Origin of the sequence: Actinomadura rugatobispora, assembly GCF_042656285.1 — a bacterium.
In the GTDB taxonomy this organism is placed as follows: domain Bacteria; phylum Actinomycetota; class Actinomycetes; order Streptosporangiales; family Streptosporangiaceae; genus Spirillospora; species Spirillospora rugatobispora.
Map to the genome: position 1 here is coordinate 1 of NZ_JBHSON010000005.1, position 115,343 is coordinate 115,343.

General features: G+C 70.9%; 97 protein-coding genes, 2 tRNA genes and 1 pseudogene (1 of these 100 running past the window's edge). 54 read left to right on the plus strand and 46 right to left on the minus strand.

Annotation, left to right across the window (positions count from 1 at the left end):
• Positions 1-894 precede the first annotated feature (894 nt).
• The 7 genes from ACFPZN_RS04630 (at position 895) to ACFPZN_RS04660 (ending at position 6,627) form a co-directional block, all read left to right on the plus strand.
• Complete coding sequence (locus ACFPZN_RS04630; protein WP_378280454.1) at positions 895-1,197, plus strand: hypothetical protein; 303 nt, start codon at positions 895-897, stop codon at positions 1,195-1,197.
• A gap of 131 nt (positions 1,198-1,328) precedes the next feature.
• The gene (locus ACFPZN_RS04635; protein WP_378280455.1) at positions 1,329-1,748 is read left to right on the plus strand and encodes a hypothetical protein; all 420 of its coding nucleotides are present in this window, start codon (positions 1,329-1,331) and stop codon (positions 1,746-1,748) included.
• Between the two features lie 2 nt (positions 1,749-1,750).
• A complete protein-coding gene (locus ACFPZN_RS04640; RefSeq protein ID WP_378280457.1) occupies positions 1,751-1,975 on the plus strand; it encodes a helix-turn-helix transcriptional regulator in 225 nt (74 codons plus the stop codon).
• Between the two features lie 101 nt (positions 1,976-2,076).
• A complete protein-coding gene (locus ACFPZN_RS04645; RefSeq protein WP_378280459.1) occupies positions 2,077-3,063 on the plus strand; it encodes an NAD(P)-dependent alcohol dehydrogenase in 987 nt (328 codons plus the stop codon).
• 584 nt (positions 3,064-3,647) lie between these two features.
• Complete coding sequence (locus tag ACFPZN_RS04650) at positions 3,648-4,196, plus strand: TetR/AcrR family transcriptional regulator (RefSeq protein ID WP_378280461.1); 549 nt, start codon at positions 3,648-3,650, stop codon at positions 4,194-4,196.
• Positions 4,197-4,316: 120 nt separating this feature from the next.
• Positions 4,317-5,885 carry a hypothetical protein gene (locus ACFPZN_RS04655; RefSeq protein WP_378280463.1) on the plus strand — a complete coding sequence of 523 codons (1,569 nt, stop codon included), beginning with the start codon at positions 4,317-4,319 and terminating at the stop codon, positions 5,883-5,885.
• A gap of 451 nt (positions 5,886-6,336) precedes the next feature.
• Entirely contained in the window at positions 6,337-6,627 is a 291-nt protein-coding gene (locus ACFPZN_RS04660) for a hypothetical protein (RefSeq protein ID WP_378280465.1), read from the plus strand.
• Positions 6,628-6,925: 298 nt separating this feature from the next.
• On the opposite strand, the gene ACFPZN_RS04665 is transcribed toward ACFPZN_RS04660, so the two are convergent.
• The 4 genes from ACFPZN_RS04665 to ACFPZN_RS04680 form a co-directional block, all read right to left on the minus strand.
• Positions 6,926-7,348 (minus strand): roadblock/LC7 domain-containing protein, encoded by a 423-nt coding sequence (locus tag ACFPZN_RS04665; protein WP_378280467.1) that lies wholly within the window; start codon positions 7,346-7,348, stop codon positions 6,926-6,928.
• A 321-nt stretch (positions 7,349-7,669) separates the two neighbouring features.
• A tRNA-Ala gene (locus tag ACFPZN_RS04670) sits at positions 7,670-7,742 on the minus strand.
• A 19-nt stretch (positions 7,743-7,761) separates the two neighbouring features.
• On the minus strand, positions 7,762-8,517 hold the full coding sequence (locus ACFPZN_RS04675; protein WP_378280468.1) for an HAD family hydrolase: 756 nt from the start codon (positions 8,515-8,517) through the stop codon (positions 7,762-7,764).
• A 55-nt stretch (positions 8,518-8,572) separates the two neighbouring features.
• Complete coding sequence (locus ACFPZN_RS04680) at positions 8,573-8,692, minus strand: DLW-39 family protein (protein ID WP_211245696.1); 120 nt, start codon at positions 8,690-8,692, stop codon at positions 8,573-8,575.
• A 238-nt stretch (positions 8,693-8,930) separates the two neighbouring features.
• On the opposite strand from ACFPZN_RS04680, the gene ACFPZN_RS04685 reads away from it, so the two are divergent.
• The 4 genes from ACFPZN_RS04685 to ACFPZN_RS04700 all read left to right on the plus strand — a co-directional run bounded on the left by ACFPZN_RS04685 (position 8,931) and on the right by ACFPZN_RS04700 (position 13,863).
• A complete protein-coding gene (locus ACFPZN_RS04685; RefSeq protein ID WP_378280470.1) occupies positions 8,931-9,143 on the plus strand; it encodes a hypothetical protein in 213 nt (70 codons plus the stop codon).
• A gap of 877 nt (positions 9,144-10,020) precedes the next feature.
• Positions 10,021-10,830: an SDR family NAD(P)-dependent oxidoreductase gene (locus ACFPZN_RS04690; RefSeq protein ID WP_378280472.1), complete on the plus strand. Its 810-nt coding sequence runs from the start codon at positions 10,021-10,023 to the stop codon at positions 10,828-10,830.
• Positions 10,831-10,948: 118 nt separating this feature from the next.
• The gene (locus tag ACFPZN_RS04695) at positions 10,949-11,818 is read left to right on the plus strand and encodes an aldo/keto reductase (protein ID WP_378280474.1); all 870 of its coding nucleotides are present in this window, start codon (positions 10,949-10,951) and stop codon (positions 11,816-11,818) included.
• A 182-nt stretch (positions 11,819-12,000) separates the two neighbouring features.
• The gene (locus tag ACFPZN_RS04700) at positions 12,001-13,863 is read left to right on the plus strand and encodes a M64 family metallopeptidase (RefSeq protein WP_378280476.1); all 1,863 of its coding nucleotides are present in this window, start codon (positions 12,001-12,003) and stop codon (positions 13,861-13,863) included.
• A 2-nt stretch (positions 13,864-13,865) separates the two neighbouring features.
• Here the strand turns inward: ACFPZN_RS04700 and ACFPZN_RS04705 are convergent, their stop codons facing one another.
• The 4 genes from ACFPZN_RS04705 to ACFPZN_RS04720 form a co-directional block, all read right to left on the minus strand.
• Positions 13,866-14,843, minus strand: coding sequence for a DMT family transporter (locus ACFPZN_RS04705; RefSeq protein WP_378280478.1), 978 nt, complete (start codon positions 14,841-14,843; stop codon positions 13,866-13,868).
• Between the two features lie 64 nt (positions 14,844-14,907).
• Complete coding sequence (locus ACFPZN_RS04710) at positions 14,908-15,762, minus strand: helix-turn-helix transcriptional regulator (RefSeq protein WP_378280480.1); 855 nt, start codon at positions 15,760-15,762, stop codon at positions 14,908-14,910.
• Positions 15,763-15,823: 61 nt separating this feature from the next.
• Positions 15,824-16,057, minus strand: a complete 234-nt coding sequence (locus tag ACFPZN_RS04715; protein ID WP_378280482.1) for a hypothetical protein — start codon at positions 16,055-16,057, stop codon at positions 15,824-15,826.
• An 84-nt stretch (positions 16,058-16,141) separates the two neighbouring features.
• Positions 16,142-16,651, minus strand: coding sequence for a MerR family transcriptional regulator (locus ACFPZN_RS04720; RefSeq protein WP_378280484.1), 510 nt, complete (start codon positions 16,649-16,651; stop codon positions 16,142-16,144).
• On the opposite strand from ACFPZN_RS04720, the gene ACFPZN_RS04725 reads away from it, so the two are divergent.
• Positions 16,650-17,417 (plus strand): methyltransferase domain-containing protein, encoded by a 768-nt coding sequence (locus ACFPZN_RS04725; protein WP_378280486.1) that lies wholly within the window; start codon positions 16,650-16,652, stop codon positions 17,415-17,417. The genes ACFPZN_RS04720 and ACFPZN_RS04725 overlap by 2 nt on opposite strands.
• Positions 17,418-18,166: 749 nt before the next feature.
• Here ACFPZN_RS04725 and ACFPZN_RS04730 read toward each other — a convergent pair.
• The gene (locus ACFPZN_RS04730; RefSeq protein WP_378280488.1) at positions 18,167-18,901 is read right to left on the minus strand and encodes a TetR/AcrR family transcriptional regulator; all 735 of its coding nucleotides are present in this window, start codon (positions 18,899-18,901) and stop codon (positions 18,167-18,169) included.
• A gap of 24 nt (positions 18,902-18,925) precedes the next feature.
• Positions 18,926-19,537, minus strand: coding sequence for a short chain dehydrogenase (locus ACFPZN_RS04735; protein ID WP_378280490.1), 612 nt, complete (start codon positions 19,535-19,537; stop codon positions 18,926-18,928).
• A gap of 293 nt (positions 19,538-19,830) precedes the next feature.
• Here ACFPZN_RS04735 and ACFPZN_RS04740 point away from each other — a divergent pair, with 293 nt between their 5' ends.
• Entirely contained in the window at positions 19,831-20,448 is a 618-nt protein-coding gene (locus tag ACFPZN_RS04740; RefSeq protein ID WP_378280492.1) for a TetR/AcrR family transcriptional regulator, read from the plus strand.
• Positions 20,449-20,491: 43 nt separating this feature from the next.
• Positions 20,492-24,070 (plus strand): DNA polymerase III subunit alpha, encoded by a 3,579-nt coding sequence (gene dnaE, locus ACFPZN_RS04745; RefSeq protein WP_378280494.1) that lies wholly within the window; start codon positions 20,492-20,494, stop codon positions 24,068-24,070.
• A gap of 48 nt (positions 24,071-24,118) precedes the next feature.
• On the opposite strand, the gene ACFPZN_RS04750 is transcribed toward dnaE, so the two are convergent.
• Entirely contained in the window at positions 24,119-24,916 is a 798-nt protein-coding gene (locus ACFPZN_RS04750; RefSeq protein WP_378280496.1) for a DUF4253 domain-containing protein, read from the minus strand.
• A 179-nt stretch (positions 24,917-25,095) separates the two neighbouring features.
• Between ACFPZN_RS04750 and ACFPZN_RS04755 the strand changes: the two genes are divergently transcribed.
• The 10 genes and pseudogenes from ACFPZN_RS04755 (at position 25,096) to ACFPZN_RS04800 (ending at position 31,390) form a co-directional block, all read left to right on the plus strand.
• The gene (locus ACFPZN_RS04755; RefSeq protein WP_378280498.1) at positions 25,096-26,367 is read left to right on the plus strand and encodes an amidase; all 1,272 of its coding nucleotides are present in this window, start codon (positions 25,096-25,098) and stop codon (positions 26,365-26,367) included.
• Between the two features lie 206 nt (positions 26,368-26,573).
• Positions 26,574-27,164 (plus strand): hypothetical protein, encoded by a 591-nt coding sequence (locus ACFPZN_RS04760; RefSeq protein ID WP_378280500.1) that lies wholly within the window; start codon positions 26,574-26,576, stop codon positions 27,162-27,164.
• Between the two features lie 40 nt (positions 27,165-27,204).
• Positions 27,205-27,732: a hypothetical protein gene (locus ACFPZN_RS04765; RefSeq protein ID WP_378280502.1), complete on the plus strand. Its 528-nt coding sequence runs from the start codon at positions 27,205-27,207 to the stop codon at positions 27,730-27,732.
• An 84-nt stretch (positions 27,733-27,816) separates the two neighbouring features.
• Positions 27,817-27,957 carry a hypothetical protein gene (locus ACFPZN_RS04770; RefSeq protein WP_378280503.1) on the plus strand — a complete coding sequence of 47 codons (141 nt, stop codon included), beginning with the start codon at positions 27,817-27,819 and terminating at the stop codon, positions 27,955-27,957.
• A gap of 343 nt (positions 27,958-28,300) precedes the next feature.
• Entirely contained in the window at positions 28,301-28,882 is a 582-nt protein-coding gene (locus ACFPZN_RS04775; protein WP_378280505.1) for a TetR/AcrR family transcriptional regulator, read from the plus strand.
• 33 nt (positions 28,883-28,915) lie between these two features.
• A complete protein-coding gene (locus ACFPZN_RS04780; protein ID WP_378280506.1) occupies positions 28,916-29,533 on the plus strand; it encodes a cysteine hydrolase family protein in 618 nt (205 codons plus the stop codon).
• A pseudogene (locus tag ACFPZN_RS04785) lies at positions 29,530-29,967 on the plus strand (DJ-1/PfpI family protein); the annotation flags it as partial. The gene ACFPZN_RS04780 and the pseudogene ACFPZN_RS04785, both read left to right, overlap by 4 nt.
• Positions 29,968-30,202: 235 nt before the next feature.
• Positions 30,203-30,442, plus strand: a complete 240-nt coding sequence (locus ACFPZN_RS04790) for a helix-turn-helix domain-containing protein (protein ID WP_378280685.1) — start codon at positions 30,203-30,205, stop codon at positions 30,440-30,442.
• A gap of 26 nt (positions 30,443-30,468) precedes the next feature.
• Complete coding sequence (locus ACFPZN_RS04795; protein WP_378280508.1) at positions 30,469-31,071, plus strand: DUF7691 family protein; 603 nt, start codon at positions 30,469-30,471, stop codon at positions 31,069-31,071.
• A 31-nt stretch (positions 31,072-31,102) separates the two neighbouring features.
• Positions 31,103-31,390 (plus strand): hypothetical protein, encoded by a 288-nt coding sequence (locus tag ACFPZN_RS04800; RefSeq protein WP_378280510.1) that lies wholly within the window; start codon positions 31,103-31,105, stop codon positions 31,388-31,390.
• A 14-nt stretch (positions 31,391-31,404) separates the two neighbouring features.
• Here the strand turns inward: ACFPZN_RS04800 and ACFPZN_RS04805 are convergent, their stop codons facing one another.
• A complete protein-coding gene (locus ACFPZN_RS04805; protein ID WP_378280512.1) occupies positions 31,405-31,623 on the minus strand; it encodes an EF-hand domain-containing protein in 219 nt (72 codons plus the stop codon).
• A 354-nt stretch (positions 31,624-31,977) separates the two neighbouring features.
• On the opposite strand from ACFPZN_RS04805, the gene ACFPZN_RS04810 reads away from it, so the two are divergent.
• On the plus strand, positions 31,978-32,382 hold the full coding sequence (locus ACFPZN_RS04810) for a hypothetical protein (RefSeq protein ID WP_378280514.1): 405 nt from the start codon (positions 31,978-31,980) through the stop codon (positions 32,380-32,382).
• 98 nt (positions 32,383-32,480) lie between these two features.
• Here ACFPZN_RS04810 and ACFPZN_RS04815 read toward each other — a convergent pair.
• From ACFPZN_RS04815 to ACFPZN_RS04860, 10 genes are all read right to left on the minus strand, one after another.
• Positions 32,481-32,557: transfer RNA gene (locus tag ACFPZN_RS04815), tRNA-Ile, on the minus strand.
• Positions 32,558-32,672: 115 nt separating this feature from the next.
• A complete protein-coding gene (locus ACFPZN_RS04820; RefSeq protein ID WP_378280516.1) occupies positions 32,673-33,641 on the minus strand; it encodes a DUF3566 domain-containing protein in 969 nt (322 codons plus the stop codon).
• A 129-nt stretch (positions 33,642-33,770) separates the two neighbouring features.
• Positions 33,771-36,281: a DNA gyrase subunit A gene (gene gyrA / locus ACFPZN_RS04825; protein ID WP_378280517.1), complete on the minus strand. Its 2,511-nt coding sequence runs from the start codon at positions 36,279-36,281 to the stop codon at positions 33,771-33,773.
• Positions 36,282-36,487: 206 nt separating this feature from the next.
• Positions 36,488-38,446, minus strand: coding sequence for a DNA topoisomerase (ATP-hydrolyzing) subunit B (gene gyrB, locus ACFPZN_RS04830; protein ID WP_378280519.1), 1,959 nt, complete (start codon positions 38,444-38,446; stop codon positions 36,488-36,490).
• A gap of 709 nt (positions 38,447-39,155) precedes the next feature.
• Positions 39,156-39,761, minus strand: a complete 606-nt coding sequence (locus ACFPZN_RS04835) for a DciA family protein (RefSeq protein ID WP_378280521.1) — start codon at positions 39,759-39,761, stop codon at positions 39,156-39,158.
• Complete coding sequence (gene recF / locus ACFPZN_RS04840) at positions 39,758-40,882, minus strand: DNA replication/repair protein RecF (protein ID WP_378280523.1); 1,125 nt, start codon at positions 40,880-40,882, stop codon at positions 39,758-39,760. Before recF ends, ACFPZN_RS04835 begins: the two co-directional genes overlap by 4 nt.
• A 56-nt stretch (positions 40,883-40,938) precedes the next feature.
• Positions 40,939-41,859 (minus strand): phosphogluconate dehydrogenase (NAD(+)-dependent, decarboxylating), encoded by a 921-nt coding sequence (gnd, locus tag ACFPZN_RS04845; RefSeq protein ID WP_378280526.1) that lies wholly within the window; start codon positions 41,857-41,859, stop codon positions 40,939-40,941.
• 325 nt (positions 41,860-42,184) lie between these two features.
• A complete protein-coding gene (dnaN, locus tag ACFPZN_RS04850; RefSeq protein WP_378280528.1) occupies positions 42,185-43,315 on the minus strand; it encodes a DNA polymerase III subunit beta in 1,131 nt (376 codons plus the stop codon).
• A 604-nt stretch (positions 43,316-43,919) separates the two neighbouring features.
• Positions 43,920-45,941 carry a chromosomal replication initiator protein DnaA gene (gene dnaA, locus ACFPZN_RS04855; protein ID WP_378280530.1) on the minus strand — a complete coding sequence of 674 codons (2,022 nt, stop codon included), beginning with the start codon at positions 45,939-45,941 and terminating at the stop codon, positions 43,920-43,922.
• A gap of 566 nt (positions 45,942-46,507) precedes the next feature.
• Positions 46,508-46,795: a hypothetical protein gene (locus ACFPZN_RS04860; protein ID WP_378280532.1), complete on the minus strand. Its 288-nt coding sequence runs from the start codon at positions 46,793-46,795 to the stop codon at positions 46,508-46,510.
• Between the two features lie 1,428 nt (positions 46,796-48,223).
• On the opposite strand from ACFPZN_RS04860, the gene rpmH reads away from it, so the two are divergent.
• The 5 genes from rpmH to ACFPZN_RS04885 are packed head-to-tail and all read left to right on the plus strand — an operon-like array spanning position 48,224 to position 50,608.
• Entirely contained in the window at positions 48,224-48,361 is a 138-nt protein-coding gene (rpmH, locus tag ACFPZN_RS04865) for a 50S ribosomal protein L34 (protein ID WP_378280534.1), read from the plus strand.
• 15 nt (positions 48,362-48,376) lie between these two features.
• Positions 48,377-48,745, plus strand: a complete 369-nt coding sequence (rnpA, locus tag ACFPZN_RS04870; protein ID WP_378280536.1) for a ribonuclease P protein component — start codon at positions 48,377-48,379, stop codon at positions 48,743-48,745.
• Positions 48,742-49,107 carry a membrane protein insertion efficiency factor YidD gene (yidD, locus tag ACFPZN_RS04875; RefSeq protein WP_378280538.1) on the plus strand — a complete coding sequence of 122 codons (366 nt, stop codon included), beginning with the start codon at positions 48,742-48,744 and terminating at the stop codon, positions 49,105-49,107. Before rnpA ends, yidD begins: the two co-directional genes overlap by 4 nt.
• Positions 49,100-50,086: a membrane protein insertase YidC gene (gene yidC / locus ACFPZN_RS04880; RefSeq protein WP_378280540.1), complete on the plus strand. Its 987-nt coding sequence runs from the start codon at positions 49,100-49,102 to the stop codon at positions 50,084-50,086. The genes yidD and yidC overlap by 8 nt, the downstream gene beginning before the upstream one ends.
• A 36-nt stretch (positions 50,087-50,122) precedes the next feature.
• On the plus strand, positions 50,123-50,608 hold the full coding sequence (locus tag ACFPZN_RS04885) for a Jag family protein (RefSeq protein ID WP_378280542.1): 486 nt from the start codon (positions 50,123-50,125) through the stop codon (positions 50,606-50,608).
• Positions 50,609-53,035: 2,427 nt separating this feature from the next.
• On the opposite strand, the gene ACFPZN_RS04890 is transcribed toward ACFPZN_RS04885, so the two are convergent.
• A complete protein-coding gene (locus tag ACFPZN_RS04890) occupies positions 53,036-53,518 on the minus strand; it encodes a DUF6458 family protein (protein WP_378280544.1) in 483 nt (160 codons plus the stop codon).
• A 176-nt stretch (positions 53,519-53,694) separates the two neighbouring features.
• Between ACFPZN_RS04890 and rsmG the strand changes: the two genes are divergently transcribed.
• From rsmG to ACFPZN_RS04920, 6 genes are all read left to right on the plus strand, one after another.
• A complete protein-coding gene (gene rsmG, locus ACFPZN_RS04895) occupies positions 53,695-54,348 on the plus strand; it encodes a 16S rRNA (guanine(527)-N(7))-methyltransferase RsmG (RefSeq protein ID WP_378280546.1) in 654 nt (217 codons plus the stop codon).
• A gap of 275 nt (positions 54,349-54,623) precedes the next feature.
• A complete protein-coding gene (locus ACFPZN_RS04900) occupies positions 54,624-55,493 on the plus strand; it encodes a ParA family protein (protein WP_378280686.1) in 870 nt (289 codons plus the stop codon).
• Positions 55,490-56,485, plus strand: coding sequence for a ParB/RepB/Spo0J family partition protein (locus ACFPZN_RS04905; protein ID WP_378280547.1), 996 nt, complete (start codon positions 55,490-55,492; stop codon positions 56,483-56,485). The genes ACFPZN_RS04900 and ACFPZN_RS04905 overlap by 4 nt, the downstream gene beginning before the upstream one ends.
• Positions 56,486-61,345: 4,860 nt before the next feature.
• Positions 61,346-62,902 (plus strand): IS21 family transposase, encoded by a 1,557-nt coding sequence (gene istA, locus ACFPZN_RS04910; protein WP_378280549.1) that lies wholly within the window; start codon positions 61,346-61,348, stop codon positions 62,900-62,902.
• A gap of 93 nt (positions 62,903-62,995) precedes the next feature.
• The gene (locus tag ACFPZN_RS04915; protein ID WP_464043916.1) at positions 62,996-63,787 is read left to right on the plus strand and encodes an ATP-binding protein; all 792 of its coding nucleotides are present in this window, start codon (positions 62,996-62,998) and stop codon (positions 63,785-63,787) included.
• 273 nt (positions 63,788-64,060) lie between these two features.
• A complete protein-coding gene (locus ACFPZN_RS04920) occupies positions 64,061-64,276 on the plus strand; it encodes a hypothetical protein (protein WP_378280552.1) in 216 nt (71 codons plus the stop codon).
• 1,691 nt (positions 64,277-65,967) lie between these two features.
• Here the strand turns inward: ACFPZN_RS04920 and ACFPZN_RS04925 are convergent.
• Both ACFPZN_RS04925 and ACFPZN_RS04930 read right to left on the minus strand, forming a co-directional pair.
• The gene (locus ACFPZN_RS04925; protein WP_378280554.1) at positions 65,968-66,909 is read right to left on the minus strand and encodes a D-alanine--D-alanine ligase family protein; all 942 of its coding nucleotides are present in this window, start codon (positions 66,907-66,909) and stop codon (positions 65,968-65,970) included.
• 134 nt (positions 66,910-67,043) lie between these two features.
• Complete coding sequence (locus ACFPZN_RS04930; protein WP_378280556.1) at positions 67,044-68,366, minus strand: aminotransferase-like domain-containing protein; 1,323 nt, start codon at positions 68,364-68,366, stop codon at positions 67,044-67,046.
• Between the two features lie 284 nt (positions 68,367-68,650).
• Here ACFPZN_RS04930 and ACFPZN_RS04935 point away from each other — a divergent pair, with 284 nt between their 5' ends.
• Entirely contained in the window at positions 68,651-69,268 is a 618-nt protein-coding gene (locus tag ACFPZN_RS04935; RefSeq protein ID WP_378280558.1) for a GNAT family N-acetyltransferase, read from the plus strand.
• Positions 69,269-69,361: 93 nt separating this feature from the next.
• Here ACFPZN_RS04935 and trxA read toward each other — a convergent pair whose 3' ends face one another.
• Both trxA and trxB read right to left on the minus strand, forming a co-directional pair.
• Positions 69,362-69,676 carry a thioredoxin gene (trxA, locus tag ACFPZN_RS04940; protein ID WP_378280560.1) on the minus strand — a complete coding sequence of 105 codons (315 nt, stop codon included), beginning with the start codon at positions 69,674-69,676 and terminating at the stop codon, positions 69,362-69,364.
• 53 nt (positions 69,677-69,729) lie between these two features.
• Positions 69,730-70,707, minus strand: coding sequence for a thioredoxin-disulfide reductase (gene trxB, locus ACFPZN_RS04945; protein ID WP_378280562.1), 978 nt, complete (start codon positions 70,705-70,707; stop codon positions 69,730-69,732).
• 240 nt (positions 70,708-70,947) lie between these two features.
• On the opposite strand from trxB, the gene ACFPZN_RS04950 reads away from it, so the two are divergent.
• Positions 70,948-71,517, plus strand: a complete 570-nt coding sequence (locus tag ACFPZN_RS04950; RefSeq protein WP_378280564.1) for a dienelactone hydrolase family protein — start codon at positions 70,948-70,950, stop codon at positions 71,515-71,517.
• Positions 71,518-71,920: 403 nt separating this feature from the next.
• On the opposite strand, the gene ACFPZN_RS04955 is transcribed toward ACFPZN_RS04950, so the two are convergent.
• The 6 genes from ACFPZN_RS04955 to ACFPZN_RS04980 form a co-directional block, all read right to left on the minus strand.
• Positions 71,921-72,733, minus strand: a complete 813-nt coding sequence (locus tag ACFPZN_RS04955) for an anti-sigma factor family protein (protein WP_378280566.1) — start codon at positions 72,731-72,733, stop codon at positions 71,921-71,923.
• The gene (gene sigM, locus ACFPZN_RS04960) at positions 72,733-73,353 is read right to left on the minus strand and encodes an RNA polymerase sigma factor SigM (protein WP_378280568.1); all 621 of its coding nucleotides are present in this window, start codon (positions 73,351-73,353) and stop codon (positions 72,733-72,735) included. The genes ACFPZN_RS04955 and sigM overlap by 1 nt, the downstream gene beginning before the upstream one ends.
• 408 nt (positions 73,354-73,761) lie before the next feature.
• A complete protein-coding gene (locus ACFPZN_RS04965) occupies positions 73,762-75,453 on the minus strand; it encodes a protein kinase family protein (RefSeq protein WP_378280570.1) in 1,692 nt (563 codons plus the stop codon).
• Positions 75,454-75,657: 204 nt separating this feature from the next.
• Complete coding sequence (gene murJ, locus ACFPZN_RS04970) at positions 75,658-77,382, minus strand: murein biosynthesis integral membrane protein MurJ (protein ID WP_378280572.1); 1,725 nt, start codon at positions 77,380-77,382, stop codon at positions 75,658-75,660.
• A gap of 214 nt (positions 77,383-77,596) precedes the next feature.
• Positions 77,597-80,248, minus strand: a complete 2,652-nt coding sequence (locus ACFPZN_RS04975) for a DUF6049 family protein (RefSeq protein ID WP_378280574.1) — start codon at positions 80,246-80,248, stop codon at positions 77,597-77,599.
• A 369-nt stretch (positions 80,249-80,617) separates the two neighbouring features.
• Positions 80,618-81,154 carry an aminoacyl-tRNA deacylase gene (locus ACFPZN_RS04980; protein ID WP_378280576.1) on the minus strand — a complete coding sequence of 179 codons (537 nt, stop codon included), beginning with the start codon at positions 81,152-81,154 and terminating at the stop codon, positions 80,618-80,620.
• Positions 81,155-81,579: 425 nt separating this feature from the next.
• Between ACFPZN_RS04980 and ACFPZN_RS04985 the strand changes: the two genes are divergently transcribed.
• Both ACFPZN_RS04985 and ACFPZN_RS04990 read left to right on the plus strand, forming a co-directional pair.
• Positions 81,580-83,043, plus strand: coding sequence for a CCA tRNA nucleotidyltransferase (locus tag ACFPZN_RS04985; RefSeq protein WP_378280687.1), 1,464 nt, complete (start codon positions 81,580-81,582; stop codon positions 83,041-83,043).
• Positions 83,040-84,353 (plus strand): adenosylmethionine--8-amino-7-oxononanoate transaminase, encoded by a 1,314-nt coding sequence (locus tag ACFPZN_RS04990; RefSeq protein ID WP_378280578.1) that lies wholly within the window; start codon positions 83,040-83,042, stop codon positions 84,351-84,353. The genes ACFPZN_RS04985 and ACFPZN_RS04990 overlap by 4 nt, the downstream gene beginning before the upstream one ends.
• Positions 84,354-84,545: 192 nt before the next feature.
• On the opposite strand, the gene ACFPZN_RS04995 is transcribed toward ACFPZN_RS04990, so the two are convergent.
• The 4 genes from ACFPZN_RS04995 to ACFPZN_RS05010 form a co-directional block, all read right to left on the minus strand.
• Positions 84,546-85,826 (minus strand): MFS transporter, encoded by a 1,281-nt coding sequence (locus tag ACFPZN_RS04995; RefSeq protein WP_378280580.1) that lies wholly within the window; start codon positions 85,824-85,826, stop codon positions 84,546-84,548.
• Positions 85,827-86,425: 599 nt separating this feature from the next.
• The gene (locus ACFPZN_RS05000; protein WP_378280583.1) at positions 86,426-88,207 is read right to left on the minus strand and encodes an ABC transporter substrate-binding protein; all 1,782 of its coding nucleotides are present in this window, start codon (positions 88,205-88,207) and stop codon (positions 86,426-86,428) included.
• Between the two features lie 170 nt (positions 88,208-88,377).
• Positions 88,378-89,457, minus strand: a complete 1,080-nt coding sequence (locus ACFPZN_RS05005) for an inositol-3-phosphate synthase (protein ID WP_378280585.1) — start codon at positions 89,455-89,457, stop codon at positions 88,378-88,380.
• A 53-nt stretch (positions 89,458-89,510) separates the two neighbouring features.
• Entirely contained in the window at positions 89,511-90,152 is a 642-nt protein-coding gene (locus ACFPZN_RS05010) for a PadR family transcriptional regulator (protein ID WP_378280587.1), read from the minus strand.
• 842 nt (positions 90,153-90,994) lie between these two features.
• Between ACFPZN_RS05010 and ACFPZN_RS05015 the strand changes: the two genes are divergently transcribed.
• The 4 genes from ACFPZN_RS05015 (at position 90,995) to ACFPZN_RS05030 (ending at position 98,071) form a co-directional block, all read left to right on the plus strand.
• The gene (locus ACFPZN_RS05015; protein WP_378280589.1) at positions 90,995-93,550 is read left to right on the plus strand and encodes a transglycosylase domain-containing protein; all 2,556 of its coding nucleotides are present in this window, start codon (positions 90,995-90,997) and stop codon (positions 93,548-93,550) included.
• A gap of 470 nt (positions 93,551-94,020) precedes the next feature.
• Positions 94,021-94,284, plus strand: a complete 264-nt coding sequence (locus ACFPZN_RS05020) for a hypothetical protein (RefSeq protein WP_378280591.1) — start codon at positions 94,021-94,023, stop codon at positions 94,282-94,284.
• A complete protein-coding gene (locus tag ACFPZN_RS05025) occupies positions 94,245-96,470 on the plus strand; it encodes a transglycosylase domain-containing protein (RefSeq protein ID WP_378280593.1) in 2,226 nt (741 codons plus the stop codon). The genes ACFPZN_RS05020 and ACFPZN_RS05025 overlap by 40 nt, the downstream gene beginning before the upstream one ends.
• Before the next feature lie 233 nt (positions 96,471-96,703).
• Entirely contained in the window at positions 96,704-98,071 is a 1,368-nt protein-coding gene (locus ACFPZN_RS05030) for a glycosyltransferase family 87 protein (protein ID WP_378280595.1), read from the plus strand.
• Between the two features lie 8 nt (positions 98,072-98,079).
• Here the strand turns inward: ACFPZN_RS05030 and ACFPZN_RS05035 are convergent, their stop codons facing one another.
• Positions 98,080-99,258: an epoxide hydrolase family protein gene (locus tag ACFPZN_RS05035; protein ID WP_378280597.1), complete on the minus strand. Its 1,179-nt coding sequence runs from the start codon at positions 99,256-99,258 to the stop codon at positions 98,080-98,082.
• A gap of 294 nt (positions 99,259-99,552) precedes the next feature.
• Between ACFPZN_RS05035 and ACFPZN_RS05040 the strand changes: the two genes are divergently transcribed.
• Complete coding sequence (locus ACFPZN_RS05040; RefSeq protein ID WP_378280599.1) at positions 99,553-100,548, plus strand: D-alanyl-D-alanine carboxypeptidase family protein; 996 nt, start codon at positions 99,553-99,555, stop codon at positions 100,546-100,548.
• Positions 100,549-100,632: 84 nt separating this feature from the next.
• Here ACFPZN_RS05040 and ACFPZN_RS05045 read toward each other — a convergent pair whose 3' ends face one another.
• A complete protein-coding gene (locus tag ACFPZN_RS05045) occupies positions 100,633-101,565 on the minus strand; it encodes a helix-turn-helix domain-containing protein (RefSeq protein WP_378280601.1) in 933 nt (310 codons plus the stop codon).
• Positions 101,566-101,761: 196 nt separating this feature from the next.
• Here ACFPZN_RS05045 and ACFPZN_RS05050 point away from each other — a divergent pair, with 196 nt between their 5' ends.
• A complete protein-coding gene (locus ACFPZN_RS05050; protein ID WP_378280602.1) occupies positions 101,762-102,292 on the plus strand; it encodes a barstar family protein in 531 nt (176 codons plus the stop codon).
• 76 nt (positions 102,293-102,368) lie between these two features.
• On the opposite strand, the gene ACFPZN_RS05055 is transcribed toward ACFPZN_RS05050, so the two are convergent.
• From ACFPZN_RS05055 to ACFPZN_RS05070, 4 genes are all read right to left on the minus strand, one after another.
• A complete protein-coding gene (locus ACFPZN_RS05055; protein WP_378280603.1) occupies positions 102,369-102,752 on the minus strand; it encodes a DUF4190 domain-containing protein in 384 nt (127 codons plus the stop codon).
• Between the two features lie 388 nt (positions 102,753-103,140).
• A complete protein-coding gene (locus ACFPZN_RS05060) occupies positions 103,141-103,911 on the minus strand; it encodes a deoxyribonuclease IV (protein WP_378280604.1) in 771 nt (256 codons plus the stop codon).
• A 241-nt stretch (positions 103,912-104,152) separates the two neighbouring features.
• Complete coding sequence (locus ACFPZN_RS05065; protein ID WP_378280605.1) at positions 104,153-104,308, minus strand: hypothetical protein; 156 nt, start codon at positions 104,306-104,308, stop codon at positions 104,153-104,155.
• Between the two features lie 96 nt (positions 104,309-104,404).
• Positions 104,405-104,710 carry a hypothetical protein gene (locus ACFPZN_RS05070; RefSeq protein ID WP_378280606.1) on the minus strand — a complete coding sequence of 102 codons (306 nt, stop codon included), beginning with the start codon at positions 104,708-104,710 and terminating at the stop codon, positions 104,405-104,407.
• A 230-nt stretch (positions 104,711-104,940) separates the two neighbouring features.
• On the opposite strand from ACFPZN_RS05070, the gene ACFPZN_RS05075 reads away from it, so the two are divergent.
• The 6 genes from ACFPZN_RS05075 (at position 104,941) to ACFPZN_RS05100 (ending at position 108,967) form a co-directional block, all read left to right on the plus strand.
• Positions 104,941-105,102 carry a hypothetical protein gene (locus ACFPZN_RS05075; RefSeq protein ID WP_378280607.1) on the plus strand — a complete coding sequence of 54 codons (162 nt, stop codon included), beginning with the start codon at positions 104,941-104,943 and terminating at the stop codon, positions 105,100-105,102.
• 294 nt (positions 105,103-105,396) lie between these two features.
• A complete protein-coding gene (gene rpsF / locus ACFPZN_RS05080) occupies positions 105,397-105,687 on the plus strand; it encodes a 30S ribosomal protein S6 (RefSeq protein ID WP_378280608.1) in 291 nt (96 codons plus the stop codon).
• A 37-nt stretch (positions 105,688-105,724) separates the two neighbouring features.
• Positions 105,725-106,294 (plus strand): single-stranded DNA-binding protein, encoded by a 570-nt coding sequence (locus tag ACFPZN_RS05085; RefSeq protein ID WP_378280609.1) that lies wholly within the window; start codon positions 105,725-105,727, stop codon positions 106,292-106,294.
• Between the two features lie 60 nt (positions 106,295-106,354).
• Positions 106,355-106,591 (plus strand): 30S ribosomal protein S18, encoded by a 237-nt coding sequence (gene rpsR, locus ACFPZN_RS05090; RefSeq protein WP_019631633.1) that lies wholly within the window; start codon positions 106,355-106,357, stop codon positions 106,589-106,591.
• A 19-nt stretch (positions 106,592-106,610) separates the two neighbouring features.
• Positions 106,611-107,057, plus strand: a complete 447-nt coding sequence (rplI, locus tag ACFPZN_RS05095) for a 50S ribosomal protein L9 (RefSeq protein WP_378280610.1) — start codon at positions 106,611-106,613, stop codon at positions 107,055-107,057.
• A gap of 1,070 nt (positions 107,058-108,127) precedes the next feature.
• Positions 108,128-108,967, plus strand: coding sequence for a peptidoglycan recognition protein family protein (locus tag ACFPZN_RS05100; RefSeq protein ID WP_378280611.1), 840 nt, complete (start codon positions 108,128-108,130; stop codon positions 108,965-108,967).
• 19 nt (positions 108,968-108,986) lie between these two features.
• Here ACFPZN_RS05100 and ACFPZN_RS05105 read toward each other — a convergent pair whose 3' ends face one another.
• Positions 108,987-109,175, minus strand: coding sequence for a hypothetical protein (locus ACFPZN_RS05105; RefSeq protein ID WP_366621930.1), 189 nt, complete (start codon positions 109,173-109,175; stop codon positions 108,987-108,989).
• Between the two features lie 59 nt (positions 109,176-109,234).
• Positions 109,235-110,563 carry an MATE family efflux transporter gene (locus tag ACFPZN_RS05110; RefSeq protein WP_378280612.1) on the minus strand — a complete coding sequence of 443 codons (1,329 nt, stop codon included), beginning with the start codon at positions 110,561-110,563 and terminating at the stop codon, positions 109,235-109,237.
• 356 nt (positions 110,564-110,919) lie between these two features.
• Between ACFPZN_RS05110 and dnaB the strand changes: the two genes are divergently transcribed.
• Positions 110,920-113,541 (plus strand): replicative DNA helicase, encoded by a 2,622-nt coding sequence (gene dnaB, locus ACFPZN_RS05115; RefSeq protein WP_378280613.1) that lies wholly within the window; start codon positions 110,920-110,922, stop codon positions 113,539-113,541.
• A 243-nt stretch (positions 113,542-113,784) separates the two neighbouring features.
• On the opposite strand, the gene ACFPZN_RS05120 is transcribed toward dnaB, so the two are convergent.
• Positions 113,785-114,237, minus strand: coding sequence for a MarR family winged helix-turn-helix transcriptional regulator (locus tag ACFPZN_RS05120; RefSeq protein ID WP_378280614.1), 453 nt, complete (start codon positions 114,235-114,237; stop codon positions 113,785-113,787).
• A 92-nt stretch (positions 114,238-114,329) separates the two neighbouring features.
• Between ACFPZN_RS05120 and ACFPZN_RS05125 the strand changes: the two genes are divergently transcribed.
• Positions 114,330-115,343: the 5' portion of an epoxide hydrolase family protein gene (locus tag ACFPZN_RS05125; RefSeq protein ID WP_378280615.1), read on the plus strand. 111 nt of this gene lie beyond the right edge of the window; 1,014 of the gene's 1,125 nt are visible here — the first part of the coding sequence; it begins with the start codon at positions 114,330-114,332; its stop codon lies off the right edge, out of view.

The following is a 115,343-nucleotide window of genomic DNA, read 5'->3' on the forward strand; positions in this document are numbered from 1 at the left end:
AAAGTGCCTTCTGGACTGGTACGGACAGGACCTTCGACAAGCCCTATCCTCCCAGCACAGAGGCACTTTTCTTATCTAAACGGTCACTCCCGGCCCATCGCCCGGTGAAAGCCCGAGGCTAGGAGGCCGCAGCGAGATCACCGGCCGGCGGTTCATCGGCCACACGGTCACCGCGCCGAGTTCGAGCGCGCGATACTCCGCTCGGAAATCAGTGTCGTGCTCGCTGCTGAACTCTATGCGGGCGTGCTGGAACCCCTCCTCTGGACATGCGTCAGCGCTCCGGAACCCCGTCTCGGACAATCGGATTCCCTCCCACGGCATTGAACGACCGGAAAACGCAACGGTGTACGTAGCTCGTCACGATGACGATGACAGCCGGGCGTTTATGACGCCCCTGGAGAATTCCAGGGCGGAGTCCGTCCCGGCCGGTCAGAACGGCGATGGTGGTCGTGCAGGTCGAGCCGCTCACGCCCCGGCTGCCGACCGCATCGTGCGAAGTGAGCTCCCGCCGGCCGGGGACATGCGGCCTGTCCCCGGCCGGGCGCAGGCTCTCCCGCGAACTGTCGGTCCCGCGGTCCCAGCGCACGTGATCGTCGTCGGCCCGTAGGGCGCGGACGCTGTCGGCACCGCGAACAAAGACCGGCCCCTGCCCCACCAACGGCGGCGGAACATGCCCCCGAGGTGGGTGAAGCACCTGTGTCCACGGCCCACCGCCGGCAACCATCACGGGCGTCAAAGGCGCGCAGCACCCTGTCGCCGGTGCCGAGGAACAACGGTCTCCGGCGGCGACGGGGAAGGCCCTGCTCGGAAAGGGCGCGTCCATCGGCCCCATCGGCCGCGGGCACGAACAGGCCCAGCCCGCAGTAGCGCATCGCGCCGGCCAGGACCGGGCCGGTGACCGGCTGGTTGAAGGTGAGCTGCGCGTGCACCATCGGCAGCGACTACCTGCTGCACACCCACCACGACCGCCTCCGCGCCAGCCGCCAACGGCAGCCTGGCCGCCCGCTCATGGTGCTCACCGCCCAGACGATCGAGGTCGGCGCCAACATCGAGGTCAACGCGCTGGTCACCGAGTCAGCCCCGTTGCCCGCGCTCATCCAGCGCCTCAGCACCCTCGACACCAGCCCAGCACCGGTGGTCGACGACCCCACCACCGGCGACGACCCGATGTACAGCACCGTCCGCGCGGCCACCTAGGCCGTGGGTCGGATCCGCGCCTCGGCTCGTTGGCGCGTGCGCCTCGGGCGTCCTGGTCAAAAATTGTTGACATCATGTCTGCGCCGTTTTACCTTGGGACATGTCAAAGTTCTTTTACATGGGAGTGGGGCATGTCCTCCGAAGAGAGACGTTCGTGGATCTACGTCGTGGTCGCCGTCGGTGTCGCCGCGGTCTACTTCGTCACCGTCCTGCCGAAGGTGCCGGGCGCGGACGTCGCGCGGATCGCCTATGTGCGGCCGATGCTCATCGCCATCGGTGCCGGGATCGGCCTGGGCATCGTCGCCGGCATCGCAGCCGCCATCGCCTCGCCGAAAGAGGCCGGCCGGGCCGACGAGCGCGACCGGCAGATCCACCGGCTGGGCGAGTACGTCGGGTTCTACGTCATGAGCATCGCCGCGATCGTCCCGCTCGCCCTGGCCATGGCGGAGGCCGCCCACTTCTGGATCGCCAACGCGCTGTACCTGGCGTTCGTCCTGGCCGCACTCGCCTCGTCGATCACGAAGATCGTCCTGTACCGCCGGGGCCTCTAGCCATGGTCAAACCCACGAAGGTCACGAACTCGATCAGGGCGCTGCGGTTCGCGAACGGCGAGATGACCCAGGCGGAGCTGGCCGACCGCGTCGGGGTGACCCGGCAGACCGTCATCGCCATCGAGCAGGGCCGCTACTCGCCATCGCTGGAGGTGGCCTTCAAGATCGCCCGGGTGTTCGACGTGCCGCTCGACGACGTCTTCGGTTACCCCGACACCGACACCTGACCCATCTCCGAGTGCTGGCCACCGCCTCGTGGCCCCCCACCTCATCCGAGAGGACCACCTCCCATGACCAATCCGGTCGCCACCGCACGAGCACCCCGACCATGACGAAGACGACGATGATCGCGATCGCCCGCGACACCTACTGCGCACCGGCGCAGCTCCAGTTGCGCGACATGGCCGTGCCGACCATCGGCGCCGACGATGTGCTCGTTCGCGTTGAGGCCGCCGGCGTCGACCAGGGTGTGTGGCACGTCATCACCGGCCTGCCCTACGTGGTGCGCGCCGCCGGTTTCGGGCTGCGCCGGCCCAAGAACCCCGTCCCGGGCATGGACGTCGCCGGCCGCGTCGCAGCCGTCGGCGCCAACGTCACCCGGTTCCGTCCCGGCGACGAGGTCTTCGGCACCTGTGACGGTGCGTACGCCGAGTACGCCCGCGCCCACCAGGACAAGCTCGCCCCCAAACCGGCCTCCCTCACCTTCGCCCAGGCCGCCACCGTGCCCATCTCCGCCTGCGCCGCCCTCCAGGGACTGCGCGACGCCGGCCGGCTCACCGCCGGGCAAAGGGTCCTCGTCACCGGCGCCGGCGGCGGCGTGGGCAGCTTCGCCGTCCAGCTCGCCAAGGCCTATGACGCCCAGGTCACCGGCGTGTGCCGCACCGCGAAGACGGACATGGTCCGCTCCCTCGGCGCCGACCGCGTCATCGACCACACCCGCGAGGACTTCACCACTGGCACCGACCGGTACGACCTCATACTCGACACGGCCGGCAACCGCCCCCTGACCCGGCTACGCCGCGCCCTCGCCCCCCGCGGCACACTCGTCATCGTCGGCGGGCCAGGAGGCGGACGGGTGCTCCAGGGCGCCGACCGCCAGATCCGGGCGAAGCTGCTGTCGCCCTTCGTCGGCCAGCGCCTGGCCGGCCTCATGTCCACCGAGCCCGCCGCCGACCTGCACACCCTGGCCGACCTCATCGACTCCGGCGCCCTCACCCCGGCCCTCGACCGCACCTACCCCCTCGCCCGAACCTCCGACGCCATCGACTACCTCAAGACCGGCCAACCCGCCGGCAAGATCGCGATCACCATCTGACCCCCGCCCACCGCGTGGTCGGCCCACCACAACACCACGAATATCCGCCCATGTTCGCGACCCAAAGCGTCGACTCGCACAGGTACGGCTCCGACGGCGGCGAGTGATCGATCGCTTGAGTCATCTCATGAGGCGCGATCGTGATGGCGAGGCAGGCTCTAGACGGGATTGGTCTTGGCTGATGGCGGCGGTCTGTTGGGGCTTATCGGCCATCGGGGGTTCAAATCTCCGATCCTCCGCTTCTGAACGGCGGGGATGCGTCGCACGACGCATCCCCGCCGTTCGCGTTCCAGGCCGAAACGGGCCCAGGACCGACGGCCACCCGGCCGAGGCTGGATCCGCACGCATGGAGACGGCGAGATAGTCGCGGGACCGCTCACGGCTGATCTCTGCACTGGGCGGCGTCGTCGTCGAAGGTGAATGGGAAGGTCTTCCACCGGCGTCCGGTCGATTCGGCGGTGCTCATCTACGCTGACGGCGCGTAGCGGCATTTTCGGATGATGGGAAGGTCTATGACGTCTGGGGTGGGCCGTGGCCCGTATGCGAAGTCGGCGGCCATTCGGCGGCGGGTGGTGGAGGCGTGTGTGGACGCCTTCGCCCAGACCGGCTTCTACGGCGCCACGATGAAGGACGTCGCCAGGCGCGCGGGCATCAGTTACACCGGGCTGATGCACCACTTCCCGAGCAAGGAGGATCTGCTGATCGCGGTGCTGGAGTTCCGCGGCGAGCAGAGCACCCGCCTGATGGAGGCGGCCGGCGCCCGCGATCCCGTCGGGCAGCCGCTGAAGGCGCTTGAGGGCCTGCTCGCGGTGAGCGCCGACAACTCGCTGAGCCCGGGTCTGCTGGAGCTGCACTGTGTCATTTCGGGTGAGGCCACCTCGCCGGAGCATCCCGCCCACGCCTACTACACCGAGCGCTACCGGAAGCTCCGCCAGTTCTTCACCGCCGCCTTCACCGCCTTGGGGGAGCGCGGCGAACTGCGTTCGCCCGTCCCGGCGGAGACTCTGGCCACCATGACGCTCGCCCTGCTCAACGGCCTGCAGGCCCAGTGGCTCTACGACCGCGACACCGTCGACATCCAGGGCGGTCTGCGCGCCTTCCTGGCCTCCGTCGTGCCGGCCCTGGCCGAGTGACCGCGCCGGAATACCGCTGTTTGTTGTTGAGAGGAGGATTCTTGACAGACGAAAATTGTACTGCAACCCTACTTTGAGCCGCCGTGACACGGGTCACAGAGGGCTGGAGGAGGGTGATGCATGTCGAACCTGACGTGGCCGCGCGTCCTGGGGATACCTCTGCTCGGCGTCCTGCTGGCGAGCAGCGCCCTGGCAAGTCTCGAGCCCCCTGCCAGGGCCGACGCGCATGATTCGGCCCCTGCGAGGGTGTCGGTTGACTTCGGGCTCGAGCAGGGCGGGCTGTCACGTCCAGAGAGGTACAACAACTTCGGCAACGTCACCGCCTGGCCCCAGCAACGTCCCGGGGACGTCGAGTTCTTCAACAAGCAGGGGCTGCACGGCGACATCTACCGGGTCTGGCTCAGCAGCCCCAACGCTCCCGCCGAGGACAACCTGTTCAACCAGTGCGACCTGGCGGCCGGAACCTGCGACTTCTCCAGGCTGGACGCCTACCTCACCCAGGCGAGCACCGTGTCCGACTCGGTGCTGGTGAACCTCAATCCGACCGACTTCGTCCAGGGCACGAGGCCGTTCAAGGATCTCCAGCCGCTGTTGGAGTTGATGGTCGGGAGCCTGAAGAAGAAGTACCCCCGGGTCAAGTACGTCGAGGTGTTCAACGAGCCCGACTGGCAGTTCCACGGCCAGGAGCGAAAGCAAGGACGACCGGCAGACCAGACCACACTGCAGCCGACCGGGCTCTACCGCTTCTACCGGCCGTTCTACGAGGCCGTCCACAAGGTCAACAAGGGACTCCGGCGCGCCGACCGGCTTCAGGTGGGCGGACCGGCGCTGATGTTCATGGATCCCAAGTGGCTGCAGCCGTTCCTGGACGGCTACGCCGCCGACCGCGACCCCCGCAAGCGCCTGGACTTCCTCTCTTACCACTCCTACCTGAAGTGGGACGACGACTACCAGGTGCCCACGCTCTACAGCAAGGATCTGCGGGTGGTGGGCTCGGACCGGGCAACCGTCCGGGCGTGGCTGAAGAAGCGCCGCCTGCCCACCGGCATTCCGAGCTTCGTCACCGAGACCGGGATCTATCCCGGTCCCTCGTTCGACGAGCCCGACCCCAAGAACGACTATCTCCGGCAGGCGGCCGGCCTGGCGACCTACGGCTACCTGTACGCCGGCCAGCCCGACACCTACATGTTCAACTGGTGCGTCCGGCACCGGGTGGAGGAACGCAAGGACCAGCTGGTCACCCGGAATCCCGGCGGGCCGGCCACCGACACCTTCACGCCCTACGGGAACATGATGCTGATGCAGTCCAAGATGAAGGACACCCGGGTGTCCGCCGTCTCGGACGGCCGGAAAGGCGACGCGGGCGAGAAGGGCGACAACGGCGTCTACGCCATCGCCTCCAAGGACGGGACCGGCGCGTCGCTGATGGTCTGGAACTGGCAGCACACCCACGCCGACAGCTACAGGACCACCATCGACATGTCCCGCCTGCCCTCCAAGCTGAGGCACGGGCCCGTCCGCCAGCGCATGTACCGGATCGACCAGACCACCAGCAACTACTTCACCGACCCCGCCAGGGCCGGCCTCCAACTCGTCGACGAGAAGATCGTCGCCCCCGGCACGACCCACACCCAGACCGTCGACCTGGGCCCCAACGCGATCTATCTGGTCCTCCTCGACCCCGCGTAATGCCGGCCCCCCAGGGAGTGAACGTCTGTGTGCGTGCGCTCCCTGGGGCGGTCAGTCGGTGGTGAACTTTGCGCTGGAGACGATTCGGTTCATCGTGTCCTCGTGGCAGTGGCCCGGGGCGCGGAAGAGGATGAGGAACGCGGTCGGCGAGTCGGCACGTGGGACGAGGTAGGTCCGGACGTGCAGACGCGCTCCCTGGCGGGGTCGCTCAGGACGCCGTCCAGCCTGAGTCCCGGGCGCCCGCCGACGGTCTGTGCGGCGATGGGCTTCATTCATTGCTGACCGTGCCCGGGAGCAGGTACCGCATGTTCTGCTGTATTCCGGCCGGTTCAGTGGCGCTCGCGTGTGACTCACCCCGGCGAAGAGTCCTTGGGCGTTGCCGGAGTCACCGCGTATGGGGTCGTTGACGGCCGTCCGGTCCGCGGTGATCGGCGTCCGGAACAGTTCCTCGATGCGTGCCGCTACGGCGTACTCGTCGGAGTCGTGCGCGGAACGGACGGCGGCCGTCGCGGTGACGGCAACACCGTCGGGCGTCGCGCTGAATCCGCTGCCGGTGGCCAGCGGCTCCCGCGTTACCTGTCTCAGCTGGGTGATCCAGCAGCGTGATGCCGACCTTGGCTGCGGCATCGTCCCGTACCACACCGAGGGTGACCCGGTCGGTGGAGCCGCTCAGGTGCGGGTGGGCGCCGGTCGTGGTTCCGTTGAAGAAACCGGGACATGCCATCGTGACCACAGCCGGTGAGAATGAGGGCTTTTGTCAGGCATTGTCCCCTTGTTGCGTTGGCAGGCCGTCCGGTCAGCGGCGGGAGCTTGGCGAGGGTGGACGGCGGGTTCCTGCTCCTCCGGCGTTACGGGCGGTCCATCTCTTCGTTCAATTCGGGAGGGCGAGTTCGGCGGCGATGGCCGTGCGCCGGTCTCCCGGCCCCGGACGTCGGAATTGACGACGAGCGGCACGAGATATTGACACGAGGTGACAATAGGGTCGGCGCACATTGGCGCATGAACGCGTGCCCTCATCATCCGCGCGCAATTGCGCGCGGTCAGGCGGGTGCCGTGCCGCGGGCCCGGGACGGGGAGGTGAGGTGCTCGCCCAGGCCGCCGACCATCACGGTCATCTCGTACGCGACCACGCCTACGTCGGCTTCCGCGTCGCTCAGGACCGCCAGGCAGGCGCCGGAGCCGGCGGTCGTCACCAGCAGGAATCCCGACTCCATCTCGACGATGGTCTGCCGGACCGGGCCGTCGCCGTACCGTTCGCCCGCGCTCTTGGCCAGGCTCTGGATTCCGGCGGCCACCGCCGCCAGGTGCTCGCCGTCGTCCTTGGGGAGGTCGTACGAGGAGCCCATCAGCAGCCCGTCCGCCGAAAGCACGATGGCGTGCAGGACGTGCGGCAGCCGGCGGACCAGATCGTCCAGCAGCCAGCTCAGGTCGGCCGCGGTACCGGGCTTCTCGGTCACGTTCATCCTCACCTTCTGCCGGGTGGTGGGGTGGGGGCTTGTTCCGCCCCACCCTTTCAGTTGCCGGACGGGAACGGGAGGGGTAGCAAAAAGGGGTATCAGATCACGTATTTACCGACAGCCCAGAAGTCGGCCATGCATGCAGGAGATTGCCGTACCGGTTTTAACCGGACACATACAGTGGCGAGTCGATCGTCGGAGGGCGTCCCAGGATAATGACCGCTCGAATTATTCGAGAAGTGTGCATTGCGCGGACGCCAAGTCGCCATGCGAGGCGCGGTGAGCGAGAACCGGGCGCTGAGCCGCGGCGGGCCGACGCGGGTGTTGTGGAGCCATGGGGAGTCGAACCCCAGACCTCCGCCTTGCAAGGGCGGCGCTCTACCAACTGAGCTATGACCCCGGGACGTGTCCCCTAGAGGCTATCGCACCGTGTGGTGCGTATCGGGCGGCGCGGACGGAGGCGAGAGCGCGGACGAGGACACGGGCAGGAAGAGGTCCGGGAACTCCTTCACGCTGCCCAGGACGTGCGTCGCCCCCGCGCCCAGGAGCTGGTCCTGGGAATGCGCACCGGTCAGCACCCCCGCCACGATCGACGCCCCGGCACGCCGTCCGGAGAGGACGTCGTTGTCGGTGTCGCCGCAGACCGCGATGTGCCGGACGTCGTCCACGCCCAGCCGCAGCGCGGCGGACAGGATGAGGTCCGGGTACGGGCGCCCCCGGCCCGAGCCGCCCCCGTCCTCGGGACAGAGGGCGAGATCGACCCGCCCCCACCAGCCAAGGGTGTCCAGCACCCGGCCAAGGGTGCGGCGACTGAACCCCGTCGTCAGGCAGACGCGCACCCCGGCGCCGCTGAGCCGCTCGATGGCGGCCTCGGCGCCGGGCACGGGAGCCAGTCCGCGGCGGTCGACGACCAGGTCGTAGGACCGTTCGAACGACAGGTTCGCGGCCTGCGCCCGGGGCTCGTCCCCCGCGAACAGGGCCCGGAAGATCTCGATCTTCTGGCGGCCGCGGAACTCGCGGACGCGCGCCATCGCACGCGTGTGCGCCGCGGTTCCAGCAACGACTCCGACGGTCGCGATCGCCTCGGCGAAGGCCGTCTCCACGGCATCGCCGTCGACGAGCGTGGTCCCGGCGAGATCGAGGCAGGCGATGGTGATCCGCTCCGCACCGGTCACGCCGGGCCCTCCCTCGAAGTCGGTCTCCCGTTCGCGGCGGGAGCGCTCCGGCGCGTCAGCTGTCGGTGGACGTGGCCTCGGTCCACAGGTCGAGCTCGGCACGGTCCTGCTGGAGCCGACGCCAGACAACGAAGCCACCGAGAGCGACAACAGCGAGAACAAGCAGCTTCTTCACGGTGGGGACCCCTTCACCTCGACTATGAAGCCAAGCCCGGGGACGTTCGGATCATTTGATGCTCCCCCAGGCTCTCCGCAGCCTAGCAACCGATGCCGGGCGGTCCGCACCCCGATCGTGTTATCGGACCGATCGTCCAAATTCGCCGGACGAGTGTGATGGGGAACACTGGATGGTGCGGATGCTGTGACCGTTCCGTCATCTCGCCGGGGACGCCGATCGGACGGATAATCCAAGTATGGGCGCACAGGATGACTTCGCCCTCTGGGAGCGGGAGCTGGAGCCTCCGCGCCCGCCCGGGAGCGACGGGAGCGGGCGCGGCATGGTGCTCGTCGCGGCCCTGACCGCTGCCGGCTGCACCGCCCTCATCACGCTCGGCCAGGTACCGCTCGGCGCCGCCGGGCTGGTGCTCTCGTCGCTGGTCCTGCTGCTCTGGCGCGCCGGCATGTGAGGTCCGTCCCGTTCCGACGGGGTGGACGCCGCGGTTTGGGGGATCGGTGGTGTTCGCCGGCCGTCAGGCGGGTTCGTTCCTGCCCTGCCACGAGGGCTTCCTTGCGTTGCGGGACGTTCCGGCGACCGGAAGTCAAGATCATTTCAAGCTTGCGGCGACGGCGCGCTGAACCGTGTCGCGAACCGACTCGAGCCGACACCGCCCCCCCCACCCGGCGAATGCCGTACGGGCCAGGTCTTCGGCACCTGAGTCTTCGGCGTTCTCACCTCGACGCCCGCCGTCCGAGGCCTGTCGCCCCTGCTCCTTCGTCCGGCGTCCGGCGTCCGGCGCCCTCCGTTCTTCCTCTGGCGCCAGGTCTTCGGTGCCCGCCGTCTGGCGCCCGGACCTTCGGCGCCCAAAGCCCCGGCGCCCGCCGCCCGGCGGACGGCGGACGGCGGACGGCGGACGGCGGACGGCGGACGGTGGACGGCGCCAAGACCTCGGTTCCCGAAGCTCGGGGCCCGTCGTCCATCGCCCGACGTCAGGTCTTCGATGCCCGCCTTCTGGCGCCCGGACCTTCGGCGCCCGCCGCCCGGCGGACGGCGCACGGCACCAAGACCTCGGTTCCCGAGCCCCGGGGCCCGTCGTCCGGCAACCGCCGTCCCTTGTCCAGCGCCGGGTCTTTGGGGGCTCGGGTCCTGCCGTCCGGCGCACGGGCCTCGGGGCCTGCCCTTCGGCGTCCGATGTCGTCGGTTCTGGTGCCTGGTGTTCGTACTTGGGGGATCGATGTCTGTTTGTCCTGGACGGGGGCCGTCCGGTTCCGGCCAGGGGTGCTTGGGTGGGCGGCCGCAGGCGATTCGTGTTCGGCCGTGGCGTCGGGCATGCGATCATCGCGGCCATGGAACTGCGCGGCAGCACGGCCCTGCTGACGGGGGCGACCGGCGGCATCGGGCAGGCGCTCGCCCTCGCGCTCGCGGCGCGCGGCGCCTCGGTGGTGCTCACCGGCAGGCGCGCCGACGTGCTGGAGCCGCTCGCCGAGAAGATCACCAAGCGGACCGGCGTGCGGGCCATCGCGCTCGCCGCCGATCTCGCCGATCGCGACGCGCCCGCGGATCTGCTGGAACGAGCCGGTGACATCGACGTCCTGGTGGCCAACGCGGCGCTGCCCGCCTCGGGGCTGCTCGCCGACTACAGCGTCACCGAGATCGACCGGGCGCTGGACGTCAACCTGCGGGCCCCCATCGTCATGGCCAAGCTCGCCGGTGAGCGGATGGCCGAGCGGCGCCGCGGCCATCTGGTCTTCATCTCCTCCCTCGCGGGGAAGACCGCGTCCGGACGGGCCGCGCTGTACAACGCCACGAAGTTCGGCATGCGCGGGTTCGCGTTGGGGCTGCGCGAGGATCTGCGCGAGCACGGTGTCGGGGTGTCGACGGTCTTCCCTGGCTTCATCCGGGACGCGGGGATGTTCGCGGACGCGGGCGTGACGCTGCCGCGCGGCGTGGGCACTCGTACGTCGCGGGACGTGGCGCGGGCGACCGTGCGGGCCGTCGAGAAGAACGTCGCCGAGATCGACGTGGCGCCGCTCGGGCTGCGCGTGGGGGCCTTGCTCGGCGGTGCCGCCCCGGCGCTGTCGGCGGCCGTGCAGCGCCGCGTCGGGGGCGACCGGGTCGCGCGCGGGCTGGCGGAAGGGCAGCGCGGCAAACGCTGATAACGGTGGCATTCTTCCCATCGCCGTCCGTTCTTCGCTCGGCCCGCCCGGGTCGCGGCCGGGCCGCGGGCCAGTGATCCAATGGATCGGCGAGAACGACTGCGATCCAGGAGCGACCATGAGCGATTCCCCTGTGCGTCCCGTCGCGAGCAGCGGCACGTTCGCCATCGGCGGCGATCTGCCGGTGCATCGGCTCGGGTACGGCGCGATGCAGATCACCGGTCCGGGCGTCTGGGGCGAGCCCCGTGACCGCGGCGAGGCGGTACGGGTGCTGCGGCGCGCCGTCGAGCTGGGCGTCACGCTGATCGACACCGCGGACTCCTACGGCCCGTTCGTGAGCGAGGACCTGATCGCCGAGGCGCTGCACCCGTACCCGGACGACCTGGTGATCGCCACCAAGGGCGGGTTCACCAGGACGGGCCCGGGCGAGTGGGTGCCGCTGGGACGGCCCGAGTACCTGCGGCAGTGCGTGGAGATGAGCCTGCGGCGGCTGCGGCTGGAGCGGATCGACCTCTACCAGCTGCACCGCATCGACCCCGAGGTGCCGTTGGACGAGCAGCTCGGCGTGCTGCGCGACATGCGGGACGAGGGGAAGATCCGCCACATCGGGCTCTCCGAGGTCACGGTGGACGAGCTGGAGCAGGCCCGCCGGCACGTCCCGATCGTGTCGGTGCAGAACCTCTACAACCTGACCAACCGCCAGTCGCAGGACGTCCTGGAACGGTGCGACGCGGAGGGGATCGCGTTCATCCCGTGGTTCCCGCTGGCGACGGGCAAGCTGGCCGAGCCGGGCGGGAAGCTCGCCGAGGCGGCGCGCCGCCATGACGCCACCCCGGCGCAGCTCGCGCTGGCCTGGCTGCTGCACCGTTCGCCGGTGATGCTGCCGATCCCTGGCACGTCCAAGGTCGGCCACCTCGAGGACAACGCGGCCGCGGCGAGCGTCTCCCTCTCCGGGGACGAGGTGGCTGAGCTGGAGAAGCTCGCCTGAAAGCCGGTGCTCCCGGACGGCTGACGCCGCCGGGCCGTGTTCTTCGTACGTTTTCGACGGCGACAGCACCGCGGTCTCCTGGCGATAATCCGGCTCAGTCCGCTTGATCAGCGGGCTGAGCCGGCGCGCCGTCCCCCCGGGCTGCCTCGCCCGCCGCGCGCCCCGACGCGAGGAGTGCGCGCATGCCGAGGGCGAAGAAGGCCAAGAGCGTCAGCACGATCGCCACCGCCGCCATGCTGCCGCTGGCGACGTTCACAGCGACGGGCGCCGCGGCCACCGTCCATACGGGCGGCCCCAGCACCACGGCCGCCGCGCAGGACGAGGGCGGTGCGGCCGAGGTCGTTCCGGTTCAGGTGACCGGGGATCCGGCCAGGCGGTTCAACCTGGTGGTCCTGGGCGACGGCTACACGTCCGCGGACATGCCGAGGTTCCGCGCCCACCTCGACAAGCACCTGAACGACCTGTGGACGATCGAGCCGTTCAAGTCGTACCGCGGCTATGTCAACGTCTACGCCGTCGAGATCACCTCCGGTGAGAGCGGGGTGAGCTGCGATCCCGGTCTGTCGTCGCCGCGCCGCACCACGCCGCTGGGCATGGCGTTCTGGGGCGGGTGCAAGGAGGCGGGGCCGCAGCGCCTGCTCACCATGAACTCGGCCGCCGCGAAGTCGTACGCCGACATGGTCCCCGGGACGACCTCCGCCAACCGGCAGATCCTCGCGCTGGCCAACAGCGACACCTACGGCGGCGCGGGCGGCACCTACGCCACCGCGTCCGGCGGGAACGCCCTGTCGGCGCTGATCACGCCGCACGAGCTGGGCCATTCGCTCGGGGGGCTGGACGACGAGTACGACTACTACCAGCGGGGCGTCCCGGGCGGCGCGTACGAGGGCGGCGAGCCCGACTCCGTCCATCACACCCTCCTCACCGAGCGGCAGATGAGGGAGCGGCGGACGAAGTGGTGGCGGTGGCTGGGCGAGCCGAGCGAGTCCGGGGGCCTGATCGGACGGTACGAGGGCGGCCTCTACAGCACCAGGGGCGTCTGGCGTCCGAGCCGGCACTCGATGATGAAGACGCTGGGCTACTACTTCGACCAGCCCGCGCGGGAGCGCATGACGCAGCGGATCTCCGCCAAGGTCGCCCTCGTCCAGGCGCACGCCCCGAACGACGCGCCCGTGGGCGCCGACCGGGTGCTGTGGCTGGAGACGGCGCATCCGACCGGTCACGAGCTGTCGATCTCCTGGGAGGTCGACGGCCGGGAGGTGCGGGCGGCGCGCGGCGCCCGCAATCTCGACCTGGCGCGGCTGCGACTCCGGCCCGGCGCGCACACGGTGAAGGCCACGGTCACCGACCCGACCGGGTTCGTCCGCGATCCGGCGATCCGCGCGTCGGCGGCGCTGACGCAGACCCGCGCGTGGAACGTGGACACGCGGGTGGAGACACCGCCGTCCGAGGTGCCGGTGGGCTTCGGCGCCTCGACGCCCACGGACCGCGCGGTGAGCACCGATGACGTGGTCCACGCCGAGACCACCCATCCCGTCCGGGAGGTCCCGCGGATCCGCTGGGAGATCGACGGGCGGGTGGTGCGCGGCGGCGAGCGCTCCGTGGACCTCGGCCGGCTCCGGCTCTCCCCCGGGACGCACCGCCTCACCGCCCGCGTGGGCGCCGGCGCGGTCCGCGAGTGGACGATCGACGCGCGGCGCCCGACGGTGGCCTACGAGCTGTCGCGGGCGTCCGAGATCCGGCGGCGGCCCGGGCACCCGCCCGAGTACGTCTTCGACGGGCCGTTCACCATGCGGCTGACCGCGTCCGACGACCGGCCGGGCACCGTGGTCGGCGAGTTCCGGGTGGACGGGGACGGCTGGTACAACTACTTCGGCTGGCCGACCGACTCCACGGCGCCGTTCCGCTTCACCGAGAAGGGGACGGTGATCGACCACCTGTCGTACGGCGGGATCGGCAAGGGCCGCCACACCATCGAGTACCGCGCCATCGACGCGTCCGGGAACGTCGGCGAGCCGCGGACGTTCATCGCCGTCCTCCGCTGAGGTCAGGCGTGCGGCTCGGCCCGGACCTCCTCCGACCGGCGCTCCGGTTCGGGCGGGAGGCCGGGTCGGCGGCGGCTGCCCGTGGCCAGGACGGAGCCGCAGAGGATCAGCACGAACGCGGCGGCGATCGTCCCGGTGAGCGGCTCGTCCAGGAACAGGACGCCCGCGGCCACCGCGACCGCCGGGTTCACGTAGGTGAAGACCATGGCCCGGGACGTCCCGACCTCGCGGATCAGCTCGAAGAACACCACGAACGCGAGCGCGGTGCAGACGATCCCGAGCCCGGCGAGCGCGGCCAGCACCGTCCCGTCCGGCATCGACTCCGGCCAGGTCGCGGCCGCGGGGGCGGCGTAGACGAGGGCGGCGAGGGTGAGGCACGCGACGGTCATCTGCAGGCTCGGGACCTCCCCCAGCCGCCGGGCCGCGATCATCGGGGCGATCGAGTAGCCCAGCACCACCAGCATGATCTCGCCGATCGCCCAGGCGCTGCCGCCTTCGAGATGCGGGGCCGCCAGCACGCCGACGCCGCCCAGCCCCAGCAGCAGCCCGGCCCAGCGCGCCGGGCCGAGCCGTTCGCCGGTACCGGCCGTCTCCTTGCCCCGCGCCCTCTCCCAGGTCTCCAGCAGCCGGGCCAGGACCAGTCCCGCGATCGGCACGGCGGCGATCAGCAGGCCGGTCATCGAGCTGGACAGGTGCCGTTCCGCGTCCGACAGCAGGGCCCACGGGCCGAGGATCTCCAGCGCGGCGAAGGCGAGGATCGGCCGCCAGTGGCGGCGCAGCGTCCCGAGTCCGCCCGCGCCCGGCCCGCCCGCGCCGCGCCGCACGACGAGGGGCAGCAGGACGGCGGCGCCCAGCGCGGTCCGGGCGAACACCAGGACGGGCACCGAGATCCCGCCCTCCACCGCCACCTTGATCATCAAATAGGGGATCCCCCACAGCACGCTCATCAGCGCGAACAGCACCCAGCCCCGACGACTCACCGGCTCCTCCATCGGCCTCCGGGCCCGGTTCCTCCGGATGCCCGGTCGTATCCGGTATGAGTCCTCAGTCTCGGATCGCGCGGCCGGTGCCGTCTTGAACGCTGTTGCGGTACGCGCCCGGCGTGACCCCCAGCACCCGCCTGAACCAGCGGGTCAGGTGGGCCTGGTCGGCGAACCCGACCCGGGCCGCCGCCTCGGCCGGGGGCAGGCCCGCGTCGAGCAGCGAGCGGGCGCGCGCCACCCGGTGCTGGGCCAGCCACGCGTACGGCGGCATGCCCATGATCTCCCGGAACCCGCGCAGCACCTGGTACCGCGACAGCCCCAGGTCGGCGGCCATCTCCTCAAGCGTCGGCGGGCCGGTGAGCTCGTCGGCGAGCCGGACCGACACCGTCCGGGCGATCCACGCCGCCGCCGTGTCGTGCCGCCGCCCGCCGAGCACGGCGGCGCCGGCGGACCGTCCGGCATGGCGCCGGACGAGAACGTCGAGCAGCGACAGCAGCATCGACTCGCCCTCCAGCGGCTCCGGCCGCGCGCCCTGACCGGGCCGCCGGGTGAGGGCGCGGTGCACGGTCCACATCCGGCGGGCCAGGTCGTCGTCCGCGATGATCGCGTCCCGGAAGTGCGGCAGCGCGCCGCGGCCGAGCTCGGCGAGGAGGCTGGGCGCCGGGTACAGGACGCGGTACGCGAAGCCCTGCTCGTTGGCGGGGCCGCCGGTGTGCGGCTCGCCTGGCTCGACGACCACCACGCTGCCGGGGCCGTTGTACCGGAGTTCGCCCCGGTAGCGGATGGCCTCCAGGCCGCCGGTGCACACGCCGATCGCGAACTCCTCGTGCGAGTGCGGCGCGTAGTGGCGGCGCCCGATGCGGGCGGCCATCAGGTCCAGGGGGAGGCCCTGGATGCCGTCGATCCGCGTCCACACCACCCGGTCCGCGACCGGCGCCGAGCGTTCCCCGCGTGCCGGCGTGGCTGGAACGGCCGGATCAGGCGGAGAAGAGGTGCCGGATCCGCCAGCGGTCCGCGTCACGGCTGAGCTCCGCGATCGCGACGCCGTCGTCCCCGTTGATCCTGACCCGGTAGACCAGCGCGTCCGGGGACGATCCGTACGTCTTCAGGACCTCGTCCACGGCGTAGCGCGAGCCCCGCCACTCGTACGCGGTGAGCCTGCCGGACGGGTCGTGCTCGGCCCGGATCGGCTCGTTCAGAAGGTGCCCCATGAGTCCGCGAGCCTAGCACCGATTCGAACTGATGTTCGCAGGTGGGGGGCCTTTTCCGGAGTGGGGCGGGGAGGAGGCGCGCTCTCACGGTAGGCCCGCGGGCCCGTGGGCGCCGAGCATTTGCGCGCCCGGGCGTGGCGCCGGGCGCGGCGGCGCGGGCGGCGCGGGCGGGCCCGTCCGCGCCCCGATCACGGACTGGACGTGGGCGCACCGGGTGAAGTCCTCGTGGTCGCAGTCCAGCGCGCATTCGATGATCTCGATCGCGGCGCGGGCCTCGGCGATTCGCCGCCGCAGTTCGTCCCGGCGGCGGCGCAGGACCTCGCGGCGCTCGGCGGGCGCGGCCGTGGCGAACATGGCGCGGATCTCCTCCAGCCCCAGCCCGGCCCCCTTGGCCCGCACGATCATCGCGATCCGGTAGAGGTCGCCGGTGCCGTACCGGCGCCGGTCCCCGGCGGCGCGGGCGGGCGCGAGCAGGCCCTCCGCCTCCCAGTGCCGCAGGACGTGGGGGGCCAGGCCGAAACGGGCGGCGGCCGCGCCGATGCTCATCCCGGGGCTTGACTTCATGTCGACATTAAGTCGCAGCATGTCCGCCATGTCCACTCCTGACCTCGACGATCTCGTCCGCCGGCTCGATCTGGCCGACGCCCGGCCCGACGCCGCCGCCCTCCGCGCCCGCTCGTACGACCTGCTCGGAAGCGCGGGCGTCCCGGCCTTGGGGACGAGGGTGGTGGACGTGGGGTGCGGCGCGGGCCGTGCCGTCGCCGAGCTCGCCGAGCGCGGCGTCCGGGCGATCGGCCTGGACGCCGACGAGCGGATGGTGGCGGCGGCGCGGCGGCGGTGGCCCGCGCACGCGGCGGCGTTCCGGGCCGGCGACGCGCTCGCGCTCCCGTTCGGGGACGGTGAACTCGGCGGCTACCGGGCCGACAAGGTCCTGCACGACCTGGCCGAGCCGGCGCGGGCGGTCGCCGAGGCGCGGCGCGTCCTGGAACCGGGCGGGCGCGCGGTCCTGACCGGGCAGGACTGGGACGCCATCGTGATCGACTCCGATCGGCCCGGCCTGACCCGCACCATCGTGCGCACCCGTGCCGGGCGGATCGCCTCGCCCCGCGCCGCCCGCGCCCATCGCGCGCTGCTGCTGGACGGCGGTTTCCGCGACGTGACCGTGGAGGCCCGCACCGCCGTGTTCACCGACGAGACGGCGCTTCCCCTGCTCGCCGCCGCCGCGGCGGCCTGCCGCGCGGCGAACGCGATCACGGACGAGGAGGCGGGCGCCTGGCTCGGCGAGCAGCGCGCACGGGCCCGGGCCGGCCGGCTGCTCGTCGCCGTCCCGATCTTCATGGCGGCCGGGACGCGTGCCTGAGACACTTCATCCACAGGCTGGGGGAAACGTGACGCACAGCCTGGAAGCCCTGCTCGGGGGCGTATCCGGTCCGTCACTCCACAGCGAAATCCCCAGGAAGCCAGGCTTTCCACGACCGCGGGCCCCGCCGCCCCGCCGCTTCACAGGAACGGCGCGGCCGTCGCCGTCGTCCACCGCAATCCACAGCCTGTGGATAACTATTGCGCACACCGTGTGAGTCATGGCCCGAAGGCGTCGTCCACCGGTCATCCCCATGCCTCCACATCCGGCCGGGACGCTTTTCCACGTCGTGGAGAACCCTCTGACCAGTGTCGAAAGCACACCGAGCGACGAGTTGCCCACAGGGCGTTCACACCCTGTGGGCAGTGCCGCTCCACAATGCCCCCAGGGCGGTGGATTGTCGTCGCCCACCGGTCTTCCCCAGCCGCGTCAACAACGGGCGCCCTGTGGGAAACACCCTCGCGGCATCCCCACCCCCGCTCCAGCCGACACACCGCCTCCCCGGCCGGGGCGACGGGGTCAGAACCTCCAGCGAGGGGGCGATTAGCGCTCGTCGACCGGGAACGCCGGCCCCTTGTCCGGGACGATCCCGAACAGCGCACACGAGGGCGGGCCGGCGGTCGGCGCCCCTCGGTGTCGTGGAAGGCGCCCGTACTTGGTCCCGTAGGCGTCGGCGGCCTGCCGGAGCCCGGCCTCATCGGCGACCCGGGCTGTCGCTGCGCCTGGTGACGGTGCGCCGGGGCAGCCCCTTACGGGCAGGCGGCGGCCACCAGGGCCTGGGCGCCCGCACGGGCGGCTGGGATGACATCGGGCACGGGCTCGGTGGACGCGGCCGACATCGCGCCGTCCAGCAACACCGTGAGCTGACGCGCGAGCAGCGCGGGATCGGCGGCCCCGGCCTTGGCGGCCAGCCCCTCCACCCACTCGCGCACGAGCCGCTTGTGCTCGATCGTCGCCTCATGCACGGGCGACCCGGGCTGCGACTCGCTCGCCGAGTTGATGAACGCACACCCCCGGAAGCTCCCCGCCGCCGCGCCGCGCGAGGCAGTGCCCTCCCTCAAGCCCTCAGCACCGCTGGGAGTCCCGCCATCGCGCGACGCGCCAACGCCGGTGGAGCGCTCCGCGTCCAAGGCCGCGGTGTCGGTAGGCGGGCTGGGGGCGCCGATGGCGTTGAACATGGCGGGCAGCTGGGCGCGCGGGTCGTCGCCTGCCGCGGCGGCCGCCTCGCGCAGCATGCGGCGCCATTTCTCATCGGCCTGCCGGAGGTAGGCGAGCACCAGTTCGTCCTTGGACCGGAAGTGCGCGTACAGCGTCGCCTTCGCCACCCCGGACTCGGCGATGATCCGGTCGATGCCGACGCCGCGGATTCCGTAGGTGTAGAAGAGGTCGGTCGCCGTCCGCAGGATGCGGTCGCGGGCCGGCTCGCGCGCGGACCTCTTGGTGGCGGCGCCGCCTCGCGCGCTCGTCCTGCCGGTGCCGGCCATGGAACCTCCCTGGCGCTCCTCACCTCACTCTATAGACAGACCTGTCGGTCTGGACGGCCGGAACGTCCGCCCCTGGTCGGCACCCTCCACGGCGGCGACGTAGTCCTTCACCACCTCGCCGACGGGCGTGCCCTCGGAGGCGTCCATGCCCAGGGACTCCAGCGTCTCCGCCACCCAGCCCGGGCTGACCACGTTCAGGCGCAGCCCGCGGGGCATCTCGATCGCCGCGCCCGCGACGAACGCCTCCAGCCCAGCGTTCACCATGGCGCCAAGCGCGCCGCCCGCCATCGGGCGCTCGAACACCCCGCCCGTGAGCGTGGCCGAGCCGCCGTCCCGCAGGTACCGGACCGCGCACCGGACGAGATGGACCTGCCCGAACAGCTTTGGCCGTACGACGTCCTCCACGTCCACTCCGGGGCCGGAGTCCAGGGGCGTCAGCGGGGCGCCGGCCGCGCAGCACACCACCGCGTCCACGTCCGGGACGGACGCGAAGAGCGCGTCGATCGAGGCGGTGTCGTTCATGTCCACCCGCACCGGGCCGCGCCGCGACGCCCGGACGACCTCGTGCTCCTTCTCCAGCGCGGCGGCGACCGCGGATCCGATGATCCCGCTCGCCCCGATCACCACGATCTTCATGTCAGGCCGCCTCCATCCGATGCCGCTGCCGCCGTGTGCCGGCCGTTCCCGGTACGCCCGCACGTACGCGGCGAGTTCGTCGTCTCCCAGGCGGCCGCGCCGTGCACGACGAACGGCCGCTCGTACCGCATTCCGGCGAGGTCCACCTCTCCCGGGTACCAGACAGACAGGTCTGTCTAGTACTGTCCACACACTAGGCAGCCGGATCCGTCCGGTCAAGACGCGAGCCACGACCCGCGCGCATTAAACATGCGCTTTAAACGTTTGCTTGAAACGAGGTAGGGTCGGGCGCCATGGGACAACGTGAACGCCTGCTGTCCGCGGCCCGGCGCCTCCTGGCGGAGCGCGGGTACGCGCGCACCACCTCGCGCGACCTCGCGGCGGCCGCCGACGCCAACGTCGCCTCGATCAACTACCACTACGGCTCCAAGGAGGAGCTGCTCACCGCCGCGCTCCTGGAGACCGTCGACGCCTGGGGCGAGAAGGTCGTCCACACCCCCGGCGAGGCCCCCCCGGAGGCGGGCGGGACGAAGACGGGGGCCGGTGCGGCCGCGACGGGGGCCGAGCGGCGGCAGCGGTTCGCGACCATGTGGAAGGCGGTGATCGAGTCGTACGTCACCGACCGCGCGATGATCGTTTCCACCATCGAGGCGCTGTCCCAGGCGGGCCGGCTCCCCGGCGTGCGCGAGCAGATCGCCGCCGCCTACGAGCGGTCGCGCGAGCCGATGGGCGTCGCCTTCCCCGGCGTCGACCCCGGCGACGAGCAGGCGGTCCGCGCCGTCGGATCCGTGCACATGGCGCTGGTCGCCGGGCTCTCGCTCCAGTGGCTGGTGGACCCGGAGAACGCGCCGTCCGCCGACGACGTGGCGCTCGGCCTCCAGGCCATGCTGGACGCGCTCCGTCCCGAATAAAGCGGCCGATTCCGAGAACGCAGGACGGGAGGGGGACGGACCGGTGGGGTCCCAGGAATTCACGCACCTTCACGTGCACACCGAGTACTCCATGCTGGACGGCGCGGCGCGCCTCGAAGACCTCTTCCAGGCGGTCGGCGATCTCGGCATGGGCGCGCTCGCCATGACCGACCACGGCAACCTCCACGGCCTGTACGAGTTCTACGGCCAGGCCGTCGCCGCCGGCGTCACACCCGTGCTGGGCATCGAGGCGTACCTCGCGCCCGAGCACCGCGCCACGCAGAAGCCCGTCCGGTGGGGCACGCCCGCGCAGAAGGGCGACGACGTCTCGGGCGCCGGCGCGTACACGCACATGACGATCTGGGCGCGCGACGCGACCGGGTTGCACAACCTTTTCCGCCTCCAGTCGCGCGCGGCGCTGGAGGGATACTTCCGCAAGCCGCGCATGGACCGCGAGCTGCTCGCGCGGTACGCCGACGGTCTCATGGCGACGACCGGCTGCCCCTCCGGCGAGGTCGCGACGCGCATCCGCCTGGGGCAGGAGGACGAGGCGCTGCGCGCGGCCGGGGAGTTCCAGGACATCTTCGGCAAGGACGATTTCTTCGTCGAGCTGATGGACCACGACATCGACATCGACCGGCGTGCGCGCGCCGGTCTGGAGCGGGTCGCGGCACGGCTCGGCGCGCCCTTCGTCGTCACCAACGACTCGCATTACACCTACGAGCACGAGGCGACCGCGCACTCGGCGCTGCTGTGCGTGCAGACGGGTTCGCGGCTGGACGACCCGGCGTTCCGGTTCGAGGGGTCGGGCTATTTCCTGAAGTCGCCGGAGCAGATGTACGCCATCGACCCGTCGGAGGCGTGGCAGTCCGGATGCCGCAACACCGCGCTCATCGCGGGACGGGTCGACACCGCGGGGATGTTCGACCGCAAGGACCTCATGCCGCGCTTCCCCGTCCCCGAAGGGGAGACGGAGGAGGGCTGGTTCCGTGCCGAGGTGTGGCGTGGCCTGGCGCGGCGTTTTCCCGACGGCTACGGCGACGGTTCCGGCAGCGATGGACGCGGCGGTGGGCGTGCCGAGGAGGAGTACCGGCGGCGCGCCGAGTTCGAGATGGGCGTCATCGCCGAGATGGGTTTCCCGTCGTACTTCCTGGTCGTCGCCGACTTCATCATGTGGGCCAAGGAGAAGGGCATCGCGGTCGGGCCGGGGCGCGGTTCGGCGGCCGGGTCGCTGGTGGCGTACGCGCTGGGCATCACCGACCTCGACCCGATCCCGCACGGCCTCATCTTCGAGCGCTTCCTCAATCCCGAGCGCGTCTCGATGCCCGACATCGACATAGATTTCGACGAACGCCGCCGCGGCGAGGTCATCCGGTACGTCACCGACCGCTGGGGGGCGGACAAGGTCGCGCAGATCGTGACGTTCGGCGTCATCAAGGCGAAGGCCGCGGTGAAGGACGCGTGCCGCGTGCTGGGGCATCCGTACGCGCTCGGCGACCGCATCACCAAGGCGATGCCCGTGGACGTGGGCGGCAAGGGGATCCCGCTGTCGGGCATCTCCGACTCCTCCCACCCGCGCTACGCGGAGGCGGCGGAGGTCCGGGCGCTGTACGAGGGCGACTCCGAGGTCCGCCAGGTGATCGACACCGCCCGCGGGCTGGAGGGCCTGATCCGGCAGACCGGGGTGCACGCGGCCGGGGTCATCATGTCCGCCGAGCCGCTGACCGAGCACGTCCCGGTGTCCATGCGCCCGCAGGACGGGACGGTCATCACGCAGTTCGACTACCCCACGTGCGAGTCGCTCGGGCTGCTGAAGATGGACTTCCTCGGCCTGCGCAACCTCACCATCATGGACGACGCGGTCAAGGCGATCCGCCGCCACCGCGGCCTCGACCTGAACCTGCTCGACCTGCCGCTGGACGACACGCCGACCTACGAACTGTTCGCGCGCGGCGACACGCTCGGGGTGTTCCAGTTCGACGGCGCGGCGATGCGGTCGCTGCTGCGGATGATGCGGCCCGACACGTTCGCCGACATCACCGCCGTGACCGCGCTCTACCGGCCGGGTCCGATGGGGATGAACTCGCACACCAACTACGCGCTGCGCAAGAACGGCCAGCAGGAGGTCACTCCGATCCACCCCGAACTGGAGGAGCCCCTGGAGGACGTCCTCGGCGAGACGTACGGGCTCGTCGTCTACCAGGAGCAGGTGCAGCGCGCCGCGCAGAAGCTCGCCGGCTACTCGCTCGGGCAGGCCGACCTGCTGCGCCGCGCCATGGGCAAGAAGAAGAAGGAGATCCTCGACAAGGAGTTCATCCCGTTCCAGAAGGGGTGCAGGGAACGCGGCTACTCCGATGAGGCCGTCCAGGCGGTGTGGGACGTCATGGTGCCGTTCGCCGGCTATGCCTACAACAAGGCGCACGCGGCGGCGTACGCGCTCGTCTCCTACTGGACCGCCTACCTGAAGGCCAACCATCCGGCCGAGTACATGGCGGCGCTCCTCACCAGCGTCAAGGACGACAAGGACAAGATGGCGGTATATCTGGGGGAGTGCCGCCGGATGGGCATCCGCGTGCTGCCCCCGGACGTGAACGACTCCGACGCCGAGTTCACGCCGCAGGGCGACGACCGCATCCGCTTCGGGCTGACCGCCGTGCGCAACGTCGGCGCCAACGTCGTCGACTCGATCCTGGCGACCCGCGCCGAGCGGGGGAGGTTCCGGTCGTTCCCCGACTTCCTGGACAAGGTGGAGGCGGTGGTCTGCAACAAGCGCACCGTCGAGTCGCTGATCAAGGCGGGCGCGTACGACTCGCTCGGGCACACCCGCAAGGGGCTCGCCGAGCAGCACGAGCAGGCCGTCGACGCCGTCATCGGGGTGAAGCGCAGCCGCGCGTTCGGGCAGCACGACCTGTTCGCCCTCGACGTCCCGGACGACGCCGGCACCGGGACGGGCTTCGATCTCGGCCTGGAGTTCGCGACGGACGAATGGGACAAGACCCACCGCCTCGCCCAGGAGCGGGACATGCTCGGGCTGTACGTCTCCGACCATCCGCTGCTCGGCCTGGAGAACGCGCTGCGCGCCCGCACCGACCAGCCCATCGCCGCCCTCGTCGCCGACGAGCGCCTCCCCGACGGCGCCGTCGTCACCGTCGGCGGCATCGTCTCCGGGCTGCAGCGGAAGATGACCAAGCAGGGCAAGCCGTGGGCGATCGCCACCGTCGAGGACCTCGGCGGGACGATCGACTGCCTGTTCTTCCCCTCGTCCTACCTGCTCGCCGGCCCGCAACTCGCCGAGGACCGCATCGTCCTGGTGAAGGGGCGGCTGGACAAGCGCGAGGACGTCCCCCGCCTCATGGTCATGGACATGGAGGTCCCCGATCTGGCGGCCGCGTCCGACAGCGCCCCGCTGACGCTCACCTTCGCCGAGCTACGGGTCACCCCGCCGCTGGTCTCCCGGCTCAAGGAGATCCTGCTGGCCCACCCGGGCCCGACCGAGGTGCGCATCAGGCTGATCCGCCCCGAGGGGGACGTCCTCATGCGCATCGACGCGCGCTACTACGTCACCCCGAGCACGGCGTTGAAGAGTGAACTCAAGGCCGCCTTCGGCGCCGACACCGTGTGACCCGCCCCAGGAGGCGCCCAGACTTGTCCACAGCCTGTGGACACGTCGTCAGTCCCACCAGAACGTCCAGCGATCGGCGCCGACGAGGCCCTTGGCGTACTCCTCCAGAGACCCGCTGCCCTGCCACACATTGTCGGGGCAGAACGCGTGGTGCTCGGCCGCCACGTTCAGCGCGTGCTCGAACGTCACCGGAGGCGCCGCGACGGAGAGGTCGAGGGTGTCGAACCCGACCGCCACCACGCGCGCCCCGAACCGCTCCTCCCAGGACCGCACGACGGCCGACAGCTCCTGCGTGTAGCCGGTGTGGTTGACCGGGCCGTCCCACCCGGCCAGCGTGAGCGTGTCGGCGCCGCGCCCGGCCGGCACCAGGCCCAGCAGCCACGAGCGCGACTCCCCCAGCGAGGTCGCCAGCCCGCGCGCCACCGCGTCGGGATCGCGGCCGTCCTCGCCGGGCGCCGCCAGGCCGGGCCACGCGCCGGTGGGGATGTCGGCGTCCTCGTCCTCCTCGGGCTCGGCCGCCACCTCGTCCCAGAAGCGGCGCAGCACCCCGGCGGCCGACAGCACGTCGATGGTGCCCACGGGCGCGGGGGAGAACTCGCGGCTGTGCCACGGACGCGCGTCGTCGCCGCCGAGCGTGTCGAGCAGCAGCGGGTACAGGCCGGTCTCGGCGCGGCGTTCGTACAGCCGCAGCCAGTGGGCGGCCGCGTCCGGGAGCCGCTCGTCCGAGACCCAGAGGACGTCGCGTCCCGCCCACGTCTCGTCGTCGAAGTAGTCCTGGTCGGTCTCCAGCACGGCGCCCGGGGGGAGTCCGCCGGGGAGCTCGGCGAAGGGGGATCCAGTCGGCATGAGGCGCAATCTAGCGCCCGCCTACGACACCCGCGCCCCGATTTCCGCCATCGTCGAAACCCTCGCCGCCCGGACCCGCCGGCCGCGTGGCGGCCGCGGAAACACGGACGACATGGGTACGAAACAAACGGTGTCTACAACATGATTCGGCCTGACCGAATCGAGAAGTAGGGACACTGATGAGCGATATGGCACGCCGCCGCCTCCTGGGCGCCGCCACCGCGGCCGGAGTGGCCGGGCTGGCCCTCGGCGGCTCCCCGGCGCACGCCGCCGGACCCGCCGGGCGCGGACGGCCCGCCACCGTCCCGAACCCCGTGTGGCGCACGATCGGCGCCCCCCTCGCCCGCGGCGCACGCTCCGGCCCCCTGGCCCACCGCACCGTCGCGGTCAAGGACCTGTTCGCCGTCGCCGGAGAGCGCATCGGCGCGGGGAACCCGTTCTGGCTGGAGCAGGCGCCCGTCGAACGCCGGCACGCCGCGGCCGTCCAGCGCCTGCTGTCCGCCGGCGCAGACGTCACCGGACTGGCCGCCACCGACGAGCTCGCCTACAGCCTCGCCGGGATCAACATCCACTACGGCACCCCGCGCAACCCCGCCGCGCCGGGACGCGTCCCCGGCGGGTCCAGCAGCGGCCCCGCCTCGGCCGTGGCCCAGCGGCTCGCCGACATCGGGCTCGGCACCGACACCGGCGGCTCGGTACGGGTGCCCGCGTCCAACTGCGGCCTCTACGGGATCCGCACCACCCACGGCCTCGTCTCCCGCGACGGCCTGCTCCCGCTCGCCCAGTCGTTCGACACGGTCGGCTGGTTCACCCGCGACGCCGCCCTCTTCGGCGCCGTGGCCCGCGTGTTCCTGCCCGCCGCCGCCCCCGTCCGCCGCCTGATCGTCCCGGCCGACCTGCTGGCCCTCGCCGAGCCCGCGACCGCCGCCGCCGTCCGCGCCGCCGCCCTCGCCCTGGCCGGGGACAAGGGGCTGACCGTCACCGAGCCCGACCGCACGTTCGGCGCCGACCTCGCGGACTGGGCGAACGCCTTCCGGATCGTCCAGTCCTCCGAGGCGTGGGCCAACCACGGCGCCTGGATCGAGGCCAACCCCGGCGTGCTCGCCGCCGAGATCCACGCCCGCTTCGCCGGCGGCGCCGCCGTCACCGCACAGGAGCTCCGCGACGCCAGGGCCACGATCGAGAAGGCCCGCGCCCGCGTCCGCGCCCTCGTCCCGGAAGGCACCGCGCTGGCACTGCCCGCCGCCTCCGCCCCCGCCGTCCCGCTCGGCGGCTCCGCCGCCGAGGTGGACGCCGTACGCGGCGCCACCCTCCGCCTGACCTGCGCCGCCGGCGTCTCCGGCCTCCCCTGCGCCGTCTTCCCCGGCCCCAAGGCCGACGGCCTCCCCGTAGGCCTGGCCCTCATAGGCGCCCCCAACACCGACCGCTCCCTGACAGCCTTGGCCGACTAACCCCGCCAGCCGACCACGGCCGAGGCCCGGCGTCCGGTCGGCCGGTCAGATTCGGTCGGACGGTTGGGGCCGCAGGGCTTGGGCCCGAGGGGCGGGGGTCTTGCACGGGCGGGATGTTTCGGGCGAAGGTAGTGCGCGCGACGGGGCCGGTGCGGATGCCGCGCCCCGCCCGGGGACCGGCATTCCGACGGGGAGGATGAGGACCGGTGAGCGAAGAGCTCGATCAGGTGTTCGGCCAGCTGGTGAAACGCAGCTGGCAGCGGTTCGACGAGGAGCGGCGGGCGCGCGAGATCGACGACCTGCTGGTCGGCGCCGTGGTGGTCGCGATGGTGGCCGAGGGCAACTCCCTCATCGACCTCAACTCCAACGGCGACCACCACCATCTGCGGTTCGAGCACCCGCAGGGCAAGCAGCGCGTCATGTTCCGGCTCACGCACGCCACCGGAAGCCTCGCCGCCGCCAGGACGCTCGGCCACTACGCGTCCGTCCACATGGGGTACGGCGAGCGCGTGCAGGACACCCGCACCGTCTGGCAGGCCCTCAAGTCGGAGATCAAGAGCGGTTTCCTGGACGTGGGCGAGCCCGGCGTGATGACCGTGGACGCCGACCTGACCACCGGCTACGTGTACGTGCAGGTCGAGCTGCTACTCGACCTCGAACCGTACTTCGCCGACGACTACACCGTCCGCTACCCCCTGCTGCAGCAGCATCTGTCGGCCGTCCGCCAGGCCCTGGCCAAGTACCTGCGGGGACGGCTCGCCGCCGGTGCGCCCGGCGCCGCCGGCGCCCCCGCCTGACCCGCGGCCACCGGCCGACCAACCCCTTCAGGAGGTCTCGATGCTGTCGCTGCTGTCGAAGTTCAAGAACAGCGCCGAAGCGCGGGAGAGCAAGGACGAGGTCCTGATCGGCGAGATGGTGTTCGCCATGGCGCACCTGGGGTGCCCCACCATCGGCTTCCACGCCGGGACCGATCTGCAGTACGTGAAGTTCAAGCCCGTCAAGGACGACGTGCTCTACAGCATGACCATCGTGCTGGACCGCAAGACCGGCGACAGCGCGCTGCAGCAGGCGGTCATCGGCAGCAAGGCCACGCTGATGTTCGTGGGCGAGGTCAAGAACCACCTCGCCGACCCCGACGACCTGGTGGCGATGTTCAGGACCGACATGGCCAACCTGTTCCGCAACCCGTGGATGGGCGACATCAAGCTCGACCACCAGCTCAACTCCGTGACGGCGACCAAGAAGCAGATCATCGACATCGACCGGCTCATCAGCGCCGATCCGGCGGGCCGGGAGCAGCTCAGCCAGATGCTGCGCGGGACGATGCTGGAGCTGCGGGAGAAGCTGGTGCCGTACAAGAAGTGAAGACCACCCTGGTACAGGGCCTCGCGGCATATGCCCGCGGGGCCCTGTTCCTTCCCGGGAATTGCCCTTGTCCTTGGGGAAGCCGTGCCGCGGGGCGTCGGCCCCATCCGGGTGCGGGAGCTGCTGGACCTCGCCAAGCGGCCGGGCGGCCCCGGCAACGTGAGCCACGTGGTGGCCGAGGTACTCACCCGCGAGCCTGTGGACGGCGGTGATCCCCAGGCGTGAACAACCGGCTCCCGCCGCGATCCACCGTCCGTCCCCCGGCGCCTTCTCCCCAGCTCAGCCGCCCACACCCGGGCTGACCTGCCGGAAGGCCCGAACGCGCCGACTTCGTCCACAGCCTGTGGATAACCTGCTCCACAAGGGCCCCGGCGAGCCGCCGGCTCGTTGTCCGCAGCGATATCCCCAGGAGGCTCGATCCTCACATGCCGGGACGGGGCGCCGCGGCCGGCGACACGTCCACCGCGGCGCCCTCCCGCCACGGGCGGCTCTCCGCGCCGTTCCGCCGTGGCCGTGAGCGTCGGCGCAGTACGCTGAGCTGCGAGTTCTCCGTCCAGCGAGGAGGGTCATGCCGTCCGGTGCCGGCCCCTGGCAGGGCACGATGCGGCCCGCGCCTCCCCGCAGGGCGGACGCGCGCCGCAACCACGAACGGCTGCTGGAGGTGGCCAGGGAGCTGTTCGAGGAGCGCGGCGCCGGCGTCCCGCTCGACGAGATCGCCCGCCGGGCCGGGGCCGGGAACGCCTCCATGTACCGGCACTTCCCGACCCGCCGCGACATGATCGTCGCCGTGTACGCCGACGAGGTCGAGCGGCTGTGCGCCAAGGGCCGCGACCTCCTGGACGCCGAGGCGCCCTGGGACGCCCTGTTCACCTGGCTGCGGGGCTTCGTCGAGCACGTCGCCGGCAAGCGCGAGCTGATCCTGGCGATCCCCGAGGACCGCGACGGCGAACGCTCGCAACTGTTCGAGCGCTGGCACGACGCCATGCACGCCACCGCCGGCGCCCTCCTCGCCCGTACGGGCGCGCGGCACGACGTGGCCGACCTCGTCGCCGCGGCGCACGGCATCGCGCTGGCCGCGTCCGGCCCCGACCAGGCCCACCGGCTCCTGGAATACTTCCGCCGCGGCATCCGCGCCGCCCCCGGGCCATGACCGGATCGTTCCGCCACCTGACGCGATCGGGCGTTGTCCGGGCGGAACACCGCGAGCAGGCTTGGAAGACATGAGCCGAGCCCTTCTCGTCTCGACGTCCAGGAGTCGTTCCGCCACCACCCGCTGTGGCCGCTGATCTCCGCCCCCGACCTCCCTGACCGGATCGACCCGCTGATCGGCGCCGTCCGGGCGGCGGGCGACCGCGTCGTCTGGGTGCTGCACGCCGAGCCGGGGACGGGCGGCCCGTTCGACCCGGCGTCCGGGCACGTCCGGCCGATGGACGGCCTCGCCCCGGCGGGCGGCGAGCCCGTCCTCACCAAGACCTCGCACAACGCGTTCACGACCACGAACCTGCACCAGTACCTGACCGCGCACGGCGTCCGCGAGCTGGTGATCTCCGGGATCCGCACCGAGCAGTGCTGCGAGACGACCGCGCGGATCGGCGCGGACCTCGGCTACCGCGTGACCTTCGTGACCGACGCGACCGCGACCAACCCGATCCCCCCGCCCGGCTCCCCGCCCGGCCTCACCCCCGCCCAGGTGCTGGCCGACCCGCGCACGCTGCCGGTGGACGACGTCATCGCCGGGACGGAGTACGCGCTGTCCGGACGCTTCGCCGAGATCCGCACCATCGCCGACCTCACCCGATGACACGCGTGACCTTCCTCCTGGTGCCGGGGCTGCACCTGCTCGACCTGGCCGGCCCCGCCCAGGTGTTCTCCGGCCTGGACTACGAGCTCGGCTACGTCGCCGAGGAGCCCGACGTCCCGACCGCACAGGGGATCACCGTCCGCGCGTCCACCGCCTGGCCGGAGCCGCGGGCCGGGGACGTCGTCGTGGTCCCGGGCTGGCGGGCGCCCACCCTGGCCTCCTCAGGGCCGCTCAGCCCGTCGACGCTCCGGCGCCTGCGCGACCACCACGAGGCCGGGGCCACCCTCGTCAGCGTGTGCGCGGGAGCGGACGCCCTGGGCCGCGCGGGCCTCCTCGACGGGCGCCGCTGCACGACGCACCACGACGTCCAGGACGAGCTCGCCCGGCGCCACCCGAGGGCCACGGTCGTCCGCGACGTCCTGTACGTCGTCGACGGCCGGATCGTCACCTCCGCCGGGATCGCCAGCGGCATCGACCTCGCCCTCCACCTGGCCGCGCTGTGGCACGGCCCGGCCGTCGCCGCCCGCATCGCCCGCGACATGGTGGTCTACACGCGGCGCAACGGCACCGAACCGCAGGCCAGCGCCGTCCTCCGCCACCGCTCCCACCTCTCGGACCTGGTCCACCGCGTCCAGGACGTCATCGACGCGCTTCGCCGAACCGCTCCCCCTGGACGCCCTCGCCCGCGCCGCCGGATGCAGCCCCCGTACCCTGACCCGCTCCTTCGGCGCCGCGACCGGTCTCACCCCGCTGCGCTACCAGCAGACCCTGCGCCTGGAACGCGCCGAGCACCTCATCGGCCGGGGCGCCACCGTCGAATCGGCCGCCCGCGCGGTCGGCTTCACCGACGCCCGGATGCTCCGCCGCCTCCGTGGAACAGCTCCGGCCGCACAAGCGTCTGACGGTTGATCGATTTCCGACCGAGGGGACCCGGTGTGAGCTACGGGATCATGGCGTACGCCGTGCATCTGAAGGGCGTCAAGGCGATGATCGGCTCCGGCGGCCAACGGCTGCTGGACGACCTGCTGGCCTCCCGGGCCCGCGACCTGGAGGACCTCGACGAGCTGCGCGGCAACGTCGGCCTGGACGGCGACGACGTCACCTCCGCGCGGGGCGCCCTCACGCACATGATCATGGGGGAGGAGTACGACGCCCGCGTCGGCTTCCTGTACGGCTACTGCCTCAAGATCCTCATCGAGACGCACCGCTCCTCGGAGTTCCTCCCCAACAGCGGCTGGTCGGCGATGCGTTTCAGCTGGTTCGAGACGGTCGGCTCCGAGATGAAGGCGGCCGGGGTGGACTTCGACCCCACCGACCTGATCTTCACCGGCGTCCCGGTCGCGCTCCCCCGCATCGACGACTTCCCCACCATCGGCCACATCGCCCCCGCCGCGATGCCCGCCCTCCTGACCTCCTTCGACGGCATGAACGCCGAAGCCGTCACCGAGTACGGCGCCCTCGACTCCATCCGCGAAGTCCAGGACTGGCTGCGCACCTGCCACTCATCCGGCCGCGACCTGGTCTGCTTCTACCACTGAGCACCTCCCGGTCCAGCAGGAAGGCCACGCCATGGGCAGATCCTTCGCGGCGGCGGCGCTGGCCGTGCCCGGCATGGGACTGCTCGCCGCGGGTTTCGTCGCCAGCCTGTACCCGAACCCGTGGGGCTTCGACGGACACAGCCGCCTCACCTGCGGGAGCGCCTTCCTCTTCTCCCTGGACGGCTACTCGCCCAACCATTCCAGCTGCCCCGCCCGCCGGACCGGGATGCGGATGCTCTCCGCGTCCCTCGCGTGCGCGGGGCTGTGGTGCATCGTGTTCGGCGGATGGCTGCTGGGCCGGCGCCCCGCACCCTACTGACAGCGACGACGCTCCTAACGGTCCTCGCCGAGGAACTCCTCGTAGGAGATCTCCCCATCGGCGTTCTTGTCGGCGGTGGCGATGTAGGCGTCGATCTCCTCGACGGAACGGGGGTCGCCGGACGCGGCGAGGGCGGCGATGAGTTCGTCCCTGCTGAGGTAGCCGGAGCCATCGGTGTCGAACGAGCGGAACTCGGCCAGGTGGTCCGTGTCGGGGTTCTCATGCTTGCCCATGGAACTGCTCCTCACGTCGCTTCATGGCCAGCGTAGAGGCCCCGTCCCGACAGAAACCAGAAGCCCCCACCACCTGCCCGGTGGGCTTCCGCGCTGGTGGGCCCAGGTGGACTGGAACCACCGGCCTCGATGGTGGCCGGCTCTCTCCGTCATCGTGACCGCGTGCTCGCTGATCACGTGCGGCGGCGTTCGCCGGTGTTGCCGTCACGGCTGCCGGAGTGACCAGGACGAGCAGTACCCCTACCTGACCATCAAACGGACGGCCCATCAAAGCCGTCCGTTCCGCGCAGGCCGTGACAAGCCGGCCATGGAGTACGTTCAGGATCTCGGACCGGGTGCGGGCTGGGAGTGTGGATGGTCTACGGCGTGAAGTTCTTCGGCAAGCGGAGTGATGTCACGGCCTCTGACGCTCTCGATCAACTCGCGGCGGCAGTCGCGGAGACGGGTGGTCCCGTCCTGCTGCAGGAGAGGGGCGGGGGGCTGGGGACCTCCTGGTGTGATCTCACCGGCGAAAAGGCCTCAGGCACCCACCCGCTGCATGTGCAGGTGTGGACAGGTGTCCAAGAGCTGGCCGAGGAGATCCTCCAACTCACACCGGACGGCGACACCCACGGCATCTGGGGAAGTGACCTGCTGGTCTCCGTCCAGCTCATCGGGGAAGTCGACTGGGCACTGATGCGGCGTGTCTGGGATGTCCTGGTGAAGCAGTGGGGCGCCGTCCCCCACGACGACATCTCAGAGTTCGAGATCACCTTCTGAAACGGTGGTTGCCCAGCTCACGCCCGGTCTTCTCGTCCGAGAGCCGTCGCCCCGGAAACCAGAAGCCCCCACCGGACACCCGGTGAAGGCTTCTGGAGTGGTGGGCCTAGGAGGACTTGAACCTCCGGCCTCATCCTTATCAGGGATGCGCTCTAACCGACTGAGCTATAGGCCCGTGCTGTGCCGCCGCCCTAGCGGCGCAACGAGAGATTACCCCATCCGGCGTGACAACCGGAAATCGATAAACGCGGGGCGGCGGCGGCAGCCTTCGACCGGTCGTCACACGGTCGTCACTCGGCCTCCTTGAGCGTGACCTCGACGCCTCCGACCAGGTCGGCGGCCAGGTTGTAGATGACCGAGCCGACCGTGGACAGGGCGGTGATCAACAGCACGTTCAGCGCGCCGACCAGCACCGTGTAGCCGAAGACGCGGGCGAAGGAGAACCAGCTCCCGGCGTCCAGGCCGCCGCTGGTCTCCCCCTGGCGGCGGGTGAGGTCGGAGACGGTGTCGGTGATCGCGGAGAACACGCCGAGGCCGGACAGGATCGCGTACAGCACGATCACCGCGACCAGCAGCACCACGAAGCAGACCAGCGACATCACGAAGCTGAACTTCATGACCGACCACGGCTCCAGGCGGGCCAGCTGCAGCTGGGCCTTGCGGGCGGTCTTGCCGCCGCCACCGCCCGGCTTGGCGGAGCCGGGCGACGTGCCGCGCCCGCGGTTCTTCAGGACGCTGCCCGCGAAGCCCGAGCCGAACCGGGACGTGCCCCCGGAGCCGGGCGTGCCCGTGTGACCCGTGCCGGCCTGCGGCGAGGGCCCGCCCGGGTTCATCACCCCCGGAACAGGCGGGGCGGAATGGTCGGCGGGGGGCTCGGGGGCCCCGAACGACGGCTCCGCGCGGCCGCTGGAGACCGAGGCCGCGGGCTCGGCGGGCTTGGTCCAGCTCGGCTCCGAGGAGGAGTCGGAGGCCGCCGGCGGCGCGCCGGGCGTGTCCCTGACCGGGGTGATCTCCGGCTGGTCGCGGCCGGCCGCCTCCCCGGACGGCTCCGGCTCTATCCGGGGGAGGTCGGCCTTGGTCTCCTCCGCCGGCGGGATCTCCACGGTGGCCTCGTCCCGCCCGGGCTTGGCGGCCGAGGCCGCCACGGTCTTCTTGGACTTCTTGGGCTTACCGCCCGCCGGGGAGTCGCCGGAGCCTGATCCCTTGCCGGTACGGCCGGCGTCTGACCGGGCCTCGTCCTTGCCGGGCTGGCTGCTCACGTGTCCTCCTGGCCTAGGGCGTGCTCACTCGTTCCCGGTCCCTCCGCGCGGGGGCGGGGCACCCGCCCGCCCGGAGCGGACCGGGCGCGGCGAACCCGCCCCGGCGGTTCGTGGGCGGAACCGGGGACCTCATTCACCGTCGCCCCCCTCGTCCGCCTCGGTGTCCGTGTCCTCCATGGACTCTACGTTCCTCGCGATGGCGACGACGCTGTCCCCTTCGGCGAGGTTCATCAGACGGACGCCCATGGTCTGGCGGCCGGACTGCTTGATCTCCGCCGCCGTGGTACGGATGACGCCGCCGTTGGACGTCATCGCGAACACCTCGTCGTCGGGCCCCACCATCAACGCCCCTACCAGCCTGCCGCGAGTTTGCACGATCTTAGCGGTGAGGACGCCCTTACCCCCACGGCCCTGAACCGGGTACTGGTCGATCGGGGTGCGCTTGGCGTACCCGCCCTCGGTGGCCACCAGGACGTCGTGCGCGTCCTGCTGGGCGACCAGCATGTTCAGCACGTACTGGTCGTCGTCGAACCGCATCCCGATGACGCCGCTGGTGGCCCGGCCCATCGGCCGCAGCGACTCGTCGTCGGCCAGGAACCGGATCGCCTGCGCCCCGGTCGACACCATCAGCAGGTAGTCCTCCGGCGACACCAGCCGGGCGGCGATCACCTCGTCGTCGTCGACCAGGTTGATCGCGATGATCCCGCCGGTGCGGGGCGAGTCGAAGTCGCGCAGCGCGGTCTTCTTGACCCGGCCGTTCTTCGTGGCCAGCACCAGGTACGGCGCGACGTCGTAGTCGCGCAGGTCCATCACCTGGGCGATGTGCTCGTCGGGCTGGAACGCCAGGAGGTTGGCCACGTGCTGGCCGCGCGAGTCGCGGCTGGTGTCGGGCAGCTCGTAGGCCTTGGCGCGGTAGACCCGGCCCTTGTTGGTGAAGAACAGGATCCAGTGGTGCGTCGTGGTGACGAAGAACTGGTCGACGATGTCGTCCTGCTTGAGCTGCGCGCCGCGCACGCCCTTGCCGCCGCGCCGCTGCGCCCGGTACAGGTCGGTCTTGGTGCGCTTGGCGTAGCCGCCGCGGGTGATGGTGACGACGACGTCCTCTTCGGCGATGAGGTCCTCGTACGACACGTCCCCGTCGAACGGGATGATCTCGGTGCGCCGCTCGTCGCCGAACTTCTCGACGATCGGGGCCAGCTCGTCGCCGACGATCCGGCGCTGCCGGTCGGGCGAGGCCAGGATGTCGTTGTAGTCGGCGATCTCCGCCATGAGCTTGTCGTACTCGTCGGTGATCTGCTGGCGCTCCAGGGCGGCCAGCTTGCGCAGCTGCATGTCGAGGATGGCCTGCGCCTGGATCTCGTCGATCTCCAGCAGCCCGATCAGGCCCCGCTGCGCCTCCTGCGCCGACGGCGACCGCCGGATCAGCGCGATGACCTCGTCGATCCGGTCGAGCGCCTTGAGCAGGGCGCGCAGGATGTGGGCGCGCTCCTCGGCCTTGCGCAGCAGGAACCGGGTGCGGCGGACGATGACGTCGATCTGGTGCGCCACCCAGTACCGCACGAACTGGTCGAGGCGCAGCGTGCGCGGCACCCCGTCGACCAGCGCGAGCATGTTCGCGCCGAAGGTCTCCTGCAGCTGGGTGTGCTTGTAGAGGTTGTTCAGGACGACCTTGGCGACCGCGTCCCGCTTGAGCACGATCACCAGCCGCTGGCCGGTGCGGCCCGAGGTCTCGTCGCGGACGTCGGCGACCCCGTCGAGCTTGCCGTCCTTGACCAGCTCGGCGATCTTCAGCGCGAGGTTGTCGGGGTTGACCTGGTAGGGCAGCTCGGTGACGACCAGGCAGGTGCGGCCCTGGATCTCCTCGACGTCGACCACGGCCCGCATGGTGATGGAGCCGCGGCCGGTGCGGTAGGCCTCCTCGATGCCCTTGCGGCCGACGATCAGGCCGCTGGTGGGGAAGTCGGGGCCCTTGACCCGCTGGATCAGCGCCTCCAGCAGCTCCTCGTCCGTGGCGCCGTAGTTCTCCAGGTACCACTGGACGCCCTCGGCCACCTCCCGCAGGTTGTGCGGCGGGATGTTGGTGGCCATGCCGACCGCGATGCCGGCCGAGCCGTTCACCAGCAGGTTGGGGTACCGGGACGGCAGGACGTCCGGCTCCTGGGAGCGGCCGTCGTAGTTGGGGGAGAAGTCGACGGTCTCCTTGTCGATGTCGCGCAGCAGCTCCATCGCCAGGGGCGCCATACGGCACTCGGTGTACCGCATGGCCGCGGCGGGGTCGTTGCCGCGCGAACCGAAGTTGCCGTTGCCGTCGACCAGCGGGTACCGCATCGACCAGGGCTGGGCCAGCCGGACCAGCGCGTCGTAGATGGCCGAGTCGCCGTGGGGGTGGTAGTTCCCCATGACGTCGCCGACGACGCGGGCGCACTTGAAGTAGCCCCGGTCGGGGCGGTAGCCCCCGTCGTACATCGCGTACAGCACGCGGCGGTGCACCGGCTTGAGGCCGTCGCGGACCTCGGGCAGCGCGCGCGCGACGATGACCGACATCGCGTAGTCGAGGTAGCTGCGCTGCATCTCGACCTGGATGTCGACCGGTTCGATCCGCTCGCCCGGGTGCCCGCCCTCTGTGGTCACGTCCGTCACTCTGAAAGACCTCTTCTACGTAGTGGAAGGAAGTTCGTCCACGCCGGCGCGGCCACCCCGGAGGGCCGCCGCTCCCGGACGCTCCGCCGCCGTTGACCCGCCGTCGCCCGCCGTACCGCGCCGCCTTCGCCGGGAGCGGTGCCCGGACGGCACCACGGGAAGGCGCGGGACGGCCGGCGGCCCGGACGGCGCCGGGGCGCCCATGCTCAGATGTCCAGGAAGCGGACGTCCTTCGCGTTCCGCTGGATGAACTCGCGGCGCGGCTCGACCTCTTCGCCCATGAGCACGCTGAACAGCTCGTCGGCCTGGGCCGCGTCGTCCAGCGTGACCTGCAGCAGGACCCGGTTGTCGGGGTCCATGGTGGTGTCCCACAGCTCGTTGGCGTTCATCTCGCCCAGGCCCTTGAAGCGCTGCACGAGGTCGCGGGGGCGCGGGTCGCGCTTGCCGGCGGCGACACCCGCCTCGATGATCGCGTCGCGCTCCCGGTCGGAGTAGGCGTAGTCGGCGTCCTGGCCCCGGGCATCCCACTTGATCTTGTAGAGCGGGGGCTGGGACAGGTAGACGTGGCCCGCCTCGATCAGCGGCTTCATGAACCGGAACAGGAGGGTCAGCAGCAGCGTGTTGATGTGGTGGCCGTCCACGTCGGCGTCCGACATCAGGATGATCTTGTGGTAGCGGAGCTTGGAGATGTCGAACTCGTCGTGCACCCCGGTGCCCAGCGCGGTGATGATCGCCTGCACCTCGTTGTTCTTGAGGATGCGGTCGATCCGCGCCTTCTCCACGTTGAGGATCTTGCCCCGGATCGGCAGGATCGCCTGGTAGTGCGGGTCGCGGCCGCCCTTGGCCGAGCCGCCCGCCGAGTCGCCCTCCACGATGTACAGCTCGGTCCTGGACGGGTCGGTGGACTGGCAGTCCGACAGCTTGCCGGGCAGCGAGGTCGACTCCAGCAGGCTCTTGCGGCGGGTCAGGTCGCGCGCCTGCCGCGCCGCGATCCGGGCCCGCGCCGCCTGCGTGGCCTTGTTGATGATCTCCTTGGCCTCGCCCGGGTTCCGCTCGAACCAGTCGCGCAGATGCTCGTGGCACGCCTTCTGCACGAACGACTTGGCCTCGGTGTTGCCCAGCTTGGTCTTGGTCTGCCCCTCGAACTGCGGGTCGGCCAGCTTGATCGAGATGATCGCGGTCAGGCCCTCGCGGACGTCCTCACCGGTGAGGTTGTCGTCCTTGCCCTCCTTGAGGAGCTTCTGCTCCTTGGCGTACCGGTTGACGATGCTGGTCAGCGCCGCCCGGAAGCCCTCCTCGTGGGTGCCGCCCTCGGCCGTGTTGATCGTGTTGGCGAAGGTGTGCACCGACTCGGCGTAGGAGGAGTTCCACTGCATGGCGATCTCCACCGACATGCCCTCGGTGTCGTCGCCGAAGTAGACGACCGAGTCGTGGACCGCGTCCCTCTTGCTGTTGATGTAGCGGACGAAGTCCTCGATGCCGCCCTCGTAGTGGTAGCGGACCTCGCGCGGCTCGCCGGGCTCGCCCGGCTCGCCGTCGGCGTGCTCGGGCCGCTCGTCGCGCAGCGTGATCGACAGCCCGCGGTTGAGGAACGCGTACTCCTGCATGCGGCGCGAGAGCGTCTCGAAGTTCCACTCGAGGGTCTCGAAGATGGCGCCGTCGGGCCAGAAGGAGATCGTGGTGCCGGTCTCGTCGGTCGGCTCGCCCTTCTCCAGCGGCGCCACGGGGCCCTGCCAGGTGTAGGACTGGCGCCAGAAGTGGCCGTCCGTCCTGACCTCGGCGTCCAACCGGGTCGACAGCGCGTTGACCACCGCCGAGCCCACGCCGTGCAGGCCGCCGGAGACCGCGTACGACTTGCCGTCGAACTTGCCGCCCGCGTGCAGCGTGGTCAGTACCAACTCGATGGCGGGCCGCTTCTCGACCGGGTGCTCGCCCACCGGGATGCCGCGGCCGTTGTCGCGCACGCGCACGCCGCCGTCGGCCAGCAGCGTCACCACGATCTCGTCGGCATAGCCGGCGAGCGCCTCGTCGACCGAGTTGTCGACGATCTCATAGACGAGGTGGTGCAGGCCTCTTTCCCCGGTCGAGCCGATGTACATGCCCGGGCGCTTGCGCACCGCCTCGAGACCTTCAAGGACAGTGATCGAACTAGCGTCGTACGCCAAAGGAGATCCTCCTGCCGGGGATGCTCGTCACCCGCGCCCGTTCCCGTCGGGAGAACGCGGTGTGCCCCGTAACACACGTAAGGGCGCCCTCATGCTCTGGTCAGTCGGCCAGAGACCCGGGCGACCCATTGGCGGCGCAGCATCCTGAACCCGCTCTCATTCTACCGGCTCGCGAGGCAAAAAGTGGCACTGACGGGCCCTGTATGCGCGTGTGGCGGGCGAGTGGGCGAGGAGATGCATCCCCCCATAGGCCCCGGGGGGTTCTCTGGCCTACGGCGCGCTCGCAGCGAAATTCATCTACCGCCACACCGAACAGATGTTCCCACCCGTGCGATCGCCGCCCGCGACGGGCCGGTCACGTTCCGCACGTGGTCCATGTCTTCTCTTGTGGTGGTCTTGCTCGCGGATCGGAGCCTGCCACACGCCACTGACAGTTCGTGGCCGCCGCCTCGCGCTCCGGCCACCCCCGCGGCCTGCGGCGACACGATCTCCGAACGCCCTCCGGACGGCCTCCTGACCGGTTCCCGGACGGCCTCGCGGCCGGTTGCCGGACGGCGCCGGCGCTTCCCGGACGGCGGCGGCGATCAGCCCCCGGGCGGCGGAGCGACGACGATCAACAGCGGAGCGGCGTCGATCAACGGACGGGCGGCGGGCGATCAGGGCACGGTGAGTGAGCGACGGACTACGGATGATCAGGGCGCGGAGGGGGTCAGCGGACGCGCCAGCCGCCCGTGCGGCGCGGACCCGAGGACGGGCCGACCACCTTCACCCTGCGCACCGTCCCGTGCCCGAGCTCCTCGTTCAGCCGCCGCACCAGCGTGGACGACAGCAGCCGCAGCTGGGTGGCCCAGGTGGTGGAGTCGGCCACCACGGTGAGCTCGCCGTCCTCGAACCGGTCGGGACGGGTGTGCTCGGCCAGTTCGGGGCCCACGATGCCAGGCCAGTTGCCGAAGACGCCGCCGACGGCCGCGCGCTGCTCCCACCCCCGGGAGGCCAGCAGGTCTCTTATGGCCGCGCCGAACGCCTTGGGATCGCCCCCACGGCCAGGCTCCCGAACAACCGAAGGGCGAACGCTCTTACGCTTGCCCCCCTGCCCCGGGATAGAGCCGCGCTTACGGGCGTCTGCCTTGGCCTGGGCCAGAGCCTCGCGCGCCAGTTCGATCCCCGACTTGGCCGGGGCGGCCTCCGCAGCGCCCTGGCCGGAGGCTGATGCGGCGTGCGTCTCGCCAGACCCGGATGTGCCCGTCCCAGGGGGGACGTCGGAGGCATTCACGGGATCGGGGGAGTTATGCACATCCTGTGGACGATCGCTCACCGGGCCACCTCCCCGTCCGAAACGGTGTACGAGACACCGGTCAGCTCCTCCGGCACGTCCGCCGGGACCGCGGCGGTGATCAGGACCTGCTCCGCCGGCGCCACCATCTCCGCCAGGCGGCTGCGCCGGCCCGTGTCCAACTCCGCGAACACGTCGTCGAGGATCAGCACGGGGTCGTCCCCGTCGTCCCGCAGCAGGTCGAAGGCCCCCAGCCGCAGCCCGAGCGCGAACGACCACGACTCGCCGTGGCTGGCGTAACCGCGCGCGGGCAGCTCCCCCAGCCGCAGGACGAGCTCGTCCCGGTGCGGGCCGATCAGGCTCACCCCGCGCTCCAGTTCCTGCCGCCGCGCACCGGCCACGCCCGCCAGCAACTGCTCGGCGAGTTTTGCACGGTCTGTGGACAACTCCGCCTCGTCGCCCAGGGAACTCTTGTAGATGAGGTCGGCGGCGTCACTTCCGGGGGCCAGCGCCGCATACGCGCGGACCACCAGGGGACGCAGCGCGCTCACCAAGTCCAGCCTGGCCGCCAGCAGCTCCGCTCCCGTACGGGCGAGGTGCGAATCCCACACGTCGAGGGTCGCCAGCACCTCCTGGCCGGGGGCGCGCCTGTGCGCGGCGGCCGACTTGAGGAGCGCGTTGCGCTGCTTGAGAACGCGGTCGTAGTCGGAGCGGACGCCCGCGAACCTGGGCGCGCGCGCCGTCAGCAGCTCGTCCATGAAACGACGGCGCTCCCCAGGGTCGCCCTTCACCAGGGCCAGATCCTCTGGGGCGAACAGCACCGTGCGCAGCAACCCCAGGATCTCCCTGGGCCTGGGGACGGGAGAGCGGTTCAGGCGCGCCCGGTTGGCCTTGCCCGGGTTGATCTCCAACTCGATCAGGGCCTTGCGGTCGTCCTTCACCAGCCCGGCCCGCACGATCGCCCGCGGGGCCCCGTGCCGTACCAGCGGGGCGTCCGTGGCGGCGCGATGGCTGCCGTGCGAGGCCACGTACCCGATGGCCTCCACCAGGTTGGTCTTGCCCTGGCCGTTGGGCCCCACGAACGCGGTGACCCCCGGCTCGAGCGCGACCTCTGCGGTGGCGTACGAGCGGAAGTCCTGGAGCGACAGGTGGGCGACGTGCACGAGACACGAGCGTAGAGCCTTCCGGCCACTGCTACCCCACCATGCCGCTCACACCTCTACAGCTGGGGCGGCTCGACGTCCGCGCCGGGGGAGTCGGCCCCCTTGGCGGACTCCACGGCATGACCGCCGAACTGGTTGCGGAGGGCCGCCACGACCTTCATCGCGGGGGAGTCGTCCTGGCGCGAGGCGAACCGCGCGTAGAGCGAGGCGGTGATGGCGGGCAGCGGCACCGCGTGGTCCACGGCCGCCTTGACGGTCCAGCGGCCCTCACCGGAGTCGTTGGCGTATCCGCGGAGCTCGTCCAGGTGGGGATCGTCGGCCAGCGCCCGGTTCATCAGGTCCAGCAGCCACGACCGGATGACGGTGCCCTGCTCCCAGCTGAGGAAGGTCTCGGCCACGTTCGTCACCACGTCGCTGGCCTCGATCAGCTCCCAGCCCTCGCCGAAGGCCTGCATCATCGCGTACTCGATGCCGTTGTGGACCATCTTCACGAAGTGGCCCGCGCCGATCTTCCCCGCGTGCACGAAGCCGAACTCGCCCTCGGGCTTGAGCGTCTCGAAGATCGGCATCACCCGCTTCACGTGCTCCTCGTCGCCGCCGACCATGAGCGCGTAGCCGTTCTCCAGGCCCCACACCCCGCCGCTGACGCCGCAGTCGAGGAAGCCGATGCCCTTGGCCGCGAGCTCGTCACCGTGCTTCTGGTCGTCCACATAGTGGGAGTTGCCGCCGTCGACCACGATGTCCCCAGGTTCGAGGATTTCCCCAAGCCTGTGGACAGTGTCGTGGGTCGGGGCTCCGGCGGGCACCATCACCCACACCGCGCGGGGGGCGGGCAACCGCTCGATCAGCTCATCGAGCGAGGCGACGTCGCTGATCTCGGGATCGCGGTCGTACCCCACGATCGTGTGGCCGCCCCTGCGCAGGCGCTCGGCCATGTTGGCGCCCATCTTGCCCAGGCCGATGATCCCCAGCTCCATGCTCACTCCTGTACGTAGCGTCCTTGCCGTACGTGTCGTGCGTGCCCTACATCGTCCCTGCACAGGGCGGCCGACCCCCATGCGGGTACAGAGACCCCGCGTGCGGGCCCAGGGGCGGGCCGCCGCGCCGTACACGCGCGGTGCGTCCGGCCCTGGCTCCATGCCGTCCGCGACCGCCGCGCATAGGCGTACCCGGAAACCGGCGTCTACGCGTGGCGCGTCCACAGGCTGTGCGCTCGTGCGCCGCGCGCCGGTCGTCCACACACCTGTGCATGACGCAGCCCGAGCCGCAACGGTTTCAGGCGGCCGCCGTTCGGGGATCGGCTCAACCGGACAACCGCACCGGCATGATCAGGTAGCGGTAGTTGGGGTTCTCACCGTCCTGCGGCGGCTTGCCGGTCAGCACCGCGGGCTTGGTCGGCGTCGTGAACGACAGCCTGGCCACGTCCGAGCCGATCGCAGCCAGCCCGTCGAGCAGGAAGCCGGGGTTGAACGCGATCTCGATGTCCTCGCCCTCCAGCGTCGCCTCCAGCGCCTCGACGGCCTGAGCCTCATCCCCGGTGCCCGCCTCCAGGACGACCTCTCCCTGGCTGAACGAGAGCCGCACAGGGGTGTTCCGCTCGGCGACCAGGGACACCCGCTTGACCGCCTCGATGAACTGCGACGTCTGGATCTCGGCCAGCCCCGCGTACTCGCTCGGCAGCAGCGACCGGTACTTGACGAAGTCGCCGTCCAGCAGCCGGGACGTGGTGCGGCGGCCGCCGCCCTCGAACCCGATCATGCCCTCGCCGGCGCCGCTCCCCGTGCCGCCCAGCGCGATCGACACCTCCGCGCCCGCGGTCAGCGACTTGGCCGTGTCGGCGAGCGTCTTGGCCGGCACCAGGGCCACCGCGGAGAAGTCGGGGCGGTCCGGCTTCCAGTGCATCTCCCGCACCGCCAGCCGGTACCGGTCGGTGGCGGCCAGCGTGACCGTCTCACCCTCGATCTCCACCCGCACGCCCGTGAGCATGGGGATGGTGTCGTCCTTGCCCGCCGCGACCGCGACCTGGTTGACCGCCGCGGCGAACTCGTCGCTGCCCACCGACCCGGCCGCCGGAGGCATCTCCGGCAGCGTCGGGTAGTCCTCCACAGGCATGGTGAGGAGTGTGAACTTCGCGCTGCCGCAGCGGAGCATCACCTTCGCCCCGTCCGTCGTCACCTCCACAGGGTGCGGAGGGAGGCTGCGCGAGATCTCGGCCAGCAGCCGCCCCGACACCAGGGCGCTGCCCGGCTCCTCCACATCGATGTCCGTGGACACCTGGGCGGACACCTCGTAGTCGAACGCCGACAGCTTCAGCCGGTCGGTCACCTCCAGGTGCATGCCCGCCAGCACGGCGACCGGCGGACGCACCGGGAGCGTCCGGGCCGTCCACGCCACGGCGTCGGCGAGGGCGTCTCTGTCGATGCGGAACTTCATGGGGACCCGCCTCCTGAAGGTTTCGGTACGAGGGTGAGGTGGAACTGATCAATCGGCACGCCCGGGACACGGGATCCCCAGGCCCTGAGTTGAGTTGATTCTCTTCTTGGGTAGAAACAAGGTGCAGTACTCGTCATAGGGGCCGTGGATAGTGTGGATGACGGGTGTCCTCGCAGGTGACAGCCCAGTTTCTTTCCACCGGCCGTGTGTACTGGCCGTGGACGCGCCGCCGCCGCCTGAGGACGGCGAAACCGTCCCCACACGCGATCCTCATGTCATCCCCCGGTTGTCCACGAGTTCTCCGCAGGTTTTCCCGCCGGCCGCCGGGCCGCCCGCATCGGACGCCATCGGGACGGGCCGTCCGGACGCCCCGTCCCCAGCACGTCCCCAGGTGTTCCCCAGGCTGTCCACGGAGTCGTCCCCATGATGCCGGTCGGGTCCCCCGCCCGGTCCCCAACCCGTCCACAAACCATCCACGATCTATCCTCAGGTTCTCCCCTGGCTTTTCCACGCGGATCCCCAGTGTTTTCCCCAACCTGTGGGTAGCGTCGGACGCCGTCCGCCGGGGCGGCCGGCAGGAGAGTCGCGCGGGTGGACCGAACGGTCAGCGTTTGCGGGCCTGGTGCTTGATCCGCCCGGTGAGCTCGGTCACCTGGTTGTAGATCGCACGGCGCTCGGCCATCAGGGACCGGATCTTGCGCTCGGCGTGCATCACCGTGGTGTGGTCGCGGCCGCCGAACTGCTGCCCGATCTTCGGCAGCGACAGGTCGGTCAGCTCCCGGCACAGGTACATCGCGATCTGCCGGGCGGTCACCAGCATCCGGGACCGCGACGGGCCGCACAGGTCCTCGATCGTGGTGCCGAAGTACTCCACCGTCTGCGCCATGATCATCGCCGCGGTGATCTCCGGGCCGGTGTCGTTGGGGATCAGGTCCTTCAGGACGATCTCCGCCAGCTTCATGTCGACCGACTGCCGGTTGAGGCTGGCGAACGCCGTCACCCGGATCAGCGCGCCCTCCAGCTCGCGGATGTTCGTCGCGATCTGCGAGGCGATGAACTCCAGCACGTCCGGCGGCGCCGCCAGACCCTCCTGCCGCGCCTTCTTCTGCAGGATCGCGATCCGGGTCTCCAGCTCGGGCGGCTGCACGTCGGTGGTCAACCCCCACTCGAACCGGTTGCGCAGACGATCCTCCAGCGTCACCAGTTCTTTGGGCGGCCGATCACTGGAGATAACGATCTGCTTGCTCGCGTTGTGCAGGGTGTTGAAGGTGTGGAAGAACTCCTCCTGCGTCTGTTCCTTGCCTTCGAGGAACTGGATGTCGTCGACGAGGAGGATGTCCACGTCCCGATACCGCCTGCGGAAGCCGTCGGCCTTTCCGTCGCGGATCGAGTTGATGAAGTCGTTGGTGAACTCCTCGGAGCTCACGTACCGCACCCGCGCCCCGTTGAAGAGGCTCTGCGCGTAATGCCCGATGGCGTGCAGGAGGTGGGTCTTGCCCAGCCCCGAGTCGCCGTAGATGAACAAGGGGTTGTACGCCTTGGCCGGTTGCTCGGCCACCGCGACGGCCGCCGCGTGCGCGAACCGGTTCGACGACCCGATGACGAACGTCTCGAACGTGTACTTCGGGTTGAGCCGCGCGTGCTCCGCGCCGGGGGCGGGACCGTTGCCCGTATGCGGGTGCCCGCCGCGCGTCTCGGGCACGGCGGAAGGCTCCTCGTCGCGGAAGGCCCCTTCTCCCCTGTCGTCTCCTCCTCTATAAGGAGACTCGTCGCCGCGGTAGGAGTCGGTCGGCTGATAGGACTCGCCGGCAGGGGCCGAGGCGAAGGAGTCCTCGGTACGGCCGCGCGGCTGCTCGCCCTGGCCTTCGCCGCCCCGGGGCTGGGGAGGCCCGCCGCGTCCTGGACGCGGGGCGCCGAGCGTGCGGTCGTTCAGATGAGAAGGCGCGTGCCCCTGGGGCGAACCGCCGTGACGTCCGCGCGATTCGCCCGCGGGCCCGTAACCCTCAGGCTCGTAGTTCTCTGACCCAGGGGGACGCCCCGGATAGCCGCGCCCGTCGAAGGGCCCCGGACGACCACCCGGCCCCCCGAAGGCGGGAGGACGGGACGTCGATGGGAAACCGCCGCCGGGGTCGCCCTCACGCGGGGGCCAGCCGCGGTCCTCGTCCGGAAGGGGATATCCACCGGGAGCGCCGGGGCTGTGGATAGAACCTGACGACGGACGCCCTCCATACCCCTGCTCGGGATAGGGACGGTCACGGTAAGAGCGGTCCTCATAGGAGGGACGGTCATCGAACGACCGGTCGTCGTAATAGGGGTCGGGGGGACGTTCATGATGGCCCTGGCCCGGCTCGCCGCCGGCCGCCCCGGGAGGCTCCGGCTGGACGGTCACCGCGACGCGGATCTCCCGGCCCAGCTCGTGCGACAACGCCTGCGTGATGAGGTTGCGCAGCCGCGTTTCCAGTGCGTCCTTGGCGAATTCGTTGGGCGCGGCCAGCAGCGCGGTGCCCTCCACAAGGGCCAGCGGACGCACGAGCGGCAGCCAGGCGCGGTAGCTCGGAGGCAGCTCTCCCTCGGACAGGGCGGTCAGAGTGCGGGTCCAGACCGACGCGAGATCCTGACCGTCCATGCGCAAGGTCCCCTCCCCAACACTCCGTGCCCGGAGCACCTGACTGCCCAGCTTCCCCACGTACGCGGCCCGTCTCCAGGAGCTCACCGACGCCGCGGAAGACTTACTCTCTCACGAGTTGTCCACAGAGTTGTCCACACGCTGTGTATGAGCACCGGAGCCCGTGTGGAAAAGTCTGTGGGTCGACGATGAGGCGGTACGGCACAGGCTCGGGATGACGTTCAGGGGGCGAGTACCCGCCGCGGAAACGGAACGGTTCGGTTCGAGGCGGGACTTCGGGAGGATGTCGGGGCCGACGCGGACGCCGCAAGCGTCGATCGGCTCGCCCGGAAGACAGTAGCGCCCGCCGCCGCGCACTCGCAACACGGGTCACGAGGGTCATCCGCCTCACGTGGCCATCACCACATTCGCTCCGTACTCACCCGTACACAGCCGCAAGATGCTCTCCACCCCCGCCCCAAGCCCCACAGAGCCCAAACGTTCAACCGCCCAACCCAGCCGCGCAGGGACGTAGCTGGCCGCCGACTCCAGCCGAGTGGCCGGTCCATGCGAACGGGCCCAGCCGATCACGGCACAAACGGCGGAGCACCCGAGACGTCAGAGGTGGTCTGGAGCAGGACGTCGTCGACGTGGGCGCGCAGCGCCTCCATGCCGGCCTCGATCGCCCGGTCCGTGTCGGCCATGTCGCGGTAGAGCAGGGCCAGCCGTTGCAGGCACGCGGCCCTGGACGGATCGCCGGGGCGGACCGCCGACAGCTCCCGTGAGCGTTCCAGGCGCGCGATGCCCGCGCCGAGATCCTGGCCGGCGCGCTTGTCACCCCGGCCGCGCCGCGGGTCGTACCGCAGCAGGAGCACGGTGCCCAGCGCCCACTGGAGGCGGGCGCCCGGGAGCTCGCCGGGGCACGTGAGCCGGTCGTCCAGCGACAGTCCGAGGAGTTCGACGCCCCGGTCAAGCCGCGCGTCCGCGCCGGGGCCATCGCCGGAGACAAGGGCCAGCGCCGCGAGCGCGCACCAGGCCCGGACAGCTCGGCGGCGGGGGTGCCGACGATCTCAGATCCGGTCCCGCCTCGGCGAGCGCGGCCGCGGCGGTCTACGCCTCCTCGGCAGCGCATGGGCGTAAGCGAGTACGACCCTGGCGTGTGGGAGCCCACGCGGGCGAGCGGAGGCGGGCGAGGGCCAGCCGAGCGAGCGGGCGGTGCAGGGCATGGTCCAGGGCGAGCGGTTGCGGGCGGTGCAGGGCATGGTGGACGAGCACGGCGAGGCCGCATGGGTGGGCCCTGCCGAGCGCACAGCCAAGGCAGGCAACGCGGGCAAGGCCCAGGTAGGTGGGCACAGGTGGGCGGGGGGCGGGTTGAGCGGCCGAGCGGCCCAGAGGCGGGCGCAGTCGAGTGGGCGGCGCAGACGGATGGTTGCAAGCGAGCGTGGCCCAAGGTGCTTCGGCCAGCGGGTTCAGTCGAGCGAGCGGCCCAGGTAGGCGGGTGCGGGCGAGAAGTGGCAGGCGCCGCGCCACCGGGGCCGGGGATGCCGTTCCCGGCCGCCCGGCCCGGGCCGTAGCCCCCGCGGCCATCCACCAGGAGCGCAGCGGCTGGGCCGTCCGTGCCGGGCGGAGCCGCCCAGGCCCGCGCCCGCGGGCGCTGCCCCCGGCGACTCTGGCCGGGCGCGGTGGGCGTAGACGGGCGAGGCCACGGGCTTATGGGGTCGGTGAACCGCGGCACACAGGCACGTGCGGGCAGGGGTGTAGGTGGGCAGGCGCTGGCGGGCGAGCGGCATAGGCGAGCGGGATCCCTGGCGGGTGAGCGGCCAGGCAGGTAGAACGGGCCGACAGTGCAGGCGGATAGACGCAAGTGGGCAGGCGCATCGGAGGCCTCGAAAGTTGCCAAGTGGCCTGAAGCGCGTGGAGACAGGCCGAGGGAACAGGGGCCAGTGGGCTTGGCGACGCGTATGGCAGGCGGGTGTGGGGTCGCCGGCAACCTTGCGCGGGTGGTAGTGCTCGGTGAACACGGGCGTCCGCCCTGGGTGAACACCGGTGAAGTTCAAGGTCGCGAGGAACGCCGACGGCGCTCTCCGTTTGACCGGACGGCCCGGTTGCCCGTAACGTTCTGAGGTCGAGTCGCATCGATGGAGATGACGCGTGCCCGCCGTCTCGTTCCCTTTTCTCCCACTGTGGACGACGGGCGAGCACGGGTGGGCCCCCGCTGCGGGGGACCGGACGCGTTCCTCGATGCGAGACATCGCGCCTCAAGATCAGACCCGATCAGACCGACCGCAGCACTGGAGCCTCGAGTGAGCAAGCGTACTTTCCAGCCGAACAACCGTCGTCGCCACAAGAAGCACGGCTTCCGGCTGCGCATGCGCACCCGCGCCGGGCGCGCCATCATCTCCGCGCGGCGCGGCAAGGGCCGCTCGCGCATCGCGGTCTGACCGGCCTTCCTTCGCATGCTGCCGTCCCGTCACCGGATGCGGCGGCGGGAGGAGTTCACCCAGGCCGTCCGGCGCGGTCGCCGCGCAGGACGGCCCACCGTCGTCGTGCACCTGCTTCGCCGGGACGACATTCCCGGCGAAGCGGCGACGCCGCTCGTCGGCTTCATCGTGGCCCGCACGGTCGGCAATGCCGTCGTGCGTAATCGCGTCCAGCGGCGCCTCAGGCACCTGGTCCGCCCGCACCTGCACCGCCTCCCGGGGGGTAGCCTGCTCGTAGTGCGCGCCAATCCCGCCTCGGGGACGGCGCGCAACGACGAACTGGCCGCGGATCTGGAGTCGGCGCTCGACCGGCTGCTGCGGCCCACCTCCAAGGGGCGGAGATGACGAGCCAGCCAGGGGGAGGTCCCCCCGCCGCCGAGTCCGAGCCCGCAGCAGGGCGCATCGGTCCGGCTGCGCGTGTGCTGATCCTGTTCGTCCGCGCCTACCGCCGCTTCTTGAGTCCCCTGCTCGGCCAGCAGTGCCGCTTCCAGCCCACCTGCAGCGCGTACGGCCTGGAGGCGCTCCAGGTCCACGGCGCGCTGCGCGGCAGCTGGCTGACCGTTCGCCGGATCGGCCGGTGCCACCCGTTCCATCGTGGCGGCTTCGACCCCGTACCGCCGGCGAAGGGCGCTGCCCCCTCCACCACCTCCGGCCGCGCGGAGAGCGGCCCCGCCCTAGCAGAGCCCAAGGAGCTGCCCGGTGCTTGATTGGCTGTATTCGATCGTCGCTCAGTTGATCGTGTGGATTCACACGGGACTGAGTGCCGTCTTCCCCAAGGACAGCGGATGGGCCTGGGGCGGTTCGATCATCCTGCTCACGGTGCTGCTGCGGCTGCTGATGGTGCCGCTGTTCGTCAAGCAGATCCACGCGTCCCGGAAGATGCAGGAGCTGAACCCCAAGGTTCAGGCGTTGCGCAAGAAGTACAAGAACGACAAGCAGCGCATGAACCAGGAGGTCATGAAGCTCTACCAGGAGAACGGCGCCAACCCGCTGTCGGGCTGCCTGCCGATCCTGGTGCAGATGCCGGTGTTCATCGGGCTCTTCCAGGTTCTCAAGCGGATCTCCGACGCCAACCCTGGCCAGGGCGTTTTCGCGGTCACCCCCGACCTGGTGCAGAGCGCCCAGAAGGCCAACATCTTCGGCGCGCACATTCCTGACACGTTCCTGACCGCCTGGGGGTCCGACCCTCGCAACTGGAGCGCGGTCACCGTCACCGCGATCGCCGTCGTGATCAGCTCCATCACCACGTTCTTCACGGTTCGGTCCAGCATGAAGCGGCAGCCGGTCACCGACGAGAACAACCCGATGATGCAGGCGCAGAAGATGATGGTCTTCCTGGCGCCGCTGTTCGGCCTGTTCGGCCTCGGCTTCCCGCTGGGCGTCCTCATGTACTGGGTGACGTCCAACAGCTGGACCCTCGTCCAGCAGCACTACATCTACTCCAAGTACCCGCCGCTGGGCGCCAACGGCGAGAACGGCGCGGACGGCAAGCCCGCCGCCGGTGGCAAGGCGGGCGCGGGCAAGGGGGCGGGCGGTGCCAAGGCCGCGGCGGGCTCCTCCGGCATCAAGGGCAAGCTGAAGAAGGAGCCGGAGCCGGTTCCCGAGCCGGAGCCCAAGCCGAAGGTCGTGCGCAACCAGCCGACGCGCAAGCCGCGCAGCAAGCGCAGCGGCAGCCCGAAGCGCTAGTTTTGACCCCTGCCCTTGTCGAAGAAGGAGATCCCGTTGAGCCAGACCGACACCACCGAGGTCGACGTCCAGGCGCTCGAGCAGGAAGGCGAGATCGCCGCCGACTACATCGAGGGCCTGCTGGACATCGGTGACTACGACGGCGACATCGACATGGACGTCGAGGGCGAGCGCGCGGTGGTCGCCGTCGTCGGCGCTTCCCTGGACGAGCTGGTCGGCAAGCGCGGCGAGGTGCTGGAGGCGCTCCAGGAGCTGACCCGCCTGGCCGTGCACCGCCAGACCGGCAACCGCACCCGGCTGATGCTCGACATCGGCGGGTACCGGGAGCGTCGCCGCGCCGAGCTCACCAAGCTGGGCCAGGACATCTCGGCCGAGGTCAAGCAGAGCAACGAGGCCAAGCCGCTGGCGCCGATGACCCCGTTCGAGCGCAAGATCGTGCACGACGCGGTGGCGGCCGCCGGGCTCCGCAGCGAGTCCGAGGGCGAGGAGCCCGACCGCTACGTGGTCGTCCACCCGTCCTGACCGCCGGCCGCCGAACGCGCTTGGCGCAGGCGCGCCGCCGCGCCACCGGCGGCGGGATCGTTCCCGACAGGCAGACGAGAGGCCCCGCACCCACCCGGGAGCGGGGCCTCCGCCGTTCCCCCAAGCCGACACGGTCTACACGCCCGGCGCGGCCAAAGCTGATTGCGCCACGCGTCCAACGCGGCCAGGGCGCCCGGCGTGGTCAACGCGGTCAGCGTCACCGGCAAGCCCAGCCTGGCCCTGGCGGCCGACGCTACTTGCGCCACCCCGCGTCCAGCTTGGTTGGGGGGCCGGCATGCTGGACGTGGCCGAAGCTCTTTGCGCGTCGAGGCGCCCGGCAATGGTCGACGCGGCCAGCGTGGCCCAGGCGGCCGACACGGCCGAGGCCACTTGCGCCACCCCGTGCCTGCGCGGCCAGGACGCCCCGGCATGGTCAACGCGGCCGAGGCGACGTGGAGGGCTGACGGGTCCTGGGCGGCCAGCATGACCGACTGCCCGGCACCGCCTGGGCAGCCGACGCCGCTGAGGCAAGTTTGCGCCACCTCGCATCCAACTCGGCCGGGGCGTCCGGCGCGGTGGACGTGGCCGAGGCGACTTGCAGGCTGGCGTGGTCTGCGTGGGCGATGCTGCCGACGTGCCCCAGGCGCCCAGCGTGACATGGGTGCCAGACGCACGAGGCCAATTGCGCCACCTGCGCGGTAAGCGTGCCTTGGGCGGCGGACGTCGCCGACGCTGCCAGCATGGTCGACGCGCCTAAGGCAACCTGGGCGGGCAGCGTGACCGGCCCGCCCGGCGTGGCCCGGACAGGCCGATGCGGCCTGCACCACCAGCGTGGTGGGCATGGTCACGCGGTCGATGCGGGCTGCCCTGGGCGCGGTCGACGATGTCGAGACAGCCCAGACGTTCCGCCGCAGCGTCCCTTGCGCTGGGATGGCCCGCGGCCGGGCGAGCGGCGATGGTCAGGCGCGCGAGCCAGCGGTATCCGGCGTGCACGCCGTGCCGGGTGGCCAGCGTGAGCGGCAGGCTGATGCGGTTTGCTCGGGTCGGCGTGATTGACGTGGCCGATGCGGTCTTGCGCTCCCGGACGGGGTTGACGAAGTCGAGACAGCCCGGCCGGTCCGCCGTGTTCCCCCGGTGCTGGGATGGCCCGCAGCCGGACGAGTGGCGATGGCCAGGCGCGGCCGGAGCGCGCGCCGTGCCCGACGGCCCGACGGCCCAGCGGCACGTGCAGGCCGATGCGGCCTGCGCTACCAGCGTGGTCGACGTGGCTGATGCGGCTTACGCCCCAAGCGTGGTCGAGGGAGTCGAGGCGACTCAGACGTTTCGCCGCATCCCCTCGTTGCTAGGACGGTCCGCGGCCGGATGAGTGGCGATGCCCAAGCGCGCCCGGCATGGCCTGGGTGGTCGGTGTCACCCGTAGTCGACGTGCTTGAGGCTGCCTGCACTGTTGGCGTGGTCGACACAGTCGGGGTGGCCCGGACTCCGACTCAATTTGGTTTGCCCGGCGTGGCCCATGTGTCGAGCATGACTGGCGTGGCCCGGGTAGGCGATGCGGCTTGCGCCTCTCAGCGTGGCTGACGGAGTTGAGGCGGCTCGGATGTTCTGCTGCCGCGTCCCCTTGCGCTGGGACGGCCCGCGGCCCGGCGAGTGGCGATGGATAGGCGCGCCCGCCGTGCCCGGTGTGGCCTAGGTGGTCGGCGTCACCCGCACGGCCAGCATGGTCGATGTGCCTGCGCAGTCGGCGTGGTCGACGCAGTCGAGGGGGCCTGACGCCGATGCTTGGGGTGCCCGGCGTAGCCCTTGCGACGCCTGCGCAACCTGCGCGGCCAGCATGGTCAAGGCGGCAGGGGGCCGTCGCGGATCGTGGCGAGATGGGTCGGGCCCGGCGGGAGGCGAGAAGAGTGGCTTGGCCAAGACGCTGGTGAAGCGCAGGGTGTCGGCGTTGGCCTGCCAGGCGGTGGTGGGTTACCCGACGGGGAGGTCGAAGCGTGGCCTGGGCGGCATCATGTCCAGGCGAGGTAACGCGGCCTGCGCCGCCAGCGGCGGTAAGCGTGGGGCCGAGGCGATCCGGGCAGGTGCGGCCCAGGCTTGTCGACGGAGTCGAGGCGGTCCGGGGGCTGAGGCGGCTCGGGCGGCCAGCATGGCCGATTGGTCGACGGAGTCGAAGTGGCTCAGGCGGCCGTGTGGCCACGCTGACCTGGGCGGCCAGCGTGGCCTGAGCGACCTGGGCGGTCGTGCCTTGCGGAGCCGGTCCCGGCGGGGCGTGCCGGCCCGAGATCGATTCAGTCGGTGTCAGCGGGTACTGGGCATCGCCGATGGCGCTGCTCCAGGTGCCCTCGCTTCCCGACTGAATCGTGTCCCGATATAGCTGCCTTTGTGGTCAGAGGGCCGGGCGGCGTCCGCGAGGCGCGTAGGGCTCGGCGGCGGTCAGCGCCTGAACGGGGAGCGGCGCCGGCTCTGGGAGGCGTGGGTCAGGTTCTCCCGCGCCGGATCCTGGCTGATCGCCGGGTCCTGGGCATGCGCCGGGTCCTGGGCGGCGTGGCCGGTGGGCGGGTCGCCCTTGATGGGTTGCGAGTGACCGGTCTGGCCGCTCGGTGGTACCGGTCGTTCGATCACACGTTCGACCCGCTCCACCGGGCCGTCCGCGGGACGTTCGATGATCCGTTCCTCTTGGACGACCGTCTCGGGCGCGGGCCGTTCGGCCTCCACGTAGCCGGGGTCCGTCCCCGCCATCAGGTTCGCGCGCCTGCGCGGTCTGGTGTATTTGAGGGTGAACCACATGCTGATGAGACCGACCGCTATCAGGATGAAGCCGACCAAGTGGATGTTGACTCCGCTGAGGTCGACGTTGAGGGCGAACGCCAGGATGGCGCCGATGGCGATGAAGGCGAGACTGACTCCGATCCCCATGGTTTCGGAGCCTCCTTCCGTCTGGGGGACAGGACGGGCGGCACTGTCGATCCCTGTACCCGATGGTGGAGGAGTATTCATGGACACCCCCGAGTGGCCCGATCCGTAAGGCTCCTGTGGCGTCCGGGCAGTGTGGGTTGTGCGCCGTCCCTCGCATGTGTGGAACGATTCGTACGGTGGGGATCGAGAGCGAGGTTTTCGGTGATGCGCTGCCGGTCGCGGAGCGCTATGCGGCGTTCCTCGCCGAGGCCGGGGTGGAGCGCGGCCTGATCGGTCCGCGCGAGGTCGACCGCCTCTGGGAACGTCACCTGATCAACTGCGCGGTGGTGGCGGAGGCGATAGAACCCAAGGCGTCGGTCGTCGACATCGGCTCCGGTGCGGGCTTGCCCGGCATCGTGCTGGCGATCGTCCGACCCGACCTCTCGGTGACGCTGCTGGAACCGCTGCTGCGCCGGACCACCTTCCTCAACGAGTGCGTGGACCTGCTCGAACTGCCGAACGTGGAGGTACGACGGGCGCGGGCCGAGGAGGTCGCCAAGGAGTTCTCCATGGACGTCGCGACCGCCCGTGCTGTCGCCCCGCTGGAACGCCTGGCAAAGTGGGCCCTGCCGTTGCTGCGGCCCGGCGGGGAGTTGCTGGCGCTCAAAGGGGAGCGCGCCGCGGTCGAGCTCGAGGAGGCCCAGCCCGTCCTCAAGCGCTTCGGTGTCCGTACGGCCGAACTGCTGCAAGTCGGGCGCGGTAAGGTCGACCCGCCGACAACGCTTGTCCGTGTGGTCGCCGAACGAATGCCCCGACACGCCAAAGGGTCGAGGAAGAAGAGGTCTTCATGAGCACGGGACCAGGATTGGGCTCCTCGCACAGGCCCCCCGGGCCTGACCGCTCCAGCGAATCCCCCGACGAACCACCGCCCGGCCCTGGCCTGCCCGCCGGCGGCGAGGCGGCGGCGCAGACCGGCAAGGAGGGGGAGGCACCCCCCTCCGGGCACGCAATGTGGGGAAGCACGACGTCCGGCACCGCGGAGACCGTCGGTTACGTACCGACCAACGGCGGCACCGTCCAGCCGCCGGGCCCCCGCAACGGACCATCTCAGGGGGAGTCAGAACTGGTGCGTGAGGCGCTCAAGGACGCGAAAGTTTCACGTGAAACCGCCGTAAGGGTCCGACCCGAGCGGCGTGAGAAGGAATGGCCCAGGCCGGCCGACTGCCGGATCGTCACCATCGCCAACCAGAAGGGCGGTGTCGGCAAGACGACCACGTCGGTCAACCTGGCCGCCTCGCTGGCGATGCACGGCGCCCAGGTGCTGGTGGTCGACCTCGACCCGCAGGGCAACGCCTCGACGGCGCTGGGCGTGGAGCACCACGCGGACGTCCCCTCCATCTACGAGGTCCTCATCGAGGACCTGCCGATGGCCGAGATCGTCGTCCCGGCCCCCGAGATTCCCAACCTCCACTGCGCCCCCGCCAACCTCAACCTGGCCGGCGCGGAGATCGAACTGGTGTCGAAGGTCGCCCGCGAGTCCCGGCTCCGCCGCGCGCTGGACGCCTACGACACCGAGGCGTTCGACTACGTCCTCATCGACTGCCCGCCCTCGCTCGGCCTGCTGACCGTCAACGCCCTGGTCGGCGGGGACGAGCTGCTCATCCCGATTCAGTGCGAGTACTACGCGCTGGAAGGGCTCGGCCAGCTGATCCGTACCGTGGACCTGGTGAAGGCCCACCTCAACCCGGGAATGACCGTCTCCACGATCCTGCTCACGATGTACGACGCCCGTACCCGGCTGGCCGCGCAGGTCGCCGAGGACGTCCGGAACCACTTCGGCGACGTCGTCCTCAACACCGTGATCCCTCGCAGCGTCCGGGTCTCCGAGGCCCCCAGCTACGGACAGTCGGTCATGACGTACGATCCGGGGTCCAGCGGTGCGCTCGCCTACAGTGAGGCCGCGTCGGAGATGGCACACCGGGGAGCGCCCGAGTGAGCCAGCAGCGACGCGGGCTGGGCAAGGGCCTCGGCGCGCTCATCCCGACGGCACCGCCCGCCCCTCCCGCTTCCGACCCGGGCGATGCCCCGGACCCTCGGAACGGGACCGCCGGCACGTCCGCCGTCCAGGGCGGACCGGCCGGCCAGGAGATGCAGCCCGTCGCCGGGGCGCATTTCGCCGAGATCCCGCTCGACTCCATCGAGCCGAACCCGCGCCAGCCGCGTGACCACTTCGACCAGGACGCCCTGGACGAGCTGGCCGAGTCGATCGGCATCGTGGGCCTTCTCCAGCCGATCGTGGTCCGCCGGGTCTCCGGCCGGAAGCACCAGTACGAGCTCGTCATGGGCGAGCGCCGGCTGCGCGCGGCCGGGATCGCCGGTCTCGAGATGATCCCCGCGATCGTCCGGGACACCGGCGACGAGGACATGCTGCGCGACGCGCTCATGGAGAACCTCCACCGGCAGCAGCTCAACCCGCTGGAGGAGGCCGCCGCGTACCAGCAGCTTCTGGAGGACTTCGGCGCCACCCACGAGCAGCTCGCCACCCGGATCGGCCGGTCCCGCCCGCACATCACCAACACACTGCGGCTGCTGAACCTCCCGCCCGGCGTCCAGCTCCGCCTCGCCGCCGGAGTGTTGTCGGCCGGCCACGCCCGCGCCCTGCTCGGCCTCGAAACCGTCGAGGCGCAGGAGGCGCTGGCCCTGCGGATCGTGCAGGAGGGCCTGTCGGTACGGAGCGTCGAAGAGATCATCAAGCTGCGCGAGGCGGAGGAGGGCCCGCGGGCGCCCCGGCAGGGCCGCCGCCGGAAGCCCGTCGAACCCGTGCTCGAGGAGCTGGCCGAACGCCTCTCCGACCGGTACGAGACGAAGGTCCGGGTCGATCTCGGCAGCAAGAAGGGCAAGATCGTCGTCGAGTTCGGCTCGATGGAGGACCTGGACCGCATCATCAAGGCGATGGCCCCCGACGAGAGCATCGCCGGCGAGGACTGAGTGAACGCCCCGGAAGCCACTGGCTCCCGGGGCGTTCAAACGCCGAGCATCCACCCCGGCATCTCGACGCCGAGGAACAGCACCAGGCCGTCCAGCCCGAGTAGGCCGAGGACGACGAACCAGTTCCCCACCGCCTGCCACTCCCCGTCGGGCCGTCCACTCCTCGCCGGAACGGTTGGACGACGAGGAACACCACCAGCGGCGGACCAGAGCACCGCAAGGAACCCGGTCGGCCCAATCAAGACGCCCGAGAGCACCGACTCGCCCAACCACAACGGCACGGTGTCGGCCGCCCGGGTGCCCGTGATCTGTCGGCGTACGAGCCGCTCCCCCTCGAGTCTGGCCACTCCCCGTCGGGCGACATCCCCTGCATGGACGCAACCTCACACAACCCCGGGCATCACACCGTCCGCAGCGCCCCAATCTCACCCGTAGCCCCCAAACCGTCCCCGCCATGCAACCCCACCCAACCATCCGCACCGTTTCTCCCAGCCGACGCCTCCACCGAGACCCGTCAGCAACACCATCCACGCTCCCGCGTAGGAACCCTCCCAGCGCTGAGCGGCACCAGCCTGAGGGCCCATTTCCACTCACCAGCCACTCCCCGCAGAAGCCACCTCGCCTCACAAGTGCAGAAGCTCAAGGAAGCTCCCAACCCCGGAGCCACGCTCGACAAAGAAGTGTGGCGACGGTTGCCTTGCCGCCGCGGGTGACGGTGCCGCAGATTGCGCGATAGTCCGCGCGTCCGCCGCTGGTTGCCGGCGCAGGACCCGCGCCGCCCGGAGCACGCCGCGCTTCCAGCGTCTCGGCCAGGTCGGTCGGCGGCATGGGGCGGCAACCTGCCAGGAGCCTCCCCAGCTCCCGAGTGCCCAGGTTTGAAGGCGTCGACCCCTCACTTGAGGGCCCACACGCCTGCAGGAGCCACGTCGTTCTCCGGCACCGAGCTCGCCCACGAGCCACGCTCGGCGTAGGGGGTTCCACCCGGTTCCGGATGCAGGGGAGGTCGCGGGCGAGGACGGTTGGTCGCCGCCCGCGCCGACGTGACCCGCGCCGGGGACCACGAGGCCCTCGCCCGGGTGGCGCAGCCTGATGACTCCGATCGCCACCCACTGGCCACACTCCGCGAGACCCACCTCGATCTCCGGGACCACGAGCCAGGCTCGACAAGGAGCCTGCCCCCGGCTCTCGCGCGCCCCTGGTTTGAAGGCGCCGTACCGGCCACCTGGGGGCTTCGGTCGGTATCGTCGCGGTTTGCCTCAGCCGGATCGGTGTCAGGCGGGCTCTGGCCCAGCGGCCTTGCCGGGGCGGCGCCCCGGGCTGGTCGGGCAGTGATGCCTCCGGGGTGTCAGCGGTATCGGCCCGGCTCGGCTGGTGGGCTGCTGCCGGACTGTGCTCGACGGTCACGTTCACCCGCAAGACCGGCCTCATCGTGGTGCGGTGCACGCAGGTCGCGGAAGTCACGCTGCGTCTGATCGACCCGAAGATTCTCAAGGACGTAGGGACGTGTCGGCTCCCGCCACGCCCTTCCGTCGCGTGGGCAGGCGAGCGATGACGTTGCCCGGGGCGGGGATATCGGCGTTGCTGGCGACCAGGCGCCGACGGCTTCGGACTCGCCCTTGCCTGCGACTGGATCACCGCCCTGGCCGAGGCCAAGTTCTCGTTGCCTGAGGTCCGCTTCGGCTTGATGGTTAGTCCAGCGAGGTCGACGCGAACGCCTCGTTGACCTCAAACACGTCGTTGTCGCCGATGCCCAGCCTCGCCCGCGACAGAAACTCCTGGTCGCCTTGATTGGAGCGGTCAGCATCAACACCGGATCGCCCGCGCACACCGCACTGGCCTGGCAGCTCACTGTGCCGTGACCCGCCATAACCCGTCCACAAGCCTCCCAAGATTGCTCCTCACCCCTCGGAGCGAGCGGAAGGTGGTCGACCTCACCGCCCTCGGGGATCACGCTCGGCATGAAGCCACCGATCAACTCTCGATGTTTCCCGTGAAACGCCCCCATCCGCCGTGGGCCGAACAACACCCTCTTTACCGTCCCCGCCAGCCTTCGGTCCTGGGCGTCCCCACCTGCAACGTCGAACTGATGCTGAGGGACGCCTCCTCCCAGAGGAGGCGCTGGCATCAGCGTCGCCGTCCAGTCCGTCGCACTGGCAGTAGGTTGCCGAAGTCGCCGCAGAAGCTGGGGCCAAAACACAACGATCTCGACAGGACTGGGGAAGCAGGTGCCGCAGGGCTGGCTAGCCCCGCGAGCTCGGCTCCGACAACCTGGTCCCCCTGGGCGTCCGGGGCGCTGCAAGCCGAAGTCCGAAGCGTTCAATACTGCGCCCGGTCCTTGCAGCTGCTGACTGAAGAGCAACTCGACATCGAGGTGTCGGCGGGTGGACGCCGGCCGACCGGGCAGCGACCGCGGAGTTGGACCGGCATGCCCCGATTGCCGTGGTCGTCCACCGCCGCCGGGAGTCGCAACGGCCGACCTCCAACTGCAGCGGCGCGTCAGGGTGCAGTGCCCCACATGAGCGTCGCCGCCGTCCCCTGGTGACACGTCCCCACGGTGGCACCCGCAGCCACAGGGCGTGCCGCGCGGCCCTCGCTACGCCGCCGAAGCCGCTCGCCGAGCCCTGGCCTACGGCTTCCAGGACCTCGGTCGGGGGTGAGTGGACGGCAGTGACGAGCTCCACGAATGCCAAGTCGACGCTCAGGCCATTGCCATGGGGCTCGCCAAAACGAGGTGCCGCCCGGAGGCGCCGCGCCCCGGCCGCTAGTAGGCCATCCCCATGGCCCTGTCGTCGGCGATTGTCCGTCCCAAAAGGAGCCATGAGGAACCGGCCGATGTTTCCCGTGAAACACCGTAGATGCCGCTCCACGATCCCCTCCGCGAGGATGCTCGGATACTGACCATGCCAGTGTGGCCGGGACGGCGATTTCAGCGGCACTCCCCCGTGGCAAGCTTCTTGCGAACGACTTGGCGAGCCCCGCGATGTCGGAGTCCACGTAAGGACTTCCTGTAGCGGTGATTGCTGGGGCTCCGGCAACATCGTCTACAGCGCACTGGGCGCCCTGCCCATGACTGCCGTCATCGTCCGCAGCGCCACCAACGTTTAGGCTGACGGCCGCGGAACTCTTCGCACGGCCGCCCGTTTCATGTGCCGCCCGCTCCTGCTGGGTGGAACCGCTGCCCGGCCCGGGGCAGGGTGACTCCCCGGCAGCGGCCCTCGAATGGTGGGGTGTGCTGGTTTCCAGCTCAACCGCTCTGGTCGGTATCGTCGCGGCTTGCCTCAGCCGAGTCGGCGCTAGGCGGCCCTGGCCAAGCGGCCTCGCATGGGCGGGCCGACGGCGCGCCCGGCCTGGGCGGGCACGGCTGCGGGCTGCTGGCGCCGTCCGCCCGGCTCGCTTACCGGATAGGCGTCGCCATGTAGCCACGCGGGTGAGAGCTTCATATCCGGAGTGGTCGGCTTATCCGACCGTCGCGCCTAGTCCAGATCGGGCGCGTACCGTTCGAACGCCAGGGGTGCGGATCGGACTGGGACAGATCGCGTTGGCAGGGATGCCGTACCAGCCGTTCTCCACGGCGGTGCTGCGCGTCAGTTGGAAGCCGCCTCCGGGCCGAGTGGGGGGCACCGCTACGGACGATCGCGGGCCCATATCCAGCCGCCGGCCTCCGTGCCTCCCGACGGACCGACGGGCCGGGGCAGCGCCGTTGACGCACGGCCGGATCGGCGAGCAAGCCGGGCTGGCCGCTGCCCGCGTGAGGGCGGCGTACCCCAGTGCCTCGCTGCGGCTGGCTCGTCGTGCCGCGGTGGGCGCGGAGCGCACAGTTGCCGGCATGGCCGTTCTCAAGGGGGCGCTGTTGGCCAAGGCGCGACGTTCAATAGAGCTTCCTTGCCCCCAGCTCTCGCTCGCCCACCCCGTCCGGCACCACGTTGCCGGGGTTGAAGTGGCCGTCGCCCAACGGATGAGCGTGCCCTGATGAGTGACTGGTGCCGTTGGGGACGTCAGCATGCTCGGGCAGAGCGGTGTCCGCTGTCCGGACGGTCACGCGTCTTGTTCGCCAGGCGGCGGATGCGTTAGAAGTGCCCATCCCCAGCGCGGAGGCGCGCGCCAGCAAGCGCGAAGTGCCGAACGCGTACCGGAGGAAGCCCGCCGATCGCGCCGACGGTGGGCTGGCGGCCCGGCGCGCTGGCCCGTCGCTGCGGCGCCTCCCCGCCCGGCCTGGACGGCGGCGTCGCGAGCGGTATGCGGCGTCGATGGCCCGACTGCCACCGTCACCTGATGCCTGGCGGCTTGGCGCCGGGGCGGGCATGTGGCCGCCGGCCCACGGCGCGCCCGGCACCCATCCGGCGGCCGGACTGGCGGGCCCCAACGCTGCCGGTTTCGCGCGAGCGCGTTAACCGGACGGTGGCGCGATGCTGGAGGCGAGCTTCACCGGCCAGACCGCGAAGGGATATCGCGCTCGCGCAGGCCCGGTTAGGGGCGAGCCGTCAGGCGAGCGCCGTAGGCCGGGTCTTTGAGGCATAGCCCAGTTGCCTTGGCTTGCCTAACGGGCCGTGTGGGACGGCGGCTTCGAGCCAGTCGGCTCACCATGGCGCTGTTGGTTCCCCCAGGATGTGTCCGAGGGCGACTCGAGGCAGCACCTTCACCTGGACGGGCGACTCCCTCTGTTAGCGGCCATCTGGATCTTGTGATCGGCGGCCAGTTCGGTTGAGGTGGATGGCCGTCCGGGTCGTGGTGTGCGGCCAGCAAAAGTCGAGGTAGGCGGCCAGGCAAGAGTTGATCTTGTCTGCCGTGTCGGTGATCTTCGTTCTCTCGCGTCCGGCTTGGCTGTGGAGCTGTGAAGCCGTCTGGAGCCGGGGGGAGTCGATGAAGTCCGACACCGAGATACTGGAGATCTTCGAGGCGTATGACCTGACGGGCAGTGCGTGGTCGGCGGCGCAGTTGGTCGGGTGCGCCGCCGAGACGGTGCAGCGGTATGTGGCGTTGCGGGCGGTGGGGCGGTTGCCCGAGCAGCGGGCGCCGCGGGCCCGGTCGATCGATCCGTTCCTGCCCAAGATCGAGGAGAAGGTCGAGAGGTCTCAGGGCAGGATCCGTGCCGATGTGGTGCACCGGGACCTGGTGGCGATGGGGTTCGCCGGGTCCGAGCGCAGCACCCGGCGGGCGGTCGCGGCGATCAAGCAGTCCTGGCGGGAGGGGAACCGGCGGGTCTACCGGCCCTGGATCCCCGAGCCGGGAATGTGGTTGCAGTGGGACTGGGGCGAGGGCCCCAGGATCGCCGGGCAGCGGACCCAGTTGTTCTGCGCCTGGCTGGCCTGGTCGAAGTTCCGGGTGGTGCTGCCGGCCTGGGACCAGACCCTGGGGTCGTTGACGGCCTGCCTGGACGCGGCGTTGCGGATAATCGGAGGGGCACCGACCTATCTGCTGACCGACAACCCGCGGACCGTGACCGTCGAGCACGTCGCCCGGGTGCCGGTCCGTCATCCGCAGATGGTCGAGCTGGGCAGGCATTACGGCTGCGTCGTGCACACCTGTGAGCCGTTCGACCCCGAGTCCAAGGGCGGGGTGGAGAACACCGTCAAGATCGCCAAGGCGGACCTGGTGCCCGCCCGCGCCAACCTGCGTGCTCGTTACGGCGGCTTCGCCGAGCTGGAGGAGGCCTGCGCGGCGTGGTGCGAGCAGGTCAACCTGCGCACCCACCGCACCACCCACCGCTCGCCTGCGGCGATGCTGGAAGAGGAACGCCCGCACCTGCATCCGGTCCCAGGGCAGCCCTATGCGCTGGCGCTGGGCGAGGAACGCCTGGTCGGCGACGACCGCACCGTCCGCTGGGGCGATGTGCGCTACTCGGTGCCGCCCGGGCACGAGGGCCGCAGGGTCTGGTGCCGGGTCCACGGCGACGAACTGGTCATCGTCGGCCCCCGCGACCCGGCTGGCCAGGGCGCCGGCCGGCCCGGCGGGGCACCACTGGCTGAACTGTGGAGACACAGGCTGTCCACGCCCGGACGCCCCAGGATCGTCGAGGCCCACTACCCCGACCATCCCGGCGGCAACGGGCCCCGCCGGCCCAGACCGCGCCCGCAGTCCAAGGCCGAGCGCGAGTTCTTGGCGATCGGTCCCGGCGCCGAGGCGTGGCTGGTGGAGGCCGCCGCCACCGGCGTCGCCCGCATCCGCGCCAAGATGGCCCGCGCGATCGAGCTGGCCTCACTGGTCGGCGACCAGCGCGTCGACAAGGCGCTGGGCATGGCCGCCATCCACGGCCGGTTCGGCGAGAGCGACCTGGCCTCGATCTGCGACCACCTGGCCCGCAGCGGCAACACCGCCGGCCCCGCCCAGATCGCCGACGAAACCCACTCGGCCCAGCCCGGCACCGGCTCCTGGGCCGCCGTCCGCGGCACTGGCGCGCCAGGACGGCACACGCCCTGACCAGCGCCCGGCGGCGGGGGCTCCGGCACGAGCCCACCGCCCGCCTGCCGCATCGACCGACTCTCGATCAGTCTGGAGACCAAGGATATGAGCGTGACCCTGCCCAAGCCAGCATCCGTCCCGGCCGAACTGCAGGAGCTGTTCACCCGGATGCGGTTCCCCTACGCCCGCAAAGCCGCACCCGAGGTGCTGGCCACCGCCCGCGCCCAACGCTGGGACCCCGCCGAAGTCGTCCGCGTCCTCCTGCTGGAAGAAGCCCTCGGCCGCGATGCGGCCACCCGCCGGGCCCGCCGCAAGAACGCCGGCCTGCCCAGCGGCAAGACCTTCGCCTCCTGGAAGAGCGAACTGTCCTCGATCCCGATCCCCACCCAGAACGCCCTGCAGACCCTGGAATGGGTCGGCCGCCGCGAGAACTGCGCGATCTCCGGCCCGTCGGGGACCGGCAAGACCCACTTCATGGAAGCGCTCTGCCACCTGGCCATCGACCACGACCTGACCGTGTCCTGGTTCACCCTGGAATCCCTGGCCGCCGCCATCACCGGCGCCAAGGCCGACAACTCCGTCGCCCGCACCATCACCAAGATCTGCCGCAGTGACATCATCGTGGTCGACGACATCGGCCTGCTCCCGGTCGACCAGGACACCTCCGAAGCCTTCTACCGCCTGGTCGACGCCGCCTACGAGCGCCGCAGCCTGGCCGTCACCAGCAACATCCACCCCTCCGGCTTCGACACCATCATGCCCAAGACCATGGCCACCGCCACCGTCGACCGCCTCATGCACCACGCCCACCTGGTCGAGACCTCAGGCGAGTCCCACCGCCTGGCCGAAGCCCTCGCCGGACGCGGAGTCGTCCCGCTGGCCACCACACCCGACCCCAACTGACCGCCCACCTCGAGAAGCGTTGGCCGCCAGCCTCAACCAGGCTGGCCGCCAACCTCGAAAAACTCGCGTCCGTCCACATCCCTCCCAAACTTTGGTGGTGAGAGGGTCCTATGCGTGGTTGAGTCATGGAGCTTCAGTGACGGAGCGCAGCCCGTCTCGCCGGCGGCCGCATTGACAGGGCTTCGGCAACGGATTGCTCAAGGTCGGCTCGAATCGTGGCTCACCAGTTCGTCCGGACGACGGCTGGCAGTCGTGTCCAACACTGAGCGCGCGATGGTGATGCTGCTCGATGGTGACGGTGACGCCGGTGAGCATGCCTCTGATTCGGGGGCTGCTGGTTGGAGCGACGGGTTCGTCCTGGAGAACGGCCAGCACGACGAGTACCCCGACGAGGCCACCGTGCCTCTGGAGGAGGCCTTCAGGATTGTTGGCCACATCCTCACGGTGGGTTCCCCGCCTCCCGATGCCGATTGGGCGGTCGATCGCTGAAGCAGCAATCCTCAGCGCGCCGTCAGAGACGCCGGCGGCAGTCATGAGCCGGAGGGGCAGGACGACACCGACCGCACCGTCGATGCCGCCCTGGCCGCCGCGGCGGGCGTTTCCGTCTTACGATGACCGGCCGGAAGGACGAGGAGTGCAGGCTGTTGCCGCGGCGGGTCGCCACGGACGGGCTCCTCGACTTCCGCCGCGACCCGCGGTGGCCGGCATGGCAGGCGGGGAGCTGGGCGCGGATGTTTCACGGGAAACGTCGAGCTGCTGCGTTGCAGAGACTCCATCTGGAGCGCGCGGAGTAAGTCTGGGGGATGGCCCAGGGGTTTAAGAGTGTCTGCCTGGTCCTTGGCTGCGCCAGCTAGCCTGCCTGTTGCCTGTTGCCTGTTGCCTGTTGCCTGTTGCCTGTTGCCCGTGGCGTGTTGGCGTGCCATGCGCTATGCGTTACGGCTTTCAGTGGATGTTCGGCTGATGTCATTGCCTGTGCCGATGCTGACCCGTCTTAGAACTTCTCGCTAAATGATCTTCGGGGTCTTCGGATCATTCCGGGGTTGTTGGTCCTGGAGGTGGGGTGTCTCGGTGGCTCCGGCGGGCGGGAGGTCGGCGAGTTCCTCGCCGCCATGGTGGCTGCTTCGCGTGTGGGACACCGCGCTCGTCGGGCAGGGTGTCGGTCCGCACGGAGCATCGCCGTCAGTGCTCCCGGCGAGCCGCAGATTTCCCGCCGTGGGAAGTTGACGATGAGCCGCCGTTGCCCAACGTTGAGCATCGGCTGGTGATATCCGGAATCTCTGGTGAGCCAGGGCATCCTGTTGGTGGCGCCTGGGAACGTCGGCGTAGTAGGAGGCTTCGGGTTCGGGCGTGGTCTGCTGGCGCCGTCTGGTAGCTGCGGGGTTGCTCGTACGAGGTGCCCCTGGCGAGGCTGCACGGAGCTAAGGTGCCTCCGCGCGGATGTCGCGGGCGGTGTCCGGGCTCTACGGTGTCTCGGCGGAGAGCATCTAACGGGTCGATGCCGGCCGATAGCTGCGCCAGCCGTTCACCGACTCCATCGACGCCCCCAGATCTCGATCCTGGCCCGTCGGCTTCGGTATCCAGCGTGGCTTGTGGTCGGGAGGTCGAGGTGGTCCCGAAGAGTGGCCATTGGATGGGGATCCGAGCTCTCAGAGCCAGTAGAGCGACGTGCCTTCCGGGGAGCCTGGGCCTTCAGGAAGATCGACGCCTTCGACTCGGGGGCATGCTCTTATGGCGGTCTGCTTGTCGCTGGCGTGGGCTCGACGCTCGACACAGAACGCGCGGGGGCCGACCCAATGGACCAGTGGGCCTGATTGGTTGAGTCGGTGGGAGCGAGGTGCCTGGGTTTGATACGACCGGGCTGCGCTGTCCTGGGTAGCTTTGGTCCACCCGCACCGGAGTTCGGAGCCCGAACCGTCGCTGGGGGATCGGCTTGGCGTGCGTTGCGGGAGCTCTCCGCGGCTTGGCGTGGTCCTTGGCTTGTGTCGGGCGGGGCGACTGGCGCGTATGCGGGAGAGTTGGTGTGCCCGGTCCAGTGGGGTTGGACGGGGTGGTCGAGCGTCGTGTCTGGGTTTGCTGGGATTATGCGCCTGGGGTGGCGCGCCCGGTGCTGGTTGGCCGGGACGTGGCTGGTGCGCTTGGGGTTTGTGTTTCTTGTGGAACGGTTGGGTGGGGGCGGGGTTTCACGTGAAACGGGCTTGGAGAAGGTCGCGGCATACGGCGCCTAGATCCAGGTCTGCGGCGCTGACGGCCAGGGGGAAGAGGCTGGTCTCGGTCATGCCGGGGGCGACGTTGACTTCGAGGAAGTGGGCCTCGCCGTTGGCGTCCACGATCAGGTCGGTGCGGGAGAGGTCGCGGAGGCCCAGGGCGCGGTGGGCGGTGACGGCGGCGTGGGTGGCGCGTTCGGCGGCCTCGGGGGTGAGGCGGGCCGGGACGACGAACTCGGTGTCGCCGGCGTCGTAGCGGGCGGTGTAGTCGTAGCGGCCGCCCGGGGCGACGATCTCCACGGCGGGGAGGGCCTGCGGCTCGCCGGAGCGTTCGATGACGCTGACGGCGATCTCGGTGCCTTCGATGTACTGCTCGACGAGGGCGGCGTCCCCGTAGGCGAAGCAGCCGACCATGGCGGCGGGGAGTTCGCCGGCCTCGCGTACGACGGAGCCGCCGAGCGCCGAGCCGCCGCGGGTGGGCTTGACGAAGAGGGGGAGGCCGAGCCGCCGCACGATGTGGTCGAGGACGGACGATGCCCCGAGGTCGTGGAAGACCTCCTTGGGGAGCGCCACGGAGGCGGGCGTGCTCAGTCCGGCGCGGCGGACGACCGACTTGGCGCTGGGCTTGTCCCAGGCGACGCGGCAGGCGTCGGGGCGGGCGCCGACGTAGGGGATGTCGAGGAGTTCGAGGACGTCCCGGATCGCGCCGTCCTCACCGGCGGCGCCGTGCAGGACGGGGAGGACGGCGTCCGGCGGGTCGTTGGTGAGCGCGTCGAGGAGTGTCGCGTCGGCGTCGCGGAGCTCGACGGGGACGTCGACGGCGCGCAGGGCGTCCGCGACGCGGCGGCCCGATCGCAGCGAGACTTCCCGCTCGTACGACAGACCCCCGGCCAGGACGACCACATGCCCGAGTTCCAATCGATGCCCCTTGTGTCACAGGCGCCCCTCAGGACGCGAAATGGCCGGTGGCGGGAATCTCAGCGTTCCACCGGTGGTTCTCGTAGAAACGCGCCGGCTCCAGGATGGGGGAGCCGGCGCGCCTTTGTGAACTGTCAGACGACCCCGGGGCCCGGAGTGTCGAAGCCGGTGGGGGAGGTCGACCCGACGCCGCCGAAGGTGTCGCGGAGCTGGATCTCCTTCTCGATGACGGCGGCCAGGCGGCGCACCCCTTCGCGGATGCGGTTGGGCTCGGGGTAGCAGTACGACAGCCGCATGTGCCTCTGGCCGGTGCCGTCGGCGTAGAAGCCGGTGCCCGGGACGTAGGCGACGCGGTCGGCGATGGCGCGCGGGGCCATGGCCTTGGAGTCGAGGCCCTCGGGGAGGGTGAGCCAGACGAAGAAGCCCCCGGCGGGCCGCGTCCACGTGCAGCCTTCCGGCATCATCGCGTCCAGGGCTTCGAGCATGGTGTCGCGGCGCTCGCGGTAGAGCTCGCGGAAGTCCTTGATCTGCTCCTGCCACGGCTGGGTGCTGAGGTACTCCCGTACGGCGAACTGCGAGAAGCTCGGGTGGCACAGGATCGCCGACTCGGCGGCCAGGACCAGCTTGGCCCGTACGGCGTGCGGCGCCAGTGCCCAGCCGACGCGGAGGCCGGAGGCGATCGTCTTGGAGAACGAGCCGAGGTAGATCACCCGTTCGGCGTCGTCGGCGCGGAGGGCGCGCATGGGCTCGCCGTCCAGGCCGAGGAGCCCGTACGGGTTGTCCTCGATGATGAGCACGTCGTATTCGGCGCAGATCTCGATGATCTGGGCGCGGCGGGCGGTGGTGAGGGTGACGCCCGCGGGGTTCTGGAACGTCGGGACGGTGTAGAGGAACTTGACGCGGCGGCCCTCGCGGCGGAGCCGTTCGAGGGTCTCGCGGAGCGCGGACGGGACGAGGCCGCCGTCGTCCAGGGGCACGTGGACGACCTCCGCCTGGTACGAGGCGAACGTTCCCAGTGCGCCCACGTAGGAGGGGGCTTCGGCCAGGACCACGTCGCCCGGGTCCACGAAGATGCGGGTGATGAGGTCGAGGGCCTGCTGCGCCCCCACGGTCACGACGACGTCGTCCGCCGACGCCTGGATGCCCTCCAGGGACATGACCTCGCAGATGCGTTCGCGGAGGAGCGGGTCGCCCTGGGCGGAGGCGTACTGGAGCACCTCGGCGCCGTTGCGCGCGACCAGTTCGCCGACCATCTCCCCCACGGCGTCCAGCGGGAGCGCGGAGACGTAGGGCATGCCGCCCGCCAGGGAGACCACCTCGGGACGCGAAGCGACTGCGAACAGAGCCCGGATCTCCGAGGCCACCATGCCGGCGGCACGGGCGGCGTAGCGATCGGTGTAGGCATCTGTGCGCGAGTGCTGGTTCACGAGGCACCTCCGGGGGTGTTCGGACGTCATTGCAAACTACGGCATCGTCGTCAGTGCGATGGGCGGCGCCCCCGGTTCGGAGGGGGCGCTCTGTACTTGTGCGGCGGGCGTTCGCGCGTTCGTGCCGCTCGCTGGGGGAAACTCCCCTGTCCGATACGATGCCCCAGGGTCCCGGAGTGTTGCCGGGAATTCCGCGATGTGGCGCTCCGCACGAGAATTCACGTACACCAGAAGTGCTCGCTCGCCGGTTCCCCGCTCAGGCGCCACCGAGGACGCGGGACGGTCGGGAGGGCCCTCAGGGGGGTGCAGATCCGGTGTCGCGTCGTCTCGTCAACATCACACTGGACAATCTGGACGATCTTCCGCGCCGGTGCCGCCGCTGCGTCTTCTGGGAGCTGGACCCGGTGAGCCGGGACCGCGCCGTCGACGCCGGCGACCCGGACCTGGAGAAGGAGGCGTGGGTCTCCTCCACGCTGCTGGAGTGGGGCAGCTGCGGCAAGATCGTCTACGTGGACGACGTGCCGGCGGGTTTCGTGCTGTACGCGCCGCCGCTGTACGTACCGCGCTCGGTGGCGTTCCCGACCAGCCCGGTGAGCGCCGACGCGGTGCTGCTGATGACCGCGCACATCGTGCCCGAGTTCGCGGGCGGCGGTCTCGGCCGGATGCTGGTCCAGGGGGTCGCGAAGGACCTCACCCGGCGCGCGGTGAAGGCCATCGAGGCGTTCGGCGATCTCAAGGGCGAGGACGGCGGGTGCATGGTCCCGGCGGACTACCTGCTGTCGGTGGGGTTCAAGACCGTCCGGCCGCATCACCGCTATCCGCGGCTCCGGCTGGAGCTGAAGTCGGCGCTGTCGTGGCGTGAGGACGTCGAGGTGGCACTGGAACGCCTCCTGGGCTCCATGACCCCGGAAGGCGCCCTCCGTCCCGTCTGAGCGCCTCTCAGCCCTCCCGGCCGGGAAACGCGCGGGGCCCGTACCTGAGGAAGGTACGGGCCCTTGGGAGCGAAGGAGAGGCGGCGGTGGCGCTCAGACGAACTCGCCGAGTTCGCGCAGCAGCGCGGCCTTCGGCTTGACGCCCTGGATCTGCTTGACGACCTCGCCGCCCTGGTAGACGTTCAGGGTGGGAATGGCCATGATCCCGTACTTGGCCGGGACCTGCGGGTTCTCGTCGATGTTGAGCTTGACGATCTCGATCTTGTCCCCGTACTCCGCGGAGATCTCCTCGAGGATCGGGGCGATCATGCGGCACGGGCTGCACCACTCGGCCCAGAAGTCGACGAGCACGGGCTTGTCGCTCTTGAGGACCTCGGTCTCGAAATCGGCGTCGGTCACGGCCTTCATGACATCTCCTTAGTGTCGGTCCCGGCGGGCGGCGCGCCGCCCGCCGCGCCTGCTCAACCCTGGTGGGACAGTTCCTTGGCGGGCTGCCGCACCGTCTCGGCGGCGCCCTGGTCCTGTAGCCACCGCTCGGCGTCGATGGCGGCCGCGCAGCCGCTGCCGGCCGCGGTGATGGCCTGGCGGTAGATGTGGTCGACCACGTCGCCGGAGGCGAACACGCCGGGGATCTTGGTCGTGGTGGTCGGGGCGTCGACGAGGAGGTATCCGTCGTCGTCGGTGTCGAGCTGGCCGGCGAACAGCTCGCTGCGCGGGTCGTGGCCGATCGCGATGAACAGCCCGGTGACGTCCAGGCTGCTCTCCTCGCCGGTCTGGGTGTCGCGCAGCTGGACGCCGGTCAGCCGGTCCTCGCCGTGCACCTCGACGACCTCGCTGTTCCAGCGGAAGGTGATCTTGTCGTTGGCGAACGCGCGGTCCTGCATGATCTTGCTGGCGCGCAGCTCGTCGCGGCGGTGGACCACGGTCACCGAGCGGGCGAACTTGGTGAGGAAGATCGCCTCCTCCATCGCGGTGTCACCGCCGCCCACCACGGCGATGTCCTGCTCGCGGAAGAAGAAGCCGTCGCACGTCGCGCACCAGGACACGCCGCGGCCCGACAGCCGCTTCTCGTTCTCCAGGCCCAGCTCGCGGTAGCCGGAACCGGTCGCGATGATCACGGAGCGGGCGTGGAACACGTCCTCGCCCACCTTCACGACCTTGGGATCGGCGGTCAGGTCGACCTCGGTGACGTCGTCGGCGATCAGCTCGGCGCCGAACCGCTCGGCCTGCTTGCGCAGGTTGTCCATCAGGTCGGGGCCCATGATCCCGTCCGGGAACCCGGGGAAGTTCTCCACGTCGGTGGTGTTCATCAGGGCGCCGCCGGCGGTCACCGAACCCTCGAACACCAGGGGCTTCAGGTCGCCGCGGGCGGCGTAGACGGCGGCGGTGTAGCCGGCTGGGCCCGAGCCGATGATGATGACGTTGCGTACGTCGCTCACTGTGCTGCCTCTCCTCTTTCACCTTCCGGTGCCAGCCGGCCTGTCGTGGCCGCCACGGGGTGCGTTCCGCGTCCGGCGCGAGCGCCGGCCCGCCGCACCTCCCGTACGACCCGGCCTGCCAGTCGCGTCAACCGATACTAGGGCCCGGTGATTCCCGATCCGCGCCGACCAGCCCTTGCGTGCGCGAGCGTCCCGCCCGGGCGCAGTTCGCGCGGCCCGGGACGGCCTTAGGCTGATCCCATGGCCTCGATTCTCCTCCTCCACTCGATGTACGGCCTGCGCCCCGCCGTGAACGACGCCGCCGGCAGGCTGCGCGCGGCCGGCCACGAGGTGCACGTACCCGACCTGTACGACGGCCGCGTCGTCGACGCCCCCGAGGCCGGCATCGAGATCAAGGAGGAGATCGGCCGGGACGAGCTGCTGCGCCGCGCGGTGTCCGCCGCCGCGCCGCACGCGGACCACGGGCTGGTGTACGCGGGGTTCTCGCTGGGCGGCTCGATCGCGCAGAACCTCGCCCTCGCCGACGGCAAGGCGCGGGGGCTGCTGCTGATGCACGGCACGTCCGATCTCGCGGACGACGTCTCCACCGAGCTCCCGGTGCAGCTGCACGTGGCCGATCCCGACACCTACGAGCCCGTCGACTGGCTCAACGCCTGGTACCTCCGCATGCGCCGCGCCGGGGCCGACGTCGAGATCTACCGGTACCCGGGCGCCGGGCACCTGTTCACCGACCCCGGCCTGCCCGACCACGACCCCGAGGCCGCCGAACGCGCCTGGGCCATCGCCCTCGACTTCATCGCCGACCTCTAGCCCGCTGTGTTTCCAGGCCCCGGCCTGCAACGTGGAGAGGGCGGCATCGCCCCACCCGCGGGATCGGGCGTCCTCTTGCGTGCGGACGCCCGGTGAGGCGATGTGGCGGCCTGCCTGGCCGGTCGCGTTCTCATCGTCCCGGATGGGGCGGCGTTCATGGAGTGGTCACCTTGTGGTTTCGCGGTGACCGTCGTTCCGTAGACCGGGCGTGAGTGGATCGGTTCAGTGGATCGTTCCGAGTGTGCCCCGGGCCTTGGCCACGACGCTCGGCAGGGGGCTCGCCTTGATATATACCGGCCGCCACGGCCGGGTTCCGCGTGCGGGTCATGCGCGCCGCCCACCGTTGGGGACGGCGGCGCGCATGCCCGTGGCGGGACGGCGGCCTTGCGGCCGGCCCGCGCCGTCAGTCGCGAGGGGTGGCGGCCAGATGCTTGATGATTTTGGTGTTCTGTGCGGTGCAGCCCGGTCCGACGACCCAGATGTCGAGGGTCTTGGACGTGGATCCGGGGGCCGCTATCACCGTGGCGGGCGATCCTTCGTACTCCGCGGTGTCCACCAGCGTGGGCGCCCGGCCCCCGGTGACCGCGCCGACGCAGCCGGCGAGGGCGGGATCGGGTGCCCGGTCAGCGTCGGCCCCGGCCCCGGCCCGGCCCTCCAGCAGGCCGTTGACCTGGGTGGCGAGCGTGGTGGCACCGTAGCCGGTGCCGCTCTGGGAGACCTTGAACGCGGTCCGTGCGGAGGCCTGGCCTTCGGGGGCGACCAGGGTGCTCCTCTTCTGGTTGGACGACGACTCGCCGGACGTGCCGCGATCGCTGTTGTCGGAGACCGGGGCGTTGGCCGAGCCCTGGTGCTCGTTCGAGCCGTTCAGCACCAGGCTGCCGATCACTCCTCCGCCACCGAGCACGATCACCGTCGCGGCCGCGGCCGACATGATCCGCCAATGCCGCCGGCCGCGTCTGCGTTCCAGACTCGCCACGGTGGCGCTGTTCAGCGACTCGGCCGCGATCGCCGAGTCGATGCGTGACGCCAGTTCGGCGGGCATGGACGGGACGGGCGCCTCCGCCAGGAGCCGGGAGACGTCCGCAAGGTCGGCGGATCGGTCCCGGCACTCGGCGCAGGAATCGAGATGCTCGCTCACGGAGGCGGCCCTGTCGTCTTCGAGCAGCCCCTCGGCCAGATCGGCCAGGGTCTCGTAGTCATAATGCGCGGGGTTCATCAAGGCACGCCACCTCCTTCCACACCTCCGACGTTCCGCGGGTCCCTACGGTTCCTGTGGTGCGTCAGAAGGGGGGCCAGCCTGGCGCGCCCGCGCGCGCACCGGCTCTTGATCGTCCCGGGCGGGACCTCCAGGACCTGGGCCGCGTCGTCGACCGAGTAGCCCATCATGTCGACCAGGACGAGCGCCGCCCGCTGCTCGAACGGCAGCTTGGCCAGGGCGGAGTGCACGTCCAGCGACACCCCGTGCGCGTCGGTCGGGTCGGGCATCTTCGGCGCGACGGCGTCGAAGGTGGCGTCGTCGCCCATGGGGGTGGCGGGACGTACGGACTTGCGGCGGATGCGGTCGAGGCAGGCGTTCACCACGATGCGGTGCAGCCAGGTGGTGACGGCGGCGTCGCCGCGGAACCGGCCGGCCGCGCGGAACGCCGACAGGCAGGCGTCCTGGAGGGCGTCGGCCGCCTCCTCCGGGTCGCCGAGCGTGCGCAGCGCGACCGCCCACATGCGGTCGCGGTGGCGTTGCACGAGGGTGGCGAACGCGTGCGGGTCCCCCTGGGAGTGCCGCGCGAGCAGTTCCTTGTCGGGCACCCCGTCCACGTGCCGCGTGCTGACCGACGTCATGGGCGCCCGCCCCCACGCGTGCGTGCGCCGTGCCGCGCCGGGTACGTGCGATCGGTCCTGCCTGGTCGCGTCGACACCGCTGAAATCCTGTGGTGAGGGGACATGATGCTCACAGGCACGATACCGACATGCGACACGTCGCGGCACAGATCATCCGACGGCGAACGGGACTGATCGGTGCCGTGCCGCCCGGCCGGGACGCTTCCGGAGCGCGTCCGCGTACCCCTCGCCATCGTGCGAACCGGTGGCCGCGGATGCCGTCTCGCCGTCGTCGCGTCGCCGTGAGGGGCGGGAGCGCGACGATCGAGCAGGTCGACGCTGCCCGCGCGATGTCCCGTGCGTACGGTGATCCGCGCTCCTCGGGTTCGGAGGGAGTTCGGGACCGGGGCGGCACGGCGCCGCCCGCGGTCAGTTGCCGGCGGAGCCGTAGACGGTGATCTCGCTGATCTTGCCCTTCAGGGAGGCCGGGAGCCTGGTGAACCAGACCACCACGTACCGGCCGCGGGCCTGCCCGGTGGCGTTGATCGTGTTCTCGCCCGGGATGGTGGTGTGGCGGCCCACCACGGGCAGGGCGGCCGGGTTCTTGCCGTCGCCGACCTTGAGCTGCAGCGTGCCGCCGCCTTCGGGGACGTGCACCTTGACGCTGCTGACGGTGACCGGGCGGCCCATGTCGAGGAGCACGCCCAGGGCCTTGGCGTAGCGGCCGAAGTTGACGTCGGCGTAGGTCTGGGTCTCCCAGGCGTCGCCGGCGCGGCCGTCGGTGACGAGTTCGAGCCGCCGCGCGATCGTGCTGTCGTGGCGGTTGTTCATCGACTCCTCGGCCGGCTCGACGTTCGCGACCTGGAGCTTGGCGGCCTGCGGCTTGGCCGGCTGGGACTGCTGCGGTTTGCCGCTGGCGTTCGGCCCGGGGTCGCCCTCGTCGTCGCTGCCGGTGAGGGCCCAGGCGCCGAGGCCGATGATGACGGTCAGCGCGGCCGCGGCGATGCCCAGGAGCGCGCGGTTGCCCGACCGGCCCGCGGGGCGGGCGGCGTGGGCGCCGTGGGAGCCGTGCCCGGCGTGCGCCGCGGGAGCGGTGCGCTGGGTGGACGGGGCGGGCGCGGGCTGCGGCATCGCGTGCCGGCGCTGCTGCTGCGCGCCGTCCTGCCGGCGCGGCTGGCGCTGCCGGTTGGCCTGCTCGCGGGGCCGCGCGGGCGGGTTGTCGAGCCGGCGGGTGCGCTGGGCGGTGGACGCGTCGTCGCCCGACCGCGGGGCCGGCGGCGCGGGATGGTTGTTGGCCAGCCCGGCGAACAGCGGCAGCGGGGTGCGGGGCACGCCGCGCAGCGCCTTGGCGACCTCGGCGGGCTCGGTCAGCGGCTCCTGCCCGGGCACCTCGATGCCCAGGCAGCGGCAGACGATCGAGTCGACGGCGAACGGGACGCCCGCCTGCACCTGCCGGGGCGCCTTGGGCTGCTCGTCGCCGGAGCCCGGCTCCGCCGAGGCGGCGGCCGGCGCGGGCGCGGTCGGCGCGGCGGGCAGGGACGAGCGCTCCGGGGCGCCGGGCCAGTGCGCGGTGAGCGCCGCGTACAGCATCGAGCCCAGGCCTTGGACGTCCTGGGCGGCGGGATCGTCGGAGTCGCGGTCGGCGAGGACGGCGTCGGTGGCGATGCCGAGCACCTTGACCGTGCCGCCGGTCGTCCACACCAGGTCGCGCGGGGACAGGCACAGGTGGGCCAGGCCCCCCTCGTGCGCGGCGGCGATCGCCTCGGCCGCCTCGTACAGCAGCGTCGCGGCGCGGCCGGGCTCCAGCGGGGCCTTGCCGAGCATCTGCTCCAGGGTCTCGCCGGCGACCCACTCGCTCACCACGTAGGCGCTCTCGCCGCTGTCGTCGGCGTCGAACACCTGGGTGAGGCGGGGGTCGGTCAGCCGGCTGGCGGCGCGGGCGGAGGTGACCACCTCGGCGATGCGAGGGAAGTCGGGGTCGAAGGTCCGGACGGCCACGGCGCGAGCCAGGATCTCGTCGATGGCCTTCCAGAGACAGGAGCCGCCCGAGTCGCTGATGCGCTCCTCGAGACGGTAGCGGCCGGCGAGGCGCGTGCCGGGCTCGATGACGGACGTGCTCACAGCGTCCTGCACAGGTGGTCAGATCCCATGTTCGTGGCGTGGCAGCTTACGCCTCCGACCCTCCTTTTGCGTTCCCCAGGGTGTCGCCCCGCAGGCCGTAGTCTCCAACATGGTAGTGCTTACTCTGTTGGGCGGCTGCCTTATCGGGGCGCGTCCTGTGTACTTTGCCACGCGTCCCCCGGGCGTTCCGGCGGTTCGCCTGGTTCATCCCCGTCCGGGCAACCTGCGCGTCACCATCGAGAGCATGGATCCGACCTCTTCCACACGCATCATCCGGGCGAAAACGAGGTAGAGCAGGCCGCCGCCGACACTCCCGGCGACCAGGGCGATCAGCCCGGAGGCGAGCCCGGCGCCGAGCGCCGCGTCCACCACGGCGTGCGTCGCGTAGGCGAAGCCGATCAGCGGCCACAGCGCCACCGCCAGCTTCAGGTACGACACGAAGATGCGGCGGCCGTCCATGCCGCCCAGCCGGCGCCGCAGGATCGCCCAGCCGAGCACCGCGCCGGCGGTCTGCGCGATCGCGAAGCCGCCCGCGATCCCCACGATGATCTTGTTGGTGGGCAGCACGGCGTAGGCGGTCAGCGCCATCGTGATGTTGGTGATGACCACGCCGATTCCGATGAACGTGGGCGTGCGGGTGTCCTGCATCGAGTAGAAGACGCGCAGCATGAGCTGGTACGCCGCGAACGGCACCAGCGCGATCGCGAACATCCGCAGCACCTCCGCGATCACCTGCGCGTTCGCCACGCTGGTCTGCCCGTGCGCGAACAGCACCACGGTGATCTCCGAAGCCAGCACGCCCATCAGCCCGGCCGCGGGCAGGATCACCACCGAGCACAGCCGCAGCCCGCTGGAGAAGTCGTCGCGGACCTCGGCCATCCGGCCCGCGGCGGCGTGCTCGCTCATCCGCGGCAGCAGCGCGGTGATCACCGACACGCCGATGATCGCGTACGGGAGCTGGAAGAGCTGGTAGGCGTTGAAGTACGGGGTGTACCCGACGTCGCCGAGGCCCTGCTCGCGGCCCAGCACGCCCGCCGAGTTGGCCAGCCGGGTCGTCACCGCGAACCCGATCTGGGTGATGACGACGTAGGCCAGCGTCCAGACCGCCATCTTGCCGATCTGGCCGAGCTCGCCCTTCTTGAAGTCCAGCCGGGGCCGCCAGCGGAAGCCGGAGCCGCGCAGCGACGGCCACAGCGCGAGCGTCTGCAGCGCCATGCCGCCGATGGTGCCGCCGGCCAGCAGCGCCACCTGCCCGTCGGTGATCGACTCGGGCGACACCCGGCCGGTGGCGACCAGCAGGAACGCGCCCGCGGTGCAGCAGATGACGATGTTGTTGAGGACCGGCGCCCACATCGGGGCGGCGAACCGCTTGCGGGTGTTGAGGATCGCGCCCGAGAACGCGCTGACCCCCAGGAAGAAGATCTGCACCGCGAACAGCCGGGCGAACAGCACCGCCAGGTCGCGTTGCGCGCCCTCCATCGAGCCGCCGTAGATGGAGATGAAGACCGGGCCGAGCAGCACCGCCACCGTGGTCATCAGCGCCAGGCCGAGGACGGCGAGGGTGAACAGGCGCTGCTCGTAGCGGGCGCCGTACACCTCGTCCCGCTCCCGGGCCCGCACGATCAGCGGGACGACGACGGCGGTGAGGATGCCGCCGAGCAGCAGGTCGTAGACGATGAACGGGACCGTGTTGGCGGTGTTGTAGGCGTCGGCGAGCGCGCCGGTGCCGAGCGCGGCGACCAGCATCGCGGTGCGCAGGAAGCCGGTGAGCCGGGACGCCAGCGTGCCGACCGCCATGATCGCGCCCGAGCGGAGCAGCCCGGACGCCCCGCCGCGGCGGCCGCCTCCTTCGCCTCCGCCGCCTTCGCCCTCGCCGCCGGGCGGGGGCGGCGGGGGGCCCGGCTCCGCGGTCACGTCGGGCGTGCCCATGCCGGGGAACGGCCCCGCGGGGCCCCCGGGCGCGCCGGGAACGTTGGTGGGGAGGCCGCCGGGATGTGTCCCGGCCGATGTTCCGGGTGGCGCGCCGGGCGGGACCTGGGGAGCGCCCGGCCTGCCGGGGCCGTACCGACCGCCTTGGCCGCCGGGTGCGGCGTGCCCGCCATGCCCGGGGTGGCCGGGGTGGCCGCCGCCCGGGAGGGGGAGGTCAGTGCGAGTTGCCGCTCCGGCGCCTGCCCCCGGTGGCCTGCCCGGCGTCCCCGGCGTTCCTGGTGGCCTCTGGCCCGGCGTCGGGCCGTACCCCGGAGGGGGACCCTGCCCCGGCCTCTGGCCCTGGCCCGGTGCCTGTCCCTGGCCCTGACCCGGCCTCTGGGCCGGGGGCGGCGGGTAGTGGGCCGGTGGTGGCGCTTGGGGGTTCGGCCGCCTCCGCGGATCCTGCGGGCCCTGCTGGCCCTGCGGGTACGGAGGGCGCTGCTGGTACTGGGGATGCTGCGGGTGCTGAGGGGGTTGTTGAGGGCGCTGCGGGTGCTGTGGGTGCTGGGAGGGGGGCGGCGTCGGTGGGCGTCCTGAAGTCCCCTGCCCCTCCGCCGGGTAGCGTCCCTCCGGAGAAGGGCTCGAAGGGCCCTGGCCCGGCGCCGGGGGAGGCTCCTGGTCCTCCGGGGACGCCGGGTTCCGCGGCGCCGGGGATCCCTGGTCCTGGGGGTCCCGCCGCCACTGGTCCCACTCCGGTCGCTCCGTCACCGGCTGCCTCCGCTTTCCGGCGGCGCCTCGCTCTCATGGCCCGCACTCCGACGCCCACGAAGAGTACGGCAAGTCCGCCCCCGGTGATGAGCAGTGCGACGCGCCCATAGCCGGTGCTGCGGACGGTGATGACATGCTTGGACCCGAACGTGCGGCGGTCCGCGGACGTCAGCCGCAGGTTCACCCGCACTTTGCCGTTGCCGGCGGCCCGCATGGGGATGGACAGGGTCTGCTTCTGGCCCGGCCCGAGTTCGATGACCTCGTCGTCGAACTTTCCGATCTGGAGCTGGGCGGGTTTCTCCGGGACGGCCTCAAGGCGCACCCTGATCGTCTGGTTGCTGAGCTCGTTGGCGATGGTCAGCGGGATCCGGCCCGAGTTGCCCGCCAGCGTCACGCGCTGCGCGGGGCCGATGAGGACGCGGACCCGGCCCATGTCGTCGTCGAGCCGTTCGGACAGGACCCGCCGGGCCTCCACCGCCCGCCTGTAGTTGCGGCCGCGCCAGGCGGTGGACTCCATGCGCAGCACCGCGCGCCGGTACGACACCGTCACCGGCTCCACCATGATCGAGGAGAAGCGGGCGGCGCGGCGGGAGATCTCGGCGACCCGGTCGAGGTAGGAGCGGCCCAGCTCGTAGCCCTCCATCGCGTCCGGGTAGCCGCGGTACACCCGGTCCAGCGGCGCCGCGTTCGCGATCTTCTCGAGCGGGGTCTCGGCCATCCAGGACGCGGCGGCGGTGTAGGTGAGCAGGTTCTTGGCGAACTGGGGCGAGGGGTTCCAGCGCCGGTCCGGGGCGATGACCAGCGAGCGCGCCAGCACCGGCGCCTCCGCCGTGATCATCGCGGTCTCGGCGAGGAACCGCTGCTCGGCCAGGACGGCGGCGCCCGGCGACCGCGTGTCGGCGCTGACGATCCGGTTGAGGGTCTCGTCGTACACGACGGTCTTCTTGGGGCCCTCCTCGGTCTCCAGCCGGGTGGTGGCGCCCGGCGTGTAGCCCTGGGTGGGATCGGCGAACGCGGCGCTGCTCATGACGAACGCGCCGTTGCCGAGCCGCCCCCGCTTGGCCAGCTCGTTGAGGGTGCTGTGCCCGGCCATCCCGGACGGCGGCCAGGCCATCTGCACGGGCGGGCGGCCGAGGGCCTGGTTCACTCCGCCGCTGTTGGCGTAGGCGATCGAGAGATGGTTGGACATCTTGTTGCGGACGAGCGCGACCGCGTCCGGGTCGGCGTAGGGCAGCGCGAAGTACGGGTCGTTCTTCGAGGCCGTCTTCAGCGAGTTCAGCCAGGCGGCGGCCGCGGTGCTCTTGGGCTTGCGGGTGCCCTTCTTGTTGCGCGGGCCCTTCACCAGGTAGGGGGCGGCGGCCATCGTCTGCACGTCGTCGATCAGCGCCGGGTCGATGGACCAGGTGACCGGGGTCTTGGTCGTCGCGGCGGCGTCGACCAGCCCGGCCAGGCGCCCGCCGGGGGCGAGGTCGGTGGCGAGCTGGTCGTCCAGGAAGGTGTCGTCGGTGGTGCGGTGCTGCCGGTCGATCATCGGCCAGATCCAGCCGACCGACAGCGGCCTGAAGTCGCGCTGCTTCGGGACGAAGGTGATGAAGGTGTTGACGCCGGTCAGGACCTGGCCGTACTGGTTCACCACCTCCACCCCGAGCGGGTAGACGCCGAAGGCCTGGAGCCCGATCGTCGCGGTCGTGGTGCCGAGCGAGAACGCGGCCTTGCCGCCCGCGCCGGCGGCCTGGGCGAGCTGGCCCTCCGCGGCGAGCCCGCGCAGCGAGGACGGCTGCCCGGCGGCGTACTGGGCGAGCTGGTTGCGGCTGGTCATGCGTTGCGCCGAGGTGCGCAGCCGGACCTTCAGGCCGGGGAGGGCGTGGCCGGAGCGGTTCTCCACCCGCCCGGAAACGCTGATCTTGGACTGGGCGCCGGACGGGCCCGCCGTCTTCGGGGTCACCTTGTCGAGCACCAGCGCCACCTGCTGGCGCTCGCGCGACTGGCCCCCGCCCTCCGGGTCGGGCGCGGCGGGCAGCGCGCCCACGGCGGGCACCGCGCCCACGGCCGGGGCCGTGCCCACTGTGACGCAGGCGAGCAGGGCGGCCGTCGCCACCGCGTGTAGGACAGTTCTCACGCCATGTCCGCCCGAGGACCGCCCGCCGCCGGAGACGACCGGGCCGCCCGTGGATGGCGGACGTCGCTTTCCCGCATCACGGGCTCGATGGTAGTCCCGACACCGGTGCCGTAAGGCCGTCCTGGCCTGCCGCCGCCGGGGATCGAGCCGCCGTCCGGCCGATCCGTCCCGTCCAAGGGCACCCCCAAAACGATCGTGTCTCGCTTCCGCGTGGCGTTACGCCTTCTCCTCGCTCTGCCCGTAACCCTGCCGCGTGCCGCCTCACGTTTGCATAAAGAGTCGGTGTTCCCGGCGGCGGAACCGTCCTGGGACGCGGCCATGGGCTGGTGCGGTAGTGGGCACTGCGGTGGAAGAGGCGGATGTTCAGTGTCAGGCGACCTCCGCGTCCCCACCCCGCTCCGCACGACCGGAACGGGCGCTGAGCCGGACCGGCCGGGCGCGGCTCAGCGCGTACAGGTCCAGGGCGTGGATGCCGAGCGCCGTCGACGCCTCCCCCGTCGCCGTGTAGACGACCTCGTCCACGGGGAGCGCGTCGATGATCGCCCGGTCGATCAGGACCTCCATGCCCTCGGGCAGGAGCAGCGGGCAGACCAGGTCGGCCGCGTACTCGGTGACCGCGTTGACCAGGTCGGCACGGGCGGGGCGGATCAGCCGGGCGCCGACCGCGTGCCGGACCACCTCGAGCGGCGGCACGGTCCCGGCGGCCACGATCACCCCGGTCAGGAAGCGCCGCCCGCGCTGCACGTCGTTGCAGGCCAGGACGCGCGTCACCAGGCACCGCTCCGCGGGCAGGCCGAGCGCCCTGGGCAGGTCGTCGGCACGGGCGATCGCGATGGGCAGCCGGACGATCTCGTGCCGCGTCTCGCGTTCGAGGAGCGCGCGGTGGATGGTGAGGGCGTCCTTCATGTCAGCTCCGTCCCGCGGGGATCGCCCCGCACACACCCCCCGATTCGGTCAGGGTCCCGGTGCGGGCCGGAGCGGGGCCCTGCGGCGGCAGGAGCCCCTCACCCGTCCTTGGAGCCCGCCTTCGTCCCCTGTCGTACGTCGGGCCGCCTGTGACGCGGTTGAGCACGCCCCGACGGTCCCCGCTACCGTGGACTGTCTTACGGGAGGCCTCACCGGCGGATCGCGCGGGGGCGTCATCGGGGTGTCGTGAACGTAACCCGGGGATCGCGCCATGTGAAGGGCTCTCTCACCGCTCTTTGCCGGTGCGCCGTGCCCCAGGGATTCCCGCGACGTCGCGGGGCCCGCGGGGCCTCCGGGACCGCCGCAAAGCCTTTTGTCAGCCGCTTCGCAAGGAAATACGCTGGATGGCCGTGCCCGATCGCAAAATGACCCCAGAGCAGTCGCCGCCCTCACCGCCGCTGCCCCAGCCCCAGCGCGTCGCCATCGCCGAGCTGCTGCGCGGGATCGCCCCCGTCGCGGACGAGCTCGGCACCCGGTTCGAGGCCGCGGGACACGAGCTGGCACTGGTCGGCGGACCGGTGCGCGACGCGCTGCTGCGCCGTCCCGGCAAGGACGTCGACCTCACCACCGACGCGCCCCCGGAACGGGTCCTGGAGATCATCAAGGGCTGGGCGGACAACGTCTGGACGATCGGCATCGAGTTCGGCACGGTCGGCCTCCGCAAGGGCGACCACCAGCTGGAGATCACCACCTACCGCAGCGAGTCGTACGACCCCCGCTCCCGCAAGCCGCAGGTCCAGTACGGCACCTCGCTCAAGGAGGACCTGCGGCGCCGCGACTTCGCGGTGAACGCGATGGCCGCCCGGCTGCCGGGGCACGAGTTCGTCGACCCGTTCGGCGGCCTGACCGACCTGCGCGACAGGGTGCTGCGCACCCCGGGCCGTCCCGAGGACTCCTTCGGCGACGACCCGCTGCGGATGCTGCGCGCCGCCCGCTTCGCCTCCCAGCTCGGCTTCTCGGTCGCGCCCGACGCGGTGGCGGCGATGACGGACATGGCCGGGCGGATCGAGATCGTCTCCGCCGAGCGGATCCGCGAGGAGCTGTCCAAACTGGTCTGCGGCCAGTACCCGCGGCAGGGGCTGGCGCTGCTGGTCGACACCGGGCTGGCCGCGCACGTGCTGCCCGAGCTGCCCAAGCTGCGGCTGGAGATCGACGAGCACCACCGGCACAAGGACGTCTACGAGCACTCGCTGATCGTCCTGGAGCAGGCGATCGCCCAGGAGGAGGACGGCCCCGACCTGGTGCTGCGGCTGGCCGCGCTGCTGCACGACATCGGCAAGCCCAAGACCCGGCGGTTCGAGGACGGCGGCCGGGTGTCGTTCCACCACCACGAGGTCGTCGGCGCCAAGATGACCCGCAAGCGCCTCGGCGAGCTGCGCTACCCCAAGGACGTCATCGCCGAGGTGTCCCGGCTGGTCGAGCTGCACCTGCGCTTCCACGGGTACGGGACGGGCGAGTGGACCGACGCGGCGGTGCGCCGCTACGTCCGCGACGCCGGGCCCCTGCTGTCGCGGCTGCACAAGCTGACCCGGGCCGACTGCACCACCCGCAACCGGCGCAAGGCCGAACGGCTGCGCCGCACCTACGACGACCTGGAGGTGCGGATCGAGCGGCTCGCCGAGGAGGAGGAGCTCGCCGCGATCCGTCCCGAGCTCGACGGGAACGAGATCCAGGAGATCCTCGGCATCAAGCCCGGGCCGCTGGTCGGCAAGGCGTACAAGTTCCTCCTGGACGTACGCCTGGACCGCGGTCTCATCGGCAAGGAGGCCGCGGCGGAGGAACTGCGCCGCTGGGCCCGCGAGCAGGGCCTCATCGAGGGGGACGCGTGATCGACCTGAAGCTCGCCCGGATGAGCCCGCGGGAGGCCGAACGGCTCGCCGCCTTCGACCGCGACCACATCTGGCACCCGTACGCGCCGATGCCCGCGGCCGCGCCCGCGCACCCGGTCGTGTCGGCGTCCGGCGTCCGGCTGACCCTGGCCGACGGCACCGAGCTCATCGACGGCATGTCGTCGTGGTGGGCCGCCGTGCACGGGTACAACCACCCCGTCCTGAACGAGGCGGTCACCTCGCAGCTCGGGAAGATGGCGCACGTCATGTTCGGCGGCCTCACCCACCCGCCCGCGGTGCGGCTCGCCGAACGCCTCGTCGACCTCACCCCCGAACCGCTCACCAAGGTGTTCTTCGCCGACTCCGGCTCGGTCACGGTCGAGGTCGCCATCAAGATGGCGCTCCAGTACTGGCGCGCCCAGGGCCGCCCCGAACGCCACCGGCTCCTCACCGTCCGCGGCGGCTACCACGGCGACACCTTCGGCGACATGGCCGTCTGCGACCCGGTGAACGGCATGCACCACATGTTCACCGACGTGCTGGCCCGGCACCTGTTCGCGCCGCCGCCCCCGCTCGGCTACTCCGCCGACCCCGACCGCGCCTACCTCGACGAACTCGCCAAGCTCGCCGCCGAACACGCGCACGAACTCGCCGGCATCATCGTCGAACCCATCGTGCAGGGCGCGGGCGGCATGCGCTTCTACGCCCCCGAATACCTGCGCGCCCTCCGCGAACTCGCCGACGAGCACGGCCTGCTGCTGATCCTGGACGAGATCGCCACCGGCTTCGGCCGCACCGGCGAGCTGTGGGGCTGCGACCACGCCGAGATCGCCCCCGACATCATGTGCCTGGGCAAGGCGCTCACCGGCGGCTACATGACGATGGCCGCGACCCTGTGCACCGACGACGTCGCCGAACGGATCTCCTCGGGCGAGGGCGGCGCGCTCATGCACGGCCCGACCTACATGGCCAACCCCCTGGCGGCGTCCGTCGCCGCCGCCTCCATCGACCTGCTCCTGTCCCGCGACTGGCGCGACGAGGTCGACACCATCGAGGCGATCCTCACCGAGGGCCTGGAGCCGACCAGGGAGTTCCCCGGCGTCGCCGACGCCCGCGTGCTGGGCGCGATCGGCGTCATCGAGGCACGCGAGCCGGTGGACGTCACCGCCGTCCAGGAGATCGCCATGGACCACGGCATCTGGCTCCGCCCCTTCGGCAAGCTGGTGTACACGATGCCGCCGTACGTCTGCACCGAGGACGAGACCGGCCACATAGCCGACGCCATGTACGCCATAGCCGCATCCCTCTAGCCCCGTGCGGGCACGAGCCTCCGGCGTCGCCTCACCGCCTAGGGAACGCGCTCGCGCGGCACCCGAGGCGGCGCCCTACGGCGCTCGCCGGGTGAGCGAGCCTGGCGGGTGCGGCGTCGCTTCGCGATCGGGGCGGTGAAGCTCGCCTTCGACGTCTCCTCACCGCCCGCTCGTTCGCACCCTGAGGCGGGTCTAGGGCACCTTGGCCGACGCGCGTGAGGCGGCGTTCCAGTAGAGCAGGGCGCCGATGCCGTAGGCCGTGACGACGATCCCCAGGGTCGGGTACGAGACGCCGTCCGGCGGCAGCCACGCGGCCGCCAGCGCCGCCGCCGCGGCGAACGTGGCGTTGAAGAGCATGTCGTACACGGCGAACACCCGCCCGCGGTACGCGTCGTCGATCGACTCCTGAAGGATCGTGTCGACGCACAGCTTCACGCCCTGGGACACCACCCCCAGCGCGAACGCCCCCGCCGCCCACGGCACCTCGCTGAACGGCGTGCCGAGCACGAGCAGGAACACCCCGCCCGCCCCGAGCAGCAACGAGATCCACGCCTGCTTGCTGATCCGCCGCACCACCCACGGCGTGACCAGCGCCGCCGCGAAGAACCCCGCCCCCGAGACCCCGAGCATCAACGCGAACGTCGCCAGGCCGGCCTCGGCGTTCGCGTTGAAGTGGTTACGGCACAGGAGCAGCGTCATGATGAGGACGACGCCGTACAGGAACCGGTGGAACGAGATCGCCGCCAACCCCAGCGCGGCCGGGCGCCGGCGCCAGATGTGCCGCGCCCCGTCCACCAGGCCCCGGACGACGTTCCGCAGTTCCTCCACTGTCTGCGCGGGCGCCTCCTCCAGGTGGGGCCCCAGCACCAGCCGCGGCAACGAGGTCGCCACCAGTCCCGCCAGCAGGAAGCAACCGGTCGTGACGACGAGGATCGCCGACGTCCCCGAATCCCCCGCCCCGAACACGTTCCGCAGCCCGTAGCCCACGCCCGCGCCGACGAACGCGATGATCGTCCCCGACGTCACCGCGAACGCGTTCGCCGTCACCAGGTGCTCGCGCGGCACCACCCGCGGAAGCCCCGCCGAAAGCGCCGCCAGGAAGAACCGGTTCACCCCCAGCACCATCAACACGCCGATGAAGAAGAACGCCCCGTCCTGCCCCGCCGCGACCAGCGCCGCCACCGCGGCCACCAGCACCGCCCGCAGCACCGGCGTCCACACCAGGATCTGCCGGCGCTGCCACCGGTCGATGAGAACCCCCGCGAACGGCCCCAGCGCCGAATACGGCAGCAACGTCACCGCGAACGCCGCCGCGGCCTTCCCCGCCGAAGCCTGCCGCTCCGGCGAGAAGAACACATAACCCGCCAGGGCCACCTGAAAGACCCCGTCAGTGAGCTGAGAAGTCAGCCGCGTAGCGTACAGGCGCCGAAAATCCCGCCCCCGCAAAACCTCAAGCAACCCATCAGCCCACATATGCACAGTATGTATCTGGGGGGCTGTGTTTACCCGGGGGGCCACCCCCCGGACCCCCAGGGCGGGGCGTTCGCGCCCTTGCGCTCGCCTGGGGGCTCGCTCCAGGGCGCGCACCCCCCGGTGGGGGCTCCGCCCCCACGCCCCCGGCAGGGGGACACCCCCTGCACCCCCGAACGGCCTTCCATAGGGGAGACCTCAATCACCCAGGCCCACGTATCGCCAATGAGCAGATGGTCTTGTGCAAGGTCTTGGGCCCCTCAATTCACCCTGCGGTGTTGCTTGTCGGGGGCGCAGGGGCGCAGGGGCGGAGCCCTCCCCGCCTGGCGGCGCGGGGGTTGGTGCCCAGGTAAACACGACCCCTCAATTCACCCTGCGGTGTTGGTGGGGGGTGCAGGGGGGCGGAGCCCCTCCTGCCGGGGGTGCAGGGGGGCGGAGCCCCTCCTGCCGGGGGTGCAGGGGGGCGGAGCCCCTCCTGCCGGGGGTGCAGGGGGCGGAGCCCCTTGCCGGGGTGGGCGGGCCCGTAGCGAGCCGCCAGGCGAGCGGAGGGGCCGATCGACCCGACCCGGGGGTCTGGGGGGTGGCCCCCCAGATAAACACAGTCAACCGAGCCAGACTCTCGTGTAGTCGTAGCCGGCCGTGGTGGGGAGGAAGACGGCGCCGCCTACGCGGGACGAGTGGAAGATGGGCTGGGCTCGGTTGAGGAGCGGGATGATGGCGGCGTCTTCCATGATCTTCTGGTCGGCGAGGCGCCAGTAGCCCGCGGCGTGGGACGGCTCGGGGGCGGTGAGGGCGGCGTCGATGAGGCCGTTGACCTGGAAGTTGTCGTAGCCGCCGTAGTTGGTGGAGCCGGGGCCGTAGTCGCGGCTGTCGAAGAGGGGCTGGATGATCGAGCGGCCGTTGTTGCCGTACCAGTCGGGGGTCCAGCCGGGGGCGGCGATGTCCCAGGCGCCGTCGCGGGTCCGGTCGGGGGACGAGAGCGTTCTGGCGTAGAAGGTGCCGCCGGCGTCGGGGGAGAGTTCGGCGTGGACGCCGCAGGCCTCCAGGTTGGCCTTGAGGGATTCGGCGATGAGCTTGTGGACGCTGTTGGTGCGGTAGGGGAACTTCAGCCTGAGTCCGTCCGGGTAGCCCGCGTCGGCCAGGAGGCGGCGGCAGCGGGCGGGGTCGCCGGATTCGCCGGGGGTCGGGTAGAGGTCGGCGGGGGCGTGGCCGGAGCTGCCGGGCGGGATGACGGTGTGCAGGGGCTGCGCGATCTCCGGGCCGCCGACGATCTTGATGAGGGCGGTGCGGTCGACGGCGTACTGGAGGGCCTGCCGGACGGCGCGTTCGCCCAGGGCGCCGTCGTTGTTGGGGCTGCGGGTGTTGAAGACCACGTACGGGCTGTTGCTCGGGGTGTCGCGGATGGCGAAGCGGGGGTCGCGGGAGTTGCGCAGCCGCGGGATGGCCGAGGTGGGGACGGGGTGGTCCCAGGAGAGGTCGGCGGTGCCCACTTCGAGCTGCTGCTGGACGGCCTGCGCCGAGTCCTGCCCGAGGGTGATCTGGATCTTGTCGACGTGCCCGCCGCGGAGCGGGTCGGTCTCGCGGCGCCAGGCGGGGTTGCGGCCGAGGGTGTAGGAGCTGCCGGGCCGGTACTCGGTGATCTGGTAGGGCCCGTTGGAGACGGTGTTCCGCCGGAACTCGGCGCTGTCGGGGACGTACCGGTCGTACTCCTGCGGCGCGGCGGCGGTGAACTGGAGGGCGAGGAGGTTGAGGAAGTCGCTGGCCGGTTTCTGGAGCCGGAACACCAGGGTGTGGTCGTCCTCGGCCTCGACGCCGTCGATGTCGTGGCGGTTCTGGTGGTCGGCGATGGCCTGGGCGCTCTTGGCGTCGACCTTGGCGAAGTCGTCGCAGTAGCGGTCCATGCCTTTCAGCGTGGAGGTGTAGTAGCCCTTGGCGCTGGAGGGGGAGGCGGGGTTGCACAGCCGTTCGAAGCCGCGGACGAAGTCGGCCGCGGTGACGGGGCGGGGCGGCTTGGTGTTCCACTGGACGCCCTTGCGCAGCTTCACCGTGTAGGTGCGGCCGTCCTTGCTGATGCCGCCGTTCTCCTTGGTGGGGAGTTCGGCGGCCATGTCGGGTTGCAGGGCGACGGCCTCGTTGAAGTCGTTGGAGGCCTTGGTGGCGAAGAGGGTGCGGGCGAAGGTGCGGGTGAGGCCGTAGGCGCCGACGCTGTTGGCGCTGGCGGTGTCGAGGTGCTCGACGTCGGAGGAGCCGACCACCTTCAGCGTGCCGCCGTCCCGGGGAGGGCCGGTGGGGATGTCGGAGGGGCCGCCTGCGGCCCCGCATGCGGAGAGGCCGAGCGCGAGCCCGGCGAATCCGGCCGTCACTTTGAGCGTCTCGCGTGCCATGCCTCTCCTCAGCTCGACTCGGAGCCTCACACACCATTACTGGCGGTGCCAGGTTAGAGCCAGAGGGTGACAACCACCTCAACATCGGCGTTTTCCCTAGGGATGTAAAGGCGCCCCGGCGTGGATGTCCACTGCCGGGGCGCCTCATTGTGCCCGATGTGAGAAGGGTCTCAGCGCTCGACCTCGCCGCGGATGAACTTCTCCACGGCCTCGCGCGCGTCGTCGTCGTTGTACTGCTCGGGCGGCGACTTCATGAAGTAGGAGCTGGCGGACAGGATCGGGCCGCCGATGCCGCGGTCCTTGGCGATCTTGGCGGCGCGGACGGCGTCGATGATCACGCCGGCGGAGTTGGGCGAGTCCCAGACCTCCAGCTTGTACTCCAGGTTGAGCGGGGTGTCGCCGAAGGAGCGGCCCTCCAGGCGGACGTAGGCCCACTTGCGGTCGTCCAGCCACGGCACGTGGTCGGACGGGCCGATGTGCACGTCGGCCTTGGCCATCTCGTGCGGGATCTGCGAGGTCACCGACTGCGTCTTGGAGATCTTCTTGGACTGGAGCCGCTTCCGCTCCAGCATGTTCATGAAGTCCATGTTGCCGCCGAAGTTGAGCTGGTAGGTGCGCAGCAGCTCGACCCCGCGGTCCTCGAACAGCTTGGCCATGACGCGGTGGGTGATGGTGGCGCCGACCTGCGACTTGATGTCGTCGCCGACGATCGGCACGCCGGCCTGGGTGAACTTCTCGGCCCACTCGGGGTCGGAGGCGATGAACACCGGCAGCGCGTTGACGAAGGCGACGCCCGCGTCGATGGCGCACTGCGCGTAGAACCGGTCGGCCTCCTCCGAGCCCACGGGCAGGTAGGACACCAGCACGTCGGCGCGGGCGTCCTTGAGCGCCTGCACGACGTCCACCGGCCGCGCGCTCGACTCCTCGATGATCTGCTGGTAGAACTCGCCGAGCCCGTCGAAGGTGTGGCCGCGCTGGACGGTCACCCCGGTCGGCGGGACGTCGCAGATCTTGATGGTGTTGTTCTCGCTCGCGACGATGGCCTCGGACAGGTCCATGCCGACCTTCTTGGCGTCCACGTCGAACGCCGCGACGAACTCCACGTCACCGACGTGGTAGTCGCCGAACTGGACGTGCATCAGGCCCGGGACGCGTGTCTCCGGGTCGGCGTCCTTGTAGTACTCGACGCCCTGGACGAGCGAAGCGGCGCAGTTGCCCACACCGACTATGGCGACGCGCACCGAACCCATCCGGTTGCTCCTTCTCCTGTGTGCTCTCGACCGTCCCCGTCCGGCAGCCGTGGTCAGCGGTCCTGCTCGGGGGGCGTGTCCTGAGTGGTGTTCGTGGTTGTGTCGGGCCTGCCGGCCCTGGCCTGTGCTCGTTCCTGCTCGGCCCGCTCGCGTCCGATCAGCTCGTTGAGCCAGCGGACCTCACGCTCGACGGATTCGAGACCGTGGTTCTGGAGCTCCAGGGTGTAGCTGTCGACCCGTTCGCGGGTGCGTGCCAGCGCGGCGCGCAGCCGTTCGAGCCGTTCCTCCAGGCGGCTGCGCCGGCCTTCGAGGATCCGCAGCCGGACGTCGGCGCGGGTGTGCGAGAAGAAGGCGAAGTGGACGCCGAACCCCTCGTCCTCCCAGGCCGCCGGGCCGGACTCGGTGAGCAGCTCCTGGAGCCGCTCCTTGCCGTCGGCGGTGAGCTTGTAAACGATCTTCGAGCGGCGGCTCTGCAGGGCCAGGGCGGTGTTGGGCTCCTCGGGCCGGTCCTCGACGATGAGCCCCTTGGCGAGGAGCTGCTTGAGGCAGGGGTAGAGGGAGCCGTAGGAGAAGGCGCGGAACATGCCCAGCAGGGCGTTGAGGCGCTTGCGCAGCTCGTAGCCGTGCATGGGCGATTCGTGCAGCAGGCCGAGGACGGCGAGCTCGAGTACTCCCGCACCCTTCCTGCCTCCCATGCCCTCTCCACTTCCGCGGAGCCGGGACCCCGCTCGATGCGCCGGGCCGATATGTCGGCCCGATGTGTTTCCTCGATGTATCGAGTCAATGTATCGGCTCGATACATCGACAAGATACGTAGGGTGCCGCCGCCGTGGCAAGTCCGCCGGGGAAAGCCGTGGGCGCCGCGGCCCACCTCCGCAAAGATCACGATCTGTCGGGCGCTGAGCGGCAAGGCGTGACAGAGTGTGTGAATTACCACGACTCATGGTGTGGCCCAGGACGCGCCGGAGGGGCCCGTGGGCTTGCGGCATGCACCCGCGAATGCGGAGAATTCAGGGTCTTTGTGGTCGAAGTGTGCCAAGGTTGACGCTCGGAACCACCTGATCGCGTCGTACGTTCTCGGCCACGGCGACGACCTCCGCAGCCGGCGGGGGCACGTCGTACGGCCTCGCAGCCGGCGGGGCTCGGCACGACCCGAGGAGAGGTTTCGGCCTCGCACGGCGGTCTCTCGCTCACCCGCCTGCACAGTAATCTCGGACGACGCACCAGCCGTTAACCCCGTTGATGAGGTCGCGTGAGTAAACCAAGCCAGCCCCGACCAGAACCCAGGTCGACGTGGCCGGGCGGGCAGAGGACCCCCCGCTCCGGCAGGCCCGGTGTCCGAAGCCGGCAGGGCTCCGCCCCCGGCTCGGCGCAGCCGGCCCGTCCTTCGGCGCGCCGCGGCGCGGCCGGCCCGAACGGGCCCGGCCGTCCAGGCGGTCCCCGAGGCGGCATGCCAGGTGGTCCGGGTGGTCCAGGCGGTCCGGGAGGTCCGCGCGGTGGCGCTCCGGGCGGTCCAGGCGGTCCGCGCGGCGGCGGCATGCCGGGTGGTCCCGGCGGCCCGCGCGGCGGTCCCCCGGGCGGCGGAGGTCGCCGAGGCGGCCCCGGTGGTCCGGGCGGTCCCGGCGGCCCGGGTGGTCGCGGCCGTGGCGGTCCTGGTGGGCCGGGCGGGCCGGGCGGTCCCCCTGGCGGCGGCCGGGGCGGCGGCGGTGGCCCGCACGGTTTCTGGGACGGCCCAGGCGACGACGAGCGTAGAGGCGTCGGCCGCCGGCGCCGCACCGACGGCGACGGCAAGGGCTCCGGCAAGGAGCGCACCGGCTGGCGGCGCTACGTCCCCAACTGGAAGATCGTCACCGGCGTCCTGGCCCTGGGCTTCATCGGCTTCCTCACGCTGGTCGGCGTCGCGTACGCGCAGACCCCGGTGCCGGAGGTCGGCAACTCCGACGCCACCAAGACCGCGGCGATCTTCTACTACGCCGACGGCAAGACGGAGATCGGCCGGCTCGGCAAGAACCGCGAGATGGTCGCCATCGACAAGGTGCCCAAGCACGTCCAGGAGGCCGTGATCGCGGCCGAGAACCGCAGCTTCTGGACCGACAGCGGGTTCTCCCCCAAGGGCCTGTCCCGTGCCGTGTGGGTCAACCTCCAGGGCGGCTCCACCCAGGGCGGTTCGACGATCACCCAGCAGCTGGCGAAGAACTACTACCTGAGCGACGAGCGGACGATGAGCCGCAAGTTCAAGGAGCTGTTCATCTCGCTCAAGCTGGAGGACGAGCTCGGGAGCAAGGAGAAGATCCTCGAGCAGTACCTCAACACCATCTACTTCGGCCGCAACGCCTACGGCATCCAGGCGGCGTCCAAGGCGTTCTTCAAGAAGGACGTCGGCAAGCTGACGCCGGGCGAGGGCGCGGTGCTGGCCGCGATCATCCAGCAGCCCGGCAAGTTCGACCCGGCCAGCGATGACCCCGAGTTGGTCAAGCAGACCCTGTCTCGCTACAACTACGTGCTCGAGGGGATGCGCAAGACCGGCAAGCTCAGCGAGGCCGACTACGCCAAGTACTACAACAAGCTCCCCGAGACCCAGGAGCTGGGCGGGTACGAGACCTTCGGCGGCCAGCGCGGCTACATGATCAAGCGGGCGATGAAGGAGCTGCAGCGCGATCAGGGCATCTCCGAGGAGACGGTGCTCAACAACGGTCTGCGCGTCGTGACGACCTTCGACGCTATCAAGATGAAGGCCGCCAAGGACGCGGTGGTGAATACCGTTCCGGGGGACCCGGCCAAGCTGCTCAAGCGGAACATCCGCCTGGGGGTCGCCTCGGTCAACACCACCAACGGTGAGGTCGAGGCCATCTACGGAGGCCCCGACTACCTGAAGCAGACCTTCGACAACGTCTGGTCGGGTTCGGCCCAGGCCGGATCGGCGATGAAGCCGTACGTCCTGGCGACGGCGCTGGAGAAGGGGTACAGCCTCAAGAGCCTCGTGGACGGGCGCTCGGGCATCTCGTTCGACGGCACCGGCAAGGTCGTGCCCAACGGCACGCCGGGCGCGCTGAAACCGATCGTCAACAGCCACAGCGCCCCGGGCGCCATCGACCTCATCAAGGCGACCAAGGAGTCGTCCAACACCGGCTACGTGCAACTCGCGCTGAAGGTCGGGGTGTCGGAGGTCGTCGACAACGTCGAGAAGATGGGCGTCGCGGAGGACCTGGTGAAGCCCTACCGGCAGCAGGCCGGTCTGGCGCTGGGCATCAACGACATCCGCCCGATCGAGCAGGCGTCGGCCTACGCGGTCTTCGCCAACGGCGGCATCTACCACCAGCCGCACGTGGTGAAGGCGGTCAAGACCAAGGACGGCTCGGCGGACTACAAGAAGCTGAGCTGGAAGCACCAGAACAACGTCCTGAAGAAGACGGTGACCCGGGACGTCACCTACGCGCTGCAGCAGGTCGTGCAGCCGGGCGGCACGGCGGAGGCGGCCAAGCTCGCCGACCGGCCGGTCGCCGGCAAGACCGGTACGACCGAGAAGAACGTGGCGACCTGGTTCGTCGGCTACGTTCCGAAGATCTCCACCTCGGTGACGCTGTTCAACGACGACAAGAAGACGCTGACCCTGGACGGGCAGTCGGAGGTCTTCGGTGGTGGCATCACCGCCAAGATCTGGAAGGCCTACATGACGAAGGCCACCCAGGGGACCACGCCCGAGCAGTTCGAGCCCCCGGCGTGGGGCGGTGCGCAGCAGCAGTGGGCGCAGCCGCCGAAGCCGAAGAAGACCGAGCGGCCCGAGCCGGAGGACACCCGCCCGGCGTACTGCAACGAACCCCGCTTCAAGCAGCTCCCGCAGTGCCAGGACCAGGAGGAGCCCGGCCAGAACCCCGGCGACCTGCCGGCGTGCACGGCGCCGTTGCAGCAGAACTGCGACCCGAACAAGCCGCCGGAGGAGAACCCGAGGGACGACGGCTGGTGGTGCCAGACGCACAAGCAGAACCCGGTCTGCCGCAACGACGACCAGGGGCAGCCGGGCGGGCCCGGGGGTCCGGACGATGACGAGCCTGTCTTCCCGCAGTCGCAGCAACGGGCCCGAATAGAGGAGTAGCGGGAGAAGCGAGAGTTCCGGCGGCGGCCGGTCTCGTCCCTGAGGGGGCGGGGCCGGCCGCCGTCTTTCGTGTCCGACATCACGGACCTTCGGTCGTTAGCGCATCAGCACGGCTCAAGTCGTGCGACACGCCGGTCGTCTCACCTGATTCGGCCCTGATTCGGCCCATGGACTGACCCGGTGACCCCCCGCATCGAGACCTGCGCGTTACCCTCGGACGACGCACAGCCGTACTCCAGGGGTGAGGTCGCGCGTGAGTTACCCAGGCCAGTTCGGGCGACATGCCCAGGAAGACCCGGGCAACGGTGACTCCTCCATCGGGGGCACCGCGGCCCGCGGCAGGCATGCGCGGCCTGACGCGCATGGCGGCCACGCGGTGGAGGGGCATGGTGCGCTGCCGGAGCGGCTCAGCGGTTCGGGCGGTGCCAGGGTGTCCGGACGGTACGCCACGCAACCCCGCCACGGCGGCGGTGAAGGTCAAGGTCAAGGTCTCAGCGCCCTCGGCCTCGGCGGTGGCGGTCCCGCACACCCTGTGGGCCCGGCGGGTCCTGGGGGGCCTGGCGGTCCGCCCGGTCCCGGACGGCTTGGCGGCCCTGGCGGCCCTGGTGGGCCTGGTGGGCCTGGCGGTGGGGGCGGTGCGGGCGGTCGGCGGCGGCGCCGCGGCCGGGCCCCCAGGACGGGCTGGCGGCGGTTCGTGCCGTCCTGGAAGACCGTCGCCGCCGTCATGGGCCTGATGACGCTCGGCGCGGCCACCCTCATCGGCGTCGCGTACGCCAACACCCCCATCCCCACCGAGGCGCAGGCGGAGGCGATCGCCCAGGAGTCGGTGATCTACTACCGGGACGGCAAGACGCCCATCGCCCGGATCGGCATGCACCGCGAGAGCGTCCCGATCAGCCGGATCCCGCCGGTCGTGCGGCACGCGGTGCTGGCCGCCGAGGACCGCAACTTCGAGCACGAGCACGGCGTCTCGCCCACCGGCGTGGCCCGCGCCCTGTTCAAGACCGCCACCGGCGGCGACGTCCAGGGCGGCTCCACCATCACCCAGCAGCTGGCCCGCAACTACTACCAGGGCCTCAGCCAGAAGCGCACGGTCAGCCGCAAGCTCAAGGAGATCCTGATCTCGATCCGGCTGGACGGCGAGCGGGAGAAGGACGAGATCCTCGGGCTGTACCTGAACACGGTGAGCTTCGGCCGCCAGGCGTACGGCATCCAGGCCGCGTCCCGCGCGTACTTCCACAAGGACGTCCGGAAGCTGACGGTGAGCGAGGCGGCGATGCTCGCCGCGCTGATCCAGCGGCCCGGCTTCTTCGTCACCACCGGTCCCGACACCCAGCCGGCCAAGCGGGCCCTGATCGACCGCTGGAAGTACGTGCTGGACGGCATGGTCGAGGAGGGCTGGCTGTCCAAGGCCGAACGCGACAGGCAGACCTTCCCCACCACCGAGCGCAACTGGAGTGACGTCCCCGCCACCTCCCAGGCCGGCTACCTCAAGGAGCGGGTCCTGAACGAGCTGAAGCGGCTCGGCGTGACCGACGAGATGCTGGAGACCGGCGGCCTGCGCATCACGACCACGTTCGACAAGAGGCTCCAGGACCAGACCGCCAGTCTCGTCAAGCAGATCCGGAAGGAGAAGGGCCTGGAGGACGACGTGCACTTCGGGCTGGCCGCCGTCGACCCCAGGACGGGCGGGGTGGTCGCCGCGTACGGCGGCCCGTCCTACACCAGACAGCAGTTCGACAACTCCTTCGGCGGCAAGATCCAGCCGGGGTCGTCGTTCAAGCCGATCGTGCTGGCCACCGCGCTCGACCAGGGCATCAGCCTGCGGACCACGATGGACGGCGCGTACGAGCGCACCATCAACGGCGACACCTTCACCAACGACGCGCGCAGCGAGAACGGCGTCTACACCCTCGCCCAGATGACCGAGATGTCGATCAACACCGCGTACGTGGAGCTCGGCCAGAAGGTCGGGCTGGAGAACGTCGCGGAGATGGCCAAGAAGATGGGCGTCCCGCCCGGCACCGCCGACCTGGACAAGGGCTACACCAGCCTGCCGCTCGGCACGATCTCGGTGAGCCCGGTCACCATGGCCTCGGTCTACTCCACCTTCGCCGCCGAGGGGAAGCACATCCCGCCGCACGTCATCAGCCAGGTCACCGACCGGCAGGGCGGCCCGGTGCGGACCGAGCTCGGCAAGACGCTCAAGAAGGTGCCGTACAAGGCCGAGGAGGTGTTCTCGCCCGAGGTGGCCCGGGACGCCACGGTGGCGATGCAGGCGGTCGTGCGCTCGGGCACCGGAACCCGGGCGAGCCTCGGCGCCCGCCCGGTCGCGGGCAAGACCGGCACGACGGACGAGAACAAGTCGGCGTGGTTCGTCGGCTACACCCCGCAGCTCGCCACGTCGGTCGCGATGTGGCGGCAGGGCGAGGACGGCGCGCTGAAGTCGCTGCAGGGCATCGGCGGCTACAACCAGATCTACGGCGGCACCGTCCCGGCGGACCTGTTCGCCCGGTTCATGAACCGGGCCCTGGCGGACGAGGAGATCGAGCAGTTCGGGCCGCCCGGCGACGTCGGCACGGTGGCGCCGTGGGCCGTGCCGAAGCCGGAGCCCACGCCGCCGCCCTCGCCGTCGCCGTCCCCCGGCCCCACCTGCACGCCCGGCGTTCCGCAGATTCCGGGGCAGCCCGGTGCCGAGCCGTGCGTCCCGGGGGCGCCCGGCCCGACGCCGGGGCAGCCGACGGGGCCGCCGGGCGCGAGCGTGCCGTGCGACCGTTTCGGCCTGCCGATCGGCTGCGACCCGAACGTCCCGCCGAGCGATCCGCCGCCGGCGTGGTGGTGCGACCGCAACCCCGGGAGCCCGCAGTGCTCCCCGGACGGGGGTCCCGGCCGTCCGAGGGCGCAGAGCACCCGGCCCTGACGACCTACGGGCGCCGGTGATCCACAGGGCGTGTTCGCGGGTTTGCGGACGCCCAATAGTCTGCTGGCATGTCGTCGTCCTCCCCCGATTCCGGGGCCGGTCCTGAGAACGGGGCCGAGCCCGAGTCCGACGGTCCGGCGAAGTCACGCCGGCCGGCGAAATCCGATGCCGATACCGATGTCGGTGTCTCGAAGCGGGCCGGGGACGACGACGGGCACGGGCGGATGGCGCGGATGGCGCCGCTGCTGACGGGCGTGGCCGCCCTCACCGCCGTGCTCGGCTGGGTGCAGAAGCAGCCGTGCGCGTCGGCCTCGTTCGACTTCGTCAAGACGACGACGCGCGCCTGCTACACCGACATCTACCCGCTCTATTTCGTCCGGGGCCTGAACGACAACAAGGTCCCCTACTTCGACACCTTCTCCGGTGCCGGCGACATCAAGTACGTGGAGTACCCCGTACTGAGCGGTGCCCTGATGCACGTGGTGAACGTGCTGGTGCAGCCGTTCGGCCTGGACGCGCGCGGGATGGCCTTCTTCAACATCACCGCGCTGCTGCTGGGGATGCTCGCCGTGGTGACGGTGCTCGCCACGGCGTACGTGGCCGGTGCGCGTTCGCTGCGGACCGGCCTTATGGTCGCGTTGTCTCCGGCACTGCTGCTGACCGCGTACATCAACTGGGACCTTCTCGCGGTGGGGCTGTCGGCGCTGGCCGTGTTCGCCTGGGCGAGCCGCCGCCCCGCCTGGGCCGGGGTACTGCTCGGGCTGGCGATCGCCGCGAAGTTCTATCCGCTGCTCTTCCTGGGGCCGCTCGTCCTGCTGTGCATCAGGGCGGGCCAGTGGCGTGCCATGGGACGGCTCCTCGCCGGTACGGCGAGCGCATGGCTAGCCGTGAACCTGCCTGTGATGCTCTTCGCGTGGGACGGGTGGATCGAGTTCTACAGGTTCAGCCAGGAGCGGAACATCGACTGGGGCTCCATCTTCTTCTTCCTCCAGGACCGGGGGCTGTCCGGGCTCGACGACACCGAGAAACTCAATCTGCTCGGTACCGGCACGTTCCTCGTCCTGGCCCTGGGCATCGCCGTCCTCGCCTTGGCCGCGCCGCGCCGCCCGCGTCTCCCCCAGTTGCTGTTCCTCGTGCTGGTGGCCTTCATGCTGCCCAACAAGGTCTGGTCGCCGCAGTACGTCCTGTGGCTGCTTCCACTGGTCGTCCTGGCCCGTCCCAAGCTGCCCGCGTTCATCGTGTGGCAGATAGGGGAGATCCTGTACTTCTTCGGGATCTGGTGGTTCCTGCTGTCGGTGACCGTCCGCGCGGAGGGCGCCAACCTCTCCGAGCTCATCAATACGCTGGTGGGCTTCGACCTCCCGGCGGAGGGCATCGACAACAACGTCTACTACCTGGCTCTGCTGGCGCGGTTCCTCACCGTTGCCATGCTCGCGGCCCTCGTCGTCTGGGACATCCTGCGCCCGTCCTGGGACGTCGTACGCCAGGACGGGGTCGACGATCCGGCCGGGGGCGTGCTCGACCACGCCCCCGACGTCATCTCCCTGGGAACGCTGCGCAGGCGAGAACGCCGAAAGGCCGTCGCCCCCGCGACGGCCTGAGGGCGTGGTCAGGGCTTCTCGTCCCGCAGAGGCCGGAAGAACGCGCGCACGTCGGCGGTGAGCACCTCGGGTACCTCCAGGGCGGCGAAGTGGCCGCCCTCGGAGAAGTCCGACCAGTGCACGATGTTGTTGCCCGCCTCGGCGTACCGGCGGATCGCGATGTCCTCCGCGAACGCCGCCACACCGGTCGGGGTGGTGGGCGGCGTCGCGTTCCAGCCGCCGGCCGCGTGCATGTTCTCGTAGTACATGTTGGCCGCCGACCCGATCGTGTCGGTGAGCCAGTAGAGCATCACGTTGGTGAGCATGCGGTCGCGGTCGATGGCGGCCTCGGGCAGGGCCTCCGACGGGTGGGACCACTCCTTGAACTTCTCCACGACCCAGGCCAGCTGCCCCACGGGGGAGTCGGTGAGCCCGTAGGCCAGCGTCTGCGGCCGGGTGGCCTGGATCTGGAAGTAGGCGCTTCCGTCCTCGGTCCAGTGCGCGCGCCGCTCCAGCCGCGCCCGCTCCACGTCCGTCAGCCCGGCCCGCTCGTCCTCCGGCACCTCACCGAAGGGGATGAACCCGAAGGTCGCCGCGTTGACGTGCACGCCGACGACCTTGCCGGTGTCGATCCGGCCGAGCTCGGGAGCGATGAAGGCGCCCAGGTCGCCGCCCTGCGCGCCGTACCGCTCGTACCCGAGCCGGCTCATCAGCTCGGCGAACGCGGCGGCGGTGCGGCCGGTGCTCCAGCCGGGCTCCCGGGTCGGACCGGACAGGCCGAAGCCGGGCAGCGACGGGATGACCACGTGGAAGGCGTCGGCCGGGTCGCCGCCGTGCGCGCGGGGATCGGTGAGCGGCCCGATCATGTCGAGGAACTCCACGATCGAGCCGGGCCAGCCGTGCGCGAGGAGCAGCGGCAGCGCGTCCGGCTCGGGCGAGCGCACGTGCAGGAAGTGCACGGTCGCGCCGTCGATCTCGGTGACGAACTGCGGGTGCCGGTTGAGCTCGGCCTCGTGCGCCCGCCAGTCGTAGGAGGTGCGCCAGTACTCGGCGAGCTCGCGCAGGTAGCCCGCCGGGACGCCACGTTCCCACGGCCCGCCGGGCAGCGCCGCGCCCCAGCGGGTGCGGGCGATGCGGTCGCGCAGGTCGTCGAGGTCGGCCTGGGGGATCTCGATGCGGTACGGGCGGATCTCGCTGCTGCCGGTCATGGGCGTCCCCTTCCAGAACGGATCGTTCTGTTCCCACACTATCAGAACGGAATGGTCCATTCCGCAGTATGTGGGCGCAGGGTCAAGATCTGGTACAGCGCGGTCGAGCGGCGGCCCCGCAGGGTAGATCACCCGACCATGCGGATCACATTGATCACCGCGGTCACTCTGACCTGTGCGATCACACTGGCACCACCGGCCGCCCCCGCCCCAGCGGCGCCAGTTCAGAGCGCGTCCCCCGCGACGGGGCAGGCCCGCCCCGCCTCCGCACTCTCATCGACGCCGGGAACCCATATGTCGCCCGGAGCGGTCGCGCCAGTCATCGCCGGGCCGGCGCAGGGCGCGTACGTCGCTATGGGGCAGGCCAGCCCCGCTTCTGCACCCGCGCTCGCCGCCGCAGCGTCGAATGCGGCGCCCCGGGCGGTCGCGCCAGGCATCGCCGGGCCAAGGCAAGCCGCGTACACCGGGGTCCAGACCAGCTCCGCGCCCGGGGCGGTCGCGTCGAACATCGCCGGGCAGGGGGCGTACGCCGCGAGGGGACCGACCGGGGTCCAGGCGCGATCCGCCTACCTGCTCGATGCCCGGACGGGCCGCACGCTGTGGTCCAGGCGGCCCAACGATCGCCGCGCGATCGGCAGCATCACCAAGGTCATGACCGCCGTCGTCGTGCTCCGCTCGGCACGTCCCGACCGCACCATCACCATCCGCCCGCGGCACGTGTCCTACGCGGCCCGCCGCAACGGCTCCACCGCAGGGCTGCGTCCCGGCGACCGCCTCACGACCCGGGAACTGCTGCACGCCCTGCTGCTGCCGTCCGGATGCGACGCGGCCGCCGCCCTCGCCGACACCTACGGTCCGGGGCCAAGGCGGTTCGTCCGCAAGATGAACGCGACCGCGCGCGCCCTCGGCCTCACCCGCACCCGCTACGACGACGTGGCCGGGCTCCCGCCCTCACCGGGCCACTCCACCGCCCGCGACCAGGCCCGGCTGGGCCGGTACGCGCTGCGCTTCCGGGCGTTCCGCGAGACCGTCCGCCGCGGGCAGCACGTCCTGCCCGCGACCCGCCGCCACCAGCGGTACGTGTGGACCAGCACCAATGCCCTCCTGAGCGGCTATCCCGGCATCATGGGCATCAAGACCGGTCACACCTCGGCCGCCGGCTACAGCATGCTGTTCGCCGCGCGGCGCAAGGGCCGGACGCTGGTCGGCGTCGTCCTGGACAGCTCGCGCACCGAGTACAGGGCCCGTTTCACCGACGCCGCCAAGGTCCTGAACTGGGGCTTCCGATAGTCGCCTCCCGCGGTGCGGGAGCCGGCCGCCGCCCGCGTCCAGGAGACCGGGCGGCGAGCCGGCGCCGCTGCGCGGAGCGCTCGCCTAGGAATGCGCGCGGAGCGCGGCGATGAACCACTCGAAGACCGGCGTCAGGGTCGGCGGAACGGACGGCCACCCGTTGATCGTCGCGAGAAGCTGCCAGTAGCGCTCCGCCCGCCGGTCGTTGCCGATCTCCATGCGTTCCAGCAGCAGCCTGCGGTACGCCGCGTCGTCGGTGGCACCGAAGGCCGCGGCGTACGCGGCCACCAGGCCGTCCACCACGGGCGCCGCCTCGGCCGATTCCGGCGCGATCCCGGCGGCCCGCGCGGCCTCCACCCGCTCCTGCGTGACCTCCGCGAGCTCCATGCCGCCGGCCTGGTCCGCCGGGACGGGGTTGGCCGCCTGGTACTCGATCATCTGCCGGATCCGCGCCTTGAACCCGGGGTCCTGGACGAGCTCCGCCAGCTCCACCCAGGCCGCCACCTGCTCCGGCTGGGGATCGTCGGGCAGCTCCGGCATGGCCGAACGCAGCTTGGCCGCGAACGCCGGATCGGCGTCCAGGCCCGCGTAGGCCTCGTCGATGAAGTCGGTGATGATGCGCCTGCGCTCCTCGTCGGAGAGCTTGGCGAGCTTGTGCATGAGTTCCATCTCCTCGGGACCGGATCGGTGTTTGGCCACCGCCCGCATGACCGCCCTGCGCAGCCGCAGCGTGCGGATCTGGACGTCCAGGGCCTCGGCGTGCGCCGCGGCCACCTCCGACACCGTGATCTCGCGGGCCAGCACGCGCTGGACCGTCGCCAGGTCCACACCCAGCTCGCGCAGCGTGCGGACGAGGTCGAGCCGGGCCACGGCGTCCAGGTCGTACAGGCGGTAGCCGGTGTCGGTGCGATCGGCCGGCGGCACCACGCCCGCGTCCGAGTAGAACCGGATCGTCCGCACCGGAAGGCCGGTGCGGCGGGCCAGTTCACCGATCGTGTAGAGGGTGTCGCCGTCCATGTCCCTCACCTTCGGGTCTCCAGTCGGTGGAGACTCAAGCCCGTTCTCCCCGGGCACTTCCGTCCCTCCCCCTCGAAACCTTCAACCCTGCATGGCGGGTCCCGATCCGGGGAGACTCGCACGGTCACGGGGGGTCCGAGGACGGGGCCCGATGTGGACGGAGAATATGCGGAACGGGGCAGGGGACCCCGCGCCGATGGCGACCGATCCGTACCGGAAGGTCCGTACCGGAGAAGTGACGGTGCCGGAAGAAGACGTGGGCGCGAACCGCGCGCTGACCGACTTGATCGAGGGACGGCTGAAGCCGGGCGTCTACCAGTGGCGCGCCCCCGCGGCCCCGGGAGCGGGCGTCGCCGGCGCGGACTGGCCCGCGCGGGCGGAGGATCGGGGCTGGCGGGCCTTCTACCTGAACGGGCGCCGCGCCCGCGACAAGGAGTCGTTCCTGCGGCTGTCCGCGGAGGCGTTCGACTTCCCGGAGTGGTTCGGCGGCAACTGGGACGCCTTCGAGGACTGCCTGAGGGACCTGTCCTGGGCGCCGACCAGCCGCGGCTACCTCGTCCTGTACGAGTCGTGGGCCGAACTGGCGGAAGCGGATCAGCGCGCGTTCCGTACGGCGCTCGACGTCCTCTCCGGCGCCGTCACCGCATGGCAGGACACCGCCACCCCCATGTCCGTGCTGCTGTCGAGCATCGGCGTGGAGGTGGCGGGCGTTCCCAAACTCGGGTGAGGAGCGGCAGAGAGAACACCCAGGCCTGTCCCCGGCGCCAAGCCTCTGCGAAGCCCGGACCCAGTAGGGCCTCGGCTCAGTAGGTGGTGCCGCCGCTCTCGTTGAGACTCCAGATCGCCGCACCATAGATGCCGACGACCACGATCCAGTAGATCAGCCCCAGCAGGGCGAAGATGTAGCCCAGCACCAGACCGGCCACGGCCATCCCGGACCCCTGCTCGCCGGTGCGCCGGATCTGGCTCTGCGCGACGTGCCCGAAGATGATCGCCCCGACGGAGAACAGGACGCCACCGCAGGTGATGACCCCGATGATGCCGAGGACCATCGAGGTGATCGCCATGCCGTTGTTGCGCGGCGCCATCGGCGGCCCGCCACCGTAGTAGTGGTGCTGCACCGCGGGCTGCTGGTACGGGTCGGAATGCCCGTAGCCGCCGTACGGGTCGTAAGGGGGTTGTGCCATTGACTTCCCGATCGTTCGGCGCGCCCGTCGTCGCATGGTCACGCGCGCGTGCGCTGGGGCTGAGGTCGTCTTCCGGATTATGCCAGTGTGGTGCTTACTCGCGCTTTGCGGTGCTGTGAGAGATTAGATGCCGCGTCCAAGCGCGAGGTTCCTGCGAACCTCGGGAATTTACTCCCGTCCCAATCCGGCCCCGGGCCCCGTCCGGGAACCCGCGCGGCTCCCCCGCAGGTCGGCGGCCCGGGAATGCCGCCGCTCCCCCGCGATGCTCACACGCGGCGACGTGGTCATGCGCCAAGGCCGGAACGACCGAAAGCGGCCCCGCTCCAGGAGATCGAAACCCTGCATTTCCGCGCGCGAACGTCCGCCGATCCGGGCGGCCCGCCGAAGATCAGGTCAGATTGGAGCGGAGCAGCGCGATGTCGGCCGCCTGCCCGTCGCCGGGGGTCTCCACGATGACCGGGGCGCCCGCGGCCCGTACGACCGACAGGATCAGGTCGGTCTCGATGGTGCCCGAGCCCAGGTTGGCGTGCCGGTCGGCGCCGGAGCCGAACGCGTCGCGGCTGTCGTTGCAGTGCACCAGGTCGATGCGCCCGGTGATGGACTTGATCCGGTCGACGGCGTCGATGAGCTCCTCCCCGGCCGCGTGCGCGTGGCACGTGTCCAGGCAGAAGCCGAGCTTGGACTCGAGACCGTCCACCCCCGTCAGGACCTCCCACAACCGGGCGATCCGGTCGAACTTGCGGGCCATCGCGTTGTCGCCGCCCGCCGTGTTCTCGATGTAGACCGGGATGGGGCAGTCGATGCGCTCGAAGACCTTCCGCCAGTTCTCGTAGCCGGTCTCGGGGTCGTCGGCCTTGAGGACATGCCCCCCGTGCACGATCAGCGCCTTGGCGCCGATCGACGCCGCCGCCTCCAGCTGCTGCTGGAGGATCTTGCGGCTCGGGATCCGGATCTTGTTGTTGGACGTCGCCACGTTGACCACGTAGGGGGCGTGCACGTACACGTCCACGTCGGAGTCCTGGACCGCCTTCGCGCCCTCGGGGATCACGGGCTTCTTCCAGCCCTGCGGGTCGCCCAGGAAGAACTGGACGACGTCCGCCTCGCGAGCGCGGGCGCTCTCGAGCGGGTCGGTCTGGTCGACATGGGCTCCGATGCGCATGCCTCCGAGGGTATCCGGCGCCAGCACCCCAGGCACGCCCGATGGCAACGCCCCACCAGGCCCCCGCCGAGACCACCGCCCGAGAACCCCGGCCACGACCAGCCGCCACGACCAGCCGCCGGGACCGGCAGCCGGGATCAACGGCCGGGGCCAGTCGCCGGGATCAGCGGCCGGGATCAGCGGCCCGGATCAGCCGCCGGGATCAGCGGCCGGGACCGGCGGCCGGGACCAGTCGCCGGGATCAGCGGCCGGGACCGGCGGCCGGGGCCAGCAGCCGGGACCAGCGGCCGGGACCAGCCGCCGGGGCCAGCAGCCGGGACCAGCGGCCGGGACCAGCCGCCGGGGCCAGCGACCAGAACCAGCCGCCGAGATCAGCGGCCGGAGCGATCGGGATCAACCGCCGGGACCAGCGGCCGGGGCCAGCAGCCGGGACCAGCGACCGGATCAGCGGCCTGGGATCACCCGCCTGAGGTCAGCCGCCGGGGGCGGCGGCTCAGATGGAGAAGCCGCCGTGGCTGAGGGCGAAGGCGGCCCCGATGAACGCGGCCACCATGCCGACCACGTTCAGCCAGCGCTCCCCGGTCGTCGCGGAGACCATCTGCGAGTAGAGGGCGAGCGGAAGCCCGATCACTCCCGCCAGGGCGCCGAAGAAGTGGGTGGCCGGGATGAATCCCAGCACGAGGGCGAGCAGCCCGGTGGTGAGCGCGGCCACCGCCAGAGAGTTCTCCACCGGATGGCGCTCGCCGTCGGTGTTCAGAGTGAGGGCCGACCGTTTCCTCCCGGCTGCCTCCTGCGACATCGGGACACCTCCTGCCGGTGCGGGCGTGTTCGCCGTCTCCGTCGGGACGCGCGGGTACCGGACGGGCTGCCGGAACGCGCCCGTACAAGGGATTCCCCCGGAAACGAATGATCATTCGGCTGTCCGCTCCCCGAAATTGTCGGCGGCACCCGGTACGGTCGAACATGGATTCGAGGACGCCGGTCCCGGTCCGCCCCGAGGGGAAGCGGGGAGAGTCAGGAGGTGCCGAGATGAGGCAGAGTGAACTCGCGGTCATCGGCGACGCGGAACTGGTCGAGGAGTTGTCGCTGCTGACGACCCAGACCGCCCGCATGCGCGCCCGCATGGCCGACATCATGGCCGAGCTGGAGCGCCGGCGCTGCGCCGCTCGCGCTCCCGGTGCCCGGCGCTAGTGCGTCCCGCCACCGGCCGCCGCAGCCGTGCCGCCCGCACGTGCGGACGGCACGGCTCCTGCGCCGGCCCCGCGCACGCGGACGGGCCGGCGCCGGACGGTGCGGTTGCGGAGGCGCTCCGTGCCCGTCCGCGTGCGGAAACGGCTTGCACGCTGCCGACTCTTGGTAGCCTGTATCGGTCTCGCGGCCGGTGCACGGCCACCCGGCCGGTGCCGCGCGGCCCGAGAGACGCAAGAACCCTCCTGTCACGGAGAGACCGTGACCGCATCAGTCCAGAGGAGGTAGGGACACAGCATGCGTCGTTACGAACTCATGGCCATCCTCGACCCCGCCATCGACGAGCGCACCGCGTCCGCTTCGCTCGACCCGTTCCTGAAGGTCGTCAAGGACGGCGGCGGCAGCGTCGAGAAGGTCGACATCTGGGGCCGCAGGCGTCTGGCCTACGACATCCAGAAGAAGTCCGAAGGCATCTACGCGGTGGTCGACCTCTCGGCCGAGCCTGCCACGGTCAAGGAGCTCGACCGGCAGCTCAACCTGAGCGAGTCGATCCTCCGTACGAAGGTCATCCGCCCCGAGGTCCACTGAGCCAGGCTCAGGCCCTCACACCAGCCGGAGCGAGCCCATGGCAGGCGACACCGTAATCACGATCGTCGGGAACCTCGTGGAGGACCCGAACCTACGCTTCACCACGAGCGGCCAGGCGGTCGCGTCGTTCCGCATCGCCTCGACGCCGCGGTACTTCGACCGCCAGTCGGGCGAGTGGAAGGACCGCGAGGCGCTCTTCCTGACCTGCAACGTCTGGCGGCAGGCGGCCGAGAACGTGGCCGAGACCCTGCAGCGCGGCATGCGGGTGATCGTTCAGGGCCGCCTCCAGCAGCGCTCGTACGAGACCCAGCAGGGTGAGAAGCGGACCGTCTTCGAGATCGAGGTCGAGGAGGTCGGTCCCTCACTGCGCAACGCCACCGCGAAGGTCAACAAGACCCAGCGGCAGGGCGGCGGTGGCGGCGGCTTCGGCGGCGGAGACGGCGGAGGCGGCGGCTTCGGCGGTCAGCAGGGCGGTCCCGGCGGTGGTGGTGGCGGCTTCGGCGGCGGCCAGCAGGGCGGCCCCGGCGGCGGAGCCCCGGCCGACCCCTGGGCCACCGGCGGCGGCTCCGGCGGTGGCGGCGGGTTCTCCGACGACCCGCCGTTCTAGGCGATCACACCAACCCAGTCCATTCCCGCGTGAGCGGGGCTCTCATAAAGGAGCACCACGATGGCGAAGCCACCTCCCCGCAAGCCGAAGAAGAAGGTTTGCGTTTTCTGCCAGGAGAAGATCTCCTACGTCGACTACAAGGACACCGGGCTGCTGCGGAAGTTCATTTCCGACCGCGGCAAGATCCGGGCGCGTCGGGTGACCGGCAACTGCACCCAGCACCAGCGGGACGTCGCCACGGCGATCAAGAACGCCCGCGAGATGGCGCTGCTGCCGTACACCAGCACCGCGCGCTGAGTGAGGGGGAACGACGACCATGAAGCTCATCCTCACCCAGCAGGTCTCCGGACTCGGTGAGCCCGGAGACGTGATCGAGGTCCGTGACGGCTACGGCCGCAACTACCTGATCCCGCGCGGGTTCGCGATCAAGTGGACCCGCGGCGCCGAACGCGAGATCGACTCGATCAAGAAGGCCCGCTCGGCCCGCGAGATCGCGACCGTCGAGCACGCCAAGGAGGTCGCCGGCGCGCTGAAGGCGCTCAAGGTGACCCTGCGGACCCGCACCGGCAGCAACGGCCGCCTGTTCGGCGCCGTCACCGCCGCCGACATCGCCGAGGCCGTCAAGGCCGCCGACGGCCCCGACCTGGACCGCCGCCGCATCGAGATCGGCAACCCGATCAAGACCGTCGGCACCCACCGGGTCAGCATCCGCCTGCACTCGGACGTCAACGCCACCATCGACGTCGATGTAGTCGAGGCCTGACCCCGCTCACACCACCCGTGAGCAGGACCACAAAGCAACGGCCCAGGTGGACGCACCAGCGTCCACCTGGCCCGTAGCCGTCCCCCCCCCGCCCGCACACCCCCAATGCCTCCGCTCCCCGCGCGCCGCCCACCTAGCCAGGTCAAGACAACCTGTGGCCCGGACCGCCGAGCCGCATCACGCCCCGCCCTCGTTCGCCTGGTCAAGGTTGCGGCAACCTATGGTCGCGTCGTAGTCGGGCCATGGCACGCCACGGTCTTCCCTTCCGTCCGCTTGGCCGGGCCGGAGCTCCTTTGTCCAGGCCCGGCAACCATGTCTCCATCCCGCCTGGCCAGGTCACGACAACCTGTGGTGGCGCCTGCCGGGTTGCGTCGCATCATGCCCCGCCCCGGCTCGCCTGGCTTGTTGGTGGCAGCCTGTGGTGGCGCCTGTCGAGTTGTGTCGCATCATGTCGCGGCCCGGTTTGCCTGGCCTGGTCGCGGTAGCCGGTGGTGGCGTCCGCCGCGTCGGGGCCACCGCGTTCCGTTCCGTCCTGCTGGCTGGGCCGTAGCGTCCCCTTGCGTCGCCCGCCTGGCCAGATCGGGGCAACCATGCCCCGTCTTGTCTGGTCAGGTCACGACGGCCTGTGGTGGCGCGTGCCGAGTTGTGCTGCATCATGGCCCGCCCCCGGCTCGCCTGGTCAGGTTGCGGCCGCCTGTGGTCGCGTCTGCCGCGTCGGGCCATGGCTCGCCACGGTGTTCCGTCCCGTCTGGCCGGGGCGGAGCTCCTTGTCCAAGCCCCGGCGACCATGTCTTCGCCCCGCCTGGCCGGTCACGCGAAGGCGACGTGTGGCTATGCGAGCTGCGGGCTGGTTAGGGCTTACGGAGTTGTGCGTGAGCGCTGTGGTTGGAGCGATCGGGGTGGGGCGGCCATGGGGGGTTGGTGTGGGGGAGTCGGGGTTTTGTGGGACATGACATTGAAACGCCCTGTCTTTGGATCATGCGGCGAGCTGTGGCTACCGTCCGAAGTGGATCTTCACTGGAGGGGGCGGTGTGTCCACGCATCCGTACGGTCGGCTCACCCGCCGGAGTATGGCGGGAATCCTTGGGTTCGGGCTTCTCGACCTGCTCCTGGTCGACAAGGCGTTCGCATGGGACACGCCGCCTCTGCGCGTCCACACGCGGGCGCAGTGGAAGGCGGTGCCGCCGCGCAGGCGGGCGCAGGTGCTCAGTCGGGCTCCGGATCGGATCGTCGTGCACCATACGGCGACCCCGAACTCCAAGGACTACTCGGTCGCGCACGCCTATCAGCTGTCACGGCAGATCCAGGGTTTCCACATGAACACCCGCAGGTGGGACGACGCCGGGCAGCAGCTCACCATCAGCCGCGGCGGCCATGTCATGGAGGGCCGCAACGGCAGCCTCGCGGCCATACGCGCGGGGCGGCATCTTGTGGGCGCGCAGGCGTTGCACCACAACTCCCACACGATCGGTATCGAGAACGAGGGCACCTACAGCCAGGCCGCGGTGCCGGCGAGGCTCTGGTCGTCCCTGGTGGAGACGTGCGCCTGGCTGTGCACCGAGTACCGCCTCGACCCGTTCCGCGCCATCGTCGGGCACCGGGACCTGGTGGCGACCGACTGTCCGGGGGACGTGTTCTACGCGCGGCTGCCGGAGCTTCGCGGTGATGTGGCCAGGCTCCTGGACCTGGACGAGACCTCCGACGAATCGGACGAGGAGTTCGACTCGGAGAAGGTGAGTGCGCAGCCGAAGGTCAAGGCGAAGCCGAAGAAGGCGCCGCCGAAGGCGAAGGTGAAACCCAAGACGAAGCCTAAGGCGAAGCCCAAGACGAAGCCGAAAGAGCCGTCTTCCGGGATTCCGTTGCTCGAGGACGGGACGTTGGAGCTTCCCGATCTGCCGATGCTGCCCTAGCGGTGGGAACGTGCCAACGTCAGGACTCCGGGGTCGTGTAGCGGGTGCGGCGGCGGGCGATCTCCGGGTCGATGCCCTCGACCAGGGACCAGATGCCCGCCACCCGTTCCACCAGGGTCTCCGGAGGCAGCCCGGCCAGGCCCTCGGCCGCCAGGTCGTCGATCGCCTGCGTCAGGCGGGCCATCCGCTCGCCGTGTGTGGAACACATGTTCGAATCCTAGCGAGAGTGACCGGTGGGACGGGTGAGCTTCACCGATTTCCCGGCGGTCAGCGCCGGACGGCGCCCGTGACCAGCCAGGCGTCGCCCCTGGCGCGCAGGCCGAGGGTGATCAGGCGGGTGACCATCCACAGGCCGATCGCCAGCCACAGGCCGATGAGCCCGGCGTCCGCCCAGTAGGCGAGCAGGGCCGCGGGAAGGAACGCCAGCGTGGCGATCACCGAGGTCACCGCGAGGTACGGGCCGTCTCCCGCGCCGATCAGGATGCCGTCCAGGACGAAGACCACTCCGGCGATCGGCTGGAGCAGGGCCACCAGGATCAGGGAGCCGAGCAGCAGGTTCCGCACCTGGTCGTCGGGGCTGAACAGGGCGGGGAGCCACGGTCGTACGGCGAGGACGGCGATGCCGAAGACGACCCCGCAGGCCGCGCCCCACTGCACCATGCGCCGCGTCGCGGACCGGGTGGCGGGGACGTCGGCCGCGCCGAGATGGCGTCCGGTGATGGCCTGCCCGGCGATCGCGATCGCGTCCAGGGCGAAGACCATCAGGTTCCAGACCTGGTAGCCGACCTGGTACGCGGCGATCTCCGGGTCGCCCATCCGGGCCGCGATCGACGTGCCGACGATCAGCACGATCCGCAGCGCGGCCGTCCGCAGCACGAGGTGCACCCCGGCGGACACGGCACCGCGCAGGCCGGCCAGGTCGGGCCGGATCGGGGCGCCGTGCCGCCGTGCCGCGCGCAGCACGACGACCACGTACACGACCGCGCTCCCGGTCTGCGCGAGCACCGTCCCCCAGGCCGAGCCCGCGATGCCCCACCCGAGCCACAGCACGAACACCACGTTCAGGACGAGGTTGGCGCCGAAGCCGCCGATGGAGACGAGCAGGGGTGTACGGGTGTCCTGGAGGCCGCGCAGCACCCCCGTCCCGGCGAGGACGACCAGCATGCCGGGGATGCCGATCAGGCTCACGGTGAGATAGGTGCGGGCGTAGGGCGCGACCGACGGGGACGCGCCGAACAGGTCCACGATCCAGGGGGCCAAGGGCCAGCACACCGCGATGAGCAGGAGGCCGAGCCCCAGCGCGAGCCACATGCCGTCGATACCCTGGCGCACCGCCGCCCGCAGGTCGCCGGCGCCGACCTGCCTGGCGACTCCGGCGGTCGTCCCGTAGGCGAGGAAGACACACAGGTAGACGAGGGTGGCCAGGGCCTGGCCGGCGACGCCGAGGCCGCCGAGCTGGGCGGTGCCGAGGTGGCCGACGATCGCGCTGTCGGTCAGCAGGAACAGCGGCTCGGCCACCAGCGCGCCGAACGCGGGGATGGCGAGGCGGAGGATCTCGCGGTCGTGCTTGTTCGCACGCAGGGGGAGGCCGGCCATGATCCACGTCAGGCTAGCAAGCTGTAAGGGATATGAGCAATTTGTCGGTTACGGGGTGTTCGTGGGCGTGCGGGACACAGATCTTCGGACTTTCTTTCCCGCACAGCCGGTGGACGGGGTCATCGCAGGTCAGGAGGGTTGGAGTGGAAGCCGTCCACGGTTATCCACAAAGTTGTCCCCAGGTCGTGCACAACGATCCCCGCGTGTCTGCACAACGCCTCCACAGGCTCGTCCACACCCGGCTTTGCCCTCGGGCGTGTCCGGCTCGGAGAATGTCAGACGCACATGAGATGAACGGAACCTAGAGGAGCCGGACGGGACTGCCGCGGCGACTGAGGCCATGGGGGGCTGCTGGAATGAGCGTGACCGAGCTCGGACCGCACGAGCAGGAGTTCGAGCGCACCCCGCCGCACGACATCTCCGCAGAGCAGGGCGTCATCGGAGGCATGCTGCTCTCCCAGGACGCCATCGCCGAGGTCATCGAGCTCCTGCGCACCCACGACTTCTACCGGCCCGCCCACCAGATCATCTTCGACGCGATCCTCGACCTGTACGGCCGCGGCGACCCGGCCGACGCCGTCACGATCGCCGGGGAGCTGACCAAGCGCGGCGAGATCGCCCGGATCGGCGGCGCCCCGTACCTGCACACCCTGATCTCCTCGGTCCCGACCGCGGCCAACGCCGGCTACTACGCCAAGATCGTCCGCGAGCGCGCGGTGCTGCGCAAGCTGGTCGAGACCGGGACGCGGATCGTCCAGATGGGATACGCCGCCGACGGGGCCGACGCGGACGACGTCCTCGACCGGGCCCAGGCCGAGGTCTTCGCCATCGCCGAGAAGCGCACCGGCGAGGACTACGTGCCGCTGAGCGAGATCATGCCGGGCGCGCTGGACGAGATCGAGGCCATCGGCAGCCGCGGCGGCCAGATGACCGGCGTCCCCACCGGCTTCGCCGATTTCGACGCCCTCACCAACGGCCTCCACCCCGGCCAGATGATCGTGGTCGCCGCCCGCCCTGCAATGGGAAAGGCATTCCGGACAAATACCCCACTAGCGACCCCCACCGGCTGGACGACGATGGGGGAGGTCAAGGTGGGGGACTACCTGATCGGGGCCGACGGAAAGCCGACCCGCGTCGTCGCCGCCACCGAGGTCATGTACGGCCGCCCCTGCTACGAGGTCGAGTTCTCCGACGGCGAGGTACTCGTCGCCGACGCGCAGCACCAGTGGCGGACGACGACCCGTGCGAGCCGCCGCCAGCGTAATGAGCGCAGGCCTGCCTACCACTGGTCCGCAGACGCGATCAACCGGGTTCGGTGGGCAACGGCGGCCGCGAACGAGCAGCCCAGGAGACTGATCTCGCATCGCCAGGCGGTGGCAGAGGTCGGCGCGGAGTTCCACCATGCGCTCCATGCGGTCACCAGGCAACTGGGCCACCGCGGCGAGGTCGATACGAGCATCTCAAAGCGACAGGTCCGTTATGAGTGCGCGACTCTTTACCGTGGGCTGCTGCAGCGCGCCGTCCGTCCGAAGAACTTCGCGATCACGGCGGAGCACCGGCCCATCAAGACGACGGAGGAGATCGCGGCGACCCTGCGCTGTGGCGGTGACAACCGTCCCAACCACGCGGTCGAAGTGGCCGCGCCCTTCCGGCTGCCGCACGCCGAGTTGCCCGTCGACCCCTATGTCCTGGGGGCGTGGCTTGGTGATGGGGACAGCTGGGCCGGGGCCATCACGTGCTTCGACGAGGAGATCCTGGAGCAGATCGAAACGGCCGGGCAGCCGGTCGTGCGGTACAAGACGCCTGGACGGTTCGGTCTCCCTCGCCTGGTAACGAAGCTCAAGGAGTTGGGGGTTTGGCGGAACAAGCACATCCCCGCGCGCTATCTGCGGGCGTCCGAGGAGCAGCGGCGCGCTCTGCTGGCCGGGATGCTCGACACCGACGGGTACGTTTCCGAGATCGGTCAGGTCCAGCTCGCGTTCGTGAACAGGCGGCTGGCCGAGGGGGCGCACGAGCTGATCCTCAGTCTCGGCTACCGGGCGACGATGACCACCAAGCCGGTCAAGGGGCGTTCACCTGAGACCTCGACGTTCTATCGGATCAATTTCACTCCGGCGGAGCCGGTGTTCCGGCTTCCGCGCAAACTGGAGCGGCAGCGCAAGAGGGTGGATCCGAAGGCGCGGGTCCGGTACATCGTCGATGTGCGGCCGGTGGAGAGCGTGCCGGTGCGGTGCGTCCAGGTCGACAACGCCGACCACATGTATCTGGCCGGGCGCTCCTGCATCCCCACGCACAACTCGACGCTCGCGCTCGACTTCGCCCGCGCCGCTTCGATCAAGCACGGTCTGACCTCGGCGTTCTTCAGCCTGGAGATGGGGCGCAACGAGATCACGATGCGGCTGCTGTCGGCGGAGGCCCGGGTGGCGCTGCACGCGATGCGGTCCGGCACCATGCAGGACGAGGACTGGACCCGCCTGGCCCGCAGGATGAGCGAGGTCGCCGAGGCCCCGCTGTTCATCGACGACTCGCCCAACATGTCGATGATGGAGATCCGCGCCAAGTGCCGCAGACTCAAACAGCAGCACGACCTGCGGCTGGTCATCATCGACTACCTGCAGCTGATGACCTCCGGCAAACGGGTGGAGAGCCGGCAGGTGGAGGTCTCGGAGTTCTCCCGTTCGCTGAAGCTCCTCGCCAAGGAACTCGGCGTGCCCGTGATCGCGCTGTCTCAGCTCAACCGTGGTCCCGAACAGCGGACCGACAAGAAGCCCATGGTGTCGGACCTGCGCGAATCGGGCTCCATCGAGCAGGACGCGGACATGGTCGTGCTGCTGCATCGTGAGGACGCGTATGAGAAGGAGTCGCCACGGGCGGGTGAGGCCGACCTGATCGTGGCCAAGCATCGTAACGGCCCCACGGCGACGGTGACCGTGGCGTTCCAGGGGCACTACAGCCGCTTCGTGGACATGGCGCAGTAGCGGCGTGTCCGAGCGGCCGCGCGTCCCGTTCGGGCGGCCTGCCTTGCACTTGGGGCGCTTGTGTCTTGCCGCGCACGGGGCTGCCCGCGCTGCCGGCGGCGCGGTCGCCCTGCCGCCTGCTGTCCTGGCCTTCCTTGGCCACGCAACCATCCCCATCCCCGGATGCCGGGGTGGCTCTGACCGGCCGTGTGGATGTGCGCCCAGGGCCGATCTCGGCTGTGCGGCGGCCGCCTGCGGGTCGGTTCAGGGGCGGGTGTGGTGGTCGACCAGGCGGGACAGGAGGTCGGTCAGGGTCGCGCGTTCGGCTGGGGTGAGGGGTGCCAGGAGGGTGTCCTGGATCTCGGTCACGACGCCGTCCAGCTCCTTGAGGTGCCTGCTTCCGACCTGGGTGAGGGTGATGACGTTGCGGCGGCGGTCGTCGGGGTCGGGGGAGCGTTCGATCAGGTGCTTGGCGGCCATCTCGTTGAGCGCGGCGACGACGTCGCTGCGGTCGATGCCCGTGCTGCGGCCCAGGGCGGCCTGGCTGGACGGGCCGAACTCCTCGAGGGCAGCGAGCAGGCGGTAGTGGTAGCCGCGGACGCCCTCGGCGGCGAACCGTTCGCCGATCAGGCGGTGGCTGTGCATGGAGGCCTGGCCGAGCAGCCAGCTGGGCGCGTGCCTGAGGCGGGCGGGCTGGGGGCCCTCGGCCTTCATCATGCGCGCGAGTCTAGCAACTTGTTGGCAACACCCACGATTAACGTTATCGTTGGCTACACCAATGTTGGTGATGCCAATGAATGGAGTGGGAGATGGCCGACATCGTCGCGTTCCGTGCGCAGGTGCCCCAGGCGGACCTGGACGATCTCGCCGGGCGGCTGGCCCGCACGCGGTGGCCGGACGAACTGCCGGGCGTCGGCTGGGACCACGGGATCCCGCTCGCGCGGACGAGGGAACTGGCCGAGTACTGGCGCACCGGGTACGACTGGCGCGCCCAGGAGGCGAGGCTCAACGAGTTCCCCCAGTTCACGACGGAGATCGATGGGGCGAACGTGCACTTCTACCATGTGCGCTCGCCCGAGCCGGACGCGCTGCCGCTCATCCTGACCCACGGCTGGCCCAGCACGTCCGCCGACTTCCTCGACATGATCGGGCCGCTCTCCGATCCGCGGGCGCACGGCGGCGATCCGGCCGACGCGTTCCACGTGGTCGTCCCGTCCATCCCCGGCTTCGGGTTCTCGGGGCCGACCAGGGATCGGGGCTGGGACGTCCCCCGCGTCGCCCGCGCGTGGGGCGAGCTGATGAGGCGGCTCGGGTACGAGCGGTACGGCGCGCAGGGGGGCGATTTCGGCTGGCCGATCTCCCACGAACTGGCCCTTCAGGAGCGGGAGTCGGTCATCGGACTCCACCTCAACTACCTGCCGACGCCGTCCGGCGGGGAGGACGGCGACCTGACGGAGGAGGAGCGGGCGCGGCTCGACCGGATGAGGAACTATCTGGCGGAGCCGGCCGGGTACTGGCGGATGCAGTCCACGCGACCCCAGACCCTCGCGTACGGGCTGTCCGACTCCCCCGTGGCGCAGCTCGCGTGGATCGCGGACAAGGTCGCGGAGTGGAGCGATCCGGCGAGCGAGATCAGTGATGACCGGCTGCTCACGACGGTGATGCTGTACTGGCTGAACGGGACGGGCGGATCGTCCTCGCGCCTGCACCGCGAGTCGGGCGGCAAGCGCGGCGGCAGGCCGCTGCCGTGCCCGGTGCCGCTGGGCGTGGCGGTGTTCCCGCACGATCTGGTGCTGCCGATCAGGCAGTTCGCCGAACGCGTC

What these genes read in the sequence shown, in the direction of transcription:
- ACFPZN_RS04635 (WP_378280455.1), top strand. Translation starts at nt 1,329, where the DNA reads ATGTCCTCCGAAGAGAGACGTTCGTGGATCTACGTCGTGGTCGCCGTC.
- ACFPZN_RS04640 (WP_378280457.1), top strand. Translation starts at nt 1,751, where the DNA reads ATGGTCAAACCCACGAAGGTCACGAACTCGATCAGGGCGCTGCGGTTC.
- ACFPZN_RS04645 (WP_378280459.1), top strand. Translation starts at nt 2,077, where the DNA reads ATGACGAAGACGACGATGATCGCGATCGCCCGCGACACCTACTGCGCA.
- ACFPZN_RS04655 (WP_378280463.1), top strand. Translation starts at nt 4,317, where the DNA reads ATGTCGAACCTGACGTGGCCGCGCGTCCTGGGGATACCTCTGCTCGGC.
- ACFPZN_RS04660 (WP_378280465.1), top strand. Translation starts at nt 6,337, where the DNA reads ATGCGTGCCGCTACGGCGTACTCGTCGGAGTCGTGCGCGGAACGGACG.
- ACFPZN_RS04665 (WP_378280467.1), bottom strand. Translation starts at nt 7,348, where the DNA reads ATGAACGTGACCGAGAAGCCCGGTACCGCGGCCGACCTGAGCTGGCTG.
- ACFPZN_RS04685 (WP_378280470.1), top strand. Translation starts at nt 8,931, where the DNA reads ATGGGCGCACAGGATGACTTCGCCCTCTGGGAGCGGGAGCTGGAGCCT.
- ACFPZN_RS04690 (WP_378280472.1), top strand. Translation starts at nt 10,021, where the DNA reads ATGGAACTGCGCGGCAGCACGGCCCTGCTGACGGGGGCGACCGGCGGC.
- ACFPZN_RS04695 (WP_378280474.1), top strand. Translation starts at nt 10,949, where the DNA reads ATGAGCGATTCCCCTGTGCGTCCCGTCGCGAGCAGCGGCACGTTCGCC.
- ACFPZN_RS04700 (WP_378280476.1), top strand. Translation starts at nt 12,001, where the DNA reads ATGCCGAGGGCGAAGAAGGCCAAGAGCGTCAGCACGATCGCCACCGCC.
- ACFPZN_RS04715 (WP_378280482.1), bottom strand. Translation starts at nt 16,057, where the DNA reads ATGGGGCACCTTCTGAACGAGCCGATCCGGGCCGAGCACGACCCGTCC.
- ACFPZN_RS04725 (WP_378280486.1), top strand. Translation starts at nt 16,650, where the DNA reads ATGTCCACTCCTGACCTCGACGATCTCGTCCGCCGGCTCGATCTGGCC.
- ACFPZN_RS04720 (WP_378280484.1), bottom strand. Translation starts at nt 16,651, where the DNA reads ATGGCGGACATGCTGCGACTTAATGTCGACATGAAGTCAAGCCCCGGG.
- ACFPZN_RS04730 (WP_378280488.1), bottom strand. Translation starts at nt 18,901, where the DNA reads ATGGCCGGCACCGGCAGGACGAGCGCGCGAGGCGGCGCCGCCACCAAG.
- ACFPZN_RS04735 (WP_378280490.1), bottom strand. Translation starts at nt 19,537, where the DNA reads ATGAAGATCGTGGTGATCGGGGCGAGCGGGATCATCGGATCCGCGGTC.
- ACFPZN_RS04740 (WP_378280492.1), top strand. Translation starts at nt 19,831, where the DNA reads ATGGGACAACGTGAACGCCTGCTGTCCGCGGCCCGGCGCCTCCTGGCG.
- ACFPZN_RS04750 (WP_378280496.1), bottom strand. Translation starts at nt 24,916, where the DNA reads ATGCCGACTGGATCCCCCTTCGCCGAGCTCCCCGGCGGACTCCCCCCG.
- ACFPZN_RS04755 (WP_378280498.1), top strand. Translation starts at nt 25,096, where the DNA reads ATGAGCGATATGGCACGCCGCCGCCTCCTGGGCGCCGCCACCGCGGCC.
- ACFPZN_RS04765 (WP_378280502.1), top strand. Translation starts at nt 27,205, where the DNA reads ATGCTGTCGCTGCTGTCGAAGTTCAAGAACAGCGCCGAAGCGCGGGAG.
- ACFPZN_RS04775 (WP_378280505.1), top strand. Translation starts at nt 28,301, where the DNA reads ATGCCGTCCGGTGCCGGCCCCTGGCAGGGCACGATGCGGCCCGCGCCT.
- ACFPZN_RS04800 (WP_378280510.1), top strand. Translation starts at nt 31,103, where the DNA reads ATGGGCAGATCCTTCGCGGCGGCGGCGCTGGCCGTGCCCGGCATGGGA.
- ACFPZN_RS04805 (WP_378280512.1), bottom strand. Translation starts at nt 31,623, where the DNA reads ATGGGCAAGCATGAGAACCCCGACACGGACCACCTGGCCGAGTTCCGC.
- ACFPZN_RS04810 (WP_378280514.1), top strand. Translation starts at nt 31,978, where the DNA reads ATGGTCTACGGCGTGAAGTTCTTCGGCAAGCGGAGTGATGTCACGGCC.
- gnd (WP_378280526.1), bottom strand. Translation starts at nt 41,859, where the DNA reads ATGGAGCTGGGGATCATCGGCCTGGGCAAGATGGGCGCCAACATGGCC.
- dnaN (WP_378280528.1), bottom strand. Translation starts at nt 43,315, where the DNA reads ATGAAGTTCCGCATCGACAGAGACGCCCTCGCCGACGCCGTGGCGTGG.
- dnaA (WP_378280530.1), bottom strand. Translation starts at nt 45,941, where the DNA reads ATGGACGGTCAGGATCTCGCGTCGGTCTGGACCCGCACTCTGACCGCC.
- rnpA (WP_378280536.1), top strand. Translation starts at nt 48,377, where the DNA reads ATGCTGCCGTCCCGTCACCGGATGCGGCGGCGGGAGGAGTTCACCCAG.
- yidD (WP_378280538.1), top strand. Translation starts at nt 48,742, where the DNA reads ATGACGAGCCAGCCAGGGGGAGGTCCCCCCGCCGCCGAGTCCGAGCCC.
- ACFPZN_RS04890 (WP_378280544.1), bottom strand. Translation starts at nt 53,518, where the DNA reads ATGGGGATCGGAGTCAGTCTCGCCTTCATCGCCATCGGCGCCATCCTG.
- istA (WP_378280549.1), top strand. Translation starts at nt 61,346, where the DNA reads ATGAAGTCCGACACCGAGATACTGGAGATCTTCGAGGCGTATGACCTG.
- ACFPZN_RS04920 (WP_378280552.1), top strand. Translation starts at nt 64,061, where the DNA reads ATGGTGATGCTGCTCGATGGTGACGGTGACGCCGGTGAGCATGCCTCT.
- ACFPZN_RS04930 (WP_378280556.1), bottom strand. Translation starts at nt 68,366, where the DNA reads ATGACGTCCGAACACCCCCGGAGGTGCCTCGTGAACCAGCACTCGCGC.
- trxA (WP_378280560.1), bottom strand. Translation starts at nt 69,676, where the DNA reads ATGAAGGCCGTGACCGACGCCGATTTCGAGACCGAGGTCCTCAAGAGC.
- ACFPZN_RS04950 (WP_378280564.1), top strand. Translation starts at nt 70,948, where the DNA reads ATGGCCTCGATTCTCCTCCTCCACTCGATGTACGGCCTGCGCCCCGCC.
- ACFPZN_RS04955 (WP_378280566.1), bottom strand. Translation starts at nt 72,733, where the DNA reads ATGAACCCCGCGCATTATGACTACGAGACCCTGGCCGATCTGGCCGAG.
- sigM (WP_378280568.1), bottom strand. Translation starts at nt 73,353, where the DNA reads ATGACGTCGGTCAGCACGCGGCACGTGGACGGGGTGCCCGACAAGGAA.
- murJ (WP_378280572.1), bottom strand. Translation starts at nt 77,382, where the DNA reads ATGGGCACGCCCGACGTGACCGCGGAGCCGGGCCCCCCGCCGCCCCCG.
- ACFPZN_RS04980 (WP_378280576.1), bottom strand. Translation starts at nt 81,154, where the DNA reads ATGAAGGACGCCCTCACCATCCACCGCGCGCTCCTCGAACGCGAGACG.
- ACFPZN_RS04985 (WP_378280687.1), top strand. Translation starts at nt 81,580, where the DNA reads ATGACCCCAGAGCAGTCGCCGCCCTCACCGCCGCTGCCCCAGCCCCAG.
- ACFPZN_RS04995 (WP_378280580.1), bottom strand. Translation starts at nt 85,826, where the DNA reads ATGTGGGCTGATGGGTTGCTTGAGGTTTTGCGGGGGCGGGATTTTCGG.
- ACFPZN_RS05000 (WP_378280583.1), bottom strand. Translation starts at nt 88,207, where the DNA reads ATGGCACGCGAGACGCTCAAAGTGACGGCCGGATTCGCCGGGCTCGCG.
- ACFPZN_RS05005 (WP_378280585.1), bottom strand. Translation starts at nt 89,457, where the DNA reads ATGGGTTCGGTGCGCGTCGCCATAGTCGGTGTGGGCAACTGCGCCGCT.
- ACFPZN_RS05010 (WP_378280587.1), bottom strand. Translation starts at nt 90,152, where the DNA reads ATGGGAGGCAGGAAGGGTGCGGGAGTACTCGAGCTCGCCGTCCTCGGC.
- ACFPZN_RS05015 (WP_378280589.1), top strand. Translation starts at nt 90,995, where the DNA reads ATGCCGGGTGGTCCCGGCGGCCCGCGCGGCGGTCCCCCGGGCGGCGGA.
- ACFPZN_RS05030 (WP_378280595.1), top strand. Translation starts at nt 96,704, where the DNA reads ATGGCGCCGCTGCTGACGGGCGTGGCCGCCCTCACCGCCGTGCTCGGC.
- ACFPZN_RS05035 (WP_378280597.1), bottom strand. Translation starts at nt 99,258, where the DNA reads ATGACCGGCAGCAGCGAGATCCGCCCGTACCGCATCGAGATCCCCCAG.
- ACFPZN_RS05040 (WP_378280599.1), top strand. Translation starts at nt 99,553, where the DNA reads ATGTCGCCCGGAGCGGTCGCGCCAGTCATCGCCGGGCCGGCGCAGGGC.
- ACFPZN_RS05045 (WP_378280601.1), bottom strand. Translation starts at nt 101,565, where the DNA reads ATGGACGGCGACACCCTCTACACGATCGGTGAACTGGCCCGCCGCACC.
- ACFPZN_RS05050 (WP_378280602.1), top strand. Translation starts at nt 101,762, where the DNA reads ATGGCGACCGATCCGTACCGGAAGGTCCGTACCGGAGAAGTGACGGTG.
- ACFPZN_RS05055 (WP_378280603.1), bottom strand. Translation starts at nt 102,752, where the DNA reads ATGGCACAACCCCCTTACGACCCGTACGGCGGCTACGGGCATTCCGAC.
- ACFPZN_RS05060 (WP_378280604.1), bottom strand. Translation starts at nt 103,911, where the DNA reads ATGCGCATCGGAGCCCATGTCGACCAGACCGACCCGCTCGAGAGCGCC.
- ACFPZN_RS05070 (WP_378280606.1), bottom strand. Translation starts at nt 104,710, where the DNA reads ATGTCGCAGGAGGCAGCCGGGAGGAAACGGTCGGCCCTCACTCTGAAC.
- ACFPZN_RS05075 (WP_378280607.1), top strand. Translation starts at nt 104,941, where the DNA reads ATGAGGCAGAGTGAACTCGCGGTCATCGGCGACGCGGAACTGGTCGAG.
- rpsF (WP_378280608.1), top strand. Translation starts at nt 105,397, where the DNA reads ATGCGTCGTTACGAACTCATGGCCATCCTCGACCCCGCCATCGACGAG.
- ACFPZN_RS05085 (WP_378280609.1), top strand. Translation starts at nt 105,725, where the DNA reads ATGGCAGGCGACACCGTAATCACGATCGTCGGGAACCTCGTGGAGGAC.
- rpsR (WP_019631633.1), top strand. Translation starts at nt 106,355, where the DNA reads ATGGCGAAGCCACCTCCCCGCAAGCCGAAGAAGAAGGTTTGCGTTTTC.
- rplI (WP_378280610.1), top strand. Translation starts at nt 106,611, where the DNA reads ATGAAGCTCATCCTCACCCAGCAGGTCTCCGGACTCGGTGAGCCCGGA.
- ACFPZN_RS05100 (WP_378280611.1), top strand. Translation starts at nt 108,128, where the DNA reads ATGGCGGGAATCCTTGGGTTCGGGCTTCTCGACCTGCTCCTGGTCGAC.
- ACFPZN_RS05105 (WP_366621930.1), bottom strand. Translation starts at nt 109,175, where the DNA reads ATGTGTTCCACACACGGCGAGCGGATGGCCCGCCTGACGCAGGCGATC.
- ACFPZN_RS05110 (WP_378280612.1), bottom strand. Translation starts at nt 110,563, where the DNA reads ATGGCCGGCCTCCCCCTGCGTGCGAACAAGCACGACCGCGAGATCCTC.
- dnaB (WP_378280613.1), top strand. Translation starts at nt 110,920, where the DNA reads ATGAGCGTGACCGAGCTCGGACCGCACGAGCAGGAGTTCGAGCGCACC.
- ACFPZN_RS05120 (WP_378280614.1), bottom strand. Translation starts at nt 114,237, where the DNA reads ATGATGAAGGCCGAGGGCCCCCAGCCCGCCCGCCTCAGGCACGCGCCC.